Source organism: Casimicrobium huifangae (assembly GCF_009746125.1).
GTDB classification, from domain to species: Bacteria; Pseudomonadota; Gammaproteobacteria; order Burkholderiales; family Casimicrobiaceae; genus Casimicrobium; species Casimicrobium huifangae.
In genome coordinates this window covers 3,732,232-3,846,333 of sequence record NZ_CP041352.1, presented here as the reverse complement: position 1 = coordinate 3,846,333, position 114,102 = coordinate 3,732,232, and the positions used below count along the sequence as shown (strand labels likewise).

Annotated in this window: 110 protein-coding genes, 2 pseudogenes and 1 riboswitch (2 of these 113 cut by a window edge); of the genes and pseudogenes, 78 read left to right on the top strand and 34 right to left on the bottom strand. The window is 62.7% G+C overall.

From position 1 onward, the window contains the following. On the bottom strand, positions 1-71 hold the 5' end (the start) of the coding sequence (locus FKL89_RS17380) for an MFS transporter (RefSeq protein WP_156863994.1). 1,201 nt of this gene lie to the left of the window's left edge; the window shows 71 of its 1,272 coding nt (coding positions 1-71); its start codon is at positions 69-71; the stop codon falls past the left edge of the window. A 69-nt stretch (positions 72-140) separates the two neighbouring features. Here FKL89_RS17380 and FKL89_RS17375 point away from each other — a divergent pair, with 69 nt between their 5' ends. From FKL89_RS17375 to FKL89_RS17355, 5 genes are all read left to right on the top strand, one after another. After that, positions 141-902: an endonuclease/exonuclease/phosphatase family protein gene (locus FKL89_RS17375; protein ID WP_156863993.1), complete on the top strand. Its 762-nt coding sequence runs from the start codon at positions 141-143 to the stop codon at positions 900-902. Beyond that, positions 899-2,053, top strand: coding sequence for a cardiolipin synthase ClsB (gene clsB, locus FKL89_RS17370; RefSeq protein WP_156863992.1), 1,155 nt, complete (start codon positions 899-901; stop codon positions 2,051-2,053). The genes FKL89_RS17375 and clsB overlap by 4 nt, the downstream gene beginning before the upstream one ends. 107 nt (positions 2,054-2,160) lie before the next feature. Continuing rightward, complete coding sequence (locus FKL89_RS17365; RefSeq protein ID WP_156863991.1) at positions 2,161-3,123, top strand: response regulator transcription factor; 963 nt, start codon at positions 2,161-2,163, stop codon at positions 3,121-3,123. Continuing rightward, complete coding sequence (locus FKL89_RS17360; RefSeq protein WP_420361129.1) at positions 3,120-4,934, top strand: ABCB family ABC transporter ATP-binding protein/permease; 1,815 nt, start codon at positions 3,120-3,122, stop codon at positions 4,932-4,934. Before FKL89_RS17365 ends, FKL89_RS17360 begins: the two co-directional genes overlap by 4 nt. 189 nt (positions 4,935-5,123) lie before the next feature. Next, on the top strand, positions 5,124-7,784 hold the full coding sequence (locus tag FKL89_RS17355; protein WP_162527567.1) for a M16 family metallopeptidase: 2,661 nt from the start codon (positions 5,124-5,126) through the stop codon (positions 7,782-7,784). A gap of 280 nt (positions 7,785-8,064) precedes the next feature. On the opposite strand, the gene FKL89_RS17350 is transcribed toward FKL89_RS17355, so the two are convergent. From FKL89_RS17350 to FKL89_RS17330, 5 genes and pseudogenes are all read right to left on the bottom strand, one after another. Then, entirely contained in the window at positions 8,065-9,231 is a 1,167-nt protein-coding gene (locus FKL89_RS17350) for an ABC transporter permease (RefSeq protein WP_156863989.1), read from the bottom strand. Positions 9,232-9,474: 243 nt separating this feature from the next. Continuing rightward, positions 9,475-9,672 (bottom strand): annotated as a pseudogene (locus FKL89_RS17345) (ABC transporter permease); the annotation flags it as partial. A 9-nt stretch (positions 9,673-9,681) separates the two neighbouring features. Further along, positions 9,682-10,839: an ABC transporter permease gene (locus FKL89_RS17340; RefSeq protein WP_156863988.1), complete on the bottom strand. Its 1,158-nt coding sequence runs from the start codon at positions 10,837-10,839 to the stop codon at positions 9,682-9,684. Positions 10,840-10,851: 12 nt separating this feature from the next. Next, positions 10,852-11,589, bottom strand: coding sequence for an ABC transporter ATP-binding protein (locus FKL89_RS17335; protein ID WP_156863987.1), 738 nt, complete (start codon positions 11,587-11,589; stop codon positions 10,852-10,854). Continuing rightward, positions 11,586-12,812 carry an efflux RND transporter periplasmic adaptor subunit gene (locus tag FKL89_RS17330; RefSeq protein WP_156863986.1) on the bottom strand — a complete coding sequence of 409 codons (1,227 nt, stop codon included), beginning with the start codon at positions 12,810-12,812 and terminating at the stop codon, positions 11,586-11,588. Before FKL89_RS17330 ends, FKL89_RS17335 begins: the two co-directional genes overlap by 4 nt. Positions 12,813-13,166: 354 nt before the next feature. Here FKL89_RS17330 and FKL89_RS17325 point away from each other — a divergent pair, with 354 nt between their 5' ends. From FKL89_RS17325 to FKL89_RS17280, 10 genes are all read left to right on the top strand, one after another. Then, the gene (locus FKL89_RS17325; protein ID WP_156863985.1) at positions 13,167-14,396 is read left to right on the top strand and encodes an MFS transporter; all 1,230 of its coding nucleotides are present in this window, start codon (positions 13,167-13,169) and stop codon (positions 14,394-14,396) included. Next, positions 14,393-15,016, top strand: coding sequence for a heme ABC exporter ATP-binding protein CcmA (ccmA, locus tag FKL89_RS17320; protein ID WP_156863984.1), 624 nt, complete (start codon positions 14,393-14,395; stop codon positions 15,014-15,016). Before FKL89_RS17325 ends, ccmA begins: the two co-directional genes overlap by 4 nt. Next, entirely contained in the window at positions 15,013-15,687 is a 675-nt protein-coding gene (gene ccmB, locus FKL89_RS17315) for a heme exporter protein CcmB (protein WP_156863983.1), read from the top strand. The genes ccmA and ccmB overlap by 4 nt, the downstream gene beginning before the upstream one ends. A 2-nt stretch (positions 15,688-15,689) precedes the next feature. Continuing rightward, entirely contained in the window at positions 15,690-16,466 is a 777-nt protein-coding gene (gene ccmC, locus FKL89_RS17310) for a heme ABC transporter permease CcmC (protein WP_156863982.1), read from the top strand. Further along, positions 16,463-16,627, top strand: a complete 165-nt coding sequence (gene ccmD, locus FKL89_RS17305; RefSeq protein ID WP_156863981.1) for a heme exporter protein CcmD — start codon at positions 16,463-16,465, stop codon at positions 16,625-16,627. Before ccmC ends, ccmD begins: the two co-directional genes overlap by 4 nt. Then, positions 16,617-17,069 carry a cytochrome c maturation protein CcmE gene (gene ccmE, locus FKL89_RS17300; RefSeq protein WP_156863980.1) on the top strand — a complete coding sequence of 151 codons (453 nt, stop codon included), beginning with the start codon at positions 16,617-16,619 and terminating at the stop codon, positions 17,067-17,069. The genes ccmD and ccmE overlap by 11 nt, the downstream gene beginning before the upstream one ends. A gap of 136 nt (positions 17,070-17,205) precedes the next feature. Further along, positions 17,206-17,718, top strand: a complete 513-nt coding sequence (locus FKL89_RS17295; protein ID WP_156863979.1) for a DsbE family thiol:disulfide interchange protein — start codon at positions 17,206-17,208, stop codon at positions 17,716-17,718. A 201-nt stretch (positions 17,719-17,919) separates the two neighbouring features. Next, positions 17,920-19,185: a kynureninase gene (kynU, locus tag FKL89_RS17290; RefSeq protein ID WP_156863978.1), complete on the top strand. Its 1,266-nt coding sequence runs from the start codon at positions 17,920-17,922 to the stop codon at positions 19,183-19,185. Next, complete coding sequence (locus FKL89_RS17285; protein WP_156863977.1) at positions 19,182-20,024, top strand: tryptophan 2,3-dioxygenase; 843 nt, start codon at positions 19,182-19,184, stop codon at positions 20,022-20,024. Before kynU ends, FKL89_RS17285 begins: the two co-directional genes overlap by 4 nt. A 71-nt stretch (positions 20,025-20,095) precedes the next feature. Next, on the top strand, positions 20,096-20,677 hold the full coding sequence (locus FKL89_RS17280) for a DUF4337 domain-containing protein (RefSeq protein ID WP_156863976.1): 582 nt from the start codon (positions 20,096-20,098) through the stop codon (positions 20,675-20,677). 57 nt (positions 20,678-20,734) lie between these two features. On the opposite strand, the gene FKL89_RS17275 is transcribed toward FKL89_RS17280, so the two are convergent. The 5 genes from FKL89_RS17275 to FKL89_RS17255 form a co-directional block, all read right to left on the bottom strand. Then, positions 20,735-21,520, bottom strand: coding sequence for a WG repeat-containing protein (locus FKL89_RS17275; RefSeq protein ID WP_156863975.1), 786 nt, complete (start codon positions 21,518-21,520; stop codon positions 20,735-20,737). Then, positions 21,517-22,467, bottom strand: coding sequence for a glycoside hydrolase (locus tag FKL89_RS17270; RefSeq protein WP_156863974.1), 951 nt, complete (start codon positions 22,465-22,467; stop codon positions 21,517-21,519). Before FKL89_RS17270 ends, FKL89_RS17275 begins: the two co-directional genes overlap by 4 nt. Positions 22,468-22,805: 338 nt before the next feature. Further along, complete coding sequence (locus tag FKL89_RS17265; protein WP_156863973.1) at positions 22,806-23,444, bottom strand: dihydrofolate reductase family protein; 639 nt, start codon at positions 23,442-23,444, stop codon at positions 22,806-22,808. Between the two features lie 81 nt (positions 23,445-23,525). Then, positions 23,526-24,071: a HEPN domain-containing protein gene (locus FKL89_RS17260; protein ID WP_156863972.1), complete on the bottom strand. Its 546-nt coding sequence runs from the start codon at positions 24,069-24,071 to the stop codon at positions 23,526-23,528. A 100-nt stretch (positions 24,072-24,171) separates the two neighbouring features. Further along, positions 24,172-25,344 carry a vWA domain-containing protein gene (locus FKL89_RS17255; protein ID WP_156864768.1) on the bottom strand — a complete coding sequence of 391 codons (1,173 nt, stop codon included), beginning with the start codon at positions 25,342-25,344 and terminating at the stop codon, positions 24,172-24,174. A 203-nt stretch (positions 25,345-25,547) separates the two neighbouring features. On the opposite strand from FKL89_RS17255, the gene FKL89_RS17250 reads away from it, so the two are divergent. Continuing rightward, complete coding sequence (locus tag FKL89_RS17250; protein WP_156863971.1) at positions 25,548-25,889, top strand: hypothetical protein; 342 nt, start codon at positions 25,548-25,550, stop codon at positions 25,887-25,889. 161 nt (positions 25,890-26,050) lie between these two features. Here FKL89_RS17250 and FKL89_RS20405 read toward each other — a convergent pair whose 3' ends face one another. Beyond that, the gene (locus FKL89_RS20405) at positions 26,051-26,407 is read right to left on the bottom strand and encodes a GNAT family N-acetyltransferase (RefSeq protein ID WP_272953741.1); all 357 of its coding nucleotides are present in this window, start codon (positions 26,405-26,407) and stop codon (positions 26,051-26,053) included. A gap of 216 nt (positions 26,408-26,623) precedes the next feature. Beyond that, positions 26,624-27,223, bottom strand: a pseudogene (locus FKL89_RS20400) (GNAT family N-acetyltransferase); the annotation flags it as partial. A gap of 395 nt (positions 27,224-27,618) precedes the next feature. On the opposite strand from FKL89_RS20400, the gene FKL89_RS17240 reads away from it, so the two are divergent. Continuing rightward, the gene (locus FKL89_RS17240) at positions 27,619-30,714 is read left to right on the top strand and encodes an InlB B-repeat-containing protein (RefSeq protein WP_156863970.1); all 3,096 of its coding nucleotides are present in this window, start codon (positions 27,619-27,621) and stop codon (positions 30,712-30,714) included. A gap of 135 nt (positions 30,715-30,849) precedes the next feature. On the opposite strand, the gene FKL89_RS17235 is transcribed toward FKL89_RS17240, so the two are convergent. Next, on the bottom strand, positions 30,850-32,136 hold the full coding sequence (locus FKL89_RS17235) for a phenylacetate--CoA ligase family protein (RefSeq protein ID WP_156863969.1): 1,287 nt from the start codon (positions 32,134-32,136) through the stop codon (positions 30,850-30,852). Positions 32,137-32,258: 122 nt separating this feature from the next. Between FKL89_RS17235 and FKL89_RS17230 the strand changes: the two genes are divergently transcribed. Continuing rightward, on the top strand, positions 32,259-32,798 hold the full coding sequence (locus FKL89_RS17230; RefSeq protein WP_238363407.1) for an O-acetyl-ADP-ribose deacetylase: 540 nt from the start codon (positions 32,259-32,261) through the stop codon (positions 32,796-32,798). Here FKL89_RS17230 and FKL89_RS17225 read toward each other — a convergent pair. Beyond that, positions 32,795-34,141, bottom strand: coding sequence for a sensor domain-containing protein (locus FKL89_RS17225; protein ID WP_156863967.1), 1,347 nt, complete (start codon positions 34,139-34,141; stop codon positions 32,795-32,797). The genes FKL89_RS17230 and FKL89_RS17225 overlap by 4 nt on opposite strands. 311 nt (positions 34,142-34,452) lie before the next feature. Here FKL89_RS17225 and FKL89_RS17220 point away from each other — a divergent pair, with 311 nt between their 5' ends. The 4 genes from FKL89_RS17220 (at position 34,453) to FKL89_RS17205 (ending at position 39,240) form a co-directional block, all read left to right on the top strand. After that, positions 34,453-35,862, top strand: a complete 1,410-nt coding sequence (locus FKL89_RS17220) for an FAD-binding oxidoreductase (RefSeq protein ID WP_156863966.1) — start codon at positions 34,453-34,455, stop codon at positions 35,860-35,862. Further along, positions 35,859-36,866 (top strand): 2-dehydropantoate 2-reductase, encoded by a 1,008-nt coding sequence (locus FKL89_RS17215; RefSeq protein WP_156863965.1) that lies wholly within the window; start codon positions 35,859-35,861, stop codon positions 36,864-36,866. Before FKL89_RS17220 ends, FKL89_RS17215 begins: the two co-directional genes overlap by 4 nt. Positions 36,867-37,103: 237 nt before the next feature. After that, positions 37,104-37,922, top strand: a complete 819-nt coding sequence (locus FKL89_RS20265) for a hypothetical protein (protein WP_181955206.1) — start codon at positions 37,104-37,106, stop codon at positions 37,920-37,922. Between the two features lie 61 nt (positions 37,923-37,983). Beyond that, the gene (locus FKL89_RS17205) at positions 37,984-39,240 is read left to right on the top strand and encodes a TPM domain-containing protein (RefSeq protein WP_156863964.1); all 1,257 of its coding nucleotides are present in this window, start codon (positions 37,984-37,986) and stop codon (positions 39,238-39,240) included. Positions 39,241-39,361: 121 nt separating this feature from the next. Here the strand turns inward: FKL89_RS17205 and FKL89_RS17200 are convergent, their stop codons facing one another. From FKL89_RS17200 to FKL89_RS17170, 7 genes are all read right to left on the bottom strand, one after another. Then, on the bottom strand, positions 39,362-39,652 hold the full coding sequence (locus FKL89_RS17200) for a hypothetical protein (protein ID WP_156863963.1): 291 nt from the start codon (positions 39,650-39,652) through the stop codon (positions 39,362-39,364). Between the two features lie 592 nt (positions 39,653-40,244). Further along, entirely contained in the window at positions 40,245-41,048 is an 804-nt protein-coding gene (locus FKL89_RS17195; RefSeq protein ID WP_156863962.1) for an ABC transporter ATP-binding protein, read from the bottom strand. Between the two features lie 203 nt (positions 41,049-41,251). Further along, positions 41,252-42,571: an ABC transporter substrate-binding protein gene (locus FKL89_RS17190; RefSeq protein ID WP_156863961.1), complete on the bottom strand. Its 1,320-nt coding sequence runs from the start codon at positions 42,569-42,571 to the stop codon at positions 41,252-41,254. 67 nt (positions 42,572-42,638) lie between these two features. Beyond that, positions 42,639-43,697 (bottom strand): branched-chain amino acid ABC transporter permease, encoded by a 1,059-nt coding sequence (locus tag FKL89_RS17185; RefSeq protein ID WP_156863960.1) that lies wholly within the window; start codon positions 43,695-43,697, stop codon positions 42,639-42,641. A 57-nt stretch (positions 43,698-43,754) separates the two neighbouring features. Further along, positions 43,755-44,651: a branched-chain amino acid ABC transporter permease gene (locus FKL89_RS17180; RefSeq protein WP_156863959.1), complete on the bottom strand. Its 897-nt coding sequence runs from the start codon at positions 44,649-44,651 to the stop codon at positions 43,755-43,757. Continuing rightward, positions 44,651-45,436, bottom strand: coding sequence for an ABC transporter ATP-binding protein (locus FKL89_RS17175; protein WP_156863958.1), 786 nt, complete (start codon positions 45,434-45,436; stop codon positions 44,651-44,653). Before FKL89_RS17175 ends, FKL89_RS17180 begins: the two co-directional genes overlap by 1 nt. Continuing rightward, positions 45,433-47,403, bottom strand: coding sequence for an AMP-dependent synthetase/ligase (locus FKL89_RS17170; RefSeq protein WP_156863957.1), 1,971 nt, complete (start codon positions 47,401-47,403; stop codon positions 45,433-45,435). Before FKL89_RS17170 ends, FKL89_RS17175 begins: the two co-directional genes overlap by 4 nt. A 306-nt stretch (positions 47,404-47,709) precedes the next feature. On the opposite strand from FKL89_RS17170, the gene FKL89_RS17165 reads away from it, so the two are divergent. The 8 genes from FKL89_RS17165 to FKL89_RS17130 all read left to right on the top strand — a co-directional run bounded on the left by FKL89_RS17165 (position 47,710) and on the right by FKL89_RS17130 (position 55,337). Further along, the gene (locus FKL89_RS17165) at positions 47,710-48,501 is read left to right on the top strand and encodes a biotin--[acetyl-CoA-carboxylase] ligase (protein ID WP_156863956.1); all 792 of its coding nucleotides are present in this window, start codon (positions 47,710-47,712) and stop codon (positions 48,499-48,501) included. After that, on the top strand, positions 48,485-49,225 hold the full coding sequence (locus FKL89_RS17160) for a type III pantothenate kinase (protein ID WP_162527565.1): 741 nt from the start codon (positions 48,485-48,487) through the stop codon (positions 49,223-49,225). The genes FKL89_RS17165 and FKL89_RS17160 overlap by 17 nt, the downstream gene beginning before the upstream one ends. Before the next feature lie 19 nt (positions 49,226-49,244). Continuing rightward, positions 49,245-49,907, top strand: coding sequence for an SPOR domain-containing protein (locus FKL89_RS17155; RefSeq protein ID WP_156863954.1), 663 nt, complete (start codon positions 49,245-49,247; stop codon positions 49,905-49,907). After that, positions 49,904-50,389, top strand: coding sequence for a GNAT family N-acetyltransferase (locus FKL89_RS17150; protein WP_156863953.1), 486 nt, complete (start codon positions 49,904-49,906; stop codon positions 50,387-50,389). Before FKL89_RS17155 ends, FKL89_RS17150 begins: the two co-directional genes overlap by 4 nt. 20 nt (positions 50,390-50,409) lie before the next feature. Further along, positions 50,410-52,026 carry a GMC family oxidoreductase gene (locus tag FKL89_RS17145; RefSeq protein WP_156863952.1) on the top strand — a complete coding sequence of 539 codons (1,617 nt, stop codon included), beginning with the start codon at positions 50,410-50,412 and terminating at the stop codon, positions 52,024-52,026. 120 nt (positions 52,027-52,146) lie between these two features. After that, on the top strand, positions 52,147-52,473 hold the full coding sequence (locus FKL89_RS17140; protein ID WP_156863951.1) for an antibiotic biosynthesis monooxygenase family protein: 327 nt from the start codon (positions 52,147-52,149) through the stop codon (positions 52,471-52,473). 47 nt (positions 52,474-52,520) lie between these two features. Beyond that, entirely contained in the window at positions 52,521-53,855 is a 1,335-nt protein-coding gene (locus tag FKL89_RS17135; protein ID WP_156863950.1) for a hydroxyacid-oxoacid transhydrogenase, read from the top strand. Positions 53,856-53,894: 39 nt separating this feature from the next. Beyond that, positions 53,895-55,337: a hypothetical protein gene (locus tag FKL89_RS17130; protein WP_156863949.1), complete on the top strand. Its 1,443-nt coding sequence runs from the start codon at positions 53,895-53,897 to the stop codon at positions 55,335-55,337. Positions 55,338-55,420: 83 nt separating this feature from the next. On the opposite strand, the gene FKL89_RS17125 is transcribed toward FKL89_RS17130, so the two are convergent. The 5 genes from FKL89_RS17125 to FKL89_RS17105 form a co-directional block, all read right to left on the bottom strand. Beyond that, positions 55,421-56,176, bottom strand: a complete 756-nt coding sequence (locus tag FKL89_RS17125) for an amino acid ABC transporter ATP-binding protein (protein ID WP_156863948.1) — start codon at positions 56,174-56,176, stop codon at positions 55,421-55,423. A 15-nt stretch (positions 56,177-56,191) separates the two neighbouring features. Then, a complete protein-coding gene (locus FKL89_RS17120) occupies positions 56,192-57,298 on the bottom strand; it encodes an amino acid ABC transporter permease (RefSeq protein ID WP_156863947.1) in 1,107 nt (368 codons plus the stop codon). A gap of 9 nt (positions 57,299-57,307) precedes the next feature. Continuing rightward, entirely contained in the window at positions 57,308-58,489 is a 1,182-nt protein-coding gene (locus FKL89_RS17115; RefSeq protein WP_156863946.1) for an amino acid ABC transporter permease, read from the bottom strand. A 262-nt stretch (positions 58,490-58,751) separates the two neighbouring features. After that, positions 58,752-59,783 (bottom strand): amino acid ABC transporter substrate-binding protein, encoded by a 1,032-nt coding sequence (locus tag FKL89_RS17110; RefSeq protein WP_156863945.1) that lies wholly within the window; start codon positions 59,781-59,783, stop codon positions 58,752-58,754. 297 nt (positions 59,784-60,080) lie between these two features. Further along, the gene (locus tag FKL89_RS17105; protein ID WP_156863944.1) at positions 60,081-62,069 is read right to left on the bottom strand and encodes a cation:proton antiporter domain-containing protein; all 1,989 of its coding nucleotides are present in this window, start codon (positions 62,067-62,069) and stop codon (positions 60,081-60,083) included. 186 nt (positions 62,070-62,255) lie between these two features. Here FKL89_RS17105 and FKL89_RS17100 point away from each other — a divergent pair, with 186 nt between their 5' ends. Continuing rightward, positions 62,256-63,146, top strand: coding sequence for a bile acid:sodium symporter family protein (locus FKL89_RS17100; protein WP_156863943.1), 891 nt, complete (start codon positions 62,256-62,258; stop codon positions 63,144-63,146). Positions 63,147-63,315: 169 nt separating this feature from the next. On the opposite strand, the gene FKL89_RS17095 is transcribed toward FKL89_RS17100, so the two are convergent. Further along, positions 63,316-65,190 (bottom strand): potassium transporter Kup, encoded by a 1,875-nt coding sequence (locus FKL89_RS17095; RefSeq protein ID WP_156863942.1) that lies wholly within the window; start codon positions 65,188-65,190, stop codon positions 63,316-63,318. A 137-nt stretch (positions 65,191-65,327) separates the two neighbouring features. After that, entirely contained in the window at positions 65,328-66,338 is a 1,011-nt protein-coding gene (locus FKL89_RS17090; RefSeq protein WP_156863941.1) for a DUF6352 family protein, read from the bottom strand. A gap of 119 nt (positions 66,339-66,457) precedes the next feature. Between FKL89_RS17090 and FKL89_RS17085 the strand changes: the two genes are divergently transcribed. From FKL89_RS17085 to FKL89_RS17050, 8 genes are all read left to right on the top strand, one after another. After that, on the top strand, positions 66,458-67,417 hold the full coding sequence (locus FKL89_RS17085) for a Bug family tripartite tricarboxylate transporter substrate binding protein (protein ID WP_156863940.1): 960 nt from the start codon (positions 66,458-66,460) through the stop codon (positions 67,415-67,417). Positions 67,418-67,570: 153 nt separating this feature from the next. Further along, entirely contained in the window at positions 67,571-68,404 is an 834-nt protein-coding gene (locus FKL89_RS17080; RefSeq protein ID WP_156863939.1) for a type IV pili methyl-accepting chemotaxis transducer N-terminal domain-containing protein, read from the top strand. Between the two features lie 61 nt (positions 68,405-68,465). Further along, positions 68,466-68,556: riboswitch (S-adenosyl-L-homocysteine riboswitch) on the top strand. A gap of 91 nt (positions 68,557-68,647) precedes the next feature. Beyond that, positions 68,648-70,078 (top strand): adenosylhomocysteinase, encoded by a 1,431-nt coding sequence (gene ahcY, locus FKL89_RS17075; RefSeq protein WP_156863938.1) that lies wholly within the window; start codon positions 68,648-68,650, stop codon positions 70,076-70,078. A gap of 93 nt (positions 70,079-70,171) precedes the next feature. Beyond that, complete coding sequence (locus FKL89_RS17070) at positions 70,172-70,525, top strand: phage holin family protein (RefSeq protein WP_156863937.1); 354 nt, start codon at positions 70,172-70,174, stop codon at positions 70,523-70,525. A gap of 12 nt (positions 70,526-70,537) precedes the next feature. Further along, on the top strand, positions 70,538-71,302 hold the full coding sequence (locus tag FKL89_RS17065) for a TlyA family RNA methyltransferase (protein ID WP_156863936.1): 765 nt from the start codon (positions 70,538-70,540) through the stop codon (positions 71,300-71,302). Then, positions 71,299-71,760, top strand: a complete 462-nt coding sequence (locus FKL89_RS17060) for a TfoX/Sxy family protein (RefSeq protein WP_156863935.1) — start codon at positions 71,299-71,301, stop codon at positions 71,758-71,760. Before FKL89_RS17065 ends, FKL89_RS17060 begins: the two co-directional genes overlap by 4 nt. After that, complete coding sequence (gene metF, locus FKL89_RS17055; RefSeq protein ID WP_156863934.1) at positions 71,757-72,581, top strand: methylenetetrahydrofolate reductase [NAD(P)H]; 825 nt, start codon at positions 71,757-71,759, stop codon at positions 72,579-72,581. The genes FKL89_RS17060 and metF overlap by 4 nt, the downstream gene beginning before the upstream one ends. A gap of 21 nt (positions 72,582-72,602) precedes the next feature. Continuing rightward, the gene (locus FKL89_RS17050) at positions 72,603-73,004 is read left to right on the top strand and encodes a Rid family detoxifying hydrolase (RefSeq protein ID WP_156863933.1); all 402 of its coding nucleotides are present in this window, start codon (positions 72,603-72,605) and stop codon (positions 73,002-73,004) included. Between the two features lie 186 nt (positions 73,005-73,190). On the opposite strand, the gene FKL89_RS17045 is transcribed toward FKL89_RS17050, so the two are convergent. Next, entirely contained in the window at positions 73,191-74,276 is a 1,086-nt protein-coding gene (locus tag FKL89_RS17045; RefSeq protein WP_156863932.1) for an Ldh family oxidoreductase, read from the bottom strand. A gap of 27 nt (positions 74,277-74,303) precedes the next feature. Between FKL89_RS17045 and FKL89_RS17040 the strand changes: the two genes are divergently transcribed. The 4 genes from FKL89_RS17040 to FKL89_RS17025 all read left to right on the top strand — a co-directional run bounded on the left by FKL89_RS17040 (position 74,304) and on the right by FKL89_RS17025 (position 77,301). Continuing rightward, positions 74,304-75,173, top strand: a complete 870-nt coding sequence (locus FKL89_RS17040) for a glycosyltransferase family 2 protein (RefSeq protein ID WP_156863931.1) — start codon at positions 74,304-74,306, stop codon at positions 75,171-75,173. Positions 75,174-75,243: 70 nt separating this feature from the next. Beyond that, a complete protein-coding gene (gene rph, locus FKL89_RS17035; protein ID WP_156864767.1) occupies positions 75,244-75,963 on the top strand; it encodes a ribonuclease PH in 720 nt (239 codons plus the stop codon). A 98-nt stretch (positions 75,964-76,061) separates the two neighbouring features. Continuing rightward, on the top strand, positions 76,062-76,676 hold the full coding sequence (gene rdgB / locus FKL89_RS17030) for an RdgB/HAM1 family non-canonical purine NTP pyrophosphatase (protein ID WP_181955240.1): 615 nt from the start codon (positions 76,062-76,064) through the stop codon (positions 76,674-76,676). Next, positions 76,660-77,301, top strand: a complete 642-nt coding sequence (locus FKL89_RS17025; RefSeq protein WP_156863929.1) for a YceH family protein — start codon at positions 76,660-76,662, stop codon at positions 77,299-77,301. Before rdgB ends, FKL89_RS17025 begins: the two co-directional genes overlap by 17 nt. 34 nt (positions 77,302-77,335) lie before the next feature. Here FKL89_RS17025 and FKL89_RS17020 read toward each other — a convergent pair whose 3' ends face one another. Further along, entirely contained in the window at positions 77,336-78,193 is an 858-nt protein-coding gene (locus tag FKL89_RS17020) for a M10 family metallopeptidase domain-containing protein (RefSeq protein WP_156863928.1), read from the bottom strand. Between the two features lie 113 nt (positions 78,194-78,306). Between FKL89_RS17020 and panB the strand changes: the two genes are divergently transcribed. The 24 genes from panB (at position 78,307) to FKL89_RS16900 (ending at position 97,716) form a co-directional block, all read left to right on the top strand. After that, positions 78,307-79,146 (top strand): 3-methyl-2-oxobutanoate hydroxymethyltransferase, encoded by an 840-nt coding sequence (gene panB / locus FKL89_RS17015; RefSeq protein ID WP_156863927.1) that lies wholly within the window; start codon positions 78,307-78,309, stop codon positions 79,144-79,146. Positions 79,147-79,185: 39 nt separating this feature from the next. After that, on the top strand, positions 79,186-80,430 hold the full coding sequence (gene hemW, locus FKL89_RS17010) for a radical SAM family heme chaperone HemW (RefSeq protein ID WP_156863926.1): 1,245 nt from the start codon (positions 79,186-79,188) through the stop codon (positions 80,428-80,430). A 236-nt stretch (positions 80,431-80,666) separates the two neighbouring features. Then, complete coding sequence (locus FKL89_RS17005) at positions 80,667-81,650, top strand: KpsF/GutQ family sugar-phosphate isomerase (protein ID WP_156863925.1); 984 nt, start codon at positions 80,667-80,669, stop codon at positions 81,648-81,650. A gap of 23 nt (positions 81,651-81,673) precedes the next feature. After that, on the top strand, positions 81,674-82,216 hold the full coding sequence (locus FKL89_RS17000) for a KdsC family phosphatase (protein WP_238363406.1): 543 nt from the start codon (positions 81,674-81,676) through the stop codon (positions 82,214-82,216). Continuing rightward, positions 82,213-82,842, top strand: coding sequence for an LPS export ABC transporter periplasmic protein LptC (gene lptC, locus FKL89_RS16995; protein WP_156863923.1), 630 nt, complete (start codon positions 82,213-82,215; stop codon positions 82,840-82,842). The genes FKL89_RS17000 and lptC overlap by 4 nt, the downstream gene beginning before the upstream one ends. 13 nt (positions 82,843-82,855) lie before the next feature. Further along, positions 82,856-83,506: a lipopolysaccharide transport periplasmic protein LptA gene (gene lptA / locus FKL89_RS16990; protein WP_162527563.1), complete on the top strand. Its 651-nt coding sequence runs from the start codon at positions 82,856-82,858 to the stop codon at positions 83,504-83,506. After that, on the top strand, positions 83,478-84,200 hold the full coding sequence (gene lptB / locus FKL89_RS16985) for an LPS export ABC transporter ATP-binding protein (RefSeq protein WP_156863921.1): 723 nt from the start codon (positions 83,478-83,480) through the stop codon (positions 84,198-84,200). Before lptA ends, lptB begins: the two co-directional genes overlap by 29 nt. Positions 84,201-84,206: 6 nt before the next feature. After that, positions 84,207-85,874 carry an RNA polymerase factor sigma-54 gene (locus FKL89_RS16980; protein WP_156863920.1) on the top strand — a complete coding sequence of 556 codons (1,668 nt, stop codon included), beginning with the start codon at positions 84,207-84,209 and terminating at the stop codon, positions 85,872-85,874. A 65-nt stretch (positions 85,875-85,939) separates the two neighbouring features. Then, entirely contained in the window at positions 85,940-86,266 is a 327-nt protein-coding gene (gene hpf / locus FKL89_RS16975) for a ribosome hibernation-promoting factor, HPF/YfiA family (RefSeq protein WP_156863919.1), read from the top strand. A gap of 157 nt (positions 86,267-86,423) precedes the next feature. Then, positions 86,424-86,876: a PTS sugar transporter subunit IIA gene (locus tag FKL89_RS16970; RefSeq protein ID WP_156863918.1), complete on the top strand. Its 453-nt coding sequence runs from the start codon at positions 86,424-86,426 to the stop codon at positions 86,874-86,876. A 17-nt stretch (positions 86,877-86,893) separates the two neighbouring features. Next, positions 86,894-87,832: an HPr(Ser) kinase/phosphatase gene (hprK, locus tag FKL89_RS16965; RefSeq protein ID WP_156863917.1), complete on the top strand. Its 939-nt coding sequence runs from the start codon at positions 86,894-86,896 to the stop codon at positions 87,830-87,832. Positions 87,833-87,848: 16 nt separating this feature from the next. Beyond that, a complete protein-coding gene (gene rapZ / locus FKL89_RS16960; RefSeq protein ID WP_156863916.1) occupies positions 87,849-88,715 on the top strand; it encodes an RNase adapter RapZ in 867 nt (288 codons plus the stop codon). Between the two features lie 29 nt (positions 88,716-88,744). Next, positions 88,745-89,383, top strand: coding sequence for an LON peptidase substrate-binding domain-containing protein (locus tag FKL89_RS16955; RefSeq protein WP_156863915.1), 639 nt, complete (start codon positions 88,745-88,747; stop codon positions 89,381-89,383). Between the two features lie 54 nt (positions 89,384-89,437). Continuing rightward, the gene (locus tag FKL89_RS16950; RefSeq protein ID WP_156863914.1) at positions 89,438-90,163 is read left to right on the top strand and encodes a YebC/PmpR family DNA-binding transcriptional regulator; all 726 of its coding nucleotides are present in this window, start codon (positions 89,438-89,440) and stop codon (positions 90,161-90,163) included. Positions 90,164-90,172: 9 nt separating this feature from the next. Beyond that, entirely contained in the window at positions 90,173-90,523 is a 351-nt protein-coding gene (locus FKL89_RS16945) for a heavy metal-binding domain-containing protein (protein ID WP_156863913.1), read from the top strand. Positions 90,524-90,611: 88 nt separating this feature from the next. After that, positions 90,612-91,163, top strand: a complete 552-nt coding sequence (gene ruvC, locus FKL89_RS16940) for a crossover junction endodeoxyribonuclease RuvC (protein ID WP_156863912.1) — start codon at positions 90,612-90,614, stop codon at positions 91,161-91,163. Positions 91,164-91,305: 142 nt separating this feature from the next. After that, positions 91,306-91,890, top strand: a complete 585-nt coding sequence (gene ruvA, locus FKL89_RS16935; protein WP_156863911.1) for a Holliday junction branch migration protein RuvA — start codon at positions 91,306-91,308, stop codon at positions 91,888-91,890. Between the two features lie 554 nt (positions 91,891-92,444). Further along, the gene (locus tag FKL89_RS16930) at positions 92,445-93,284 is read left to right on the top strand and encodes a Pre-rRNA-processing protein TSR2-like (RefSeq protein WP_156863910.1); all 840 of its coding nucleotides are present in this window, start codon (positions 92,445-92,447) and stop codon (positions 93,282-93,284) included. A gap of 433 nt (positions 93,285-93,717) precedes the next feature. Then, the gene (gene ruvB, locus FKL89_RS16925) at positions 93,718-94,755 is read left to right on the top strand and encodes a Holliday junction branch migration DNA helicase RuvB (RefSeq protein WP_156864766.1); all 1,038 of its coding nucleotides are present in this window, start codon (positions 93,718-93,720) and stop codon (positions 94,753-94,755) included. Beyond that, a complete protein-coding gene (locus tag FKL89_RS16920) occupies positions 94,752-95,204 on the top strand; it encodes a YbgC/FadM family acyl-CoA thioesterase (RefSeq protein WP_156863909.1) in 453 nt (150 codons plus the stop codon). Before ruvB ends, FKL89_RS16920 begins: the two co-directional genes overlap by 4 nt. After that, the gene (gene tolQ, locus FKL89_RS16915; protein WP_156863908.1) at positions 95,201-95,875 is read left to right on the top strand and encodes a protein TolQ; all 675 of its coding nucleotides are present in this window, start codon (positions 95,201-95,203) and stop codon (positions 95,873-95,875) included. Before FKL89_RS16920 ends, tolQ begins: the two co-directional genes overlap by 4 nt. Before the next feature lie 133 nt (positions 95,876-96,008). Then, positions 96,009-96,413 carry an ExbD/TolR family protein gene (locus tag FKL89_RS16910; protein ID WP_238363405.1) on the top strand — a complete coding sequence of 135 codons (405 nt, stop codon included), beginning with the start codon at positions 96,009-96,011 and terminating at the stop codon, positions 96,411-96,413. A gap of 12 nt (positions 96,414-96,425) precedes the next feature. Then, the gene (gene tolA / locus FKL89_RS16905; RefSeq protein WP_156863906.1) at positions 96,426-97,292 is read left to right on the top strand and encodes a cell envelope integrity protein TolA; all 867 of its coding nucleotides are present in this window, start codon (positions 96,426-96,428) and stop codon (positions 97,290-97,292) included. An 88-nt stretch (positions 97,293-97,380) separates the two neighbouring features. After that, positions 97,381-97,716: an Mpo1-like protein gene (locus tag FKL89_RS16900; protein WP_156863905.1), complete on the top strand. Its 336-nt coding sequence runs from the start codon at positions 97,381-97,383 to the stop codon at positions 97,714-97,716. A 15-nt stretch (positions 97,717-97,731) separates the two neighbouring features. Here the strand turns inward: FKL89_RS16900 and FKL89_RS16895 are convergent, their stop codons facing one another. Next, on the bottom strand, positions 97,732-98,676 hold the full coding sequence (locus FKL89_RS16895; RefSeq protein WP_156863904.1) for a LysR substrate-binding domain-containing protein: 945 nt from the start codon (positions 98,674-98,676) through the stop codon (positions 97,732-97,734). A gap of 161 nt (positions 98,677-98,837) precedes the next feature. Between FKL89_RS16895 and FKL89_RS16890 the strand changes: the two genes are divergently transcribed. Next, entirely contained in the window at positions 98,838-99,908 is a 1,071-nt protein-coding gene (locus tag FKL89_RS16890; protein ID WP_156863903.1) for a tartrate dehydrogenase, read from the top strand. 105 nt (positions 99,909-100,013) lie between these two features. Then, positions 100,014-100,997, top strand: a complete 984-nt coding sequence (locus FKL89_RS16885; protein ID WP_156863902.1) for a Bug family tripartite tricarboxylate transporter substrate binding protein — start codon at positions 100,014-100,016, stop codon at positions 100,995-100,997. Positions 100,998-101,077: 80 nt separating this feature from the next. Here the strand turns inward: FKL89_RS16885 and FKL89_RS16880 are convergent, their stop codons facing one another. Next, positions 101,078-101,854: a ferritin-like domain-containing protein gene (locus FKL89_RS16880; protein WP_156863901.1), complete on the bottom strand. Its 777-nt coding sequence runs from the start codon at positions 101,852-101,854 to the stop codon at positions 101,078-101,080. A gap of 149 nt (positions 101,855-102,003) precedes the next feature. Here FKL89_RS16880 and mpl point away from each other — a divergent pair, with 149 nt between their 5' ends. The 9 genes from mpl to FKL89_RS16835 all read left to right on the top strand — a co-directional run bounded on the left by mpl (position 102,004) and on the right by FKL89_RS16835 (position 113,948). After that, the gene (gene mpl, locus FKL89_RS16875; RefSeq protein ID WP_156863900.1) at positions 102,004-103,365 is read left to right on the top strand and encodes a UDP-N-acetylmuramate:L-alanyl-gamma-D-glutamyl-meso-diaminopimelate ligase; all 1,362 of its coding nucleotides are present in this window, start codon (positions 102,004-102,006) and stop codon (positions 103,363-103,365) included. A gap of 11 nt (positions 103,366-103,376) precedes the next feature. Beyond that, on the top strand, positions 103,377-104,735 hold the full coding sequence (locus FKL89_RS16870) for a methyltransferase domain-containing protein (protein ID WP_156863899.1): 1,359 nt from the start codon (positions 103,377-103,379) through the stop codon (positions 104,733-104,735). Positions 104,736-104,745: 10 nt separating this feature from the next. Further along, complete coding sequence (locus FKL89_RS16865) at positions 104,746-105,654, top strand: 5'-nucleotidase (protein ID WP_156863898.1); 909 nt, start codon at positions 104,746-104,748, stop codon at positions 105,652-105,654. A gap of 6 nt (positions 105,655-105,660) precedes the next feature. After that, positions 105,661-107,535, top strand: a complete 1,875-nt coding sequence (locus FKL89_RS16860) for a ribonuclease catalytic domain-containing protein (protein WP_156863897.1) — start codon at positions 105,661-105,663, stop codon at positions 107,533-107,535. Between the two features lie 9 nt (positions 107,536-107,544). Beyond that, entirely contained in the window at positions 107,545-108,471 is a 927-nt protein-coding gene (locus FKL89_RS16855; RefSeq protein ID WP_238363403.1) for a TonB family protein, read from the top strand. Continuing rightward, a complete protein-coding gene (aroE, locus tag FKL89_RS16850) occupies positions 108,468-109,322 on the top strand; it encodes a shikimate dehydrogenase (RefSeq protein ID WP_156863896.1) in 855 nt (284 codons plus the stop codon). Before FKL89_RS16855 ends, aroE begins: the two co-directional genes overlap by 4 nt. Before the next feature lie 17 nt (positions 109,323-109,339). Then, positions 109,340-110,047, top strand: a complete 708-nt coding sequence (gene mtgA / locus FKL89_RS16845; RefSeq protein WP_156863895.1) for a monofunctional biosynthetic peptidoglycan transglycosylase — start codon at positions 109,340-109,342, stop codon at positions 110,045-110,047. Positions 110,048-110,123: 76 nt separating this feature from the next. Next, positions 110,124-111,593 (top strand): magnesium transporter, encoded by a 1,470-nt coding sequence (gene mgtE / locus FKL89_RS16840; RefSeq protein ID WP_156863894.1) that lies wholly within the window; start codon positions 110,124-110,126, stop codon positions 111,591-111,593. Between the two features lie 171 nt (positions 111,594-111,764). After that, positions 111,765-113,948, top strand: coding sequence for a tetratricopeptide repeat protein (locus tag FKL89_RS16835; RefSeq protein WP_156863893.1), 2,184 nt, complete (start codon positions 111,765-111,767; stop codon positions 113,946-113,948). Between the two features lie 20 nt (positions 113,949-113,968). Here the strand turns inward: FKL89_RS16835 and FKL89_RS16830 are convergent, their stop codons facing one another. Next, positions 113,969-114,102, bottom strand: partial view of a fumarylacetoacetate hydrolase family protein gene (locus tag FKL89_RS16830; protein WP_156863892.1) — the final stretch only. Its footprint extends 727 nt past the window's final position; 134 of the gene's 861 nt are visible here — the last part of the coding sequence; the start codon falls outside the window, past its right edge; its stop codon occupies positions 113,969-113,971.

The window sequence follows — 114,102 nt, the reverse complement described above, 5'->3', positions numbered from 1 at the left end:
GCCAGCCGGGTGGTCCAGAACTGCACGAAGGTGCGCTGGCGCAGCAGGTCAGAAAAACGGTAGTCGGGCATCTCCCGCAGAGCATAGCAAGGCTGTCCGCGTGCAGGACGCCGACGCGCAGTTGCGATAGGCTTCACTTCATGCCGCACGGAAAATCCGCGTCGCTGACGGTGGCGACTTACAACATTCACAAGGGCTTTTCGCACTTCAACCGCCGCATTGTGGTGCACGATATGCGGGAGCGCCTGCGCATGATGGGGGCCGACATCGTCTTCCTGCAGGAGGTTGTCGGCCACAACACGAAGCATGTCGAACGGCATGAGGCCTGGCCCGATGCACCCCAGCATGAGTTTCTGGCGGAGACACAATGGCCGGCCGCTGCCTACGCTGGCAACGCAGTCTACGAAGACGGTCACCACGGCAACGCAATCCTGTCGCGTTTCCCGATGATTCGCTGCGATCATGAGGACATTTCCACCAATCGTTTCGAGCAGCGCGGGCTGCTGCACGCTGAGATCGAGATTCCCGGTTGGCCAGCGAACCTGCACTGTGTCTGTGTGCATCTGGGTCTGTTCGGCCGCTCCCGGCGCAAACAGGTGGAAGCCGTCTGCGCACGCATCAATACGCTGGTACCCAAGGATGCGCCGTTGATCCTCGCTGGCGATTTCAACGACTGGCGGCATCGCGCTGGTGATCCCCTCGGGGAAATCGGTGCCCACGAAGTATTCGAGACGACCCGCGGGCGTCCGGCTCGCAGTTTTCCGGCGCGCCTGCCCATCCTGCGACTGGATCGCATTTATGTGCGTGGCTTTCACGTTCAGAGCGCCCAGGTCCATCGCGGTCGCGACTGGTCCCGGCTGTCCGATCATGCGCCGCTGGCGGCCAATCTGGTGCTGGCGTGAGGCCGTACCACCACGGCAACCATGTACGCCTGCTGCAGTGCGGTGGCGAGTACTTTCCGGCGCTGGAACGGGCGATTGATTCAGCGCAGCGCGAGGTGCGGCTTGAAACTTACATCTTTGCCGACGACGCCACGGGTCGCCGCATCGCCGAGGCGATGGCGCGTGCCGTGGCACGTGGCGTGGCGGTGCGCGTGGTGCACGACGGCTTTGGCTCGGCAAGTCACATCGGGCAGGTCGGTGACTGGATGCGCGGGCAGGGCATCGAGGTGGCGGTGTTTCGCCCGGAGACCTCGTGGAACAAGCTGCGTCGTTCGCGCCTGCGCCGCCTGCACCGCAAGCTGGCGATGGTCGACGGCCGTATCGCCTTCGTCGGCGGCATCAACATCATCGATGACCTCAACATGCCGGAGCCGAGGTCGCCGCGCTTCGACTACGCCGTGTGTGTGGAAGGCCCGCTGCTGGAACCCATTCACAAGGCGATGTGCGAGCTGTGGTCGCGGCTTCATCAGCACGGCATTGACCATTTGCGTGCGGCGATTGCTGCCTTTCCACCGGTTGCCAATGCCGTCGGAGACCATCACGCCTGGTTCGCTTTCCGTGACAACGTGCAGCACCGGCGTGACATCGAACGTGAGTACCTCACTGCCATCCTCGCGGCGAAAAGCGACATCCTGATCGCCAACGCCTACTTCTTTCCCGGGCGCCGTTTCCGCCGCGCCCTGCTACGCGCCCGTCGTCGGGGGGTGCGGGTGCGGCTGCTGCTTCAGGGGCGACAGGAGTACCTGCTGCAGCACTATGCCACGCGTGCGTTGTACGGAACGCTGCTCGACGCCGGCGTTGAACTCTACGAATACCGCCCGAGCTTCCTGCACGCCAAGGTGGCGGTGGTCGACGACGACTGGGCGACGGTAGGTTCCTCCAATATCGACCCTTTCAGCCTGCTGCTGGCGCGAGAGGCGAATGTGTTTGTGCGCAATGCCGAATTTGCCGGCCAGCTGCTGCACAGCCTGGAAACGGCGATTCGCAACGACTCCGTCGCCATTCACCGCGCGCGGTGGAGCAACCGGCCCATTCTCGACCGGATTTTGACCTGGGTGCTCTACGGTGTCGCCCGCGGCCTGATGAGTGTTCTTGGTTACGGGCGGCATTAAGCCGTCATCCGCAGTCCTGTTGTCGCTGATCGACAGAATATCCGGACAGCGGCGGCTCAAGCGCACGTGTGCATGGCGCTCTGGCGAGGGCTTCCTATAATCAAAAGATGTCAGAAATTGCGTCCACGGATACTGAACCGCCGCAACAGAGAACGATCCAGTCCGTTCGCCTTGCCGGTTTCAGTTCGCGGGATCGCGAACTGCTCCGACTGTTTTTGCGGCGACCACCCGGGGCCGGCGTTAGCCTCACCGTAGTTGACGACGACGGCGATCTGCTGATTGCCAACGCCTTGTTGCCGGATGGCGCGACTGCGTTGAGCGGATGGTCTGGTCCCTGCCCGGCGATTGGCATCGTTGAACGCTTCGAAAGCGATGCGCCGTTCTATCAGGTGGCGCAGGATGGTCAGATGCTGTTCTCCCTCGCCCAGGCGATCAACCGCATTCGCAGCGGCTGGATGCCGCCGGGGCCGACGTCCGCATCGGTCGGCGCCGTTGGCGCAGCAAACGAGGTCGAAAGTGATGTTGCCGGCGTAGCGACGGTGGACGACCCGGACGCGACAAGCGATGCACCGGCGCCCGCATCCGCCAATTCGACCCCTGAGCCCGCGCCACCTGCCAAACCGGCCAACGCTGACTCCGCTGCGTTGGCTGCCATCACTGCCAGCGCCGGCTTGCCCTGGCAGCGGGCGCTGAATGTTCTGGTGATCGACGACTCGCATTTCTCGCGGGAAGCCATCTCAGCTGCTCTGGTCAAGGTGGGCTTTGCCGTTGATACTGCCGATGGTGGTGAGACGGGGCTGCGCAAGGCGGCAGACAAGGTTTACGACGTCGCGCTGGTGGACTTCGAGATGCCGGGTATGCGTGGCCCCGAGGTCCTGCGCAAATTGCGGGCGCTCGGCGCACAGTGCCCCTCGGTGCTGATCATGCTCACCTCGCGCACCGGTGCTGTCGATCGCCTGCGCGCCAAATTCGCCGGCTGTGACGCTTATCTCACCAAGCCGACGCGCATGCAGGAATTCCTCAACACCTTGCGCGAATTCGCGATCGCCGGAAAACTGTCGCGCCCGTGAGCAGGCGCCACCCCACAGTGCCACCCGGCGACCCGCTGCCGCCCGGCGCGCCGCGCCCCAACCCCATCCGCTTGCTGGTGCCCTACCTGGCCCAGTACAAGGCCCGCATCGCGGTGGCGATGACCTGCCTGCTGCTGGCCAAGGTCGCACACGTGACAGTGCCGATGGTGCTGAAGTGGATCGTCGATGACCTGAGTGCTGCAAGCATTGGCAAGGCGGTTGTCGTGGTGCCGTTCTTGTTGTTGCTGGCTTACGGTCTGGCGCGGTTTTCGGTCACGCTGCTGACCGAACTGCGCGAGTTCTTTTTCGCCAAGGTGACGCAGCGGGCCGTCCGCCGCATCGCGCTGGAGACATTTGAACATTTGCACCGGCTGTCGCTGCGTTTTCATCTGGCGCGGCAGACTGGTGGCCTGACCCGCGACATCGAGCGTGGCACACGCGGCATCACCTCGCTGATGAGCTTTGTGCTGTTCTCCATTCTGCCAACGCTGGTGGAGTTTGCGCTGGTTTGCGGCGTGCTGGCGTGGAACTATGACTGGACGTTTGTCACCATCACCCTGATCACGCTGGTGGGCTACATCGCCTACACCATCTTTGTCACCGAATGGCGCACCACCTTTCGCAAGGAGATGAATGAGCTCGACTCGAAAGCCAATTCAAAGGCGATCGACAGTCTGCTCAACTACGAAACGGTCAAATACTTCGGCAACGAACGCTTCGAGGCAGACCGCTATGACGAGAGCCTGCAACGCTGGGAGCGGGCGGCCGTTCGCTCACAAACTTCGCTGTCGCTGCTCAACCTCGGGCAAAGCCTGTTCATCGCTGCTGGCGCCACGCTGGTGATGTGGCGGGCGATTGAGGGCGTTATCGCCGGTCGCATGACGGTGGGTGATCTGGTGCTGGTCAATGCCTTCCTGATCCAGCTCTACGTCCCGCTCAACTTTCTGGGTGTCATCTATCGCGAAATTCGGCAATCGATGACCGACATGGGGCGCATGTTCAGCCTGATGGCCGAGCATCAGGAAGTTGCCGATCGCCCCGGTGCGGTAGCGCTCGGTGCCGATGCGCCACCGGCAGGCGATGTGGTGTTCGACAACGTGCACTTTTCCTATGAGAGTGATCGCAGCATCCTGCACGGCGTCAACTTTCACGTGCCAGCCGGGCAAACGTTTGCCGTGGTTGGCCCCAGCGGGGGTGGCAAGAGCACGCTGGCGCGGCTGCTGTTCCGCTTCTATGACGTCACTGTCGGCAGCATTCGCGTTGACGGGCGCGACATTCGCGACTACACCCAAGCCAGTCTGCGAGCCGCCATCGGCATTGTCCCGCAGGACACCGTGCTGTTCAACGATACGCTCGGCTACAACCTGAGTTACGGCATGCCGTCAGCGAGCGAGGCCCAGTTGCAGGCGGCGATTCGCGCGGCGCGACTCGACGACTTCATTGCCCGGCTGCCCAAGGGGCTGGAAACGACAGTGGGCGAACGCGGCCTGAAACTCTCTGGTGGCGAAAAGCAGCGGGTAGCAATTGCCCGAGCGCTACTCAAGAACCCCGCCATCCTGATCTTCGACGAGGCGACATCGGCGCTCGATTCCGAAAGCGAAAAGGCGATTCAGGCCGAGATCCGCGCGGTCAGCCGTGAGCGCACCACATTGATCATTGCTCACCGGCTGTCCACCATTGTCGACGCCGACTGCATATTGGTCATGGATACAGGTGGCATCGCCGAGCGTGGTACGCACGCCGAACTGCTTGCCGCACAAGGGCTCTACGCACGCCTTTGGGCGCTGCAGGCCGAGCACGCCGGCGTCTGAACAAACCCCGGAATTCGACGTTCGTCGCATTCCGCGCGGTGGCAGCGAGGCAGCACGCATAATCGGCGAAATCAGCCTCAGCGCTTCACTCTGCATACCATCATGGTGTTGTCACTCTCTTCGCCTTTCCGTCCGTTTGCTGCTGCTTGCCTGTTGCTGGCTGCTTCGCTCGCTGCACAACCTGTGCCGATGGCGGCCCCTCCCGCTGCCGCGTTTGACGTCGGCCCGGTGGTGGAAGGCATCAGCGAATACACGCTGAAGTCCAACGGGCTTCGGGTACTGCTGTTTCCCGACGCCTCCAATCCGAAGGTCACTGTCAACATCACCTATCTCGTCGGTTCCCGGCACGAGGGCTATGGCGAGACTGGTATGGCGCATCTGCTCGAGCACATGCTGTTCAAGTCAACGCCGAAATACCCGAAACTCTGGCAGGACATGGCCAATCGTGGTTTCATCAACAACGGCACCACCTGGCTTGATCGCACCAACTACTACGAGAGCTTTGCCGCCAGTGACGACAACCTGAAGTGGGCGCTGGAGATGGAGGCCGATCGCATGGTCCACTCCAACATCCTGCGCGAAGAGCTCGACACCGAAATGACGGTGGTCCGCAACGAGTTCGAGATGGGTGAAAACCGGCCACAGTGGGCGCTGTACCAGAAGGTTTTTGCCACGGCGTTCATGTGGCACAACTACGGCAATTCCACCATCGGCAACCGCAGCGATATCGAAAACGTCGGTATCGATAATCTGCGCGCCTTCTACCGCACTTACTATCAGCCGGACAACGCCGTGCTGCTGGTGGCGGGCAAGATTGACAGCGCCAAGACGCTGGCCTGGATTGCTGACTACTTCGGCAAGGTGGCCCGCCCGACTCGGAAATTGCCCAAACTGTGGACAGTCGAGCCCACCCAGGACGGCGAGCGCGAAGTGACCGTGCGCCGGGTTGGCGACAGCCAGATCCTGTTCCCGGCCTACCGTGTCCCCGCCGCTGCCCACCCCGATGCGGCGGCGATCCAGGTGCTGATGGCACTGATGACGTCCGAGCCGGCAGGGCGGCTCTACCAAGCGTTGGTCAAATCGAAACTGGCGGTATCGGTTGATAACGAAAGCGACCTCATGTTCGACCCGACGCTGGTCGGCTTCTGGGTCACGTTGAACAAATCGCAATCAGTTGATAAAGCGCGCGAGGCAATGCTCGCCACCATTGAATCGGCAACGCGCAAACCGTTTACCCAGGCCGAGCTCGACCGCGTGAAGTTGCAATACGCCAAGAGTTACGACCAGACGATCGCCGACAGCGGGCGTTTCGCCGTTGCCTTGTCGGAGGCGGTAGCGATTGGCGACTGGCGTTTCTACTTCTACCAGCGTGACCGTATTGGCAAGGTCACACTGGCCGATGTCGAGCGGGTCGCCAAGGCCTATTTCAAGCCACAGAACCGCACGCTGGGCCGCTTCCTCGCCACTGACAAACCTGATCGCGCCGAAATGCCGCCGGCGCCGGAACTTGGCACCCTGCTCGCCGGCTATCGCGGCGATGACAGCATGGCCGACGGCGAAGCCTTTGAACCGAGTGCGGCAAACATCGACAAGCGCAGCGAGCGCTTCACGCTGGCCAACGGCATGAAGGTGGTGTTGCTGCCGAAGAAAACGCGCGGCGGTACCGTGCAGCTCGCGATCCGCATCGGCTACGGCGACGAAAAGTCACGCGCCGGCAAGTCGGCTGTTGACGAGCTGGCCAGCGCGCTCTTGATGCGTGGCGCGCAAGGGCTGGACCGCCAGCAGATCCGCGACCGTCTCGACGCGCTCCGCGCCAGCGGCGGCCTCGGTCTTGGCGGCGGCTCGTTCCAGACCAAGAAAGCACACGTCAACGATCTCATCGCTTTCATCGCACAGACCTACCGCACGGCGACCTTCCCCGCTGACGAGCTGGAGCTGGTTCGCAAGGAAGCCATCACTGCCCTGGAAGAATCCGCCAAGGATCCGGAGAGCGTTGCCTTTACTGCGATGGAGCGTCACTTTTCGCATTACCCGCGTGGCGATGTTCGCTATGTGCCAACGGTGGCTGAACACATTGCCGAGCTCAAGGCGGTCACCCGCGAACAAGTGCTGCGTTACGCCGCCGCGATGCGCGGGTTGTCGGCCGCCGAGATCGCAATCGTTGGCGATTTCGACACCGCAAGCGTCAAGACCGCACTGGCTGCTGCGTTCGGCGGCAGCAAACTACCAGCACCGTTCACCCGGGTCAATCGCGAGCATCGCTCCGTGGTTGCCAAGGTCGAGAAGATCGCCACTCCGGACAAGGAAAACGCCACGTTTGTGGCGCGTGTCGCCTTCCCGTTGCAGGACAAGGCCGCAGACTACCCGGCGCTGGTGCTGGCGGATTTCATTGTTGGCGGGTCCGCAGGTGCGCGGTTGTTTCAGCGCGTGCGTGAAAAGGAGGGTCTGAGCTACGACGTCTTCAGTACGCTCGCGGTACCGACCTTCTCGAATGCAGCGAGCTGGACGTTCGGCTACATCGCCAATCCGCAAAACGCAGCCAGGGCCGAAGCCGCGCTGAAGGACGAGCTGCAGAAGCTGCTGGCCGGCAACGCGCTCACCGACGAGGAGTTCAACGCCCAGCGTCAGTCACTGCTCGACCAGCGGCTGGTACGCCGCTCGCAGGACGCCACGCTGGCGGCGCAGCTGGTGACGCTGGCTGACGCTGATCGCACGTTCACTTTCGTCGCCGACCTCGAGGGTCGTATCGCCAGGCTCACCCGTGCCGATTTCGATGCCACGCTGCGCAAGTATCTGCGCATGCCCGAGCTGTCGTCGTTTGTTGCTGGGGATTTCTCGAAGGTTAAGTAACCTGAACAGTTGCCAGGGCCTGTTCACACTATTTTCGCGAGTGCGGCGGTCGTATTTTCGATGCACGGTTAGGCGCGAAGGCCGCCGTGGTGCGGGCACCACAAGGGCTTCGCAACAACACCGGGCGCGAAAATACGACACGCCCCGAAGGGTTGCCACGAGACGGCGCGTCTGCTGCGTCGCCCTGCTTGGCCGTGGAGCCACCACGACCGGCGCAGTGCTCCTTGCATCCATCGCCGTCTCGTGACAACGCATCTCGCGAAAATAGTGTGAACAGGCCCTAGCCCGCGCGCAGGGCATCCACGATTTCCATGCGCGCGGCACGAACGCTGGGCAGAAAGCCGCCGATGACGCCCATCACCAACGAAAACACCGTGGATTGCACCACGATCGCCGGCGTCAGGTGAAAACCGAACGAAAGCTGCGAGAACGACGCGAAATTCAGTGTCGACACCGTGAAAAGCTGCAGGAAGGACGCAAAGGCCAGACCCACGGCGCCGCCGAGTAGCGCCAGCAGCATCGATTCGAGAAGAAAGGCCGAGAGGATTGACGTGCGCCGAAATCCCAGCGCGCGCAGCGTGCCGATTTCGCCGATACGGTTCGACACGGCGGCGTACATGGTGATCGCGGCGCCGATGATGGCGCCGATCGAGAAGATCAGCGACAGCGCGAGACCCAGAATGGAGAGAAAGGTCGATAGCGCCTTGCTCTGCTCCTCGTAGAAAAGAGGCTCGATCTTGACGTCCAGCTTCAACCGGACATCAGTCTCGATATCTGCCTTCAGACGTTCGTACTGGCCGCGGTCCGTCATTCGCGCAATCACGCTGGAGTAGCCAAAGCGACGGAACGCCTGACCGAGCTGTTCGACGTCCCCCCACGCCTCCGAGTCAAAGCCTGAGGCACCGCCATCGAAGACGCCCACGATTCGCCAGTCGCGCCCGGCGAAGCGGGTGCTCTGGCCGAGTTCCATGCCTTCGAAGCCGGTGTTGACGCTGCGGCCGACCACGATTTCGCTCGCCCCCGGCTGGTACCAGCGGCCTTCAATCAACTTCACCTGCGGCCGCAGGCTGATACCGGCCACCGTGAGGCCGCGCACGATCACGTTCTGCGGCTTGGTGTCACCTTTTTTCGGTGCTCCGATCAGCACCACGATTTCCTTCGACACCATTGGCTCGCCGCGCTGGTCGCGCGCCACTGCGGGATTGGTCTCCACCAGTGCCGCCTGCTCGCGGCTGACGCCGCTCTGGATTTCGGTCTGCACGCCCTGGCGCAGCAGGATCACATTGTCGGCGCTGCCGGTGGCGACCAGGGTCTTGCGCAAACCCGCGTCGAGCATCAGAACGGCAGCGAACACGAACACCACCAGCGCCATGCCGCCAGCGGTCAGGGCGGTGGTCAGGCGCCGTGTCCACAGGTTGCGCAGGATGTAGCTGAAGGGGATTTTCATGGGTTGCAGCTACGCGACGTGGCGCAGGCCATCCACGATGCGGATGCGGGCCGAGCGGATCGCCGGGAGGATGGCTGCCAGCACGCCCACGAAGATCACCGCACCAAGCTGCCACCAGAGCGTCTCCTGCGACAGCCGGAACACCGGGAAGATGGTGCCGATCAGGCTCTTGAAGGTGGCGATCACCGGAAAGCTCAGCGCGATGCCGAGCAGGCCACCAAGCAGCGTGAGGCAGAGCGATTTTTCGGTCTGCACGCCCTGACGCAGCAGGATCACGTTGTCGGCGCTGCCAGTGGCGACCAGGGTCTTGCGCAAACCCGCGTCGAGCATCAGTACGGCAGCGAACACGAACACCACCAGCGCCATGCCGCCCGCGGTCAGGGCGGTGGTCAGGCGCCGTGTCCACAGGTTGCGCAGGATGTAGCTGAAGGGGATCTTCATGGGTTGCAGCTACGCGACGTGGCGCAGGCCATCCACGATGCGGATGCGGGCCGAGCGGATCGCCGGAAGGATGGCTGCCAGCACGCCCACGAAGATCACCGCACCAAGCTGCCACCAGAGCGTCTCCTGCGACAGCCTGAATACCGGGAAGATGGTGCCGATCAGGCTCTTGAAGGTGGCGATCACCGGAAAGCTCAGCGCGATGCCGAGTAAGCCGCCGAGCAAGGTGAGGCAGAGCGATTCGCCAAAAATCAGGGACACCACGAAGCTAGGCCCGAAGCCGAGCGCCTTCAGCGTGGCGTACTCGCTGATGCGTTCGCGAACGGTCATCGCCATGGTGTTCGCCACTACGGCCAGGATGATGATGATCACCACGAAGCTGACGATCCGGATGGCGCCGACGATGGCCTCGGACTGCGCGACAAAGCCGAGCTGGAATGCCTTTTCCGTCTCGGTCAATGTCTCGGCGATCGAGTTTTTGAACTCATTGTCGATGGCTGCGCTCAGCTCTGCGGCGCGCTGGCCGTCCTTGATGCCGACGACGAACACACCGGCGCGGTCCGCAGCCCGGGGGAAGCTCTGCTTGACTCGCTCGTTCAGATAGTCCCAGTGGAAGTACATCTGCCGTGTCACCGTAGTGTCGTCGCGCGCGTCGAAAATGCCGCGCACGGTGAATTCCCAGGTGCCCGGGTAGATCGTGCCTTGCAGCGGGATCTTGTCACCGATCTTCCAGCCGTAGCTTTCGGCCAGCGCGCGACCGATGATGCAGCCGGTACGGTCGCGCAGCATCGCCTGCATCTGCTCTGGCGGCAACAGAAACTCGGGGTACAGATCGAAGAACACCGGGACGGTGACGGCGAACTGCGGAAAGAAATTCTTCGGTTCCAGATAGATGCCAGCGAACCAGTTGCTGGCCGAGATTTGTGTCACACCGTCGACCGCACGGATGCGTTCGGTGTAGTAGGTGGGCAGCGTAAAGGTGAGCGATATCGAGTTGCGCGTGACCAGGCGATTCGCGGAGGCCATATCCGAGCCCGCGTACCAGGCATCCACTACAGTGCGCAGCAGACCGAAGGCAATCACCGCGATGACCAGCCCGACAATGGTCAGCAGGCTGCGCAGCCGCGCGCGGAAGATGTTCTTCAGGATCAGTTTGAACAGCATGATCGGATCAATGCGTCAATCGCCAGCCGCAACCAGCTCGGTGCCCAGCAGCTCGCCCTTTTCAAGGTGCGTGACGTGGGTGGCCGCCTTCACCGCGCCGGGATCGTGGGTGACCATGATGATGGTCTTGCCCATCTCGCGGTTGAGCTGCTGCAACAGCGCCAGCACGTCGGCGGCGCTGCGCTTGTCGAGGTCACCAGTGGGTTCGTCAGCCACGATCAGCGTCGGGTCGGTGATCAGCGCCCGGGCAATGGCGACACGCTGCTGCTGGCCGCCCGAGAGCTCATTGGGGTAGTGATCGACACGGTCGCTGAGGCCGACCAGCGACAGCGCCAGCAACGCACGTTCCTGTCGCTCGCGGCGCGACAGATCGGTCAGCATCAGCGGTAGTTCAACGTTCTCCAGCGCCGTGAGTACTGGCATCAGGTTGTAGAACTGGAATACAAAGCCAACGTTCGCCGCCCGCCAGTCCGCCAGCTCGGCCTCAGTCAGTTCGGCGATGTCGAGCCCGCCGACAGTCAACTCGCCGCCGCTCGGCTTGTCGATGCCGGCGATCAGGTTCAGCAGCGTTGACTTGCCAGAGCCGGAAGGGCCCATCAGCGCGAGAAAGTCGCCGGCAGGAATGTCGAGCGAGATGTCGGTCAGCACTGGCACGTCCTGATCGCCGCGCGTGTAGTGCTTGCTCAGGTTGCGGATGCGCACCAGCGGTGGCGCCGCCGCCGCCTCTGCCGGGCTGACTGCGCCGTCGCTCACTTCTTTGCCGCCTGCACTGCGGCGGCGCCATCGCGCAGCTTGTCGGCGGGTTTCAGCACCACGCGGTCACCGCTCTTGACGCCGTTCACTTCAATGCTGTCGCCCAGGTCGCGGCCCTTGCTGACGGCGGTCAGCTTCACGGTCTTGCCGTCGAACACGAATACCGCCGCCTTGCCGTCGCGCTCGACCAGCGCTTCCTTGCGCACCGCAGCCACTGCTTTGCGGTCGGCTTCCAGTGGCTTCTGCTTGAGGAACGCGGCTTTGGCGCTCATGTCTGGCAGGGTGCGCGGATCGCGTTCGACAAACGCCACCTTCACCAGCACGGTCGCCTTGGCCCGGTCCACCGTCGGCACGATGCGCGAGACCTCTCCCAGCAGCCGCACCTCGGGCAGCGCATCCAGCGTGATCTCGCAGGGGCCGCCCACCACCACCTTGCCGATGCTGGCTTCGGTGACGTCCACCTCCACTTCGAGCGTGCTCATGTCGGCCATCGTCACCACCGCGCCCTTGGAATCGGCAGCGGACGAGAACGGCGTGATGATGTCGCCGACGTTGGCGTTCTTGGTCAGCACCACACCGTCGAACGGCGCGCGGATCAGCGTCTGTTCGACTGACACCGTGGCGGCCCGCGTCTGCGCATCAGCGACGCCGATGGCGGCGTCGAGACTGACCATGCTCGCCTTGGCGCGATCCAGCCGCGCCCTCGCGGTGTCGAGCTGGGCGGCAGAGACGAAGTTTTTCCTGAACAGATCGTCGGTTCGGCGGTAGTTGGCTTCCGCGTCCACCAACTCGGCCTTGCCCTGCTCGAGATTGGCCTTGGCTGCGGCGACGCCGGCGCGCGCCTGGTCACGGTTGGCGGAGACGTCGAGCGCTTCCAGCCGCGCCAGCACCTGCCCGGCCTTCACTACGCTGCCTTCCTGCACGCCCAGAAATTCCAGCCGGCCGGTCGCCTTGGTCGAAACGGCCGCCTTGCGCGCGGCCACCACGCGGCCAGTGGCGTTGAGCAGCGTGTAGGCTTGGGTCGGGAAGGCCGTCGTGACGGTTCCCAGCTCCACCTCCGCCGGTGCGTTGGCGCTGCGCAACGCCAGCAGGGCGACGACCAGCGCAACCACCCCGGCACCAAATCCCCATTTGATCCACTTGCGCCGCCGCCGCGCCGCCAGCGTCGCCGCAGGTGTTGCGCCCTTGTTGAGACTCAGTTTTGCCAGATCAGCTTGTGCCACGGGGCGCGCCCTTCAGTGCGAATTCACATTGGTTCGGCATTGTTGCAGGGAAGGTCGGTGCGCTGGCGCAAGGGCAGGCTGACGCCGGTCAATCCGGCATCGATTCAGCCGAAGACTACTCAGACTCAGTTGCGAGTTGGCAGATCAACTTTTATCGGAAAGCGATATTCAATAAGGGCTCATGGCGTGAAATTGCAAAAGTCGACTTGGCAAGGATTACCATCCGACGCCCAATTAGAATAACGCCTTAGTCAAAAAGCCATTCTTCCCGGTGCCTGTATTTTTCCCTGCCCGCGACGGCAGTTCCCTTTTGTCGCGGGCACTTCGCTGCGGCCAACGCAGTCGTCCTGCCGCATGACCAGCAGCGCGCACAGCCTGACGCCGTCGCCCGCGCGCGAGCGGCAAATCCTGCTGGTGATCACGCTGATGAGCTTCACCAATGTGGTGGACTTCATGGTCATGATGCCGCTGTCGCCGCATCTGATGCGCGAATTCGGCATCGACACCACGCAGTTTGGCCTGCTGGTATCGGCCTACGCGTTCGCGGCGTCGGCAGCGTCACTGCTGATGGCGTCAATCGCTGACCGCTTTGACCGCAAGCACGCGCTGCTGGTGGTCTACGCCGGCCTGATTGTCGGCACGCTGGGCTGCGCGCTGGCGCCCAACTACGCGGCTCTGCTGGCGGCGCGCACTGTGGCCGGGCTGTTTGGCGGCGTGCAGGGTTCGATCGCGTTTTCCATCGTCGGCGATCTGGTGCCCGACGAGCGTCGTGGCCGGGCGATGGGGCTGGTGATGCTGTCGATGTCGCTCTCCGCCGTGCTCGGCGTGCCGCTGTCGATCTACGTGGCCGCGCATGGCGGCTGGCATGTGCCGTTCTTCGCGCTGGCGGCGACCTGCGCGCTGCTGTTCGTCGTCGCGCTCCGTCTGATCCCGAACATGCGCGGCCACATGCGTGCGGCCAGCCATGCCGGTCTCTGGACCGGCTTGTGGCGCGGCTATGCCGAACTGCTTCGAGTACGGAACCACTGGTGGGCGTTTGCCACGTCGGCCCTGTTAACGCTGTCGGGCATGATCGTGATCCCTTACATCGCGCCGTCGCGCATCACCAACGAGGGCATGAGCGAGGTGCAGCTTGCGTATTTCTATCTGGTCGGCGGCGCCGTGACGTTGTTCAGCCGGCCGCTGTTCGGCCGCATGTCTGACCGCTATCCGCGCGCCATCGTCTACTACTGGCTGGTGCTGCTGTCGATCGCGCCGATGCTGCTGATTACCCACACGCTCGGCGTCAACCTGTTCTGGCAACTGGTCGTTGCCGCTTTGTTCTTCATCTTCGTCAGCGGCCGTTTCATCCCGTCGATGGCGCTGGTGACGGCTGCGTCCACGCCGCAGTTGCGCGGCCGCGTGATGTCGTTCAATTCTGCCGTGCAAAACCTGTTCACCGGGCTCGCTGCGGTGATTGGCGGCGCGATGTTGAGCCATACCGCCGGTGGCAGTCTCGCCGGATTCGAAGCGGTTGGACTGCTGTCCTGCCTGTTCGCGCTGGCGTCGCTGTGGACAGCATTCAAGATCCGCACCGTGTCATGAAGCTGACCGTCACGTCGCTTGCCGCCGAGCGCGGTGGCCGCGCTGTATTCGACGGCGTGTCGTTTGCGGCGGAAGCAGGCTCGCTGCTGCGCGTGACCGGTGCTAACGGTGCTGGCAAGACCACGCTGCTGCGTATCCTCGCCGGGCTCGCCGCGCCAGCCGCTGGCGAGGTGCAGTGGCTGGCGGGGGACGCCACGCTGGCGCCTGCGCAGGCGGCGAGCTACGTTGGCCACGCCAATGCCTTCAACGACGCACTGACCGTGCGTGAAAACCTCGCCTACGCCGCCGCGCTGGCCGGGCTTGACGATAGCCGGCAGGGCATCGAATCGGCACTCACCGCTCTGGGCGTGCGCAGCCTGCTCAATCGCCGCTTCGGGACCCTGTCGCAGGGGCAGCGCAAGCGTGCCTCGCTGGCCCGCCTGCTCGCGGGCAGCGCGGGCGGCAGCGCATCGCCCCGCGCGTGGCTGCTTGACGAGCCCTTCGTTGCGCTTGATGTTGACACCCAGGCGCAGCTCGCTGCCGTCATCGCTGCGCGGCTTGCCGCAGGCGGGCTGGTCATCTATACCTCGCATCAGGCGGTCGACATCGCCGCTGCGCGCACCCAGGAGCTGGCGCTATGAGCCTGCGCGTTGCTGTCGGCGCCGTGTTCCGCCGCGAGATGCAGCTCTTCGCGCGGCGCAAGAGTGACTGGGCGAATCCGCTGATGTTCTTCCTGATCGTCTGCTCGCTGTTTCCGTTCGCGGTCGGCAGCGAATCGGAGCGGCTGAAGCTGATCGGCATCGGCGTCATCTTTGTCGGCGCGCTGCTGGCGGCGATGCTCTCGCTGCCAAGGCTGTTTGATGAGGACGCCCGCGACGGCTCGCTGGAACTGCTGCTGACCTCGCCGGAACCGCTCGCGGTGCTGATCCTTGCTCGTGTCACCGCGCTGTCGCTGGCGCTCGGCGTTGCGCTTGCCGCTGTGTCGCCGGTGTTCGCGCTGTTCTACGCCCTGCCCGGTGACGTCGCCGCCATGCTGGCGCTGACCGTAGCGATGGCCGTTCCAACCTTATTGCTGGTGGGGGCGATTGCAGCGGCGCTGCTGGTCTCGGCCCGTGGCGGCGCCATCCTGACCGCCGTGCTGGTGCTGCCGCTGACCATCCCGACGCTGATCTTCGGCGCCGGCGCGGCGCTGCGCGTGCTCTACGGGGAGTCACCGTCGGCGGAGCTGGCGCTTCAGGCCGCCTTCATGCTGCTTGCTCTAGCATTGTGCCCGCTGGCAGCCGCGGCTGCATTGAAGATAAGTACCGATTAGCCGTGGCACGTACCGAGCAACAATCCAACGAAAAATACGGCGGGCGCTGGTTTTGGCGCTACGCCTCGCCCGCTGCGTTCTTTCCGCTCGCCGGCCGCATCGAAGCGCTGTGCTGGGTGCTGGCAATTGTGCTTTCCGCCATCGGCCTCTACCTCGGCTTCTTTGTGGCACCGACCGATGCCCAGCAGGGCGAGGTCTACCGCGTCATCTTCATCCATGTGCCGGCGGCCTGGATGGCCATGGTGATTTATCTGGCGATGGCATTCTGGTCGCTGCTCGGGCTGGTGCTTGGCACCCGGCTGTCGTTCATGATGAGTCACGCGCTGGCGCCCACCGGCGCCATCATGGCCGTGATTTCGCTTTGGACCGGTGCCCTCTGGGGCCGACCCACCTGGGGCACCTACTGGGTGTGGGACGCGCGGCTCACCTCAACGCTGATCCTGTTCTTCCTCTACGTCGGCTACATGGCGCTGGCGGCGTCGTTCGACGACAAAAAGAAAGGCGACCGCGCCTCGGCGCTGATCGCGCTGGTCGGTGCCATCAATGTGCCGATCATCTACTTCAGCGTAAAGTGGTGGAACACGCTGCACCAAGGCTCCAGTGTGCGGCCGGGCAGTTCGTCGATGGCCACCACCATGCTGGCCGCGATGCTGATCATGACCTTCGCCTTCTGGGCCTACAGCATTGCCGCAGCGATGCACCGGCTGCGCACCGGCATCATTGAGCGCGAGGGCAATGCTGCCTGGCTGCGCGACGCGGTGAAAGGATGGCTGCGATGAACTGGGAATCGTGGAGCGCGTTCTGGGACATGGGCGGCCGTGGCTTCTTTGTCTGGGGCAGTTATGGCGCCTTGTTGATAGCGGTCATTGCGGAACTTGTGAGCCTGCGGCAAGCTCGAAAGTCGGCGCTACAGGCATTGCAGGAAGACCATGACAGTTAAGCAGAAACGACTCGCACTGATTCTCGGCGGCCTCGGCGTCATCGCCGTGGCCGTGGCGCTGGTGTTGACCGCGTTCAACCAGAATCTCGTGTTCTTTTTCACGCCTTCGCAGATCGTTGCCAAAGAGGCACCGGTCGGCCGCACCTTCCGCCTTGGTGGCATGGTGGAGGCCGGCAGCGTCAAGCGCGATGGCGTCAACGTCCAGTTCAAGGTGACCGACACCGCGCAGGTGGTGCCAGTGGCCTATAGCGGCATCCTGCCGGACCTGTTCCGCGAGGGCAAAGGTGTGGTTGCGCAGGGCTCGCTGGGTGACGACGGGGTATTCCGCGCCAAGGAAGTGCTGGCCAAGCACGACGAAAACTACATGCCGCCCGAGGCCGCTACCGCCATCGAAAAGGCCCACAAGGCGCGCGACATGGCGGCGAAGACACTCAAGCAATGATCGCGATGAGTTTCTCCCTCTCCCTTGAGGGGAGAGGGGCCAGCGGAGAGGGTGAAGCCTGCCCCAGTCCTGATCGCTGTGCGACGGCCGCCCCCTCTCCCCGGCCCTCCCCCACGAGGGGGGAGGGAGTTTGCGTATGAACAAGAAACTTCTCCTTCCCATCGCCTTTTTTGCGCTCGCCGCAGTGCTTTACTTTGGGCTGTTCCGCGATCCGCGCGAGGTGCCGTCGCCGCTGATCGGCAAGCCGGCGCCCGCGTTCACGCTGGAAACGCTGGACAATCCCGCGGCGAAGTTCTCGCCGGCCGACATGAAGGGCAAGGTCTGGCTGCTCAACGTGTGGGCGAGCTGGTGCCCGAACTGCAAGGACGAGCACCCGGACCTGATGGACCTGAAGCGGCGCAGCGTGGTGCCCATCATCGGTCTTAACTACAAAGACAAGCGGGAGCTCGGTCTCGACGTGCTGCGCAAAACCGGCGACCCGTACACGGTGAACGCCTTCGACCCGGGCGGCAAGGCCGCACTCGACTGGGGCGTCTACGGCGCCCCGGAAACCTTCCTGATCGACCGCGACGGCATCATCCGCGCCAAACATGTTGGCCCGATCTCGCCGGAAATCTTCGCGACCAAATTCGCCTCGTTTCTGAAGTAACGGCTTTTTGCGAAAAGTCGCATTGCGCTAGGGCTCAAAACCCGATTCCGGCTAAAGTCGACCCAAGCCGAAAAGGCGGCCTGCGCCCAAATTGGGCGCGGCTTTCAGACAAAAGTTGATCTCGCAATAGCCGCTTCGCGCCAGCAACAAAGCTGGCCCGAACAGGTAACATTTGCAGAATTACTTTAGACCTAAAGCATTATGACTGCCGGAAACAATGCATTGGCCAGTCTCGCTGGCTTCCGCGATCAGTTCGTGATCCCCGATGGCGTGATCTACCTCGACGGCAATTCGCTCGGCGTGCTGCCGAAAGCGGCGATCACGGCGGTGCGGCGCACGGTGGAGGAGGAGTGGGGGCAGGGCCTGATCCGCTCGTGGAACACGGCGGACTGGGTCAACGCGCCGCGCCGCTGTGGCGACAAGATCGCGCGGCTAATCGGCGCCGACGCGGGTGAAGTGATCGCCTGTGATTCCACCTCGCTCAATCTGTTCAAGGCACTGGTCACGGCGCTGCAACTGCAATCGTTGCGACCGGATGCGGCCGGTCGCAACGTGATCGTCTCCGACATCGATAACTTCCCGACCGATCTCTACATCGCGCAGGGCTTGCAGGCGCTGCTCGCCGAACGCAAGCTTGAACTGCGTTTTGTCAAACGCCACGAGCTTGAGGCCACGCTGCGTGAGGTCGGCTCGCGTACTGCCGTCGTCATGCTGACGCAGGTGGACTATCGCAGTGGCGGACGCTATGTGATGCAGGGTGTCACCGAGGTCGTGCAGTCACACGGCGCGCTGATGCTCTGGGATCTCGCCCATTCCACCTGTGCCTTCCCGGTGTCACTCAATGCCTGCAAGGCCGATCTCGCGGTGGGCTGCACCTACAAATACGTCAACGCCGGGCCGGGCGCGCCAGCCTTTGTGTTCGCGGCCAAGCGGCACCTTGATGCGCTTGATGCGGCCGCGGTGCCGGCGCCCATTTCGGGCTGGTTCGCGCATGAAGCGCCGTTTGCCTTCGACCCGAAATTCCGGGTTGCGCGTGGCGTTGAACGCTTCACCGTCGGCACGCCGCCAATCCTGCAGTTCGCTGCGCTCGAAGCGGCGCTCGATGTCTGGCTCAGCGCAGACATGAACCTCGTGCGCGAAGCGTCGGTCGCGCTGACCACGCGCTTCATCGCGGAAGTGGAGCAGCACTGCGGCGGCATGGGGCTGACGCTCGCTACCCCGCGCGATTCCAGCATTCGCGGCTCGCAGGTATCGTTCCGTCACGCCGAGGGCTACGCCATCATGCAGGCGCTGATCGCACGTGGCGTGATCGGCGACTTCCGCGCGCCAGATATCCTGCGCTTCGGCTTTACGCCGCTGTATGTGACTGAGGCCGATGTCGTCGCGGCCGCCAGTCATTTGCGTGATGTGATGAAGCTGCGCGAATATGAGCGCGCCGAATTCCGCGCCAGGAGCAAGGTGACATGAGCACACCACCAGCAATCACCATCGCGGGCGCCGAAAACGCCCATCAGTCGTTCAAGGATAGCTTCAGCTATTCAAGCTATCTGCGCCTTGAACAGTTGCTCGCCGCCCAGCAGCCGCTGACCGACGCGCACGACGAAGTGCTGTTCATCACCATCCACCATGTGCAGGAAGTGTGGATGAGCCTGATCATCAAGGAGCTCACCGGCGCGATGGCCAAGCTCACTGCCGGTGACTTTGAACCGGCGATGAAAATGCTCGCCCGCGTGTCGCGCGCGCAGGAGCAGATGGGTGCGGCGTGGGAAGTCTTGAAGACCATGACGCCCGCCGACTACCTCGAATTCCGCAGTGCCTTCGGCAAGGCCAGCGGCTTCCAGAGCTGGCAATACCGCACGGTGGAGTTCCTGCTCGGCAACCGCCAGCGCTACATGCTCAAGCCTTTCGCCGAGCAGCCTGACCATCTGGCCAAACTCACCGCGATCATCGAAAGTCCCTCGCTCTACGACATCGCCTTACAGGCGCTGGCCAAGCGCGGCCTGCTGTCGGCGTCCGCACTGCGCAGCACGTTTGACGCCGTCACCGAAAGCAACCCCGAAGTGCTCGCCGCCTGGCTCACCGTCTACCGCAACACGGCGGCGCATTGGGACCTGTATTACCTCGCCGAAAAACTGGTGGATGTGGAAGACAACTTCCGCCGCTGGCGCTTCAATCACGTCACCACGGTGGAGCGCCTGATTGGGCACAAGACCGGCTCCGGCGGCACCACCGGTGTGGGCTACCTGCGTCGCGCGCTGGAGGTGGTGCTGTTCCCCGAGCTCTGGCAGGTGCGCACCGAACTTTGACAGACGTTCAAGCTGTCACGCATTCCCGCTAACATTCAGCCGCCATTCAATTTGACGTAGCGAGGACACCCATGTCAGGCGGCGGATTTCACGTACACGGCCCCCACGATCACGAGCTGGAGCACGCTGCGCAGCACGGCTCGCACGGTGATTCCCACGCTGGCGGCATTGCCGTGGTCACGGCAATCATTGCAACGGTGGGCGCCATGTTCGCCTACATGGGCGGCGCCACCCAGGCCAACGCAGGTCTCTACAAGAACAACGCGGCCATCAAGAAGACCGAGGCCTCCAACCAGTGGAACTACTACCAGGCCAAGAGCAGCAAGCAGAACCTGAGTGAGCTGGCCATTGAGCTGGCGCCCGAGAGCAAAAGAGCGTTCTACACCGAAGAGATCAACCGCTACAAAAAAGAGAAGGCGGACATCAAGAAGGACGCCGAAAAGCTCGAAGCAGAATCGAAGGAATGGGACAAGAAGAGCGATGACGAGATGCACCAGCATCATCGCTGGGCGCAGGCCACCACGGCGCTGCAAATTGCCATTGCCCTCGCGGCGATCGCTTTGCTTACCAAGCGCCGCTGGCTGGAGTACGGCGTTTACGGCGTTGCTGGCCTGGGCTGCGTGATTGGCGCACTGGCGGTGATGCACATCTGATCGGAAACAGATCGAAACCCGGATGCGAGCATCCGGGCTACGTACTACGGACGAGGTTCAGCGTTTGGCTGCGCCGTCCGGCCTGGTGATCACCACTTCGCGCTCATCCAGCATCACTTTCGCCCGGCCATCGCTGAAAGACTCGCCGTTCGCGTATTTCGGGGCAATCACCCAGCGCCCGCGGCGGTCGATGTAACCCAGTTTGCCGGGTGGATCGAGATTGGTTCGCGGCCACAGGTCATTCAGCCCGACCGCAGCGAGCCCTTCGGCGAACACCGGCGGTGACCGGAAGCGGGTACCGAACTTGGCAGTGATCACCACACGGCCGTGCGTGTCGATGAAGCCCACCGGCCCGTTCTCGCGCAGGCGAAACGCGGCCAACCCCTCATGAAACTCAAACGCATCGGCAAAGCGCGGGCGGATGACCCAGCGCCCTTCGGCATCGACAAAACCCACCTTGCCGGAGGCTTGCACCCGCAGCGCCAGCAGGCCCTCGCTGAGCTTGGCCTCGGTCATGGTGGGCAGCGACACCCAGATCGCGCTTTCGACGCCCTGCAGGCGGACGTTGCCCTGACTGTCGATCAGCGCCGACTCGCCACTGCGGTCTTCAACAATCGCGAGCCCGTGGTCGAAGTCCGATCCCGACCGGAAGCGCGGACTGATCACCCACGCACCGCTGGCGTCCTGATACCCGGTCAGCCCCGAGGCCTTGTCGGTGACCGCTTTCAACGCGCCCGCCGCTGGCGCCAACGCGAACGCCGGCGTGGCGGCCGCGCCGAGCAGGGCGAACGACAGCAGCGTCAGGTGAATCAACGCACGGAGCTTCGTGCCGATGGTTGTCACAGTTTTGCCTCGAGAAGCATCTCTTCAAACAGTTTGGCGATGTCAGCAATCGGCTGATACGACGCCGCATCGCCACCATTCACCATCTTGCGCGCATTGAAGTAGTCGGTCTTGCTGCCAATGATGTAGTCCGCCAGTTTGTGTTTGTTGGCGAAGCCGTCACCGGTCAGCATGCCGTGCGCCATGATGTCATAGGCCACCTGCGGCTGCTTCACCAGCAGCGGGTCGAACAGCAGATCGAGGCCGCGCCCGAGCGATACGCCGGCCGCCACGTAGTTGTTCCACCACGTGAGTTGCACGTAGCCGCGCCCAAAGTAGACGTGCTCGTCGCCATGAAAGTGGGTGTAGGTGGCCGATGCGCCACCTGCGAATGCCGCGCCGACAGCGGCTTTCTTGCTGTGCCAGACTTCGGTGCCCGTCGCACCGATCACGAACTGATCACCGTCCTTTTCAACGATCCAGGCACCGCCCAGCACACTGGCGCTCTGAAAGATTTTGCTCAGCTTCGCCAGCAGCACAACATCGTCGCTCTCGATCTTCTTGATCTTCACCGGCGCCTTGTACCGCCGCTTGTTGGCCACCGCAATCTCGTCGATCGGCACCATCACCTCCCACACCTTGATGTGCTTGTCGACCATCAGCGGCTGCTTGTCCGGCCCCAGCACAGGCTTTTTGCCCTTGCCAAGTTTGGGTACCTGCACGGTCTCGGTGATGGTGTGGGATGCCTCCCAGAAGGCGGTTGCCAGCATATAGGCCATCCAGCGCACGTCGGTCACGCGTGAATCCGCCTGCATCATCTGGATCAGCTGCCAGGCGTTGGTCGCGGCCGCGTTGGTGTAGCGCACCTTGAAGTAAAGATGCATCTTGCGGCGAGCCTCGAAGGCAGCGCGGAACTTGGCTTCATCAAAGCCACCGGTGTGGCTGTAGTCGGTTTGCGGTGTGGTCATCGGGGAGGAGTGGCGGGTGAGGCCCGTACAAGGCAGGGCCGTCGTCGTGATGGTTTGGTTTACCGATTTTGGTAACGAGAAATGACATTATCATGAAACGTGCGCAACGAAACCGGGTGCTGGACTATTCAGACAAAGGGAGGCGCGCGAATGTGGGAGGCGATAACGGCGCCCCGACCGCAGTGGTCGAGTGTTCTGGCGTGGTTAAACGGAGAGGACGGACAGTGAGTTGGTGTTCCACCGACGTGGCGAAATCACCAGCGCAGCCACATCTTGCGCACCGGTCGCAAGATCAGGATGCGATCTCAGTCGAGAAGGACGCATCCGCGCCCGGGCGCTTACGCCCGCACGTAGCGCAGGTGCGTGGCGTCCGGCGTATTGAGCACGCTGTCGATGCGGAACTGCGGCAGCGCTTCACCCGGATTCTCGAATAGCCGCCGCCCACTGCCGAACAGGATGGGGGCGAGCGCGATCTCCAGCTCGTCCACCACGCCCATGCTCAGGTATTGCTGGATCACGTTCGCCCCGCCCGAGATGCGGATGTCGCGGTCGCCAGCCACTGCCCGGGCCTGCTCAAGCGCCTTTGCTGGCCCGTCGTTGCAAAAGAAAAAAGTCGTCCCGCCCAGCCGCACCCACGGCTCGCGCTTCGTCTGCGTCAGCACGTATACAGGCGTGTGAAACGGCGCCTCCGCAGGCCAGCTGACCTCGCCCTGCTCAAACATCCGCTTGCCCATGATGCTCACACCGCTGCGCTCCATCGTATGGCGCAGCATGTCGTTCACCGGACCGGTCTCCCCGCCCGTACCAAAGCCAAGGTTCTCGCGGAAATACTGCTGCTTGAGAATCCAGCCCATCAACCCGCCCCACTTCGCGCCCCAGTTCTTGTAGGTTGGATCGCTCCAGTGTGCGAGGCTCATGCCATCTGGGGCCAGGTAGCCGTCGAGGGTTAGGCCGATGTTTACGAAGACTTTGGTCATGGTTGCTCGATTGAAAGGCGGGACGCGGCTTGGCGCATAAGCTAAGTCGTAACTTGGTGGCGACTTGCTTCACAAGAGTCGTCAGATTTTCCCAGCCATGTACTTATCCGTTGCGTTGGCAATCTCGGTAATGAAATGAATGTGCTTACGAAGATCGTCGCGCGTCACTGCATGCTGCTTTGGTTGAGCTTCGCCGGAAGTGGGACGTAGAGAGCGGTGCGCTATGTCTCCTCGCTTCTTAACAAGCCGACTTAACTCGGCTCTTGCCATTGTCGGATCGCAGTTGTTCCAGCTCCACGCTTCAGAGATATCAATAGAAAGGTATTTCTGGAAGATCTGCCGAACTCTCTCTGTATTTGGGCTGTGGAACGTTTTGAGATCGACTTCAAGTGAGTTGCGATAGAAGTCTGAAACGGCGCTCTTAGGTCCGGAGATGGAGTTAACTGCCTCTGTTAGTCGATCCTCAAAATACGTTTCCAACGCGGCAAGCGCCATAACCAAGCTTGCGCGCTTGAGAACCTCAATATCTGGGGGCGGCGGCTTTGTGTTCAGCGAATCGAAATGCTTGAGGAGGTCAGTGGAATCCTGAATCGCGTGTTTGAATGCTTGAATAGCCTGTGAAGTCATTTGAACAATCTAAACGCAATCCATTGACTTATCGCGTATCTCTACCGAGTTACGCAATTTTTACCGGTGCATACTTTGCGCGGGCAAAAAAGCAAAGTGGCTACTTCGCCAGCGCCTTCATAGCATCCGTCAACCCCTGCACCGTCGTCGGGTACATCCTTCCGCCCATCACGTTTTTGATGATGTCGGTGGAGTAGGTGTACTCCCAGCTGCGCTCGGGCATCGGGTTCAGCCAGGCGACGCGCTTGAAGTGGTTGGTCATTCGCTGCAGCCAGACCTTGCCGGTTTCGCTGTTGCTGTATTCAACGCTGCCACCTTCCATCTCGATCTCGTACGGGCTCATCGCGGCGTCGCCGACGAAGATCAGGCGGTAGTCGGGGCCGTACTTGTGCAGCAGGTCCATCGTCAGCGTGCGCTCGGTGGTGCGGCGGCGATTGGTCTTCCACACAAAGTCGTACAGGCAGTTGTGGAAGTAGAAATGCTCTAGCCGCTTGAACTCCATCTTGGCCGCGCTGAACAGCGCCTCGACCTGTTCAACGTGGTCGTCCATTGAGCCGCCGATGTCGAGCAGCAACAGCACCTTTACTGCGTTGCGGCGCTCCGGTCGCATCTGGATCGAGAGCATGCCGGCGTTCTTGCCGGTCTCTTCGAGCGTGTGCGGCAGGTCAAGCTCGTCTACCGCCCCTTCACGCGCGAAGCGGCGCAGGCGGCGCAGCGCGACCTTGATGTTGCGCGTGTTGAAGTCGACGTTGTCGTCGTAATCGCGGAACTGCCGCTCGTCCCACACCTTCACGGCGCTGCGATTGCGGCTCTTGTCCTGCCCAATGCGGATGCCAGCCGGGTTTTCGCCGTAGGCGCCGAAGGGTGAGGTGCCGCCGGTGCCGATCCATTTGTTGCCGCCCTGATGCCGGCCCTGCTGCTCTTCGAGCCGCTTCTTGAGCGTCTCCATCAGCTCATTCCAGTCGAGCGCCTTGAGCTTCTCGCGCTCTTCGGGCGTCAGCATTTTCTCGACGACCTTGCGCAGCCATTCGTCCGGGATCGCGGTCTTCAGATCGACCAGCTCGGACACGCCCTTGAAGTATTCCGCAAACGCGAAATCGAAGCGGTCAAACTTCGTCTCGTCCTTCACCAGCGTCGCTTTCGACAGATAGTAGAAATCGTCGATCGACGGCGAAATCACGTCCTCTTTCAACGCCTCCAGCAGCGTCAGGAACTCGCGCGTCGAAGGCTTAACGCCGCGGTGACGCAGGTGGTAGAAAAAGTCGAGCAGCACGTCGCGATTCTCGCAGAACGCGCGGACAGGGTTCACCCGGCGCTGCTCTCACCGGTTCGCAAGCTGAGGCATCCAATTGAAAACCAGTCGCGCGAGGGCGCTCCGTATGTTCTTATCTTTGCTAGACTGAAGTACCGGGAACTGCTGAATATGACCGTCGGAGTTCCCGGCAAACAACAATAGTTTCACGGAGGTAACTGAAAATGTTGAAGAAAAAGTCTCTGATGCTGTGTATCGCCGCGCTGGTGGCAGGCATGAGCGCGAATGTCCACGCTGAATGCAAATTTTCAGATGGGGGCGTGATTCAAAACAACCATCTCACCCGGTTCAACACCAACCTGACAGGCGAAGAGCCGAACTACTCAAAGGTGTTCACCGACACAAAAATGGCGGGCAAGGAACGTCAGGTAAAGGCGATTGGCAAGTGCGACGTCATTGTGTACCCACACGCCCGCACCGGGAAAGGGCATCTGCGATTCAAGGCGGGGGAAGATGTGAAGGTCGAAGCTGACGCTCGCGGCGTTGGCTGTCAGTGCGCGAAATAGCTTTGCCGCAAATCGACGCGCGCTGAGCGGTCGTTGCAAGCGCCGGGGTATCTGCTCCGGCGCCTGTCTTGTCCTCTCCCGCCAGGCGCGGCCGCGCCGATAGCATCCCTGCAGCAGCTGATGTTCGTCACGCACGCGAACGTTCGTGCCTATGCCGGTATCTATGGCATGTTCCGTAGCAACGTCGCCAACGGCTGCGCCATGACGATCTCGATGCCGTCCTTCTCACCGGTCTCGGTGAACCCCATCGCCTTGTAGAACGGCGACGGATTGCCTTCACGCGGCACGTACGACAGCCGCACCTGTGTGATGCCGGGCCGTGTTGCCGCATAGCGTGCAGCGCCGATGATCGCGGCGGCACCATAGCCACGCCCCTGCTGCTGAAAGTCCACCATCAGGCGCCAGATGTCGATGCTGTCGGCGTGCGCTTCATCCTTGGCGGCCAACGCGGGATCGAGCGTGGGGTCGTAAAGCATGATGAAGCCGACCGGTTTTGCCGCGTCTCCGGCCCCGGCCATGATCGCGCGGGGCACGGCGTTGGCGCTCACACTCGCTTGCGCGATCGACACCGCATTGGTCGCCACCATGCGCTCGCCGACGGCGCCGGGGGTCAGCCGTAGAACGGCGAGCAGGTTGTCGCTGGTGATGGGCTCAAGGCGCACATCGGCTCCTCCCTTCCCTCTCGTGGGGGAGGGTTGGGGAGAGGGGGATGCGTCACTGTGCAGCCGCTCTTCCAGCTTTGCCTTCGCCGCCGGCCACTCGTCGGCCAGCATTGAATACATCACCGTGTCGCGCACCTTGCCGTCGCGGATGCCCAAGTGGTGGCGGATCACGCCATCGCGTTTTGCGCCCAGTCGCTCGATGGCGCGCTGCGAGGCGAAATTCATGTGGCTGGCGCGCCAGCCAACGACCGCGCAACCGAGTGTCTCGAACGCGTGCTGCATCAGCATCAGTTTGCACAGGGTGTTGACCTTGCTGCGCTGGTAACTTTTCGCGTACCAGGTCCAGCCGATTTCGACGCGACGGATGTTGGCTACGATGTCGTGATAACTGGTGCTGCCGATCACCTTGCCTTTGCCGTCGTTGGCAGCGACGTCAATCACTGCGAAGGCGAGGCGCGAGCCCTCGGCGCGCTGCTTGAGCGCCGTCTCGATGTAGCCGCGCGTCTCCTGCGGCTCGGGTACGGAAGTGACGCGGATGTTCCACAGCTCGCCGTCTGCTGCGGCCGCCGCGATGCCGGCCTCATGCGCCAGCGTGAGTGGTTCGAGCCGGATGCCGTCGCGTTCGAGGGTGACTTCGGGGGGCCAGACGGCGGGCGTAGTGGGTGTCGTCATGTCAGTTTCCGGATATGGCTCTCTTGCGAAAGCGTTACTGGATAAGGGCTGGATAGCGTAAAAGCCAGAAAGTCGACTTCAATTGAAATCGACCTGCATGCCCTATTGGATAATGCTTTCATGAAAAAGATGTCGCTGCTTTTGCATTGCCTTTGATCGCCCAGGTCGTCAGTCGCCTGCGCGCGACGGACCGCCGATGCGACGCTTCGCTAACAATGTCACGACCGCATTATTTCCCGGAAGACGCTCTGCCAGCCATGCAGTTTTGACATGCCTGGCTCACTGCTGGGCGATGGCCGCACTATAGTTGCGAGCCACACCAGACTAAGGCTGCTGCGGCGATGCTGCCCGCGCCGACGGTGCCGGGTGGTTTGCAATCGATGACGGGGATGAGCATGTCATACAGCTGGGCTAAAGATTGGCTGAACCGTTTGCATGCACAGGCGCGCAGCGCGCTTGCGTTGCTTGCTGCGTGCCTTGCATTGACCGCATCCGGCGCGTCAGCGGCGCCGATCATCACTGTGGCTGGCACCTGCGACACGCTGGCAAATTCGTCCTTCACCATCACCAATATCGGCACCGCGATGACGGTGAACTACACATGGGAGCTTTACCAGAACAGTGTTTTCCTCACCAGCGGCCCCTTCCTGCTGACTGCGAGCGGAACGCCTGGCGATCACCAGGTGCTCACTATCAACGGGCTGTTCGGTGTTATCGAGGTTCGTGTCAAGGACCAGAACGGCGCGCAGGTGGCCAACGCGTCGGCCACCTGCGTTGAACGGCCGCGGGTCACGATCAACAAGGCGGCGGGTCAAGCTGATCCGGCGAATGCGCTGCCGATCATGTTCACCGCCGTCTTCTCGCGGGCGGTGACCGGCTTCACTGCCAGCGACCTGGTGATCACTGGCATGGCCAATACGCCCATCGTGACATTGACGGATTCTGGCGACCAGCGCACGTTTTCCATCGCGATCAATGGTGTTCGTGATCTCGAAACTGTCCGCGTGACCATTCCGCAAGACGCGGCGCAGGCGGTCAACGATGGACTTGGCAACTTCGCGTCCACGTCCAACGACAACACGGTGGTCTATCAGGCGCCGCCGGTGATTACGGTGGCTGGCACCTGCGACGCCTCGGCCAACTCGCAGTTCGCCATCACCAATATCGGCGGCGCAATGTCGGTGAACTACACGTGGGAGCTTTACCAGAACAGCGTTTTCCTCACCAGCGGCCCGTTTTTGCTGACAGCCGCCGGCACACCCGGAGCCACCCAGGTGCTGACCATCAACGGGCTCTACGGCGCCCTCGCGGTGCGCATCAAGAGCAATACCGGGGTTGAGGTAGCCAACGCGACTGCCACCTGCCAGCCACTCAGCGTCACCATCAATCAGGCCGCCGCGCAGACCGATCCCGCCTCGACCAGTCCGATCAATTTTGATGTCGTCTTCAGTGCCCCGGTGAACGGCTTCATCAATACCGATGTGGTCATTTCCGGCATGGCGGCGGCGCCCGGCGTGACCGTCACCGACAGCGGCGACCACCGGCACTTTACGGTCGCCGTGACCGGTGCCGCCAGCGGCGAGACCATCCGCGCCAGCATTCCAGCCAGTGTGGCGACTGACCGCAGCACCAGCAGCTTCAACACCGCGTCCACCTCCACCGATAACAGTGTGACCTTTGACACCAGCCGCGCAGTGACGGCGATTGTGGTCGACGCAGTGAATCCGCAAATAGTGACCGCGGCGCTGTATGGCTCCGGCATCTGGCGCAGCACCAATGGCGGCAACGCATGGGTCGCAGCCACCACCCAGCCCGGCAATCTCTGGCTGACGGCGCTGCTGGTCGATCCTGCCAACGGTACGCGCTACTACACGGCGTCGCGTGGCGGTGGTGTGTACAAGAGTGCCAACGCCGGCACTACCTGGGCCGCATGCGGCAGTACCGGTCTGGGCAGCTTGCGCATCAATTCGATGGCGATGAACGCGACTGGCACGCTGGTCGTCGGCACCGAGGCGGGCGTGTTCAAGTCAAACGATTGTGGCAACTGGAGTATCGCCAATAGCGGGCTGCCTGTTGCCACTACGATGCCGGTGACTGCGCTGCTGCCCGATCCGCTGGCGGCCAACACGCTCTACGCCGGTGTCGACGGCGCGGGCATTTACAGAACGGTGACTGGCGGTACGGCATGGACGGCGGTAGCCGCGCAACCCGCCAACCTGCGCGTCACGGCGCTGGCGATCAAGCCGGCTGCGGTTGCCACGCTCTATGCGGCGACGATGGGCGGCGGCGTGTTCGTCAGCGCCGACAGCGGCACAAGCTGGTCTGCCTGCGCCGCACTGCCGGGCAGTGCCAATACGCTGTCGCTCAGCATCGATGCCTTGGGCACGCTGGTCGCGGGGACCGAATCCGGCGTTGCGCTGAGCGGCGATGGCTGTGCCAGCTGGTCCAGCATCACGGCAGGCTGGACTGGCAGCGGGCCGCAGGCCACCGGGCAGGGGCCACTCAAATTCACCGCAGTAGCGCAGGCACAGGAAGCGGCGCGCACGCTTCACGCCGGCAATCGCAGCGGCACGGTGCAGCACACCGATTTGCCGCCCGTGTTGGCTGCTGCTGCCGTGTCAGGCACCACCCAAACCACCACGACTTTGACCGCGACCAGTCGCGAAACCGGCAAGGGCGAGTGGATCGTCGTCGCGCGCAACGCGCAGGCGCCAACCTTCGCCCAGGTGAAAGCGGCGGTTTCCTATGCCGGTGTCACAATCGTCGCGTCCGGCAGTGGCGCCATGACGCAGGGCGTCGCGACCAATTTCCCGGTGACTGGCCTGACCGCCGACACCGCCTACGACCTCTATGTCGTCGTCGAGGATGTGCTGACGACCCTCGGCTTCGCACCGCTGAAAGTGCAATTCGCCACGCCGCCCAATACCTACAACATCACGGTGACGGTGAGCCCGCTCGCTGGCGGGACGGCGAGCTGCACGCCGAACCCGGTGAACCAGGGCAGCAGCGCCACCTGCACGGCCGTTGCCAACCCGGCGTACCTGTTTGCCGGCTGGAGCGGCAGTTGCATCGGCTCCACCTGCATGCTGAGCAATGTCACCGCGGCGCAGAGTGTCAATGCCCGTTTTGTGCCGACCCTCAATGTCGATGGCAGTTCGGCTGCGACGCTTTATCACGGCCCCACTGACGGCCAGATCATCGTGCGCTACATGCAGGGGCTGCGTAACGGCGCGCTGACTACGAATCTGGCGGTCAGCGGTGCGGCAGTTACCGACCCGGTGGCGATCGCGACCTATCTCGCCTCGCTGGACACGCTGCTCGACATCGACGGCAACGGCTCGATTGACGCTGCAACCGACGGCCTGCTGATCCTGCGCTACATGCTCGGGCTGCGCGGCAATGCGCTGGTCACTGATGCGTTGGGCCCGGCGCCACGAGCGCGGTCCACTGCCATGGAGATTGAGGCGTGGCTGGCCGGGTTGATGCCGTAGCTGGCAGACCAGCTACGGGCCGAAATCAAGCAGCCATCGGGCCTGAAGCCCCATTTTCATGAAAGTCGACCTGGCAATGAATCGGGCGCCATGCCCTGAGTGATGGCGCTTCTGCGAAAAAAGCTGCTAAGCGCTCTATTCGTATTTGCGGGCGTCGTCAATCACCTTGCCATCGTTGGCTAGTGATCCAATGCCCGCAAACACAACGTCGCCGCCAAGCTTGGTGACATCGCGCAGCGCCTCAACGATCTTTGCCTTCAGCGCATCCGAGGGCGCTGCACATTCGGCATGCAGCGCCATCGCGTCCTTTTGATCCGGATTGGTGATCACCAGCCGCACGCGCCCGAGCTCGGGGAAGCGCTTGGCGACCTGATCCACCTGCGATGGATGCACGAACATGCCCTTGATCTTGGCGGTCTGGTCGGCGCGGCCCATCCAGCCCTTGATGCGGGTGTTGGTGCGGCCGCTTGGGCAGGGGCCGGCGAGCACCGCAGAGAGGTCGCCAGTGCCGAAACGGATCAGCGGGTAGTCGGCGTTGAAGGTGGTCACCACGATCTCGCCGACCTCGCCATCGGCGACCGGTTCGCCAGTGCCGGGGCGGACGATCTCGACGATGATGTCCTCGTCGATCACCATGCCCTGCACGTTACCGTTGGCATCCGGCGCTTCGTAGGCAATGAGGCCGAGATCAGCCGTCCCGTATGTCTGGGTGCCGACGATGCCGCGCGATTTCAGCATCTCGCGCAATTGCGGCGGGAAGTATTCACCCGAGACGGACGCCTTTTTGAGCGAAGTAATGGGCGTGCCCAGCTCGTCCGCTTTTTCCAGCAGGATGCGCAGGAACGATGGCGTGCCGGTGTAGGCAACGGGCTTCAGGTCATGCATCGCGGCAATCTGCTGCTCGGTGTTGCCGACGCCCGCCGGGAACACCGCGCAACCCAGCGCCACGGCGCCCGCGTCCATGATCCAGCCGCCCGGTGTCATGTGATAGCTGAAGGTGTTGTGCACCAGGTCGCCCGCGCGAAAGCCCGCCGCGTATAGCGCGCGCGCGGTGCGCCGGTACGCATGCGCTTCGGCGCTCTCGGGCTCATAGATCGGACCGGGCGAGGCATACACATGCGCAGCCCGCCGCGCGGGCGAGCCCCAGCCGGCAAAACCAATCGCCGCGAAACCACCAAACGGGTCACCGCCGGCAGCGCGCGAAACCTGCTGCGCCTCCAGTAATTCACTCTTGCGGATCACCGGCAGTCTCGCCAGGGCCGCCCGTGAAGTCACGCTAGCCGGATCAACGCCCGCCAGCGATTTGGCGAATGCCGCAGTCGTCGCTTTGGCATGTGTAATCTGTTGGCCAAGACGGGAAAACAGCTCGGCTTCGCGCTCGCTGGCAGCGCGTGTTTCGCGGGGATCGGGGAAGGTCTGCATGGTCTCGGATGTTCGATACGTTGTCGGGTGAACGGGCAGCGGCTACGCTTGCCGTCCATTAATTGCATTATCGCTGCACGATGCCACCGATTTCGCCTGAACCTACCGCTCAACTGGGCGGAGTGACCGGTACCAAGTTGTCAGCCATTCGTGCCGACATCACCACCCTTGCGGTCGATGCCATTGTCAACGCAGCCAACTCGTCGTTGCTCGGCGGTGGTGGCGTCGATAGTGCGATCCATCGCGCTGCAGGGCCGGAGTTACTGCACGAGTGCCGGTTGCTGGGCGGATGCAAGACGGGTGATGCCAAACTCACTAACGGATATCGACTGCCCGCGCGATTCATTATCCACACGGTCGGGCCGGTTTGGCGGGGCGGCGGTTATGGTGAGGCAGACCTGCTGCCGTCGTGCTATCGCCGCTGCCTGGAAGTGGCGCTTTCGAATGGCTTGCGCACCGTCGCGTTTCCGGCGATCAGTACGGGCATCTATGGCTTCCCGAAGCAGCCGGCGGCAAGCATCGCGGTGGCGTCCGTGCGTGCGGTGTGCCGCCAGTCAGACGGGCTGGAAACTGTGGTCTTCTGCTGTTTCTCCAACGATGACTTGCTGCTCTACAACGCGGCTATCAACGAGGGTGATACCGCGATCAGCGAAAGCGTCTAAGCCGCTGCCATCTTCGCCTGACACACCCGCCCCTTGCCGGAGCGTTTGGCTTCGTACATTGCGTCGTCTGCCCACTGGATCAGCTCGCGGGCGTGGCCGATGCTTTCCGGGCACAGCGCGACACCAATGGAGGCGCCGACTTTGGCGCGACCACTGCCGAAATTGCAGGGATGTTCAAGTGCGCGCAGGATGCGCTGGGCGAGTGCATTCATCGACTGCAAGGTCACATCGGTCTCGGTGAGTACCACGAATTCGTCGCCACCGAAGCGTGACACGACGTCGGCCTCGCGGGTAATGGCCAGCAGCCGTCGCGCGACTTCGCAGAGCACTTCGTCACCGGCACCGTGACCGTGCTGGTCGTTGACAAGTTTGAACTCGTCGAGATCGAGGAACAACAGTGCGATCAGCGAGCCGTTGCGCTTGCGTCGTGCGACTGCCTGTTCAAGCCGGTCGGTGAGGGCGCGGCGGTTGTAGAGGCCGGTCAGCGGGTCATGGGTTGCAAACTTGCGCAGTTGCAATTCGGCGATGGTTCGCGTGGTCACGTCCTGCACCAGCGACATCATCGAGCTGACCCGGCCGCTGGCGTCGGTCAGCGCCGAGTTGAACCACTCGCTGTAGACCGGTGCGCCGTTGCGATGGGTCAGCGTGACCTCGACGCGGTTGCTCCTTTCGAAGCCTTGCTGCAGACGCGCAAAGGCATCCGCCAGCGGTCGCATCTGGCGGTCGTCACCAAGGACGGGCAGCAGCGAGCGGCCAAGCAGCGGCTCTGGTGCCATGCCCAGCAGCGATTCGACTTGCGCCGAGCAGCGCGTGATGTGCAGTGCGCCATCAAACTCAAGCACCGTCAGCGGGCTGTTGTCGAAGTGCGAAGACAGTCGCTCGTTGGCCACGCGCAGCGCTTCCACCTTCACCTTGAGCTCATGTACCCGCATCGACGACGTCGCCGCGCCGATGATGCGGCCGGTGTCATCACGCCACGGGGTGACAGCAATCGTGTGCCAGATGCCGGCACTGCCGACCACCGGCCCCAGCCGTTCGTAGTACACCTCTTCGCCAGCGAAGGCACGCCGGATGAAGGGCATGAAAGCGTCGGTATGTTCCTTGGTGTAGAGATCGAACAGTGACTTGCCGATCATCTCGGCCGGCGTCATGTTGAACGATTTCGCAAAACGCGCATTGACGTAATGCAGACGTGCGTCGAGGTCGAGCAGCGAGACGATGGCGCCCAGATTGTGGTCGAGAATGCGTCCCAGCGAGGCGAACGACAGACCAGCGTTCAGCGCCGTGCGCGGCAGGTGGGCCGGCAGCGCGTTGTCGTTGATCAGTTCACTGGTGTCAGCCATGCGTGTTCCCTGGCGCCTCGTACCTTTTCGGTGTTGCGGGTTCGACAGTTCGATGGTCTGGCAAGCGGATGGCCACAGTCCCGATACTGCGGACCCCGGTCTGATTTTTCGTCGATGCCATGACGTGCAGCGGCTGCGCGTCTGCCCTGCGCCCGGTCATCGGCCGCAAACCCTTGCCTGGCAAGGCGATACGCGCTTCGGCCATTATCACATCAAGCCCATAGAATCAGCTCATCTTCACGCAAATATTGCGCCGCAGTCCGCAGCGCAGTTCATTGCTACGTAATTCGGCACTCCCAGTTTCAGTTTCCATGCCAATCCACTCCCTTCAAGGCAGCTTTTCTGGCCGCCTGCTGACCGACCCCGCCGATATGGCGCCATTCCTGATCGACTGGCGCAAGCGCTGGACGGGCAAGGCAATTGCCGTGGCGCTGCCCGATACCTCCGAGGACGTCGCCACCGTCGTGCGCTGGTGTGCCGCCAATCAGGTGCCGATCGTGCCGCAGGGTGGCAACACCGGCATGTCCGGCGCCTGTGTGCCGGACGGTTCCGGTCGGGCACTGCTGCTGTCGCTGACGCGGCTGAACCGCGTGCGCGAAGTTGACGCGCTGAACAACACAATGACCGTGGAGGCGGGCTGTATTCTGCAAAACCTGCAGGACGTGGCGCGCGATGCCAACCGGCTGTTTCCGCTGTCGCTGGGCGCGGAAGGCTCGTGCACGATTGGCGGCAATCTGTCGACCAATGCCGGTGGCGTGGCGGTGCTGCGCTACGGCAATGCGCGCGAGCTCTGTCTCGGGCTCGAAGTGGTGACCGCCGATGGCGAGATCTGGAACGGCCTGCGCGGCCTGCGCAAGGACAACACTGGCTACGATTTGCGTGATCTTTTCGTTGGCGCTGAAGGTACGCTGGGCGTCATCACCGCGGCGACGGTGAAGCTGTTCCCGCTGCCGGCGGCGAAGGTGACCGCGTGGGCCGCCGTGCCCTCGCTGCATCATGCGATGCAGCTGCTCGAACGCGCGCAGAACACACTCGGCGCACGACTCACCGCGTTCGAGGCGCTGACGCCGCCGTGCATCGACATCCTCGGCGAACAGCTGCCGCATTTGCGCTGGCCGATGGATGAGCGCGCCACCGATGCCGTGCTGATCGAGCTTTCCGATCCCGATAGTGAAGCGGCCGGCCGCGTGGCGCTGGAGGGCTTGCTGGAACACGCGATGGAAGCGGGCTGGGTGAGTGACGCCGCGATTGCCGCCAACCTGACGCAGTCGCGCGAGTTCTGGAGCCTGCGTGAGCACATGACCGAGGCGCAGCAGCGCGCCGGCAAAAACATCAAGCACGACATTGCGGTGCCGGTCTCGCGCATCGCCGATTTCGTCGCGCAGACCAACGCGGCAATTGCCAAAGCGTTTCCTGGTGTTCGCATGATCGTGTTCGGCCATCTCGGTGACGGCAATTTGCACTACAACGTGTCGCCGCCAAAGGGCACACGCGGCGAGGACTTCGAAGTGATCGAAGGCGCAGTCAACCGCATCACCCATGACGCCGTGCACGCCTTCAACGGCTCGGTGTCGGCGGAACACGGCCTTGGTGTGCTGCGTCGGGGCGAGGCGGCGCGCTACAAATCAGCCGTTGAACTGAAACTGATGCACGCGATCAAGCAGGCGCTTGATCCGCAGGGCATCATGAATCCGGGCAAGGCGTTGGGAGATTTCGCATGAGAGTTTGTGTGCTGGGCGCCGGCGCCATCGGCGGCTGGATGGGCGTCAAGCTCGCGCAGGCGGGGCATGCGGTGAGCGTGCTGGCGCGCGGCGCGACGCTGGCGGCGATTCGCGCCGAAGGGCTGCGCTTGATCGAAGCGGGTGAGACGGCAGCGGTAAAAGTCGCGGCCAGTGACAAGCCGGGCGATCTCACGGCGGACGCATTTCCCGACCTGCTGATCGTCGCCGTGAAATCGCAGGGGTTGCGTGACGCGGCGCTGGCCGCGAACCCGCTGATCGGACCGAACACGATAGTGCTAACGGCGATGAACGGCGTGCCGTGGTGGTTTTTCCAGCGCAGCGACCGCCCGCTCGCCGGTACCGCGCTGGCGAGCATCGACCCTACCGGTGAGATTGCCGCCAGCATTCCGTCGGCCAACGTGATTGGCTGCGTGGTGCACGCTGCGTGTTCGGTGGATGCGCCGGGGCTGATCCGGCACAAGATGGGTACGCGGCTCATCATTGGCGAACCGGACGGAGCGGCGCAAAGTGTTGCGCAGGGCGGCATCAGCGCGCGTCTGTCGGCGTTGCATACAGCGCTCACGACAGCGGGCTTTGAGTCCGAAGCGAGCGCGGATATCCAGCGCGATGTCTGGTTCAAGCTGTGGGGCAACATGACGATGAACCCGGTGTCAGCGATCACCGGCGCCACCACCGATCTGATTCTCGACGACCCGTTGACCCGCGAATTCTGCTCTGCGGTGATGCGCGAGGCGAAGGCGATCGGCGAGCAGATTGGCATCCCGATCGCGCAATCGCCCGACGAGCGTCATGCCGTCACCCGCAAGCTTGGCGCCATGAAAACCTCAATGCTGCAGGACGTGGAGGCCGGCCGCAGCATCGAGCTTGATGCGCTGGTGGCAGCGGTGGTCGAAATCGGCGCCAAAGTTGGTGTGCCGACGCCTTACACCAGCGCGCTGTTCGGCCTGGTACGGCTCACCGGGCGAGTGCGCGGACTTTATTGAGCTTGACAGCTTTTTGCTGAAACCCTTATTCGACAAGGGCTTACTGGCCAAATCACCGAAAAGTCGATAACGTGGTAAATCACGTGCCAAGCCCAATGTCGTTGCGCTTTTGACGAAAAAGATGCTACCCTGACGTCGCAGTGCAGGGATCGTTTGCGTCTGCACGGGCACGGACGTTCACAGGGCGACCGGACGCGGCTGCGACGCAACGGCGCAGCCCGGAACACGGGGGAAGCGATGGCACGTATCGCGTGGTCAGACGAAGCAGCGACGGTTCGGGGCGGGCGCTGTGTTGCTGTGGTTTGTGCCATGGGTCTGGCCATGCTGGCGTCGCTGGCAGGTGCGGCCGACACCGTTGCGCCGACCACCCCCGGTACGCTGGCGGCCGGTTCCGCTGGCGGTTATCTGCTGATGGGAATCTTCATCCACCTGGTGATCGTGTTGCCGTTGATGCTGATGCTCGCCCGGCCGGACGCGTCCATCTTTACCCGCGTCTTGCTTTGCGTGGCTGCCTGCGCGGCAATGACGGCGCTGTACTGGTTCGCCGGGGTTGGCGCGCCCCGCGCGTGGCTGGCCGCGGGCTGGCCGGCGATTTTGCTGCTGCTGCTATTGACCTGGGCAACGTGGCGACCTCAGCCGGCGCGCAAGCTGGCACTGCATCCACCGCCACCGCCGAAATCAAAGCGGCACAAGAAGCTACGCAGCCGGGCGCAGCATGCATTCAGTGCACGCTACAGCGGCGTCCGCCCGAGCTGGGCGCATCGTGGCGGACTGGGCATGGTCGCCGGCTTCCTGGCGATCGTGTTTGTTGGCACCTCGGAGGTCGATATTGTGTTGCTGGTGATCGCGGCGCTGCTGTGGGCGGTGTTTGCGCTGATGCTTTGCAACAGCATGGTGTACGCCCTGATGCCGCGGCCTCGCGTGCCGGGATCAAGTGGATCGTTCGACAGCTACTACTCGGGCGACAGCGGCTGGAGCAGCGACTCCGGCGGCGATTCCGGCAGCAGCGATTCCGGGGGCGGTGGTGATTCCGGCGGCGGTGGTTCGTCGGAGTGACGGCGTTCTCGACCGCCGAATGTCGGGCAATCGCTGGTGATGGCGAACGAGGGGAAAAACCATGAACTGTTTTGCACGCATTCGGGTAGCCAGCGTCGCCACATCCGCGCGACGGGCGGACGGCATCGATGGGCAGCGCAGACGCCAGGCATGGTGGCTGCCTGCTGGTCTGCTGGTTGCCGGGGCGCTGCTGCTATGTGCCAGCACGCGGGCGGATGACGAGACGCCCGTTCCTGCCGCAGCGGGTTATGTCGTGGACACCACCGGCAGCGTCAGCACCGCTGACCGTGAGCGGCTGGTTGGGCTGGCGCGGCAGATCAATCAGTCGACCGGTGCCCAGCTCTTCACCGTGATCGTCGATCACACCGACCCGGAGCCGATCGAGAACTTTGCGCAACGCGTGTTCACCACCTGGAAGCCCGGCCGCAAGGGCGCCGACGACGGGCTGGTGCTGGTGCTGGCGCCGAACAACAAGCAGCGCAAGACGCGTCTGCAAGTGGGTTACGGGCTCGAAGGCGCGATTCCCGACGCCACCGCACGGCGCATTCTCGGTGAGCAGGTGAGACCGGCGCTGGACCAGGGCGGCGCCACGGCCGCGGCCACGGCGGCAGCACAGGCGATCCAGAAGACGTTGACTGCGGCCGGCGTGACGCCCGACCACAGCGGGCGCAAGGAAGCAGAAGTACCACCGGCGGAGATCAAACTGTTTGCGCTCGCCTTCATCTACTTCATCCTGATGTTCATCGCGATTGGCGTGTTCAGCAAACGACCCCGGCGTGCCACGGCGGCGGCGGTGTGCGTTGTGCTGGCAGCGCTCGCGGCAGCGGCGTACGTGTGGGCGGCCGGGCCGCATCCGGTGCGCATGGCGGCGGGCGTGTGGCTGGTGGTATTGCTGGCGCTGGCGGTATCGTTCTTCCGGTATCCGCCGCCGGTGGAGGTGCCACCGCGAGCTGGCACCAGCCGCAAGCAGGAGGTGAAGACTGACTGGAAGCCACGGGTGCCCTATGTGTGGGTGGTGTGGCTGGCGATGGCGGCGGTGATCGCGCTTTACTGGTTTCGGGCCGAGCACATCGCGCTCGGCCTTGCCGGCGGCTTTTTCGCCACCATCGGTGCATTGGGGCTGGCTGGCCAGATGAGCATTCCGTTTCTGCCAGCGTCGGCCGTACGGGCGTTCAGCGGCAGCAGCGGCGGCAGCGACTCGTCAAGCAGCAGTGACTCGTCATGGAGCAGCTCCAGCAGCTCCTCTGGAGGTGATTCCGGTGGCGGCAGCGACTCCGGCGGTGGCGGCGACTCGGGTGGTGGTGGGTCGTCGGAGTAGGGCGTCGGACAATTGACTTTTATGCCCACTGAACATGGGCTGACCGCTCAAAATGCCAGAAGTCGACTTTCCTCAAATCCAGAAAGCTTACAAGCGTCCTTTCTATCGTCATGAAGGCGCCTCAATTCGGCACGCTCTCCGGGCACGGCTGGTGCATCGGCACGCGGATCACGGTAGATGACGCTGCGTAGCGACACGTCACCATGAAAATGCCCTGTGTCATATACGTGTCCGGCTCCCTGGTCAGCAGCATTTTGGTCAGCGGTGGTGGCGGTACATACGGCACGGCGGCCGGAACAGGGCTTGGCGCGGGAATCTGGTAGGTTGGAGCTGGTGCGCCGGCCTTGGCGCCATAGTAGCCAGCCGCTCCAACCGCGGCAGCACCAATGACGGTACCAATGATGTCGCCCATTAGCCTGCCAGCAGCGGCGCCGTCTTCCTTTGCTTTGGCTATAGCGCGAGCGTCTATTAGCGCCTGTCTTTGAATGGATTGACAACGATCCTGCGTAAGCCTACCGGCGCGCACCCGCTTTTCATATTCGGCAACCAGAATTACGCCATCCGCCTCTGTCCACGGGCCATTTGCGGCAACTGAGCACAGCTGTGTATCGCTCAATCCGCCAGCGAAGTATTCCGTAACAGGTACCTTAGCGCTGCGCGGTACGGAGCCGCACCCGCTAACGATCAGCCCGAGACTCAAGACAACTGCACTAGCGGGCTTCATTGACGTGCTCCTTTCGTTTACTTCTTGCCCGATCTAGGAGGCTTCGGTGCATTTGGGAATGGGGCTCTGGCGCTAGGTTTAGTGCCCTATTGAGCGGTTGGCAAGTCTCGTGCCGTAGCCAAAAGCCGCTCTTGCCGCTCCGGGTTTAGATCGTTACATATTTCGATTATTTAAAAATCGTCCGATACCGGAAACCCGCGGCCAGATTGAAGCCATATCAAAAATTCGCGCTGCTAGCCCAAGTTGAATGCGGCTTGCGGCAACAAGCTGATCAGCCAGACTACGCCAGCCAGCGCTTGCGGCGGCGGTAGCTCTTGACGTCGCGGAAGCTCTTGCGTTCGCCCGATGAGATGCCGAGGTAGAACTCTTTCACGTCTTCATTGCTGGCGAGATCGGACGCAGCGCCGTCCATCACCACGCGGCCACTTTCGAGGATGTAGCCGTAGTCGGCGTATTTCAGCGCGACGTTGGTGTTCTGCTCGGCGAGCAGGAAGCTCACGCCTTCCTTGCTGTTCAAGTCCTTCACGATCTCGAAGATCTCGGCCACGATTTGCGGCGCCAGACCCATCGACGGCTCATCCAGCAGGATCATCGATGGTTTCGCCATCAGGGCGCGCCCGACCGCGACCATCTGCTGTTCACCGCCAGACGTATAGCCCGCCTGTGACGCCCGCCGCGTTTTCAGGCGCGGAAAGTAGTGATAAACCTTCTCCAGCGAGTCTTTCAGCTCGGCACGCGAGAGCTTGCGCGTGTAGGCGCCGGTGAGCAGGTTCTCCTCAACCGTCAGGTGGCCAAAGCAGTGGCGGCCTTCCATCACCTGCACCACGCCCATGCGGACGAGGTCGTTGGTGGTCAGCTTGTCGGTGCGCTGGCCATCGAACTCAATGGAGCCCTTGGTCACCTCGCCGCGCTCGGTGCGCAGCAGGTTCGAGATCGCCTTCAGCGTGGTGCTCTTGCCAGCGCCGTTGGCCCCGAGCAGCGCCACGATCTTGCCCTTCGGCACGTCCAGCGACACACCCTTCAACACCAGGATGACGTGGTCGTAGATGACTTCGATGTTGTTGACGCTGAGATAGGCGGACATGGTTGCGATGCGGACTCGAGATAAGTTTCAACGGATCACTATGTTGCGGGAAACAACCCTGGCGGTTGTTTTCCGCAACACACTGACACGAACAATCGTGCAGTGCGTCGCGAGCGCGCGTCAGGCGAGGCGCCCGCCGGCGACGCGTACTTGTGTACACGAACTGGCGGGCAACGACGCATCACGCGCGCGCAGCAGCACCCCTATCCAGCAGCGCAGGCGGCGGTGATCTTCTTTTCGGCAGCGTACTTGGCTGACGATTCGGCGACCAGCTTCTGCACCATTGCGCGGTCACCCACCACCCAGTTCGGGGTGATTGCCTTCCAGGCCTTGCCGTCCCACACCTGCACCTTGGTGGCGCCGGAACCTTCGTGGTCGTCGCAGCTGGTCTTCACGGTCGGGAACATGCCGAACGCGCCGAGCGCCTTCTGGCGGCCTTCGTCAACGTTCAGGTTCTCCAGGCCCCAGCGGATCTGCTCGCCGGTCATCACTTTGCCCTTGCCGTACTTCGTCTGGGCATTGCGGATGCCTTCAACCCACAGCATTGCGGCCGTGATGCCACGCATGTGATAGACGGAGCCAATGCGGTCCTTGTCGGCCAGGTTGCCCTTGCCGCCACCGTAGACCTTCTTGCGGATCTCGTCGATCACCGGATAGTTGCCCGGCGTATTGAACGTCATCGTGGTGTAGCCCTTGGCAGCATCGCCGGCCGGGATGGTGTCTTCCTCCGAGCCCGCCCACCAGACGCCAAGCATCTTCTCACGCGGATAGCCGACGCGGGCGGCGGTCTTGATCGCCACCGCGTTCATCACGCCCCATCCCCACAGGATCACGTAGTCCGGATTGGCCTGACGGATCTGCAGCCACTGCGAGTTCTGCTCGTTGCCGGGGTGCGGCACGGCGATCTTGACCAGCTGGAAACCGAGCTGCTTCTCATAGGCTTCAAGCACCGGGAACGGCTCCTTGCCGAAGGCAGAGTCGTGATAGAGATGCACGATCTTCTTGCCCTTGAGCTTGTCCATGCCGCCGGCCTTGTCGCCGAGGTACTTGATCATGCCGGCTGCCTGTGACCAGTAGCTGGTGATCAGCGGGTAGACATACGGGAACACCTTGCCGTTGGCAGCGTCGGAGCGGCCGTAGCCCAGCGTGGTCATCGGCACCTTGTCGACCGCGACGCGGTCAAGAATGCCGTAGGCGATACCGGTGCCGAGTGGCTCGACAAGGCTGGCGCCGCCCTTGTTCTTCTTCAGGCGCTCGTAGCACTCCACGCCGCGGGAGGCGTTGTACTCGGTTTCGCACTCTTCCCACGACAGCTTGACGCCATTGATACCGCCATTGGCATTGACCAGGTTGAAGTAGTCGATCACGCCACCGAAGAAGCCCGAGCCGCCCGAGGCGTAGGCGCCGACGCGGTAGGACAGGATCGGGACGTACTGGTCTTGCGCCGAGGCAAGCGCGCCGGTGAGCGCGGTGGTGGCTGCAACCGCCGACATGGCGAGCAACCGGGTGAGCTTGAATTTCATGAATCCTCCTTGGAGAAACAGCAAGCGTGTCGTTGAACGATTCTGGATGACGATTAGGACCGAGTGACTAGTGCGGGAACGGCCACAGGCGAAGCTTCTCTTTCCCGATCTGCCAGAGCCGCGCCAGGCCGTGTGGTTCGACAATCAGGAAAAAGATGATCAGCGCGCCGAACACCATCAGTTCAAGGTTGGACGTGACCGAGTTCGGCAGGCCGGTGTAGTGCACGATGACCGACAAAACAATGGGTAGCAACACGATAAAGGCTGCGCCCAGAAAAGACCCGAGGATTGACCCTACCCCGCCGATGATCACCATGAACAGGATGCGGAATGAGACATCGAGGTTGTAGGCCTCCGGCTCCACGGTGCCGAGATAACAGTAGGCATAGAGCGCACCGGCGACACCGCAATAGAACGAGCTGACGGCGAAGGCCGTGAGCTTGGTGCGCATGATGCGGAAGCCAATGACCTCGGCGGCGACGTCCATGTCGCGCACCGCCATCCACGAGCGGCCGACCGTGGAGCGCACCATGTTCTTGGCCATCAGGGCCATGGCCGCCACGATGCCCAGCACCAGCAGATATTTCTCCTGCGGTGAATCGAACTTGAAACCGAGAATCTCGATCTGCTGCGCGGTGATCACGCCCGACGAGCTGTTGTTGGTAAACCATGGCACCTTGGTCAGGCACCACACCACAAAAAACTGTGTCGCAAGCGTCGATGCGGCCAGGTAGAAGCCGCGGATGCGCAGGCTCGGCAGCCCGAACACGATGCCAACCATCGCTGCACAGACACCACCGAGGATGAAGGCGACCAGGATTGGCATGCCTTCAATGCGCAGCATGAAGTTGTAGCTGGCAAAAGCGCCAACTGCCATGAATGCCGCTGTACCCAGTGAGAGCTGGCCGGCGTAACCGGTGAGTATGTTCAGCCCGAGCGTCGCCAGCGCAAAGATCAGGAACGGGATCAGGATGGCCGAAAACGCATACGGCGTGGCGACCATCGGCACCACCACGAACGCCACCAGCAGCATTGCCAGCACCGCATAGCGGTCCTGCGCGATCGGGAAAATCTGCGAGTCCCTGATGTAAGACGTCTTGAACTGACCTGCTTCGCGGTAAATCATTGTGCGCTCCGCGCAAGACGAGTGACGAAGGACGAATGACGAAGTTGAGGACGCACGTCAGATTCTCCGGATGATCTTTTCGCCGAAGAGGCCTTCGGGGCGGACGAGCAGGAACAACAGTGCGAGCACATAGGGGAACCAGCCTTCGATGCCGCCGCCCACCATTGGCCCGAGGTAGACCTCCGCCAGTTTTTCGCTGGCGCCAATGATCAGGCCGCCGACAATGGCACCTGGCACCGAAGTGAAGCCACCGAGGATGAGCACCGGCAGCGCCTTCAGGGCGACGAAGGTCAACGCGAACTGCACGCCGTTGCGCGCGCCCCACAGCAGACCGGCGACCAGTGCGACAAAGCCCGCGACCGCCCAGACCACGCCCCACACGTGCTGCAGCGGAATGCCCACGGTCAGTGCCGCCTGATGATCGTCAGCGACCGCACGCAGGGCGCGACCGATCTTGGTCTTGTTGAACAGGAACGCCAGTGCGGCGACCAGCGCACCGCAGATCACCGCTGCGGTGACGTCGAACTTCGACACCACCATGCCGGTGCTGTTCATGATCGCTTCGATCGGCTCATCGGCGATGCCAAGTTCGAGCTTGCGAACCTCGGAGCCCCAGACCAGCTGCGCCAATCCTTCGATGAAAAAGGTCAGACCGATGGTCGCCATGAACAACGTGATGTCGTGCTGGTTCACCAGTGGTCGCAGCACGATGCGCTCGGTGACGAAGCCGAGCGCCACCATCACCACCATCGTCACCGGGATCGCCACCCAGATCGAAAAGCCAAATTTCTCCTGCAGGCCAACGGTCGTCAGCGCTGCGAAGAACACCATGGCACCCTGGGCGAAATTGAACACGCCGGACGCCTTGTAGATCAGCACGAAGCCCAGCGCCACCAGGGCATACATTACGCCGGATAGCAGGCCGGCGATGAGAACTTCAAAGAAAAATTGCATCAGTGCGCCCCCAGGTAGGCCTTGATGACCTCGGGATTGTTGCGAACCTCGTCCGGCGTGCCGTCGCCGATCTTCTTGCCGTAATCGAGCACCACCACGCGGTCCGAAATGTCCATCACCACGCCCATGTCGTGCTCGATCAGAACGATGGTGGTGCCGAACTGCTCGTTGGTGTCGAGTACGAAGCGGCACATGTCCTGCTTCTCCTCGACGTTCATGCCGGCCATCGGCTCGTCGAGCAGCAGCATCGACGGCTCTGCCGCCAGCGCGCGCGCCAGCTCAACGCGCTTCTTGATACCGTAGGGCAGTCGTGCCACTGGCGTCTTGCGCACCGATTGCAGTTGCAGGAAGTCGATGATCTCTTCGACCACGCGGCGATTTTCCATTTCCTCGCGGCGGGCCCGACCGATCCACAGCGCCTGCTCAACAAAGCTGGCCTTGATCTTCAGATTGCGGCCGGTCATGATGTTGTCGAGCACCGTCATGCCGGTGAACAGCGCGATGTTCTGGAAGGTCCGGGCAATGCCGTGCTCAGCTGCCTCGTGGGTGTCCATGTCACGGCGCTGCTGGCCGTGGAAGGTGATGGTCCCTTCCTGCGGTGTGTAGACGCCGTTGATGACATTGAGCATGGAGCTCTTGCCGGCACCGTTCGGGCCGATGATGGCGCGAATCTCATGTTCGCGCACGTCAAACGAAATGTCGGTCAGCGCCTTCACGCCGCCAAAGCGCAGCGAGATGTTGTCGACCTTGAGGATCACGTCCCCGATCTTGCGTGCTTCACTCATGCAGCCGCCTTGTCGGACATGGGCAGACGGCGGGCGTCGCCGATCTTGACATCGGCAGCGATGCTGCCGGTGCGGCCGTCTTCAAATTTCACCTGGGTTTCGATGTGCTGCACGGTTTTGTCGGAGTAAAGCGCGTCGAGCAGCGGGGCGTACTTCTCGGCGATGAAGCCGCGACGTACCTTGCGGGTGCGGGTCAGCTCGTCGTCATCGGGGTCGAGCTCCTTGTGCAGCACGAGGAAGCGCTGGATCTGCGAATGCGACAGCTCGCCCTCGGTGGCCAGTTCGGCGTTGACCTTCTCGACACAATCCTTGATGAGGGCGTACACCTCGTCCTTGCCGGCAAGATCAATGTAGCCGGAATACACCAGGTTGCGCCGCTCGGCCCAGTTGCCGACCGCCGTGAGGTCGATGTTGATGAAGGCGACGACGTGGTCACGCTGATGACCAAAGCAGACCGCCTCCTTGATATGCGAGAAAAATTTGAGCTTGTTCTCGATGTAATTCGGCGCAAACATTTCGCCCGTCGAGAGATGGCCCACGTCCTTGGCGCGGTCAATGATTTTCAGGTGGCCATCGGCGTCAAACACACCGGCATCGCCGGTATGGAAGTAGCCCGCGCTGTCGATCGACTCGGCCGTGGCGTCGGGCCGCTTGTAGTACTCCTTGAGCACCATCGCGCCGCGCACCAGCACTTCGCCATTGTCGGCAATCTTCACCTCGACCCCTGGCGCCGCCTTGCCGACGCTGTCGAACTTGATTTCGCCGTCCGGCTGCAGGCAGACATAGGCGCAGGTCTCGGTGGAGCCGTAGAGTTGCTTGAGATTGATGCCGATCGAGCGGTAGAAGCGGAACAGGTCCGGCCCGATGGCAGCGCCCGCCGTATACGCGATGCGGATGCGGCTCATGCCGAGCGTGTTTTTCAGCGGCCCGTAGACAAGCACATTGCCCAGCGCGTAGAGCAGGCGCCCGGTGAGAGGCACCGGGCGGCCATCGAGGATGTCGGCGCCGAATTTTCGGGCCACGCGCATGAAGTAGTCATACATGCGCTGTTTCAGGCGGCTCGCGTCTTCCATGCGGATGCTGAGGCTGGTCAGCACGCTCTCGAAAATGCGCGGCGGCGCGAAGTAGTAGGTCGGTCCGATCTCACGCAAGTCAGTCATCACGGTGTCGGCTGATTCCGGGCAGTTCACCGTGAACCCGGCGACCAGTGCCTGTGCATAGCTGAACAGGTGATCGCCCACCCAGGCCATTGGCAGATACGAGAGCACGTTGTCGTCGGCGCTGAGCCGGTCGAACTCGACACCGCCCTGCGCTGCCGTGATGAAGGCGCGATGGCTCTGACAAACGCCTTTGGGTTTACCGGTGGTGCCCGAGGTATAGAGCATGACCGATACATCGTCGGCCTTTCCCTGTGCGACTTCCTGATCGAAGCGGCCAGCGTTGGCAGCATCGGACTTGCGTCCGAGCTCACGCAGTTGCTCTAGGCTGATCAGCCCCGGCGCGTCGTAATTGCGCAGGCCACGTGGGTCTTCGTAGATGATGTGGCCGATCTGCGGCAGCGTCTCGCGTGCCTCCAGCAGTTTGTCGACCTGCTCCTGATCCTCGACGATAGCGAACTGGATCGTGGCGTTTTCAAGCACAAAGGTCATTTCGGCAGCGACGGCATCCTGATACATCGGTACCGCGACGCCGCCGAGTGACTGCGCGGCGGCGAAGGCCATGTAGAGCCGCGGCCGGTTGTCGCCGATGATGGCGAGATTGTCGCCACGCCGAAACCCGAGCGAAGCCAGACCCATCGCCATTTCGCGAACTTCCGTCGCGGTTTGCCGCCACGTCCAGCTTTGCCAGATTCCGAGATACTTTTCGCGCAGCGCGGGCGCATCCGGGCGAACCGCAGCATGCTGCAGCAGCAGGCGCGGAAAGGTATCGGGCGTAGCTGTGCCAGGAGCACCAGAAACTACAGACATGACAGGGCGATCCTCCTCGACACCGCTGACCAGTTCTTTCGGACTACGCTTGATGCACAGCATCATCGCGTTGTCCGCCATTCTTTTTGTGCGCTGACAATTTAGCAGTCGTGCAGCGCACAACGACAAAATGACCGCGCAAACAAAACCGACCGCAGGGTCGGGAATAAAATAAGTTTAAGTCTTATATAAGACTTGAGCGTTAGGGTTATCACTAATGAATGCCGGCGGAGGCGCATTTCCGTGTCTCCGGTTGTACGACGAGGGGCGCCGATCCGTCGCCATGGACGGTACAGAATTGACGACATGCCCGGTTTTCAGATTGAACATCTAGCGACGGTTGACTCAACCAATTCGCGGCTGCAGCAGATGGCGCTGGCCGGCGCTTGCCACCGCCGATGCCTCGTCGCCGACGTACAAACTGCTGGACGCGGTCAACGCGGGCGGCAATGGCTGGCGGCACCGGGCGCCGCGCTCCTGTTCAGTCTTGCCTGGCAGTTTCATCGCGGCTGCGCGCTGGACGGGCTCAGTCTGGCGGTGGGCGTGATGACGCTTGACGCCTTGCAGTCGCTCGGCATCGCCGATTTGCGCCTGAAATGGCCGAACGACATCCTGGCGCCAGCGCCCGTACTCGCACAAGAATCCGACGATGCGCCGCCAACCTTGGGCAAGCTTGGCGGCATATTGATCGAAACCGTTGCCAGTGGTGACGGAACTCGCACAGCCGTCATTGGTGTCGGGCTGAACCTGCGCTCGGTGCCGGCAGCAACGCTTTCACCCGGCGCGCTGCAACCGGTCTGCCTTGACGACCTGATCAGCGCCAAATTTGAGCGAGATGCGCTGCTGGAAACCCTGCTGGTGCATTACGACATCGGTCTTGCCCGTTTCGCGCAGGATGGCTTCGCGGCATTCCGCAATGCATGGTGGCGGGCGCGCGCCTACGGTGATGCGCCGTTGACGGCAAAGTTGCCGGATGGCAGCGAGTTGCAGGGGCACGTGACCGACGTTACGTCGCGCGGTGCGCTAGTGCTGGCCAGCGACTGGGGATTGCATACACTCGTCTCCGGGGAGGTATCCGTACGTGCTGCTCGTTCTTGATATCGGCAATACGCGACTGAAGTGGGCTGAATTCCACAATGGACAGATCGGCGCCCGTGGCGCGATCTTTCTGGCCGAAGTGGAGCACTTCGTCGAGCGTGCGGGTTTCGCGGCACGCGTGCCCGAGCGTGTGGTCGGCAGCCATGTGGCCAATCTGGTGTCGAAAGAGCGGGTTGAGCGGCAATTCGCCGCCCTCGGCCGCACGGTGCAATGGGTGGCGTCCAGCGCCTCGGCGTGCGGCGTACGCAATGGTTACGATGACCCGGCGCGGCTCGGCACCGACCGCTGGGCCGCGATGGTGGCAGCATGGCAGCGTGGCCACGCGCCCTGTATCGTGGCGTGCGCTGGCACGGCACTCACCGTCGATCAGCTTGACGATAACGGCCAGTTCCTCGGCGGCGCCATCGTTGCTGGCTATCACGCCATGCTCGGTGGCTTGGCCGGCAATACAGCGGCGCTGTCGGTGGATGCGGGCGACTGGGCCGCACAACCGACCAACACCCGCGATGCGCTTGCCACCGGTGCCATTGACGCGATGGTCGGCGCCATTGAGCGCGGGCACATGCGGTTGACGCAACGGCTGCGTGAGCGCGGCTCGCGGCTGACACCGCGCATCATCCTGACCGGTGGCAGTGCCTATCGTCTGCTGGCACACCTCCCCGAAGGAAACTCGGTGATCGACTCGCTGGTACTGGAAGGGGTGCGACTGCTGGCAGAATCGTGAGCAGTTCACCGTCCTTGCAATGAAAAAGCTGTTTATCTTCCTGCTGCTGGCCAACGCAGCGCTCTTCGCTTACGCCTATGTCGACCGCATGAACAGTGCGGCGCAAGCCAGCGCCGATCGCTACAAGCCGGTCAACCCCGAGCTGGTGAAGGTGTTGAGTGCCCAGCAGGTCGCCAAACTAGGGCCGGCCAAGGTCGCGCAATTGACACTCGCTTGTGCCGAATGGGGGCCATTTGCGGAGTCGGATCGCGGTCGCGCGGTCAAACTGCTGGAGCCGCTGGCGCTTGGCCGGACACTGTCAACCCGCCGCGTCGACGTTACCGCCGAACACTGGATCTATATCCCGCCGAAGCCCAACAAGCCATCGGCCGAGCGGGCGCTCGCCGAACTGAAAAAGAACAACGTCAACGACGGCGTCATCGTTCAGGAAAGCGGGCAGTGGAATTTCGCCATCTCGCTGGGTGCCTTTCGCAGCAAGGAAGCGGCCGATGCACGCCTGGCTGACGTGAAAGCGCATGGCATCAAGACCGCCACTTACCGGCAGCGCGAACAGACCGTCTCGCAGACGATGATCGTGCTGCGAGAACCCACCCAGGCCACAGTCAGCAAACTGGAAGAACTGAAGTCGCAGATTGCCGGCAGCACGGTCAACACGGGCGCCTGCCCGGAGGCCAAGGGATGACCTGGCGCGTCGCGCCGGCGCAGACGGGAGCTGATCTTGAAGACGCCCGCGCTCTGATGCGACGCTATGCGGAATGGACCGGTGTCAACCTCTGCTTTCAGAATTTCGACGCCGAGCTTGCCGCATTGCCCGGCAAATATGTGCCTCCGGCGGGCCAGCTGTGGCTAGCCCGCGATGGCGAAGGCGCTGCCAAAGGCGTGATCGCCGTGCGTCCGATTGACGCGAGCGATTGCGAAATGAAGCGTCTGTGGGTGGAACCCGGCACTCAGGGCAGCGGCCTTGGGCGCACGCTGGCGACCACGGCGATCGCTTTCGCGCGTGACGCAGGTTATGTTCGAATGAAACTCGACACCCTGCGTGGCCGCATGCCTGCGGCAATATCGCTCTATCGAACACTTGGGTTCGTCGAATGCGAGCCCTACATCCACAACCCTGAACCTGATGTGCTGTACATGGCGCTCGATCTTGTGCCCGCCGCGTAACCGCACGTCACTTCCTTTCCATGAATCCTGACTACATCATCGTCGGCGCCGGCACCGCCGGCTGCGTGCTTGCCAACCGCCTGTCCGAGGACGGCCGCAATTCGATTTGTCTGCTTGAGGCTGGCCCGCGCGACAACTATCTGTGGATTCACATTCCGATTGGCTATGCCAAGACGATGTTCCACCCGGTCTACAACTACGGCTACTACACCGAGCCGGACGCGAACATGAATGGTCGCAAGATCTACTGGCCGCGCGGTCGCGGGCTGGGCGGATCGTCGTCGATCAATGGGCTTATCTACATTCGTGGCCAGTCGGCTGACTACGACCGCTGGAGCGAGGCCGGCAACAACGGCTGGTCGTGGCGCGAAGTGTTGCCATACTTCATCAAGAGCGAGCACAACAGCGACGCCAGGCTGGTTGCCAATGGCACGCACGGGCAGGGTGGCCCGTTGTGGGGCACCACCATTCCCGAGCCACATCCGCTGATGGATGCGATCGCCGCCGCTGGCGAGGAGCTTGGCGTGCCGCGCACCATCGACTTCAACAGCGGTGATCAGGAGGGCGTGGGCTACTACCAGCTGTTCACCAAAAACGGCTGGCGCTGCTCCACGGCGGTGGCCTATCTGCGCCCGGCGCAGAAGCGCAAAAACCTGCGCACCGAGGTCAATGCGCAGGTGACGCGCGTGCTGTTCGAGGGCGCCCGCGCCGTGGGTGTGGAGTATGTGCAGCACGGCAAGACCATTACCCTGCGCGCCAACCGCGAGGTGCTGCTGACGGCGGGGGCGCTGCAAAGCCCGCAGTTGCTGATGCTCTCCGGCATCGGGCCGGAGGCGCATCTGCGCGAGCAGGGCATCGCCATTCGACAGGCACTGCCAGGTGTCGGCCAAAACATGCAGGACCATCTGCAGTTGCGCCTGATGTTCAAGGTTAAAAAGCCGATCACCACCAACGATGACCTGCAGAGCAGCTGGCGCAAGTTCGAGATGGGCTGGAAGTGGATCACGCGTCGCGCTGGACCGCTGGCGATCGGCATCAATCACGGCGGCATGTTCACACGTGTCTTGCCGGAGTCAGCGACGCCGGACATCCAGTTTCACTTCGCTACGCTGTCGGCAGAGATGGCCGGCGCGCCCACGCACCCGTGGAGCGGCTGCACATTCTCGGTGTGCCAGTTGCGCCCCGAGTCGCGCGGCGAGATCAGGCTCAAATCCACCGATCCGCTGTTGCCGCCGGCGATGCACTCGAACTATCTGTCGCGCGAGACAGACATCCGCTGCGCCATTGCGTCCGTCCGCTTCGCCCGCAAACTCGCCCGAACGCAGGCGCTGCAATCGCTGATTGGCGAGGAATACCGCCCCGGCGACAGCGCCGAGAGCGACGACGAAGTGCTCGCCTTCGCGCGGCAGTACGGCGCCACCATCTTTCACCCCAGCGGCACCTGCAAGATGGCCCCGGCGGATGACCCGATGGGCGTGGTCGACACCCGCCTGCGCGTGCGCGGCGTTGCCGGACTGCGAGTGATCGACTGTTCGATCATGCCCATGCTGGTGTCGGGCAACACCAACGCTCCGGTGGTGATGATCGCGGAGAAAGCGGCCGACATGATCAAGGCCGATAACCTGCACGCACTGTAGGAGCGGCTACGCCGCGATCGGCCGGCACACCCAGTCAATTTCAGGGTTGGAGCGAACGACCACCGCAGCGATCACGGCGAAGTTTGATCCCACGGCGCAAAGTCACAGAGAACTGCAGCAATGACACCCTTCGCCAAACTCCCCGCCCCGCCTTACTACGCCGTCATCTTCTCATCAAAGCGCACGCCGGGTGAGGATGGCTACGGCGACATGGCCGACCGCATGGTCGAGCTGGCCTCACAGCAGCCCGGCTATCTCGGCGTTGAATCCACCCGCGACGCTGACGGCTTCGGCATCACCGTCTCCTACTGGCAGGACGAAGCGTCCATCGCGAACTGGAAGAAGAACGCCGAACACCAGCTGGCACAGCTGTATGGGCACGAGCGCTGGTACGAGCATTTTGAGCTGCGTGTGGCGAAGGTGGAGCGGGCGTACGGAAAGCGGTGACAATTACGTGACAGGTCGCGAGCAAAGTCGCGCCACAAGGAGAGATCATGTACACCTGCTGCCGTTATTACGGGCTTGAGGGGCTGACCGGTCACGAGGGCGATGCCTCATTCACGGTTGAGGTCAATCACTTCACGTTTGGCCCTGGTTGCCTGCGCGAGGCGGGCTCGCATGCGCGGGCGCTGGGCATGCGGCGCGTGGCGCTCTACACCGACAAGCAGGTCAACGCCCTGCCGTACGTGGCGACGGTGAAGCGTTCGCTGGAGGCGGCGGGCTGCGAGGTGGCGATTTACTGGGAATGCGAGGTCGAGCCGACGGATCGCTCGTTCCGTGCGGCGGCAAAGTTCGCGCAGGAGGGCAACTTCGACGGCTTCGTCTCGGTGGGCGGCGGCTCGGTGATGGACACCACCAAGGCCGCGAATCTCTATGCGACCTATCCGGATGACTTCCTCGCCTACGTGAACGCGCCCATCGGGCAGGGCAAGGCGGTGCCGGGGCCGCTCAAGCCGCACATCGCCTGCCCGACGACCTGCGGCACGGGAAGTGAAGTCACCGGCATCGCCATCTTCGACTTGCTCGAACAGCAATGCAAGACAGGCATCCTCTCGCGTCACCTGCTGCCGTCGCGCGCGCTGGTGGACCCGGAGGTTACGCACACGCTGTCGCCCGCGATCATCGCCGCCAACGGCTTTGACGCGCTGTCACACGCGCTGGAGAGCTACACCGCGCGACCGCACTCCGCGAAGGCCAAGAACTACGAAGGCTTCGACGGCGCCAGACGCCCGATGAACCAGGGTGCCAACCTGTGGAGCGACATGGGTGCGCGCGAAGCACTGCGCCTGATCGGGCAGAACCTGGTGCGTGCGGTTAACGACCCGAGCGACGAGCAGGCGCGCGGCGCCGTCATGTATGCCGCGCTGGTGGCCGGCATGACCTTCAGCAACGCAGGCTGCCATCTGCCACACGGCATGAGCTACGCGGTAAGTGGGCTTGTACGTGACTACAAACCGCCTGCCGGTTACCCGCAGGACGCGCCGATGGTGCCGCACGGCATGAGCGTGGTGCTCAATGCGCCCAGCGTCTACCGCTTCACCGGCGAGGCGGCACCGGAGCGTCACCTGGAAGGCGCGCAGTTCCTCGGGGCAGACACGCGTGGCGCCACGACAGCCGACGCAGGCGAGGTGGTCGCGAAGAAGCTGATCGAGATGATGCGCGCCGTGCACTTCCCGAACGGGCTCAACGCCGTGGGCTACACCGAAGCCGACGCCGACACACTCGCCGACCGTGCCTACCCGCAACAGCGCGTCATCAAAAACGCCCCGCGCGACGTGACCAAAGCCTCGCTGGCGGAACTGTTCAAGGGGGCGATGCGGTATTGGTAGGGCCACAGCGGCTCGCACAGTCATCTCAACCGCTCCTCCATGCGCATGACTCAACGATGGTTCACAACACAAGTTGTGCGAGCGCGACGTTATCTGATCGCTACCGCCGCAGCTTGCTTCGCCGTTTTTGCGAATTCTGCAGACATTGAGTACACGCTGCGGCAAGCAACATGCGATTCGAAACCCTGTTTGCGCATTGAGTTGACATTTGCGAATGATCGGCTGACCACCACCGCACTTCGCCTCCCGTCGGACTATGCAGGTAGCACGGGGGCCGTGTCCGCAGTGCGAGAACTTCGAGCAAGCGGGAAGCAACCTATTGAATTGAAACCCGCCGACAGCGGCCTAGTGCGGCTTGACACCGAAGTGAACGAACGCGTGACGGTGAACTACTTGCTGCTTTCCGGCGCAGACCAGCTTTCAGGGTTGAAGCTATCGACGACATATTTGCCCGTGATCGAACCGAAACGCGCAAGATTGCTCGGCTACACGGCGTTGGTTATTCCACTGCTACCCCAGCTTACAGGTCGTACGGCGTCGTTGCGCTTTCTTGACGCGCGTGGTGAGCCCATGTTCGTGCGAACCAATCTTGGCCCGCCTGGCGAGCGAATTGAGTTTCATTGGAGTGCTGCAGCAATTGGTGCCAGTGTCATGTTCGCAGGTGACTATGTGGCTCATATGACCGACCACATCGGTACCGGCGCTGGCGCTGCCGGCGTGACTCTGCTCGTCAGCGGTAACGAACCAGCATGCCGCGATTTCGACGCAATGGCGCGGAGCATCGCAGTCGTGAAGCAGGCGATTGACGGCTACTGGGGCTCCACCAGTGATACCCAGCTTATCTACTTTGGCGAAATCACAGACAGCAGAAGTTCGATGAAAGGCTCGGCGTTCGGCAACGTCTTTCTCACGTTTGCCACAGCGAGCCGCGCGGGAAGCGAACTGATCGACCTCTGGATGCATGAGCTAAATCACGCCTGGCTGCCGCAGCGCATGCTAAGTCCGGGTGGTCGCCGCGAGAAGGAGTTCTTTTGGTTTACCGAAGGCTTCACGGAGTACGTCACACACTGGTTGCTGCAAGAAAGCGGCATCAGGGGTAAAGGCTCCCTGTCGGAAGCTCTGCTTCAAGCGCGGCAGCGACTGAGTGAGATCGCGTTCCCCGAGCCTTACGCCGCGCTTGACGAGCGGTTTCACAAGGACTTGTCCGCTTTCAGGCAGGTATACGACCGCGGCCTTTTGCTTGCAGCGCTATGGGACATCGAGATACAGCAGAAGTCGGACGGCACACGGAGCCTCCGGGACGTGTTACGTGGGCTAATCACAGACGGCGGCGAGCGCGTTTCCCTTGATGTCAAAGTCATCGAACAAGTCATGGGCGCAGGAGGTGTTGCTGATGCTGCTGGTGACATTGATCGATTCGTCAACCAAGGACGTGTTCCTCCTGCCACGGCGCTGGGGCGGTATCGCACAGTAACGCGATAGCGCGATAACAGCCTTCGTAATCGCAGAAACAATGAAAGACGGCCGCAATTGCGGCCGTCTTTGAGGACTGTACGGAGTTTCGTCTAGTGCCCGAGAATCTTCGACAGGAAGTCCTTTGACCGATCCGTCTGCGGATTATTGAAAAAGTCGTGCGGATTGTTCTGCTCGACGATCTGACCCTGGTCCATGAAGATCACGCGATCGGCGACGGCCTTGGCGAAACCCATTTCGTGGGTGACGCAGAGCATGGTGATGCCCTGATTGGCCATTTCCACCATGACGTCGAGCACTTCCTTGATCATTTCCGGGTCGAGCGCCGAGGTGGGCTCATCGAACAGCATGATCTTCGGTGTCAGGCACAGCGCGCGCGCGATCGCCACCCGCTGTTGCTGACCGCCGGAAAGTTGCAGCGGGTATTTGCCAGCCTGCTCGGCGATGCGCACACGCTTGAGTTGCGCCATCGCCTTTTCTTCCGCTTCCTTCTTCGGCACCTTGCCGACGTACATCGGTGACAGCGTGAGGTTCTCCAGCACCGTGAGGTGGGGGAAGAGGTTGAACTGCTGGAACACCATGCCCACGTCCTTGCGGATGCGGTCAATGGCCTTGACGTCGTCGGTCAGCTCGGTGCCATCGACGATCAGGTGACCTTCCTGATGCTCCTCAAGCCGGTTGATGCAGCGGATCATCGTTGACTTGCCGGAGCCGGACGGCCCACAGATCACGATGCGCTCACCGCGCTTCACCTGCAGGTTGATGTCACGCAACACGTGGAAGTTGTTGCCATACCACTTGTTGACCTTGTCGAAGACGATGATGTTGTCTTGTGCCTGGGTTGTCATGTTGGTCGTCCCCGGTTAGCGCAGTTTGGATTTATTGACCTGCTTCTCGATCCACAGGCTGTAGCGGCTCATGGCGAAGCAGAAGGCGAAATAGATCGCCACGATGAACAGATAGCCCTCAAGTTTGTAAGGCCGCCAGTCGGCGTCGGAATTGAGCGCAAGGCCCAGCGACCCGGTCAACTCATACATCGACACGATGGAGACGAGCGAGGTGTCCTTGAACAGCGAAATGAAGTTGTTCATGATGCCGGGCACCACCATCGCGAGCGCCTGCGGCAGGATGATCTTGAACTGCGTCTGCCAGTACGACAGGCCCAGCGACGCTGCGGCTTCGGTTTGGCCCTTTGGCATCGCCTGCAGGCCACCGCGAATGACTTCGGCCATGTAAGCTGCGGCAAACAACGTGATGCCGGCCAGCGCACGGATCAGCACGTCAATGGTGAGCCCTTGCGGCATGAACAGAGGGAACATGAACGACGCCATGAACAGCACCGAGATCAACGGCACGCCACGCACCAACTCCACATAAATGGTGCAAAAGGTGCGGATCGCCGGCAGTTGCGAGCGGCGGCCCAAGGCCACCAGCAGAGCGAGCGGGAACGCAAGCACGAGCGAGATCGTCGTGAGCATGATGGTCAATGGCAGGCCACCCCAGCGGTCAGTGGTGACTGTGGTGAGGCCGAAATAGCCGCCAGACATCAGGACAAAGTAAATGGCGATCACGACGATCCACAACACCGCGAGCCACTTGTTCCAGAACACGCGTGTACAGCTTGCGACCACCAGCGCCACCATCAGCAGCGTGGCTATCAGCGGCCGCCATTGCTCGTCGAACGGGTATCGGCCGAACAGGATCAGGCGGTACTTCTCCTTGATCACACCCCAGCAGGCACCGACGCCATCGGCGCGACAGGCGTCGGCGTTGGCAACCGTCGTCGCCGTGAACACCGCCCAGTTGAGGAACTTGGGCAGAAAGTAAAGCAACAGTCCGCCAACGATCAGGGTGGTCAGCGTACTCTGCCAGCTACCGAAGAGGTTGGTGCGAATCCACGGCACCAGACCTTCGGTCTTGACCGGGGCGGGGCGGGGCGGCAGCGATTGAAAGATGATGGTTTCAGCCATGATGTTTTCCTACCGCTCCTTGATGGCTGACTTTGCGTTGTACCAATTCATGAAGAACGAGGTGGACAACGACGTGGTGAGATAGACCAGCATGATGATTGCGATGCATTCCACCGCGCGGCCGGTCTGATTGAGCGCCGTATTGGAGATCGACACCACGTCCGGGTAACCGATCGCCACCGCCAGCGACGAATTCTTGGTGAGATTCAGATACTGGTTGGTCATCGGCGGGATGATCACGCGCAGCGCCTGCGGCAGCAGCACCTTCTGCATTTCCTGGCCTTTGCTGAGGCCCAGCGCTTGCGCGGCTTCGCTTTGCCCACGGGCAACCGACTGGATGCCCGACCGTACAACCTCGGCCACGAAGGCGGCGGTATAAAGGACCAGCCCCATCAGCACCGCCATGAATTCCGGTGTCAGCGAGCCGCCGCCTTCGACTGCGAATTCACCCTTCTTCGGCACTACCCACGTGGTCGGCATGCCGCCTGCAACCCAACCGGCCAGTGCACCCGCGATTACGATGATGAGTGGCACCAGAAACATGCTGCCCAGCTGGCCGGTTTCTTCAAATCGTTTCACCGTGCGACGACGAAACAGCCAGGCTGCCACCAGCCCGATTGCAGCGCCAGCCATCGTGGACAAGTGCGAGGCCGACCACTCCGGGATCGGGAAAGACATGCCACCCTTGCTCAGGAAGAAGGGACCGATGTTCTTTGCTTCCGAGATTTCGGGCAGCAGCTCGGTGAACAGCAGGTACCACATGAGCAACTGAATCAGCACCGGCACGTTGCGGAACAGTTCAACGTACGCCTGGCAAAGCCCACGCACGAGTCCGTTGCGCGAAAAGCGCCCGACACCGATCATGGTGCCAAGGAGGGTGGTCAGCACAATGCCAACGATGGCAACGCGCAACGTGTTGCTGACACCAATCAGGAATGCCTTCCAGTAAGGGTCGTTGGAGTCGAAATGGAAGAGTGATTCGCCGATGTCGAAACCGGCCGGCGATTTCAGGAAGTCGAAACCGCCCTGAATGCCACGGATCCGCATGTTCTCGGCGGTGTTGTGGGCCAGGAACCAGGCGACACCGCCGATCAGGATGACCGCGATGATCTGGTAGAGAAGTCCGCGGAAGGCTTGGCTGCGCCAGGACCAGTCACGCTTTTTGGGTGGAGTTCGTGGTGCAACTGCCATGCATTTCCCCGCTATGGTTTTGTTATCCGGCAATCAGGATTTCTTGCTGATCCTGTTAGAGGGAATGAGCTGATGGCAACGCCACCAACGCCTTCTCGCTAACCCTCTCCCGGACGGGGAGAGGATTGGTTCGACATTAACTGCCGAATCGAACCAAGGTTCAGACGCAGCGAGGGGGATGCAGTGCCAGGCGCTTGTCGGCGACGCGTACTGGTGTACGCGAGCCGGCAAGCAACGACGCAATGCGCCCGCGCAGCAAGTCTTAGCGAACAGGGTAGGCGTACATCAGCCCGCCCTTGTTCCAGAGGTTGTTCGCACCACGCGGCAGCTTGAGCGCCGACTTCGGACCGACGTTGCGCTCGAAGATCTCACCGTAGTTACCGGTCGCCTTCAGCGCACGGGCCATCCATTCCTTGTCGAGACCGAGCAGCTTGCCCGTATCTTCCGTGGTACCGAGGATGCGTTGCACCACCGGGTCCTGGCTCGACTTCTGCTGATCGACGTTGGCTTGCGTGATGCCGTACTCTTCCGCCTCGAGCAGGCCGTGGATGACCCACTTGGTGATCGCGAACCACTCGTCATCACCACGGCGGACCATCGGGCCGAGCGGTTCTTTCGAGATCAGTTGCGGCAGGATCACGTGCTCGTCAGGGTTCTTCGCTTCCTTGTTGCGTACCGAGGCGAGACCGGATGCGTCGGTGGTGTAAGCCACGCAGCGACCCGAGAAGTAGGCGCCGGTGGCGGCTTCCACTTTTTCGAACACGACAGGCTTGATGCCGAGGCCGTTGGCTTTGGAGAAGTCAGTCAGGTTCTTCTCGGTCGTGGTGCCGGACTGCACGCAGACGGTCTGCCCCTTGAGCTGCTTGGCGTCCTTGATCTTCGACTTGGTGGTGACCATGAAGCCCTGGCCGTCATAGTAGGTGACGCCAGTGACATGCAGACCGAGCGAAGCATCACGCGTCAGCGAGAAGGTCGTGTTACGCGACAGGATGTCCACTTCGCCGGATTGCAGCGCGGTGAAGCGTTGCTGCGCGTTGAGCGGAACCCATTTCACCTTGTTGGCATCGCCCAGCACGGCCGCGGCGATTGCCTTGCACACGTCAACGTCAAGGCCCGTCCAGTTGCCGGATGCATCCGCCTGCGAGAACCCGGCGAGACCGGTGTTGACGCCGCAAACCACCTGGCCATTTTTCTTGATCTTGTCGAGCGTTGCACCAGCATGGGCCGGAACTGACGCCAGTGCACCGATCGCGAGCAGCGCACCAAGCGCCACCTTGGTCTTGGAAATCATCATTGTTTGGGTTCTCCTTCAATTTGAGCGAAATGAAACACGAGCGCAGCCATGCAATACATCACGGCGTCCTTCCTGTGACACCATCGTGTCCAGCCTGTGACACCGCTGCGCCTGTTCGGCGGGCATTACACCAGAGATTGCTATCAGCTGCATACGCAAACGGCATGCCATGATACGGATTTCAAAAAACGCGGGTGTACGAGCGCGGGACTGCGGGAAATCCCTAATTTGCGGCGCAAGAAGATTGCGCCGGAACGGCCTGCAGTATCGGAAATTACCGATACGGCCGGATCGGCCCTAGCCGATCAGATGCAGCTCAAGTGACGACACACCCCGCTGGGTGCCGAGCAATACGATGGCATCGCCGCTTTCGAACACGAACTCATCCGCCGGGCGCGGCAGCCGGGTACCGCCGCGACGAATCTGGGTGACCTCGACATCGCCGCCACGGAAGGCGGCGGCGACCTCGCCCCAGGTGCGGCCCACGGCGTTGGCGCCGCTGCCAAGATGCACGGTGTGAAGCAGACGGGCGTCATCCTCGTTTTCGTTGCCGTCACTGGCGCCGCGATAAAAGCCCTGAAACAGGCTGTAGCGTTCTTCCCGGACTGCGCGGATGCGGCGCAGCACTTTTGATAGCGGTGTGCCGAGCAGCAGCAGCGAATGCGAGGCCAGCATCAGGCTGCCTTCGAGCACTTCCGGCACTACCTCGGTGGCACCGGCGGCCAGCAGCCGCTCAATCGGTTCCTCGTCAGTGGTGCGCACCACGATTGGCAGATCGGTGCGTATCGCGCGCGTGGTGCCGACGATTTTCAGCGCGGCTTCGAGATCGGCAAACGACACCACCAGCGCGCGTGCCCGCTCGACACCGGCGGCGATCAGAGCCTCGCGCCGGCGGGCGTCGCCGAACACCACGTCATGAGTCCGGCCGGCGGTATCGCCAACACTGCCGATGGCTTCGCGCACGCGCTCCGGGTCATGATCAAGCGCGACGAAGCTGACGCCCTCGGTGTCGAGCAGCCGCGCCAGATATTGCCCGCTGCGGCCAAAACCGCAGATGACGACGTGGTCCTGCCGGCCCATGCTTTCCGAGGCGATCTTGAAGATGTCGGCGGAGCGGGCGAGGAAGTCGTTGGCCGTGATCCGCTTGTTGATGCGTTCGGCGATGCGCGGCAGGAAGGGCGCCAGCAGCATCGAAATCAGCATCGCTGCGATGGCCACCTGTGCCGCCTGAGAGGGCAGCGCGCCGGTCGTCAGCCCCAGCGTCAGCAACACAAAGCCAAACTCGCCACCGGGCGCGATCAGCGCGGCGGCGATGTTGGCGTCCGCCGTTTTCAGGCCAAAGTAGCGCGCCAGCGGTTGCAGCACCGCTGCCTTGCCGGCGATCAGCAATACCACTGCCAGCGCAACCCAGACGAACTGCTGCAGCACCATGCCGCCGTCGAGCTGCATGCCCACCGAGATGAAGAACATGCCCAGCAGCACATCGCGGAATGGACGGATGTCATCTTCCACCTGCAGCTTGTATTCGGTCTCGGCGATCAGCATGCCGGCGACAAAGGCGCCCAGCGCGTGCGGCAGCCCTGCGATGTGGCACAGCCAGGCCAGCAGCAGCGTCACCAGCAGCACGTTCAGCATGAACAGCTCGCCGGTCTTGCGCTGCGCCACGATACGGAACCACGCCCGGAGCACCGGCTGCCCAAAGCCAAGCAGCAGGCCGAGCAGCACCACGACTTTGGTGATCAGCCAGCCGGTTTCGGCCATGCTCGTCTGCGCGCCCACGCCGAGCGCGGGCAGCACGATCAAGAGCGGCACCACGGCGAGGTCCTGGAACAGCAGCACGCCGATCACCGGTTTCGCCACTGGCGCGGATAGCTCGTTGCGCTCGGCCAGCAGCTTGATGCCGATCGCCGTTGACGACATCGCCAGCGCAGCGCCGAGCACCACGGCGGAGGCGAAGCTCTGCGCCAGCGCCAGCGCAATCAGCGCAAACAGCAGCAGGGAGAGCAGGTACTGTGCCGAGCCGAGCCCCAGCACCAGCCGCCGCATCGAGCGGAACTGTGGCAACGAAAATTCGAGCCCGATCGAGAACATCAGGAAGACGATGCCGTATTCCGCAATCGCGCGCGCCTGCGCCGAATCGGGGATCAGCTTGAACGCCTGCGGCCCCAGCAGCATGCCGACGGTCAGATAGCCCAGCAATGACGGCAGCCCCAGCCGGCGACAGACGCCGACCGACAGCACGCTGGCGGCAAGCACGACGACGACAAGGGCAAGCGGCGAATTCATGACTCGAATCTAGCAGAGGTTTGCACGTCTGAGCTCGCGAAGCAATTTCGAAACGCTCGACCGGTCCGCCGCTGCCAGCTCGACAACATTGGCGTGGCGGCCCGCAGTTTTGAGGCGATGGCCGTTCGCGGTTATCGTTGAGCGCCGGGCACCGATGATCCGGGGTGGTCCGCAACAGGGGGATTGATGACGACGCAACAAATTGTGCTCAGCACGGTGCTGGCACTGATGGTATTTTCGGTGGCGCTCGAACTCCGCGTGGACGACTTCCGCCGCGTGCTGCAGACGCCGAAAGCCGTGCTCTGCGGGCTGATCCCGCAGTTCATCCTGCTGCCGATCGGCACCTGGCTGGCGACGCTGGCGCTCGATTTGCCCGCCAACGTGGAGGCCGCGATGATCCTCGTTGCTGCCTGCCCTGGTGGCAGCCTCAGCAACGTGGTGACGCACTTCGGCCGCGGCAACACCGCGCTCTCGGTCAGCGTGTCAGCGGTGGCCTCGGTGATTGCGCTGTTTGCCACGCCGTTCAACTTTGGCTGGATGATCGCTACCAACCCGGCGACGGCGGGCTGGCTGCGCGAGCTGAATCTCGACGCGTCCGGCATCTGGGTCAGCCTGCTGGTGATGCTGGCGATCCCGATGGCGCTCGGCTTGCTGTTCTCGCACCGCTTTCCGTCATTGACGGGCCGGATTCAGAAGCCGCTGGCGAACTTTTCGCTGGCAGCGCTGCTCGCTTTCATCGTGCTTGGACTGGTGAAGGAGCGGCAACTGCTCACGCTGGGCCTGTTGCCGATGCTGGCCATCGTGATCCTGCACAACGCCAGCGGTTTGCTGTTCGGCTGGCTGACCAGCGTTGCGATGGGCGTCAGCGTGCGCGACCGCCGGGCCGTGATGATTGAGGGCGGCATGCAGAACTCCGGCCTCGCGCTGGGCATCATCGCGGTGCAGTTCAACTCCGACCTTGGCATGGTCATCATCGCCAGCCTCTGGGGAATCTGGCACATTGTCAGCGGCATGACCTGCGCGCTCTACTGGCGACGAATTGACGCCCGATCGGCGGCGCTTCCGGCGAGCGGCTAGCCGCAAACGCAGCGCCGCAGCCGGGCATTCACGGTTAATGGCTTTCGATGGAGATCCCCATTCGAATTGGGCTCATGGCGGTAAAACGCCTGAAATCGACTTGCCGGCGTTTATACCCATGAGCCCTTATCCAACCGGGCTTTGACTAAAAAGCTGATAGCCAGCAGTTCTAAAACTTCACCTGCGCACCCAGCTCCAGCACCCGATTGGTCGGGATCTGGAAGTACGCCGTAGCCGATTGCGCGTTGCGTGACATCACGCTGAACAGGCGCTGCCGCCAGATCGAAATCCGCGTGCAGGGGTTGGGCACCAGCACTTCGCGCGAGACGAAGAACGAGGTATCCATCATCTCGAAATCGATGCCGTGCTGTTTGGCGTGCGCCAGTGCCTTCGGGATGTCCGGCGCGTTCATGAAGCCATAGCGCACGATCATGCGGTAGAAGCCGTGACCGAGGTCGGTCACCTCCAGCCGCTTCGCCCGCGTCACCAGTGGCACGTCCTCGAACTGCACATGCAGCACGATGTTGCGCTCATGCAGCACCTTGTTGTGCTTCAGGTTATGCAGCATCGCGGCCGGCATCTCGTCGGGGGCCGAGGTCATGAACACGGCTGTGCCCTGCACCCGCGACGCGTCACGCGACAGCGCCTCAATCATCGGCGCCAGCGGCAGCGCGGTCTGCTGCCGCTGCTCGGCCATCAGGTTGCGGCCGCGCTTCCAGGTGGTCATGAACACCAGCACCACGGCAGCGATCAGCAGCGGAAACCAGCCACCGTCGGGGATTTTGATCACGGTGGACGCCAGCAGCGACACGTCGACAATGGCAAACACGGCAACAGCGATTGCAGCGGCCAACTTGTGCCACTTCCACAAACCGTAGGCGACCACCGCAAAGAGCACGGTGTCGATGCACATCGCCCCCGTCACTGCCAGGCCGTAGGCAGCCGCGAGGTTGTCGGTACTGCGGAAGGCGAGCACCACGATCAGCACCAGCACGAACAGCGTCCAGTTTACTGCGGGCAGGTAGATCTGCCCTTCGGAGCGGTGTGAGGTGTGGATCACCTGCATGCGTGGCAGGAAGCCGAGCTGAATGCCTTGTCGCGCGATCGAAAACGCGCCCGAGATGACCGCCTGCGAGGCGATGATCGACGCCAGCCCGGCGAGGATCACCATCGGGATCAGGAATGAATGCGGCACCTGGTCATAAAACGGGTGCATGGTGCATTTCGCCTGCTCACCGCAGGTCTTCAGGATCAGCGCGCCCTGCCCGAAGTAATTGAGCACCAGCATCGGCATCACGAAGACAAACCACGCCACGCGGATCGGCTTGCGGCCAAAGTGGCCCATGTCGGCATAAAGTGCCTCGGCGCCGGTGACGGCGAGCACCGCCGAGCCCAGCACTACGATGAAGAGGCCGGGGTTGTGCGCCAGAAAGGCCAGCGCGTACCACGGGTTCAGCGCAAAAAACACGCGCGGGTTGGATGCGATGTGGAAGATGCCGAGTCCGCCGAGCACCACAAACCAGAGCACCATCATCGGGCCAAACCAGGCGCTGACCTTGCCAGTACCGGTGCGCTGCACATAGAAGAGGCCAATCAGGATCACCACAGTAACCGGCACCACCGCGACCAGCCAGTCCTCGTTGATTTCCTTCAGCCCTTCCATCGCGCCGAGCACGGACACGGCCGGCGTCACAATCGAATCGCCAAAAAACAGCGACACGCCAAAGATGCCAAGCAGCGTGAGCCAGCGCCGTCGTTTGGCGTTGCTGGCGGTGCGCAGGGCCATCGCCAGCAGCACCATGGTGCCGCCTTCGCCCTGGTTGTCGGCGCGCAGGATGACCAGGGCGTACTTGATCGCCACCACGATGGTCAGCACCCAGAAGATCAGCGACAGCAAGCCGAGCACGTTGGCCTCGGTATAGGCAATCGCGTGCGCCTTGTTGAAGAACACCTCTTTCATTGTGTAGAGGGGCGAGGTGCCGATGTCGCCGTAGACCACGCCGACCGCACCGAGCGCCAGAGCGGCGAGGTGTTTGCCACTCATGTGCTTTGCGTCTTGCGACGCATGAGAACTCATGGTTCTTGTTCTTCTCGGAGGAAAGAGCGCGAATTGTATGCCTGATTTTTCGCTTTTGTGCGGCGCAGCAAAATTGCCAATGTCATCGCAGGAAAGTGTTTTATTCAGGCCCGGTTGAGCGGCAGGTTGAGCAGCAGGTTCTGCGGTTTCAGTTTCAGATGATTCTCGCTGTCGATTGCCATCGCCAGATAAACCGGACGTCCGGCAATCGCCGGGCGCATGTCGGCCGGATCGTCAAAACGCAGCTCGAACAGGCAGAGCAGCTGCTCCATGCGACCGTCTTCCACTGTTTCGCGGTTGTAGAGATCGTTGAGTACGCTGCTGGCGACGGCGTCGAGCCCGACATGCCATACCCACTGCTTGTCGTCGATCTCGCGGCGGTGCTGGATGCTGACACCGACGCCGAGAAAGTGTTTCACCCAGCGCTCCAGCACGCGCATTAGCGCATCCAGCGCCGGCTGGCCGCGATTGAGGCTGACCGCGAGATCGAAGCGCTCGTCGCGTTGCCAGTAGATTTCGGCGTTGTCTGCCGACAGCACATCAAGATCGATGGATCGCGTCGGGGTGTTCTGCTTGCGCAGCAGTTCGCCGAGCGAGCCAAAGCCGCCGGTCTCGGCGAGACGCTCGACAGTTTCATCGTCTGCCGCCATCACGGCACCATCGTCGAGCACCGAGATCTTCTGCACGCGGAACAGGCACTCCGCCATACGCGCCTGTAGCGGATCGGCGTCCTGACCAAGGATGTGTTGAAGGAAGATCTGGGTGAGCAGGAAGACAAAGATGGGCGGCACGTCGACCCCGTCACCGCGGAACAGGTTGACGTAGGCGGCCTCCAGCGTTGGCGCCGCCAGCAAGCGGTCGCGAAAGCGCAGCAGCACACGATAGTTGGCCTGGGCGTCGGGGTCGGCGATAGACAGCAATTCGCCGCCGGCGACCGCGCGGCGAGGGGTCGCCATCAGCGCATCGTGCAGCCGCAGCTCGGCATCGCAGGATTCTGCGACCGGCGCCACTTCTGGCCGCAGGAACAGGCTGCGCAGAAAGTCATCGCTTACGGTGAGCGCGTCGCCCTGCTTGTGCAGGAGCTTATAACCCGTAGAAGCCCAGAAATCAGGCATGAAACCACCGCATCGCCATAAGATTGATCGTCAGTCGCAAGCGTAATGGAAGCGCTTGGTGCGTCTGTTGGCAAGGGCTTTGCTTGCCACACCAAATCGACAAACCTCGGGGAACATTCATGAGTCTGATCACCCGCCTGCAGACCGCAGCGCTCGTTGCCACCCTCTGCGCCAGCGCCCATGCGGCCTGGCCAGACAAGCCGATCAAGCTGATCGTCACCTTTGCGCCGGGCGGCGCCAGCGATATCGTGGCACGCACCATTGCCGAGCCGCTGGGGCAAAAGCTTGGCCAGCCCGTGGTGGTGGACAACCGGCCCGGCGCTGGCGGCAGCGTCGGCGGCCTCGCCACTGTGCAGGCGCCGGCTGACGGCTACACGCTGATGATGGCTAATTCCACACCGCTGTCGATCGGTCCGTTTGTGCTCGACAGGCAGCCGTACGACCCGGTCAAGCAGTTCACCCACGTTTTCTATGCTGGTTCGGCGCCGGTGCTGTTCATGGCCAGCCCCAAAGCCGGCATCAATTCGCTGGCGGATCTGGCCAAACAGGCTACCAGCAAGGACGGCATTTCATTCGGCAGCGGCGGGCCCGCCAGCATCGGCCACATCAGCGGCGAATTCTTCAAGGCGCTTGCGAAGGGCAACATGCAGCACGTTGCCTACAAGGGCGGCGCGCCGATGACGACGGATCTGCTCGGCGGTCAGATTCCGGTGGGTATCGACGTCATCACCGCTTTTGTGCCGCTGGTCAAGGGCGGGCAAGTGAAGGGGTTGGCTGTGACTTCGGCGGGACGTTCGCCACTGCTGCCCGAGGTGCCAACGACGGCCGAGGCAGGCTACCCGAAGCTGCGCGTGGACAACTACTTCGGCGTCTCCGGTCCGGCCGGGTTGCCGAAGGAGGTGACCGACAGGCTCTACGCCGCGCTCGCCGAGGTGCTGACCCAGCCCGCCGTGCTGAAAAAGCTGGAGGACCTGGGCATCGTCTATCACAAGATGACGCAGGCGGAATACGCCGCGCTCGTGGCTAGCCAGATCAGCGAATGGGCGCCAATCATCAAGGCGAGCGGCGCGAAGCTGTAGCCAGCACTCTGCCGTTCACCGGCCCACGCCATTTGACGCAAGTCGAGTTGCTGCGACGATTTTTGGAATTCTTTAACTGAATCAATTGTTTTCTTCGTTAATGACAATGGAATAGGAAACGTCTTATTCATCAATGTCAATTTCGGAGTCAACATGGATCGTCGCAATGTGCTGATCGCAATGGTCAGCCTTCCCCTCATTTCACCCATTGCCGGGGCGCTCGCCCAGTCGGCGGGCGCCCCGCGCGGGGCTGTCAATGCCGCGAAGCCCACGCTCACCACGATAGGCGCCGCCATCAACAAGGCTGGCAGGCAGCGCATGCTGTCGCAGCGCATGGCCAAGGCCTACGCCCAGATGGGCCTCGGCCTGCTGCCGGATCGCGCGTTCAAGATCATGAACGACTCGATCGCGCTATTCGACGCGCACCAGAACGAACTGGCGAGCTTCGCGCCGACGGCCGAAATCGCCAGAACCTATAGCGAGCTGTCTGGCGCGTGGAAGACCTTCCGCGACCTGCTGGCGACGGCACCGAACCCCGACAGCGGCGCGCAGGTGCAGGAACAGAACGAGATCGTGCTGCGCATTGCCAATCGCGGCGCCGGTGAACTTGAGCGCCACGCCGGAACCACCATTGGCCGGCTGGTCAACGTGTCAGGGCGCCAGCGCATGCTTTCACAGCGCATCGCCAAGTTCTTCATGTTCCGCGAATGGGGGCTGCCGAAAGCGGTCGATGGCGAACTCAACGCCGCGCGCGCCGAGTTCCGCACGGCGCTCCACACGCTGCGCATCGATCCCGAGACCAGCGAGGACATCCGCACCCAGCTCGGGCTGGCGGAAACGCAGTGGCTGTTCTTCGACAACGCGGTGGAGGCTTCGCTGAAATCAAAAGCCGACCTGATCCGGCGGCAGAATGTCGCCAACAGCAGTGAACGCATCCTGGAAGTGTTCGAGACGGTTACCGGGATGTACGAGAAGCTGGCCGCCTGACCGGCCTGGTCCCGTTTGCTACCGGGTCGCGCGGCGGCGCAGAAGCCGATAGAATCGCGGCACGTTCGAGGAGCGCTGCAACCGGCGCGAGGTCCTCACACCCCGCCGGCTAGGCTCGAACGATTTCTCAGTGGCAACGGCGCTCGCAGTTTTGGTGACGGCAGTCACAATGCTTGCGAGCGGTGCACGGTTGCAACCGTCTCCCCCGGCATTGGCTCTCGTCACCTCCGATTGGAGTGAACAATGAATGCCGTTGCTGACAAGATTTTTACTGACTGTGTGATCGCCGACCTGTCTCTGGCCGACTGGGGACGCAAGGAAATCCGCATTGCGGAGACCGAGATGCCGGGCCTGATGGCCATCCGCGAAGAATTCGCGAAGAGCCAGCCGCTCAAGGGCGCGCGCATCACCGGCTCGCTACACATGACGATCCAGACCGCCGTGCTGATCGAGACGCTGCAGGCACTCGGTGCCGACGTGCGCTGGGCCTCGTGCAACATCTTCTCGACGCAGGACCACGCCGCCGCCGCCATCGCCGCCAAGGGCACGCCGGTGTTTGCGGTCAAGGGCGAGACGCTGGCTGACTACTGGGACTACACGCATCGCATCTTCGACTTTGGCCCGAAAGGCAGCGAAGGCGAAGGCCCCAACATGATTCTCGACGACGGCGGTGACGCCACGCTGCTGATGCATCTTGGACAGAAGGCCGCCAAGGATGCTTCGCTGATCGCCAACCCGACCAGCGAAGAAGAGCGCTGCCTGTTCGCCGCGATCAAGGCCAAGCTGGCCGAAGACCCGACCTGGTACGAGCGCAAGGCGAAGCACATCATCGGCGTGACCGAAGAGACCACGACCGGCGTGCATCGCCTGAACGAGATGAGTGCGAAAGGTACGCTGCTGTTCCGCGCCATCAACGTCAATGATTCGGTCACCAAGAGCAAGTTCGACAACCTTTACGGCTGCCGTGAATCGCTGGTGGACGGCATCAAGCGCGCCACCGACGTGATGGTCGCCGGCAAGGTGGCCGTCGTTGCCGGCTACGGCGACGTGGGCAAGGGTTCGGCACAGGCACTGCGCGCGCTATCGGCGCAGGTGTGGGTCACCGAGATTGACCCGATCAACGCGCTGCAGGCCTGCATGGAAGGCTATCGCGTGGTCACCATGGACTACGCCGCCGACAAGGCCGACATCTTCGTCACCGCCACCGGCAACAAGGACGTCATCACCGGCGCTCACATGGCTGCGATGAAGGATCAGGCAATCGTCTGCAACATCGGCCATTTCGACAACGAGATCGACGTCGCCTCGCTCGAAAAGCTGCAATGGGAAGAGATCAAGCCGCAGGTTGATCACGTGATTTTCCCCGACGGCAAACGCATCATCCTGCTCGCCAAGGGTCGCCTCGTGAACCTCGGCTGTGGCACGGGTCATCCGAGCTACGTGATGTCGTCGAGCTTCGCCAACCAGACCATCGCGCAGATCGAGCTGTTCACCAAGCCTGACGCGTATGAGGCCGGCAAGGTCTACGTGCTGCCGAAGCACCTCGACGAGAAGGTCGCGCGTCTGCAACTGTCAAAGCTTGGCGCACAATTGACCGAGCTGACGACCGAACAGGCGGCGTACATTGGCGTGGCGAAGACCGGGCCGTACAAGCCGGATTCGTATCGCTACTAACCGCATGACGAAAGACGAATGACGAGTGACGGCGCGTTCGTCATTCGTCACTGGTCATCCGTCATTTACTGTTCATTGCCCAGGGAGAACACCATGACTCGATTGCTGATCGTCTGGATCCTCAACGCCGTTGCGCTGATGGCGGTGGCCTATTTGATGCCGTCGATCAAGGTGACGAGTTTCGTCTCGGCCTTGCTCGCCGCATTTGCGCTGGGGCTGGTCAACACCCTGATCCGCCCGGTGCTGACCTTTCTCACGCTGCCGATTTCGGTGCTGACGCTGGGTTTCTTCTACCTGGTGCTGAATGGCCTGTTGTTCTGGATGGTCGGCAAGGTGCTCGAAGGTTTCACGGTCGACGGCTTCTGGGCGGCAGTGTTTGGCGGCCTGCTCTACGGTCTGATCTCGTGGCTGCTGGCGCTGATCATTCCATTCGGCAAGAAGAAGTAGCCGCGGCTTCAGATGCGCGCTGACATCCTGCTCGTCGAGCGCGGACTCGCGCCGTCGCGTACTGCCGCGCAGCGCCTGATCGCGGGTGGGCATGTGTTCACCCGCGTGGGTCGTAAAGGCACGCGCGTCGCGCTGACCAAACCGGGCGTCACGCTCGATGACGACATCGCTATCGAAGTCGAAGCCAGCGAACTCAATCGCTTCGTCTCGCGCGGCGGCCTCAAGCTCGACGGCGCGCTCGACCGTGTCGGTCTCGACGTGACGGGCATGCGCTGCCTCGATGTGGGGCAATCAACCGGCGGCTTCACCGATTGCCTGCTGCAACGTGGCGCCAGTCAGGTGGTGGGTGTCGATGTTGGGCATGATCAATTGCATCCATCGCTGCGCAGCGAGCCGCGCGTGACGTACTTCGAAGGCGTGAATGCGCGCGAACTGACCAGCGCGACAACCGGTATTGCCGGCGGTTTCAACCTGGTCGTCGCCGATGTCTCGTTCATCTCGCTGACCAAGGTGCTACCGCAATGGCCGGCGCTGCTGGCGCTGGGCGGACACGTCCTGTCGCTGGTGAAGCCGCAGTTTGAAGTGGGCGCGGAAAACATTGGCCGTGGTGGCATCGTGCGCGACGCGTCGCTGTACGCGATGGTCGAGACATCAATCCGTGAGGCTTGCGCTGTGGCCGGGCTCAAGGTGCTCGACTACTTCGAAAGCCCGATCACCGGTAGCGACGGCAATCACGAGTTCTTTCTTTACGCGCAGCGTAACGCCGAACACCCATGAGCAAACCATCCCGCGCCGCCGCCGATGAGTTCCGCGACTATTGCCTGGAGCTGCTCTCCCAGCTCGCTCCGCGCGGTGGCGTGGCCGGTATCGTGGCGCGCCGCATGTTCGGCGGCACCGGCTTCTCGATGGACGGCAAGACCTTCGCGATCATCGCCTTCGACCAGCTCTGGCTGAAGGCTGACGAGGAATCGTGCAGCGCGTTCGAGGAGGCCGGCTGTGGCATCTTCACTTACGAAGCGGACGGCAAGACGCGCACGATGGGTTACTACACCGTGCCGCCCGACGCCATGGAATCCTCCGCCCTGATGCGGCCCTGGGCGGAGCTGGCCTGGGGCGCGGCACTGCGCGCGGCGGCGGGCAAGAACAAACCGAAGGCGTCGGTGAAGAAGCCTGCCGCCAAGCAACCCGCTGGAATCAAGACAACAACAGCGAACAAAAAGAAACCGTCCGCATGAACAACATCTCCTTCGAATTTTTCCCGCCTAACACTCCGGAGGGCACCGTCAAGCTGCGCACCGTGACGCAGGAGCTCGGTGCGCTGGCACCGGAGTTCTTCAGTGTCACCTATGGTGCCGGTGGCTCGACGCGTGAGAAGACGCTGTCTACCGTTCTTGAGATCATCGACGCGGGTCACGCCGCTGCGCCACATCTGTCGTGCATCGGTGCGACGAAACAGAGCATCGCCGAGACGCTCGATCTGTACAAAGCAAAGGGCATCACGCGGATCGTCGCGCTACGTGGTGATCTGCCGAGCGGCATGGGCTCAATTGGCGAGTTCACTTACGCCACTGATCTGGTGCGCTTCATCCGCGAGCGTCACGGCGATGACTTCACCATCGAAGTCGCCGCCTACCCCGAGTACCACCCGCAGTGCCGCTACGCCGAGGCTGATCTGAACAACTTCGTCGCCAAGGCGCAGGCCGGCGCTCACTCGGCGATCACGCAGTTCTTCTTTAATGCCGATGCCTACTTCCATTTTGTCGACGAAGTGCGCAAGCGCGGCGTGACGATTCCGATCGTGCCCGGCATCATGCCGTTTCACAACTTTTCGAAAATTGCACGCTTCGCGGCGAAAGATTCCATCGACATCCCGCGCTGGATTGCGCTAAAGATGGAAGGCTTCATGGATGATGCGGCGTCGATCCGCGCTTTCGGAGCGGACGTCATCACCAGCCTCTGTCGCCGCCTGCTCGATGGTGGCGCGCCCGGCATTCACTTCTACACCATGAATCAGTCGGCGCTGACGGCAGACATCGTCAAGCGCCTTCGCAGCTAACCATCGACAGGAGCATTCCCCATGAGCAACAGCGCCCTTCACCCTATCCACACTGATCAGGCGCCAGCCGCGATCGGCCCGTATTCACAAGCGGTCAGCGCCAATTTCGCATTCAAGGGCACCGTCGTGTTCTGTTCTGGCCAGATCGGGCTGGACCCGGCGACCGGCAATCTGCGCGATGGCTTCGAGGCGCAGGTTGATCAGGCGCTGGCCAACATGCAGGCGGTGATCAAGGCCGCTGGCGGTGATCTGTCCGGCATCGTCAAGCTGACGCTGTTCCTCACCGATCTCGGCAACTTTGGTGTGGTCAACGGCAAGCTGGAAGCGCTGCTGCCCAAGCCCTATCCGGCACGCTCGACGGTTGGCGTGGCGTCGCTGCCGAAAGGCGCGCAGTTTGAGATCGAAGCGATTGTGGTGGTCTGACCGGAGATCCTGCCCGCGCCGCGTCTGGCGACAGGCAGCGCGTGCCAGCAAATTGCGCTATGACTTTCTGCGAAGACGCCCACTAGCATTGGGCTCAGCTCCGTAAATTGGAGAAAGTCGATTGAGCCGCTTTCACGGCGCTTTGCCCTTTTCCAATGAGGCTTCCAGCGAAAAGCTGAAACAGGGCTATGGCGATTCCACCGGCAGCGGGACATGCCGTTCCACGGCCAGCGGCCGCAGCGCCGGCATGATCGCTGGATGCAGTGCCAAGCCGTCGCGCAGGTGCCGCGCCTTGCGCGCCAGCCCGCCCTCACCGGGCAGGCGCACGCGTTCCACGCCCGGTCGCGGGCGGCTCGCGTGCGAGGCATCGCGCAACTGATCGACCTGCCGCGCGAAGGCCTTGAGCCCGCCAAAGGCCTCGGGGTCAATCACCTGCACAAACACCGTCGCACCCCAGCCTTCGGGCGGGTCAGCGCGGCCAAAGCCGGCGAGGCCGCCGGTCATCGCCTCGATCATCAACCCGAGCCCGAAGCCCTTGTGGCCGGCGTCCAGCCCGCCGAGCGGCAGCAGCGCGCCTTTCGGTTCGGTGAAGGCGACCGCCGGGTCGGTGCTGCCGTGACCGTCGCTATCGACGTACCAGATGCCCGGCGCGCGGCGCCCTTCCTTCATCATCCGCTGCGATGGCCCGTTGGCGGTGATCGAGCTGGAGATGTCGATCATGATCGGGTCGCTACCCGTCGGGATGCCGACCGCAATCGGGTTGGGCGTCATGATCGGCGTGATGCCGCCATGCGGCGCCACGCTCGCGCCCGAGGGATCGGAGCTTTGCACTGTCACCAGCAAGCCGGCACGAGCGGGCGCTTCGAGGTAAGCGGCCAGACAGGCGATGTGGTGGGCGTGCTTGATGACGACGGTGCCCGTGCCGTGCTCGCGCGCCATGTCGCTGGCGCGCGCAATCGCGCGCTCGGTCAGCCACAGACCGGACAGCCGCTGCCCGTGCCACAGCTCGCTCACGGTGCGCCGGTTTTCCACCACCGGATCGCCTGCCGCGCGCAGGCTGCTGTCGGCGAGCGCCTTCAGGTAGCCCGGCAGCAGCGCCAAGCCGTGCGTGCTGTGCCCGAGCAGGTCTCCCTCGAGCAGTAGACGCGCGCTGACTGCAGCGATGTCCTCGCGCATCCCGTACGCACGGTAGAGCGCCGCGCAAAAGTCCACCAGGCTCGCTGCCGGATAACGGCCGCTGCCATGATTGCCATCGATCGCTGCCTGGCTCATTGCTGTCCTTCCCCTACACTCGCGCGGATGTTGTCCGCCAATGCTACGCCGTCGCCACCGCCTGTCGCGAACCCCGTTTCTGCCGCGCCCGCATTGGCCGAATCGCTGACCGTAAGCATCGTGGTGCATCGGCTGCATCGCGATGAGCTGCTGCGCAATCTGCAAACGCTGGGCGTCGCCGCGCAACGGCAGCCCGCCACACAGGTCCGTCTGGTGCTGATCGACAACAGCGACGCCAGCGAACTCGGCGAAGCATTGCGGGCACTGGCGCAGCAATCGGGCTGGCCGGGTGCGCGCGTGCTTTCCGGTCATGGCAACGTGGGCTACGGCGCCGGGCACAACCTTGCCATCCTCGCGTCGGCCGACGCAGCGCATCTGGTGCTGAACCCTGACGTGGAACTAGATCCCGATGCGCTGAGCGGTGGCCTTGCCACGCTCGCTTCACCAGAGGTGGTGCTGGTCGGCGCGGTGGGGCGTGACGCCGATGGCCGGCCCGGCTATCTGTCCAAACGCATGCCCAGCATGTGGACGTTCTTCCTGCGCGGCTTCGCGCCCGCGTGGCTGAAGCGCCGCTTCGATGCACGGCTCGCGCACTACGAGTATCGCGACCTGCCTTCGGATCGTGTGAGTGATGTCACGCTCGTTTCGGGAGCTTTCATGCTGGCGCGAACGTCGGCCCTGCAGGCGGTCGGCGGCTTCGATGAGCGTTACTTCCTGCATTTCGAGGATCTTGATCTCTCGCTGCGCATGCACGCCCAGGGGCGCGTGGTCAGCGACCCCGGCGTTACCTTGATCCATCACGGCGGGCATGCAGCCAGGAAGGGCCTCGCGCATCTGCGCCTGTTCCTGCGTAGTGGCCTGCGTTTTTTCAACACGCACGGCTGGCGCTGGCTTTAGCAGGCTGCCGGATGCCTTGCTGTCGCCACCTACAATGGCTGCCGACAAGACCGACTACCAGAACCAGCACATGCGTCCCTCCCAGCGAAAACCCGACCAACTGCGCACCGTCGCCATCACGCCGCACTTCACGCGCCACGCTGAAGGCTCGGTGCTGATCGAATGCGGGCATACCCGCGTGCTTTGCACCGCGAGTGTGGAAAACGGCGTGCCGGGCCACAAGAAGGGCTCGGGCGAGGGCTGGGTGACGGCGGAGTACGGCATGCTGCCGCGCTCCACGCACACGCGGTCACGGCGTGAGGCGGCCAGCGGCAAGCAGAGCGGCCGCACGCAGGAAATCCAGCGTCTGATTGGGCGGTCGCTACGCGCGGTGGTCGATCTGAAAAAGCTCGGCGAACGCCAGATCACGCTCGATTGCGACGTGTTGCAGGCAGACGGCGGAACCCGTTGCGCGTCGATCACCGGCGCCTACGTGGCGCTGGCGATTGCCTGCAACAAGCTGGTCGCTGCGGGCGCACTGCCGGTTTCGCCGCTCACCGATTCGGTCGCTGCGGTGTCAGTCGGCGTTTTCGAGAGCACGCCTGTGCTCGACCTCGATTACGACGAAGATTCCAACTGCGAGACCGACATGAACGTGGTGATGACCGGCAATGGCGGCTTCGTCGAAGTGCAGGGCACCGCTGAAGGCAAGCCATTCAGTCGCACCGAAATGGATGCGCTGCTGGCGCTGGCGGCCGATGGGCTGAAGCAGTTGACGGCGGCGCAGAACGCGGCGATTGCATCGGCTTGACCAGTTGAGGCATGCGATTGATCGCAAGTGATTTGTAGGGCGGGCAATGCCCGCCGTCGCGCACCAGTCGGCCAATGCCCGACCTACAAGATATGAATCTGCAAAAACTCGTCATCGCCACCGGCAATCAGAAAAAGCTCAAGGAATTCGAACGCCTGCTGGCGCCGCTGGGCATCGAAGTGCTGCCGCAGAGCGCATTCAACGTGCCGGAAGCGCCGGAGCCGCATTGCACCTTCCTCGAAAACGCGCTTGTCAAGGCGCGTAACGCGGCGCGGCACACGGGTTTGCCGGCGCTGGCGGACGATTCCGGCATCTGCGTGCACGCGCTCGGTGGCAATCCCGGCGTGAACTCCGCGTACTACGCTGGATCGCAGAAAAGCGATGCCGATAACAACGCGAAACTGATGGCTGATTTACGCGATGTGGCGGATCGCGGCGCCCATTACACGGCAGTCCTCGCACTCGTCATGCGCGAGGACGACCCGGAACCGATCATCGCCGAGGGGCGCTGGTACGGCGAGGTGATCGACACACCGCGCGGCAATGGCGGCTTCGGTTATGACCCGTACTTCCTCGACCCGGAAATTGGCTTGACCGGCGCCGAGATGCCGATTGACCAGAAGGGCACGCGCTCGCACCGCGGCCGCGCTTTTGCCAAACTGGTGATCGAATTGACTGAACGACTGGGAGTGCACGATGCAGGCCGTGCTTGATGCCATCGAGGCACGCGTGATCGGCACCATGATCGAAAAGCGCATCACGGTGCCGGACAGCTATCCGCTCACCATCAACACGCTGGTCAACGGCTGCAACCAGTCCAATAACCGCGCGCCCGTTACTGCGCTGAGTGAGAGCGAAGTCACCAGCGCGGTGGAGCGCCTGCGTGAGCGCGGCTTTACCAGCCTCTACACCGGCGCTGCGACACGGGTGCCCAAGTACGCCGAGACCTTTTGCGAAAAGCTCGGTCTGTCGCCGCGCGAGTCTGCCCTACTGTGCGAGCTGATGCTGCGCGGCGCGCAGATGCCCGGTGAACTGCGTTCCCGCGCCGAACGCATGCACGCCTTCGCCGATCTGGCCGAGGTGGAGATCACGCTCAAGGCAATGGGCGAGCTGACGCCGCCACTGGTGGTGCAATTGCCACGTGAGGCCGGCGCCCGCGCCGCGAAGTGGCAGCACATGCTGTTCGGTGGTGAACTGCCAGCAGCCGACGCGCCTGCGCTGCCGCCGTCGAAAGCCGATCGTGAAACCGCGCTCGTCGAACGCGTTGCTGCGCTGGAGGCGAAGGTCGCCGAGCTTGAGGACGCGCTGACCGCGTTGCGCGTGCAACTGGGCGCCTGAGCGGCTAACGGTTGACGGCTCGCGCGACGTGCCGCTACGGATGGCCCGCGCGGCCGGTCGCCGGCGTCGCCGGATGCCAGTCGTTATCCCAGTAGGTGATGAGTTGTGGCTCTGTTACCCGCGCCGTGAAGCGGAGCGCGGCATCGGTACGGTTGTGCCCGGGAATCAGGTGGTGGCGCAACTGTGACCGCCAGGGTTGCGCGTGACGCGCCGTGAGGTGGTCACCCATCCCCATCAGGTCCTCACGCTGCTGCAGCGACACGCCGTAGTTGGCATCGCTGTTTCCTGACCCGTTGACGTGACCCAAGCCGAGTGTGTGCCCGAACTCGTGCAGCACCGTACTTTGCAGATAGCTGACCCGATGGCGCTCGCTGCCGACGCGCGTGCGGCGGTCATTCCAGCCGTAGGCCAGATCGCGATGGGTGAACAGGCCAAGTCGACGGTCGGCGGCAGCGAACGACCGGAAGGTGGTTTCGCGCGGCTTGATGATGTAGTAGCGGTGATGCGCCTCCGCAGCCGTCGTCACCAGCGCCAGCGAGAGATGGCAATCAATGGTCGCCGGGGTTGTGACGTTCGGGCGCGGCGAATACCAGGGCTGGTTCGGCGTGAGCTCGAACTTGTCATCCCAGTAACGGGTGATGATGTTGGCGAAGTTGCGGCTGAAGTCGCTCCACTCGCGGTCAGTCCAGGCTTCGAGGTGAAACTGGCCGTAGGAACCGTCATGCAGGATGCCGTTGCCAGTGCAGTAGGTGCCCGCAGCGTTGAAGTGCGTGGTCGGCTCGCAGCGAATCAGCTGGATCTTGAACTGCAGCATCAGATTCAACTGACGGTCGTCCATGGGCATCAGCATCGAATCGCGGCTGTGGGCGGTGTGGAAAAGGCGAAGTTGCATGGCGGTCTCCAGCAGATGGGCTGACGTGATTCAGTAGACGCAGGCAGCCGCGCCTTCACGACATCCGCGAGTTCCGCATAATGGCGACCCGTTTGCCACCCATGCCTACGCCGATGTCGTCCCACCCGCCGGAAGCCACCACCAACCCCGCCGCACGCAAACCGATCACCCTGCTCCGCCTGCGTGAGCTGCACGCCGCTGGTGAAAAACTCACCATGCTCACCTGCTACGACGCGAGCTTTGCGCGCGTGGCGGACGACGCCGGTGTTGAGCTGCTGCTGGTGGGTGACTCGCTGGGTATGGTGCTGCAGGGCCGCAGCAGTACGCTGCCGGTGACGCTGGAGGACATGGCTTACCACGTGCGTTGTGTCGCCGCTGGCAACCGCACGGCGTTTGTCATCGGTGACCTGCCGTTCGGCAGTTATCAGCAGTCGCGCGAGCAGGCGATGGCGAGTGCCACCACGCTGATGCAGGCGGGCGCGCAGATGGTCAAGCTCGAAGGTGGTGGCTGGACCCCGGAGACCGTGCGCTTTCTCACCGAGCGCGGCGTACCGGTGTGCGCTCATCTCGGGCTAACCCCGCAGTCCGTGCACGCGCTTGGCGGCTACCGCATTCAGGGCAAGACCGAGGAGGCCGCCGCGACGCTGAAGACGCATGCGCGGGAGCTCGCCGACGCAGGGGCCACGCTGCTGGTGCTGGAGCTGATTCCGTCGGCGCTCGCAGCAGAAGTCACCGCGTCGCTGCCAATCCCGACCATCGGCATCGGTGCGGGTGTGGATTGCTCCGGGCAGGTGCTGGTGCTGCACGACATGCTCGGCATCACGCGCGGCAAGCTGCCGCGCTTTGTAAAGAATTTCATGGCGGGCAATGACAGCATCGAGCATGCGATCCGCAGTTACGTTGCTGAAGTGAAGGCGAAGACTTTTCCCGACAATGCGATTCATGGCTACTGATCGCCGTCAGCAAACGTCATTGGTCATTCGTCACTCGTCATGGCGCTGCAAGCGCCGCTAACGATGCTCGGCCCCCACTTCACCGCTCTGCCGCCGCTCTCGCTCTACATCCACATCCCGTGGTGCGTGCGCAAGTGCCCTTACTGCGACTTCAATTCGCATGAGCGGCCTGACGGTTCCACTGGCGTACCGGAACGCGAATACATCGACGCGCTGATGAGCGATCTCGAAGTGCAACTGCCCGAGTTCTGGGGCCGCACGATCCACACGGTCTTCATCGGTGGCGGCACGCCCAGTCTGTTTTCGGCGCAGGCGATAGCCGATCTGCTCGCCGGGGTGCGGGCACGGACGCGGCTGTCGCCGGAGGCGGAGATCACGCTGGAGGCGAATCCCGGAACATTTGAAATGGAGAAGTTTGCAGGCTTTCGCGAGGCGGGCGTCACGCGGCTTTCCATCGGCATCCAGAGTTTCAACGATGCGCATTTGCATGCGCTGGGCCGCATTCACAACGGCACCGAGGCGCGGCGCGCGATCGAGATCGGCCTCGCCACCATCGGCAACGTGAATCTTGACCTGATGTTCGCGCTGCCCGCCAGCCGCACCGGGGGCGAGGCGCAAACTATGGTGGAGTGCGAGATCGATGTGCGGGCGGCGCTCGCCTTCGGCACGCCGCACCTGTCGTTCTACCAACTGACGCTGGAGCCGAACACGGTGTTCGCCAAGAAGCCGCCACCGCTGCCGGACCACGATCTGGCGGCGGACATGCAGTTGCGCGTTGAGCAGCTGCTCAGCGAGGCAGGGTATGAGCACTACGAAACCTCGGCCCACGCCCGGCCGGGGCGACGCTGCCAGCACAACCTCAACTACTGGGGCTTTGGCGACTATGTGGCGATTGGCGCGGGTGCCCACGGCAAACTGACCACGCCGGGCGGACCGCCGGGCTCCGGACAGCAGGCGAAGATCGTGCGCACGGAACGGGTGAAGCAGCCGCGTGACTACATGCAGAAGGCGCTCAGCGCGGACCCGGCCAGCTGCGTCTTCGAGCGGCGCGAGGTCACTCGTGGCGAGGTTGGTTTCGAGTTCATGCTGAACGCGTTGCGGCTGACGGAAGGTTTCCCGGTGGCGTGGTTCTCCGAACGTGCTGGCTACCCCGTGTCGCTGGTCAGTCGGGCGCTGGACGAGGCTGAGCGCGAGGGACTGCTGGTGCGCACGCATGAGGTCGTGCGTCCGACGGAAAGGGGCCAGCGCTTCTTGAACCGGATGCTGGAAAAATTCCTCACCTGACGGACGCGACAAGGCGAAAATCAGCGATTGGCCCGTCGTGATTTCTCCACAGCTTTTGGCGCAAACAGCCGTGTGAATAGGGCTTCAATGCTGATTTGACCAAATCTCGACTTGGTGCTCTTTATCGTTACGGGCCCTTTTCGAATGGGCCTTGAGCTAAAAAGCTGACAGCTAGGGAACACCGGTCTCGCGACTCCCGACAGCAATCCTCAAGCCAGCCCGCTATACTGCCTAGCATGGATATTGCAGTAGATTCTGTCGCTGTCTTGCGACGCGCTCGCTCGGTGCTGGCCACCGAGGCGGCCGCGATTGCGGCGGTGGAATCCCGCGTCGGCGCGCCGCTGGTGGCGGCGGTGCAGACGATTCTGAACGCCAGTGGTCGTGTAGTGGTGACCGGCATCGGCAAGTCCGGCCACGTCGGCCGCAAGATCGCAGCGACGCTAGCCTCCACCGGTACGCCGGCGTTCTTTGTACATCCGGCCGAGGCCAGCCACGGCGACATGGGCATGATCACGGCCGACGACGTGGTGATCGCACTGTCCAATTCCGGCGAGGTGGCCGAGGTCAACGCCTTGCTGACGCCAATCAAGCGCGTCGGCGCCCGCATCATTGCCATCACCGGCAACGAAAATTCCACGCTTGGCACCGAGGCCGACATCACGCTTGACGCGGGTGTCAGCACCGAAGCCTGCCCACTCGGGCTGGCGCCAACGGCCAGCACCGCCGCCGCGATGGCGCTGGGCGACGCACTGGCGATGGCCCTGCTGGAGGCGCGCGGCTTTACCGCAGAGGACTTCGCGCGCTCGCATCCGGGTGGCTCGCTCGGGCGGCGCCTGCTCACCCACGTGCGCGACGTCATGCGCATTGGCACCGCCATCCCGACTGTGGCACTCGACGCTACCGTGGCGCAGGCGCTGTTCGAGATTACCGGCAAAGGCATGGGCATGACGGCAGTCGTCACCCCGGACGGCGCCGTGGCCGGCATCTTCACCGATGGCGATCTGCGCCGCTGTCTGCCGAAAGTTTCCGACTTCAGCGCTGCGAAAGTGGCTGACTTCATGACGGTGAAGCCGGTCAGCATTGGCCCCGACGAGCTGGCGGTCGAAGCGGTCTCAGTGCTCGAACAGGGCCGCAAGACGCAGCTTCTCGTGGTGGACGCTGCCGGCAAGCTGGTCGGCGCCCTGCACATGCATGATCTGCTGCGCGCGAAAGTGGTTTAAGAGAACCGGTAATGGCACGACTGATGACCCCCCGCCCCCCCACCGTTGCCGAGCGCATGCTCGCCGTGCGCGGGCTCGTTTGTGACGTGGACGGCGTGCTGACCGACGGCAAGCTCAATTACTTCGGCAGCGACGAGATGAAGTCGTTCTCGGTGCTTGATGGCTTTGGCATCACGCTTGCCAAACAGGCCGGCTGGAAGGTGGCGATGCTCACCGCGCGTGGCGGCCCCGCTGTCGAGCGCCGTGCCCGTGAGCTGGATGTTGAGCTGGTCAGCGGCGAGCGCAACAAGGGCGTCGCTTTCGCTGCGATCTGTGAACGATGGGCCTTGCCCGCTGCCAATGTCGCCTACATCGGCGACGACTGGCTCGACCTGCCAGCGCTAGTGCAGGCCGGGCTGGCCGCGACGGTGCCGAATGCCGCCGCCGCTGTTCGCCAGCGCGCGCACTGGCTGGCAACGCTCAATGGCGGCGATGGCGCGGTGCGCGAGATGATCGAGGCGGTGCTGCGCGTGCAGGGCCGGCTGGATGAGCTGGTGCAACGCTACCTGACAGGCAGCGGCACATGAGCACGACGCTGGTCTGGCGCAAACGGCAGGACCGGCTGGCCGCGCTGTTTCCGCTGTTTGCGGTGGCCATCTTTGCGGTGCTGACGTTCTGGCTCGATGCACGGGTGACGGATAGCGTAAGGGCACAGAAGGCTTCAGCGTTACCCGCCCCCGATCACTTCATTCAGGGCTTTCGGATCGAACGAACTGCAGCAGATGGCCGCATTGAGAGCACCATGATCGGTGGTCTGGCGGTGCATGTGCCGGCGACGCAGAGCACCGTGGTTTACGAACCGCGCTACGAGAATGAACCTGCGGGCAAACCAAGAATGGATGTCCGCGCGGCACGCGCAGTGCTTAGCAGCGCGACTGCCGGCGGCGGACTGGAACAGGTGGATTTCTCCGGCAAGGTGGTTGCGCGGCAGGCGGCCAGCCCCGGTCGCGACGCCGTGACGTACGAGAGCGAAACGCTTACCGTGTTCCCGAAGACCCAGCAGGCGCGCACCGAATCGACCACCCGCACCGTCAGCGGTGACCGTGTGATGGTGACTCAGGGCTTGCAGGTTGACGCCGAGAAAAAGCAGGGACAAACCAGTCGCGGTATCGAAATCGAGCTGCGCCCGAAAGACGCAGCCAGCAAGGATTGATCAAGGAATGGCCATGACAAATTTGCCGTACCCAAACCACCGATACCGGACAGCAAGTGCAATTGCCTTGTTGCTCGCGGTGCTGGCACCCGTGCTCGCGCACGCCGAAAAGGCCGACCGCAAGGAAAAGGTCACCATCAACGCCATCGATGGTGACGCCGACCACGCCAAGGGGTTCTATCGGCTCGAAAAGTCGGTGGTGATCACCCAGGGCACGCTGCGCATCGCGGCCGACAAAGGCACCGCGCAGACCTCGGCGGATGAAAACTACAACGCCACATTGACCGGCAAACCGGTCTGCTTCCGGCAGCGCACCGACAACGGTGACTGGGCGCAGGGCGTCGCCGATCGCGTGGACTACGACAGCGGCAAGGGCATCGTCGAACTGTTCGGCAACGCCATCCTGTTTGTTGGCGACGACGAAACGCGCGCCAACTACATTACCTACAACACCCAGACCAGCAAGTACGAGGCGCGTGAGTCCAAACAGCGCGCCAGTGAGGGCAAGGGCGTGACCTTCGTGCTGCAGCCGCGTGACAAGGAAGAAGCGCCCAAAAAAGACGGCGCTGCTGCGGACGCCAGCAAACCTGCAGCCAAACCCGCGGCCGCGAAGGCCGCCACACCGCCAAAGCGCAATGAGCCAGCTTTCAGCCGTTGCGCTTAAGAAGCGCTACAAGTCACGCACCGTCGTTCACGACGTATCACTCACCGTAGACAGCGGTGAGGTGGTGGGCTTGCTGGGGCCGAACGGTGCCGGCAAGACCACCTGCTTCTACATGATCGTGGGCCTGGTCGCCGCTGACGGCGGCATCATCAAGCTTGATCAGACCGAGCTGACCCACCTGCCGATTCATGAGCGCGCGCGCAAGGGGCTCTCCTATCTGCCGCAGGAAGCCTCCATCTTCCGCAAGTTGACAGCGGGCGAGAACATCCGCGCCATTCTTGAATTGCGGGAGAAGGATGACTCCGTCATCGCCCGCGAACTGCAGGCGCTGCTTGATGACCTGGCCATCGCTCACCTGCGCGATACGCCGTCAGTGGCACTGTCGGGCGGCGAACGCCGCCGTCTCGAAATTGCCCGTGCGTTGGCCTCGCGGCCGCGCTTTATTTTGCTTGACGAGCCTTTCGCCGGCGTTGATCCGATTGCGGTGATTGAGATCCAGCGCATCGTGCGCTTCCTGCGCGAGCGTGGCATCGGCGTGCTGATCACCGATCACAACGTGCGCGAAACGCTCGGTATCTGCGACCGCGCCTACATCATCAGCGAAGGCCGGGTGCTGGCCGACGGACATCCCGACGAGATCATCGGTAATGAGTCGGTTCGCAAGGTTTATCTGGGCGAGCATTTCCGTTTGTAGGCGACATTGAAGGCAGGACTTCAACTCAAACTGGCGCAGCACCTGACGCTGACGCCGCAACTGCAACAGTCGATCCGGCTGTTGCAGCTGTCCACCCTCGAACTGCAACAGGAGATCACCGCCGCACTCGCTGAAAACCCGCTGCTGGAGCTGGCTGATGCCGACGGCGGCGATGAGGGTGACGGTGGTCTGGTGGTGTCGCTTGATGCGCTGGCCGCTGCGCCCGAGCGTGACAGCGTGCTGGACGGCAGCGATGTGCTGGCGGCGGCGTCAGCAGAGCGCATTGACACAGCTGGCTTCGAGGTGCTCAACGGCGCGGACGCGATCAATGCGACGGATGGCAACGACGGTGGCGCGGATACCGGGGACGCCTTTGAAGCGGGTGTTTTCGAATCCGATCTGGGCGGCGATAACGTACCAGGCAGTGACTTTGAGGCCGCTACGGCGACCGCGCCGGGCGCGGGCGATGGCGCCGACAGTGACCAGCCGAGCCTTGATTTCTCGGAGTGGGGCAGTTCCGGGGCAGGCAGCTTCGACGACGACGACGAATCGTTCGAGTCGCAACGATCAGCCCCGGAGAGCCTGACCGAACACCTGCGCTCGCAGCTGCCGTTTGTTGACGCCTCTCCCGAGGTGGAGCAACTGTTGCGCGCCATGATCGAGTGTCTCGACGAGGATGGCTTTCTCGGCGTGACCCGCGAAGACATTGAGGCCCTGCTGCCGCGCGATGTCGATGCAATGAGTGGTGAAGCGATCATCGCCGAGGCGGACTGGGCCGCTGCGCTGCGGCTGTTGCAGGGCTTTGATCCGCCCGGTGTCGGTGCCCGCGACTTGCGTGAATGCCTGCTGCTGCAGCTGGCGTCGCATCGCAACAATGCCGATGTCCGTCTCGCCCGCCGCATCGTGGCTGAGGCGCTGGATGCGCTCGGGCGCCGCGACTACGTGCAGATCCGCAAGCTGTTCGACATTGATGATGAGGATCTGAAGGCCGCTCATGCGGTGATCCGGACGCTGACGCCGCGACCCGGCGCACCGTTTGCCGATGTCTCATCGGTGCAGATGATTCCTGACGTTATCGTGCGCCGCAGCAAGCGGCGCTGGGTGGCCGAACTCAATCCGGTGGCGGTGCCGCGGCTGAGCGTCAACACGGTTTATGCCGACATGCTGCAACGCCAGAAGGAAGGTCGTTCCACTCCGCTGTCAACCCAGTTGCAAGAAGCTCGCTGGTTGGTTAAGAATGTAGCTCAACGGTTCGACACGATTCTTCGGGTAGCCAGCGAGATTGTGGAAAGACAACAGGCGTTCTTTGATCACGGCGAGGTCGCCATGCGCCCGCTGGTGCTCAGGGAAGTGGCCGACGCACTTGGCCTGCACGAATCGACCGTTTCCCGCGTCACCACACAGAAATTCCTTGCTTCGACGCGCGGTTCCTTCGAACTCAAGTATTTCTTCGGCAGCCACGTGGCTACCGATGCCGGCGGCGCTGCGTCTTCGACGGCGATCCGCGCCATGATCAAGTCACTTATTGCAGAGGAGGATGCCAACGAGCCGCTGACCGACAGCCGCATCGCTGAAATGCTTGGAGAACAGGGCATCATCGTTGCGCGCCGGACTGTGGCCAAGTACCGGGAACTGCAAAACATCGCCCCGGTCAACCTGAGAAGGCGCAACTGATACCACGCTGTCGGGGAACGGATCGCTGCGCCGGACAATCAATCCAGTTATCGAGAGGTACGTTCATGAATCTGCACATTACCGGCCATCACGTTGCGGTTACCGATGCGCTGCGCGCCTACATGGTGTCCAAGCTTGATCGGGTCAATCGTCACTTTGATCACGTGATCGACGTCAACGTCGTCATGTCGGTTGAAAAACTGAGGCAAAAGGTTGAGGCGAATGTGCATGTCAGCGGCCGCGAAATCCACGCCGCGTCCGAGGGCGAAAACCTCTACGCCGCCATTGATGAGCTGGCCGACCGGCTGGATCGTCAGGTGCTGCGCCACAAGGAAAGGCTGCAGGTCAGCCGCGACGAGGGTTTCGAGCGCAAGCGCGTTGACCTCAACTGAGCGTTCCATCCTGCGACGGGCGCACGCGGCGGTGTTTGATGCACTGCACTAGAATCGCAGGATTTCGTCGCTGGCCAGCGGCAAGCCCCGCTGGTCTGCTTTAGTCACGTTCATCCCGCCGCATGTGGCGGGATGGGCTTTCCGGATATCGCTACCTGTGAGCCGCCTCGCTGATCTCCTGACGCCAGAAAATGTGTTGCTCGACCTTGATGTCGCCAACAAACGCCGGCTGTTCGAGATCATCGCGCTCGAATCCGAGCTGCGCTACGACTTGACCCCCACCGTGACCGTTGACAGCCTGCTGGCGCGTGAGCGGCTGGGTTCTACCGGGCTCGGCCAGGGCATCGCCATTCCGCATGGCCGCATTCGTGGTCTTGACCGCGCCATCGGTTTCTTCGCGCGGCCGAAGGCACCGATTCCGTTTGAGGCCCCCGACAACCAGCCGGTGCGCGACATCTTTGTGTTGCTGGTGCCGGAGGCGGCTACCGACGAGCATCTGCAAATCCTGTCCGAGCTGGCACAGCGGTTCTCCAATCGCAGCTTCCGCGACGCGCTCACGGCGGCGACCGATCCCAAGGCTATTCACGCCTTGTTCAGCGCGCCGCAATAACGCCCGACTGACCGGCCATGCGAACCGTCGAGCTCTCCCGGCTGTTTGCCGACAATCAGGAACGTCTGGATCTGGTCTGGCTCGCTGGCCGTGATGGCGGCGGGCGTACGCTGTCACGCGACACCACGGCCCAGGCTGACGTTGGCCTGGTTGGCCACATGAATTTCATTCACCCGTTCCGCGTGCAGCTGATCGGGCCGGCCGAAATTGCCTATCTGGGCACCCTTCCACCCGCCGAACAGCAAGCCACCTTTGCGCGCCTGCTGGTCGATGAACTGGGCGCGGTCTTTATCTGCGGCATCGGCGCGCCTCCCGACTACATGGTCGAGCAGTGCGATCGCGCCCACGTGCCGCTGATGCAATGCCCGCACCCGAGCCCGCATGTGGTCGATGTGCTGCGGCTGTATCTGTCGCGTATGCTGGCCGCCAATGCCACACTGCATGGCGTCTTCCTCGACGTGCTCGAGATGGGTGTGCTGATCACCGGGGCGTCCGCGATCGGCAAGAGCGAGCTGGCGCTGGAACTCATCAGCCGTGGCCATGGCCTCATTGCGGACGACATTGTCGAGGTCTACAAAGTGTCGCCGGAGCTGATCGAGGGGCGCTGTCCCGACGTGCTCAAGGACTTTCTTGAAGTGCGCGGCATCGGCATCCTGAACATCCGCACCACCTTCGGCGAGACGGCCGTGCGGCCGCGCAAGTCGCTGAAACTGATAGTGCATCTTGAAGACCACACAGACGAGCAGTTCAAGCGGCTTGACCGCATGAGCGTCAACGCCACTTTTCAGGAAATTCTGGGCGTGAAGATCCGCAAGGTGGTCATCCCGGTTGCCGCCGGCCGCAACCTCGCGGTGCTGGTCGAGACCGCCGTACGCAACTTCGTGCTGAACCTGCGTGGCATCGATTCCACGCGCGAATTCATCGAGCGCCAGGCCAAGCTGATGGAGGAGGGCTGAAGCAGCCCTTCCTGCCTTGTCAGTTCAAATCATCCTCGTGCTCGGTGTCTCCGGCGCCGGCAAAAATGTCGCGCTCGGCGCGCTGGAGGATGTGGGCTTTGCCATCGTCAGCAATCTGCCGGTCGCGCTGCTGGTCGATACGGTTGATGCCATGCTGGCGACCCATACGCAGTCGCTCGGGGTTAGCGTCAACGCGCATTCCCCCACTTTTGTGGCGGACTTCGATCACGGGGTTGCCCGCATCCGCGCACTTCATCCCGCGCTGCCGCTGCGCGTTGTTCGCATTGATGCCAGCGACCAGACCCTGCAGCGGCGTTTCGCCGAAACCCGGCGCAAACACCCGTTTGCCAGCGACGACACCACCCTGCAGGACGCCATTGCCGAAGAACGCTCGCGTCTGCGCGCCGTTGCGGCCAGCGCGTTCGACATCGACACCAGCGCCACCAGCACCCACCTGCTGCGCCAGCGCGTGCGCCAGTTTGCCGCCGCAGTTACTGAGCATGCGGAGAGGCCATTGCTGGAAATTTCGTCCTTCGCCTATCGCGAGGGCATCCCGCCTGACGCCGATCTGGTGTTCGACGCCCGCATCCTGCCCAATCCGTTCTACGAGCCAGGTCTGGCCGCGCTGACCGGCCGCGACGCGCCGGTGATCGACTACCTGCGCGCGCAGCCGGAGACGGCCGCTCTGGTCGATGCCATCGCCACCTATGTTCGCGCATCACTGCCCGGCTTTAGTGCGGACAACCGCGCCCGGATACACATTGCCATCGGCTGCACCGGCGGCAAGCATCGCTCCGTTTACGTTGCCAATGCGCTGAAAACAGCGCTCGAACCCGTTGCCCGCGTGTTGCGCCACGACCGCGAGCACCCCCAACCAGAATAGGCGCCAGCACACAGAGCGCCGCCAACATCATGCTGTCGTTCCTCACCCGCAAGCCGGAGAAAAAACTTCCGGAAATCCTCTCGCTGTTCCCGCTCAGCGCCACGCTGTTTCCTGGCGGTCGCGTCGGCTTGAAGGTATTCGAGCAGCGCTACCTTGAACTGGCCAAGGCACGCATCGCCGACGGTGAGCTGTTCGGTGTGGTGACACTCACCAGCGGCGCCGAAGTGGGCGCGCAGCAGACGTTCGCCAACGTCGGCACCGCCGTCCGTGTGCTGTCCTACGATGTACCGCAGGCGGGTATCTTCCAGCTGGACGTGGTGGGCGAGGACCGCTTCGAGATTGTCCGCTCGTCGCTGGGCCGCACCGGGCTCAATCACGCTGCCGTGCGCTGGATTCGCCCGGAGCCCAAGCTGAAGCTGCCGGACGAATATGCCGAACTGGGCCAGTTGCTTGGCCGCGTGATCGAGCGGAACGGCGCCAGCCGCTTCGCGGAGCCGATCGAGCTGGACGACGCGTCGTGGGTCAGCTCACGGTTGGTGGAAATGCTGCAACTGCCGGCCGGCATCAAGCAGAGCTTGCTGGAAATCAACGACGCAGTACTGCGCCTGAAAACCGTCAAACAGCTGCTGGCACGGGGTAGCGGCGCGCCGGCAGCCGCCGCTTCGTAAAATCACTGGTTTCGACACTTCATATTGGCGCACCATGACGTGCGTCCGCACACTATGGCCGGTCACAGTAAATGGGCGAACATCCAGCACCGCAAGGGGCGTCAGGATGCAAAGAAGGGCAAGATCGCAACCCGCCTGATCAAGGAAATCACCGTTGCTGCCAAGATGGGCGGCAGCAGTCTTGATGGCAATCCGCGGCTCAGGCTGGCGGTCGACAAGGCCTACGACAACAACCTCGCCAAGGACACCATCGAGCGCGCCATCAAGCGCGGCGCTGGCGAGATGGATGGTGTCAATTACGAAGAAATCCGCTACGAGGGCTACGGGATCAACGGCGCGGCGATTATCGTCGATTGCCTGACCGATAACCGCCAGCGCACCGTGAGTGAAGTGCGCCATGCCTTCAGCAAGTACGGCGGCAATCTCGGCACCGACGGCTCGGTGGCGTTCCTGTTCAAGCATTGCGGCACGCTGCTGTTTGCGCCGGGCACCGACGAGAACAAACTGATGGAAGCCGCGCTGGAAGCCGGTGCCGAGGACGTGTTGACCAATGACGATGGCTCAATCGAAGTGGTCACCGGTCCCTACGATTTCGTGACGGTCAAGGAAACGCTTGCCAAGGCGGGCTTCAAATCCGAAATCGGCGAAGTCACCATGAAGGCGCAGAACGAAGTAGTGTTTACCGGCGACGATGCCGTGAAAATGCAGAAGCTGCTCGACGCCTTCGACACGATTGACGACGTGCAGGACGTTTACACCTCGGCAGTGATTGAGGAATAGGAGCGCGCGATGGGCTGGTTCTCGAAGAAGGATGATGGCTTTTTTGTGGCAACCACCACGCCACCGGGCATCGACACCAGCCAGTATGTTGGCGTGGTCAACGGCGAGGCGATCATCGGCGCCAATATCTTCCGCGACATGTTCTCCTCGGTGCGCGACATCGTCGGCGGTCGTGCGGGGGGCTACGAGCGTGCGCTCGCGGGCGCTCGCAATGCGGCGCTGGAGGACATGATCGCCGCCGCAAAGGAACTGGGCGCCACCGGCGTCATCGGCATTGATTTCGACTACGAAGTGCTGGGCGAGACCAACGGCATGATGATGGTGGCCGTCAGCGGCACGGCCGTGAAGATGGTCGTTTGATGCCGTGGGAGCGGCTCCGCCGCGACATTTGGGCGAACCTCGTCGCCCGTCGCGGCGGAGCCGCTCCTACAACAACAGCCAGAAAACGATGGCAGCCACCGCCCGCTACATCCTCGGCATCGACCCCGGCCTGCGCAGCACCGGTTTTGGCCTGATCGAGCAGAGCGGCAGCAAGCTTGCCTACGTCGCCAGCGGCTGTATCAAGACCGACGATAGCGGCACCCTGCCGGAGCGCCTGCTGACCATTGCCGAGGACGTGCAAAGCATCATCACGCAGCACAAGCCGGACGACGTGGTGGTGGAGAAGGTTTTCGTCAACGTCAACCCGCAATCAACGCTGCTGCTCGGGCAGGCGCGCGGTGCCGCGATCACGGCTGCGGTGCTGGCGGGTGTGACGGTGCACGAGTACACCGCGCTGCAGGTCAAGCAGGCCGTCGTGGGCCACGGCAAGGCAGCGAAGGAGCAGGTGCAGGAGATGGTCAAACGCCTGCTCAAGCTCGACGCCACACCACAGGCCGACGCCGCCGACGCGCTCGCCACCGCCATCACCCACGCGCACTCGCGCCAGGGCTTGGGCGCGCTGGCGCCAGAACTGCTCGCCAAGCGCAAAATCCGGCAGCGCGGCGGGCGGATGGTGTGAGCAGCTTTCCGCTGAAAACCGCATTTGAACTGGGCTTTTCGTTACAAATTGCCAATAGTCGATTTTTGGCGTTTTAGCGCGTTGAGCCTTTTGCAGAAGCCATTTGACGCTCAAGCTGATAACTTTTTGACAGAGAAAAATCATGATCGGACGCCTCACCGGCCAGCTCGTCGCCAAGCAACCGCCGCAAATCATCGTTGACGTCGGCGGCGTCGGCTACGAGGTTGACGTGCCGATGAGCACCTTCTACGCGCTGCCCGCCACGGGCGAGCGCGTGCAACTGATGACGCACTATGTCGTGCGTGAGGACGCGCACCTGCTGTTCGGCTTTGCCACCCAGGACGAACGCGCGGCATTTCGCCAGCTCATCAAGGTCACCGGTATCGGCCCCAAAGTCGCACTCGCGGTGCTCTCCGGCCTCTCGGTCGCCGAGCTCAATCAGGCCATCGCGCTGCAGGACGTCAAGCGCCTCACTCGCGTGCCAGGCATCGGCAACAAGACGGCAGAGCGGCTGCTGCTCGAACTCAAGGGCAAGGTTGTCGCCAGCGCTGCTGGCGCAGGCGCCGCGCCCGCCGTCGCCAGCCCGGCGGACGATGTGGTCAACGCCCTGTTGGCGCTGGGCTACAGCGAAAAAGAAGCCGCCGCCGCGTGCCGCGATTTGCCGGCAGATCAACCGCTCAACGATTCGATCCGGCAGGCGTTGAAACTGTTGTCGAAGGCAAAGTAAGCGTCCTGTCCTCCCCCGTTCGTGGTGAGCTTGTCGAACCATGAACCCGTGACGCCGTAGCGCGGGTATTGACCCGCCACAAATTGCTACCAGCCAAGTGTGGATTGGCGAGCGACTTCACTACCCCGTTCGCCCTGAGCCTGTCGAAAGGGCTCCCCTCCCCGTTCGTGGTGAGCCTGTCGAACCATGAACGCAAATAGAAGAGCAAACGTCGATTGAATTGCCACCAGCGCGCTCTGTGGCCGCGCAGGGCCAGTTACTTTTTGGCATTGCCCAAAAAGTAACCAAAAAGGCTAGCCCCTGCACCCCGCTTCGCCCTCCGATGCTCGCAACGGGCGGGACGAATCACGACCATAGGAGCGATTCGGTCATTTGTGAGCCAGCCAACGCGGCAACCCAATGCCGATTGCGCCGGGGACCTGCAAGATTACTCGGGTCCACGACTGCCCGTTGCTCCGCTCCTCGGCGCGGGCTGAAGGGGCACGTACTGGATAACACCGCGTCGGCGGTGTTATCCAGCAGAATATGGCTGAAATTGCCTTGAATTTCTCACGATGACTCTTATCCGTAAATCTTGGTTTCGCATCGGCATTGTGTGCGTCGTGCTTGCGCTACTAAACATTTATGTCCCATACGCGGAGCTGACGCTATTACGTGAAGGCGCATCAAAAGCGCTTCAGGCTACAGCTCTAATTTTCGCTGTTTGCACAGCCTTAGCACTCGCCGTGCTCAACAATTACGTCAGAGGGCTCAAGGAGTCTTCTCTCAAGAGAATTGCAGATATTCGCAGCCTCGTTGAAAAAATCTATGACGCGCACAAGGATTCCGACGATCCTGACATACGCGAAATTCGAGACGTTTATCTGCTGCCTCTTCTGACGCTCACGACAGGACATTGGCTGCAGTTCGATCCAATGAAGCCGATTCTGGAAAAAATCGTTGAGCCAGGCACTCGGTTGACCAAAAAAGACGGTTCGATTTTGCCGCGATATTTTCTTCGTCTCGAAGACGAAATTAACGAACTCGGTATCCTTTATTTGCGGCGCATCGTCGCAGGCTTACACCTGCAAACGATTCAGGGCGTGTTTGTTCTCATTTGCATCGGGATGATCACCATTGCGGCGGCGTTTAGCCTTCCTAATACGCCGTTGTGCAATGTAATTTCGATCAACGCCTCTTTTGCAACGATAGTGTTTTCAACACTCGAGCTTCTGCTGCTTATGAGCTACATCTCACAGGAAGCAAGCGAGGAGTTCCCAGAATCAGACGCGTTGCCTGACGATGAAGCCGAAGACGAATTTGCCGCTGCGAAGACAACTCAAGACTCTTTGCCCACTGCTGTAGAGTCGATTCCGGAGGCCATCAAATCAACTACCACTCCGGGTCCCCATTGATTCGCCCTGAGGAGCGCAGCAACAGGCGGTCCAAGCGTCGCACCATGAGCCCACCAGCGCGCGGCTAGCGCGCCATCGGGCGATTTGTGCGGCGCCCGCCTGTTGTGAGCACCGCAGGGTTCCCGGCGAATCTCTGGGGTCGCCTTTTCTTTGGTGACTTTCTTTTGGCGAAGCAAAAGAAAGTTACTTGCTGTCGGGCAACCCCCGACTTGGTAAACCCCGCCAACTTGGTTGGCAACGCCGCCCCCTCACCCTAGCCCTCTCCCACAAGGGGAGAGGGGACTAATTTGAGGTGCGTTAAGAACGTACCCTACGGGGTTTACGGCTTCATGGTTCGACAGGCTCACCACGAACGGGAGCTCAATACAATACCTGTATGGTCATTCATGATGATTCCCTCGCAAGCGCCGCCTCCGCGCGCGTGCCTGCAGGCATGGACGCGGGCGAGCGGCTGATCGCGCCGAAGAGCGAGGGCACGCAGGAGGACGCGCTGGAGCGCGCGCTGCGGCCGAAGCAGCTTGATGAATACGTTGGCCAGGAAAAGATTCGCGGCCAGATTTCGATCTTCATTGAGGCGGCGAAGTCGCGTCGCGAAGCGCTCGATCACGTGCTGCTGTTCGGCCCGCCGGGGCTGGGCAAGACGACGCTGTCGCACATCATCTCGCGCGAGATGGGTGTGACGATGCATCAGACCTCCGGCCCGGTGCTGGAGAAGAAGGGCGACCTCGCGGCGCTGCTGACCAATCTTGAGCCGAATGATGTGCTGTTCATCGACGAGATTCACCGCATCAGCGCGGTGCTCGAAGAGACGCTCTACAGCGCGATGGAGGATTACGCCATCGACATCATGATCGGCGAAGGGCCGGGCGCGCGCTCGGTGAAGCTCGACCTGCCGCCGTTCACGCTGATTGGCGCCACCACGCGCGCGGGCATGCTGACCAATCCGCTGCGGGACCGCTTCGGCATTGTGGCGCGGTTGGAGTTCTACAGCGACGAGGAACTGTCGCGCATCGTCGCCCGCTCGTCGAACCTGCTCAATGTGAACATGGAAGATGCCGGTGCGCTGGAGATTGCGCGCCGCTCGCGCGGCACGCCGCGCATCGCCAACCGCCTGCTGCGCCGCGTGCGCGACTTCGCTGAAGTGAAGGCGAAGGGGCACGTCACGCGCGAGGTGGCCGATGCGGCGCTGTCGATGCTGGACGTGGACGCCAGTGGGCTCGATGTGATGGACCGCAAACTGCTCGCCACCATCGTCGAAAAATTCTCCGGTGGTCCGGTCGGCGTGGACAACCTCGCCGCTGCGATCAGCGAAGAGCGTGAAACGATTGAGGATGTGATCGAACCCTTCCTGATCCAGCAAGGCTACGTACAGCGAACCAGCCGCGGCCGTATGGCCACCGCACGGGCGTACCGTCACTTTGGTCTGGTGCCGCCGGCGGCGATGGGTACTGGCGAATTGTTCACCGAATGAGCGCTCGCAGCGTGTTCAGCATCCCCGTCCGCGTCTACTACGAAGACACCGACGTCGGTGCCGTCGTCTACTACGCCAACTACCTGCGCTACATCGAACGCGCTCGCAGCGACTGGCTGCGCGCGGCGGGCTTTGAGCTGGACGTGATCCAGCGCGAGCAGAACGCGGTGTTTGTGGTGCGTCGGGTCGAGGCGGATTACTTTCTGCCGGCAACGCTGGGCAATCTGCTCACTGTCACCGCCGAGCCCACCGAGGTGGGTGCCAGCCGCATGGTCATCCGCCAACGCGTCACGCGGCAGGGTGCGAGTGGCGAAGAACTGTTATTCGCGGCGACGGTCACAGTAGCGTTCATCGCCGCCGATCTCTCCGGCCCGCTGCGCATGCCGAAGTCGATGCGCGATACGCTGAAAGCCATGATGCCCAATACTTCCGCGCAGGCACCCGAATGAAACCCACCGCCGATCTTTCGTTCATTCACCTGATCACCGGCGCCAGCGTGCCGGTGCAGGCGGTGATGCTGCTGCTGGTGCTGCTCTCGCTGTGGTCGTGGTGGCTGATCTTCTACAAAGGCGGCGTGCTCAAGCGAGCGGCGAAGCGTAACGCCGGCTTCGACGACTCGTTCTGGCAGGGTTCGGACCTCAACCAGCTCTACGCCCGCATTGCCGAGGGGCGCGAAAAGTTCGGGCCGCAAGCGGATGTCTTCGCTGCCGGGTTTCGTGAATTCATCAAGCAAAAGCGGCAGGCAACGGCGTCGAAAGAAGCTGTGGTCGATGGTACCCGTCGCGCGCTGAAGGCCGCGACGCAGCGCGAAATGGACGGCCTGGAACACCAGTTGCCCGGTCTTGCCACTGTGGCGAGTGTGAGCCCCTACATCGGCCTGCTCGGCACCGTCTGGGGCATCATGAATTCGTTCCGTGGTCTCGCCAGCGTCGGCCAGGCCACGCTCGCGCAGGTGGCGCCCGGCATCGCCGAGGCGCTGATCGCCACCGCCATCGGCCTGTTCGCTGCGATTCCGGCGGTGGTGGCGTACAACCGCTTCCAGGCCCAGCTCGATCGCATCAACACGCAGCTTGAGACCTTTGCGGAAGAGTTTCTGAACATTCTTCAGCGGCAAGCCTAGCGCATGATTCCGGATCAGAATCGATCATGACTTTGTCACTTTCGCCTTGCCGTGCATTCGCACTGTCTGCGGCTCACGGACTTGCCAACACCGGCGTCCTACCCGATCCTGACCCGCAATCGGGAGCCTGACCGTGCGCCGCCGCAAACTCGTCAGCCAGATCAACGTGGTGCCGTTCATCGACGTCATGCTGGTGCTGCTGATAGTGTTCATGATCGCCACGCCATCACTGCGTACTGGCGAGATTGAGCTGCCCAGCGTCGGGCAGCCACTGACGCCGTCGCAGGCCGATCCGATCGAAGTGACGGTGAAGGCCGATGGTTCGCTGTCGATGCGCGATGGTGGCAGCGCGACACAGGGCAAGCTGACACGCGCCACGCTGGTGAACCGGGTGCTGGAGCTGCAGAAGGTCAAGGACCGCCCGGTGGTCATCGCGGCCGACCGCAACGTCAAATACGACGAAGTGGTGGGTCTGCTCGGCGCTTTGCACGCACAGGGTGTGAAGCGCGTGGGTCTGGTCGCCAAAGAAGGCGGCTAGCGCGCCCTGCTGATGAGCAACAACAACGAAGGCTCGAAGACCGCAGCGTGGATCGGCGCCATCGTTGTCCACGTACTGCTGATCGGCGGGCTGGTGTTCAGCGTACGCTGGAAGCAGGTGACGCACGAGCCGGTGGCGGTGGAGCTGGTGTCGCGCGTTGCGCCGACGCCGGTGCCGGACCCGGTTGAACCGCCACCACCACCCGCGCCGCCTCCGCCTCCGCCGCCACCCCAACCTGCAGCACCGCCACCACCGAAAGTGGCGCCGCCGCCCCCGCCCCCACAACCGAGCGCAGCCGACATCGCTCGCCAGAAAGCAGCCGAGAAGGAAGCAAAGCGCAAGGCCGACGAGCTGAAAGCCGCCGAGGCCGCGAAGGAAAAAGCGAAGCAGGACGCCGCCAAAAAGCAGGCTGACGCTGATGCGGCGAAGAAGCAGAACGAAATCCGCGCCCGCGAGCTGAAAGCGGCGCAGGACAAGGCGCTCAAGGAACAGCAGGCAACGCAGGCCGCTGCCGAAAAGGCAGCGAAGGAGGCCGCAGCCAAGGCCGAGGCCGAACGTGCTGCCAAGGCCGCTGCTGACGCTGCCGCAGCGCGCGCCCGGGCCAGGGCCGAGGCGGACTACGTGGCGAAGATTCGCGGCAAGGTGCGCGGCAACATCATCCTCGCCAGCGAAGTGCCGGGCAACCCGGAGGCGCAGTTCACGGTGACGCAGTTGCCAACCGGTGAAGTGATCTCGGTGACGCTGACCAAATCCAGCGGTAACCGGGCTTACGATGAGGCGGTCGAAAGGGCGATCCTGAAATCGTCACCCCTGCCGAAGCCCGATCAGGCCGAGGTGTTCCAGCGGCAGTTGTCGCTCAAGTTCCGGCCACTGGAGTAGACAACGTCTGACGCGCGGGAGGCCGTCCGCGCTGGCAGTTGTCCACTCGCGATGTCTGCGCTATCGTTCGTAACGAGGAGGATTCATCATGGCAGACGCAATCGCTCAGGTACCGGCTCAGAAGTTCACGAGTTTCGCGTCCTTCTATCCGTTCTATCTCGGCGAGCATCGCAACCCGGTTTGCCGCGTGCTGCACTTTATCGGCACTTCCGTTGGCCTTTCGCTGCTGATCACGGCCTTCATCACCAAACTCTGGTGGCTGATTCCGGTGGGCATCGTGCAGGGCTACGCGTGGGCCTGGGTGGGGCACTTTGGTTTCGAGAAAAACAAGCCGGCGAGCTTCAAGCAGCCGCTGTACTCATTCATGGGCGACTGGGTGATGTGGTTCCAGTTGCTGACCGCCAAGATCAAGTTCTCAGGGTAAGCGCGGCTGCTCGCACTATGGTGCCGACTTCATCGCGGCAAATGCTTCAGCGATGAAGTCGACGAAGGTGCGTACCCGCGTCGACAACTGCAACTGCTCGCGATACACGGCGTAGATGTCGGCGTCTGGTGTTTCCCATTGCGGCAACACCTGTCTTAACCGCCCGCTCTTCAAATAACGCACGATGTCCCACTCGGCACGCATCACTATGCCGTGGCCGTCCAGCGCCCAGTTGACGGCGATCTCACCGTCGTTGGTGGTCAGGTGTCCGCGTGTCTTCACTGTCTCTGTGCGCCGCCGGGCACCTTTGCCTGATGAGATACGCCACACGCCGTAGGCTTCGTCGCCCTGACGGATGCCGATGCAGTGATGGCGCGCCAGTTCCGCAGGCGTCAGCGGCTCGCCTTGCGCGCGCAGGTAGGCAGGCGCGGCGCACAACAGACGGCGATTCGGTGCCAGCCGACGCGCGATGACACGGGCATCGGGCGGTGCACCGAAGCGCAGGCACACGTCGAAGCTGTCATCGGTCAGCGGCGGAGGGTTCACCGAAAGCTGCAACTGCACTTCGACCTCAGGATAGCGGCGCACGAAGCGTGAGATCACTGGCGCCACGTGGCTGCGACCGAAACCGAGTGTCGCGTTCACGCGCAGCAACCCCTTCGGCGATTGTCGGGTGCCAAGCAGCAGGCGGTCGAGCTCTTCCATGTCAGCAAGGATGCCGCGCGCACGCTCGATCACCGCTTCACCTTCCGGGGTGAGACTCATGCGCCGCGTGGTGCGGTTGACCAGCACTACCCTCGTTCGCGCTTCGATCTGCGCCAGGCGCTTGCTGACCGCAGCTTTCGAGATGCTGAGCTCACGAGCCGCCGCGCTCATGCTGCCAGCGCCAGCCAGTGCGACGAGAAAGCCAAGATCTACGGGTTGAATACCGGCAGAGGATGCAGGTAGCGTCGATTCCATTGAATGATTGAACTTTCCTGTTTGATTCGAACGACTTGCAATCGTTGCGTGACTATATCGTCAACTATGGGTTGACAATGCTTTCACCTGTGACGTGATTTGGCTAGCCTGGTCGCTTCTAGCATTTGTGCAAACCGGATCATCTGACACAGGAGCAAGCAATGAAGACCTATCGCATCGCCACCATTCCCGGTGACGGCATCGGCAAGGAAGTGGTGCCCGCCGGGCAAACCGTGCTGGCGGCACTGGCGGCTGCTGATGGCAGTTTCGCGTTTGATTTCGAGAATTTCGGCTGGGGTGGCGACTGGTACCGTGCGCACGGTGAAATGATGCCGGCCGACGGCCTCAACGCGTTGAAAGGGAAAGACGCGATCCTGTTCGGTTCCGCTGGCGACCCGCACATCGCCGATCACATCACCCTGTGGGGTCTGCGCTTGAAGATCTGTCAGGGTTTCGACCAGTACGCCAACGTGCGTCCGACACGCATCCTGCCCGGCATCGATGGCCCACTCAAGCGCTGCAAGCCGGAAGATCTCAACTGGGTGATCGTGCGCGAAAACTCGGAGGGCGAATACTCGGGCGTTGGCGGCCGCGTGCATCAGGGCCATCCCATCGAAGCGGCGACCGACGTGTCCATCATGACCCGCGCGGGCGTTGAGCGCATCCTGCGCTTTGCTTTCCGTCTCGCGCAATCACGGCCGCGCAAGCTGCTCACCGTGGTCACCAAGAGCAACGCGCAGCGCCACGCGATGGTCATGTGGGACGAAATCGCAGCCCAGGTCGCTGGCGAATTTCCCGATGTGAAGTGGGACAAGGAACTGGTCGACGCCGCCACCGCCCGCATGGTGAACCGCCCCGCGAGCCTCGACACCCTGGTCGCCACCAATCTGCACGCCGACATCCTGAGCGATCTCGCCGCCGCGCTCGCCGGCAGTCTGGGCATCGCACCCACCGGCAATATCGACCCGGAACGTCGCTACCCGTCGATGTTCGAGCCGATCCACGGCTCTGCCTTCGACATCATGGGCAAAGGCCTCGCCAATCCGGTGGGTACCTTCTGGAGCTGCGTGATGCTGCTCGAACATCTCGGCGAAAACGCCGCCGCGCAACGCCTGATGCGAGCCATCGAAAAGATCACGGCGACCCCTGCACTGCACACCCGTGATCTCGGCGGCACTGCTACGACGGCGCAGGTGACCGACGCCGTGTGCCGCGAACTGCGGGGCGCCTAGCGCGCGTACCGCAGGAGCGGCCCCGGCTGCGACAGCGATGACCACACGCGGTAGTCGCGACCACGCTGCTCCTGAACTACGACGATAAACAAGGAGGAACCCAACATGAACTTCACCTCACGACCACTCCGTTTTGCCGTTGCAGTCGGCATTGCGCTCGCCGCCAGCCTGCCGACGGGCGTTCACGCGCAATCCTGGCCGAACAAACCCATCACGCTGATCGTGCCGTTCCCGGCAGGTGGCACCACGGACGTGCTGGCGCGCTCGCTCGCCGAGCCGCTCGCCAGAGCGCTTGGGCAACCGGTGATTGTCGAGAGCAAACCGGGGGCCGGCGCCACCATCGGCGCCGACTTCGTGGCGAAAGCGAAGCCGGACGGTCATACGCTGCTCGTTGGCGCGGTGCATCACGCTATCGCTACCAGCGTCTACAAAAAGTTGCCGTACGACTTCCAGAAGAGCTTCGTGCCGATCACCACCATCGCCCTGGTGCCGAATGTATTGACCGTCAGCGCTGCGAACCCGGCAAAGTCAGTCGCCGAACTCATTGCCCAGGGCAAGGCCGCCAAGGACAAATTGACTTACGGCTCCAACGGCAATGGCACCGCGCAACATCTGATCGGCACCCAGTTCGAAAACCTCTCCGGCGTGGGCCTGGTGCATGTGCCTTACAAGGGCAGCGGCCCGCTGACGACCGATCTGCTCGGCGGTCAGGTCGCGATGTCGTTTGACACCGTCACGCCGGTGCTGGCACACATCAAGGCTGGCAAACTGCGTGCGCTGGCGGTCACTACTGCCAAACGGTCAAGTGCGCTGCCAGATGTACCAACACTGGCCGAATCGGGCCTGAAGGGTTTCGACATCGGCACCTGGTTCGGCCTGCTCGCGCCTGCCGGCACGCCCAGGGAGATCGTCGCCCGGCTGTCGAGCGAATCGATGAAGATCATTCAGTCTCCCGACTTCGGCAAACGCATGGCAGACATCGGCGCCGAGCCCGTCGGCAACACACCGGAACAGATGGCGAAGCAGATCCGTGACGACACCGAGAAGTTCGCGCACCTTGTCCGTGAGGCAAAGGTGACGATTGAGTGATTCATCGGGGGACCAGTCGCTGCTGGGCGCGCCTGCCCGTTGTGACCGTGGTGCAAATGCCCCTGGGCACGAGTGTGCGCCTATAGCGCGTCCAGTTCCGCCTGCTCGAAACCCGCTGCACGCCGTGCTTCCAGATTGAATGGGCCACGCAGTCGGGGCGCGCGATGATGCTCTGCCAGTTGTGCGTAGGTGATCACCGGGTCAACGCCGCGCTGGTCGCAGACGTATCGGTACCAGTGATTACCGATGGCAACATGGCCGATTTCGTCGCGCAGGATGATGTCAAGAATGGCAGCGCTGTCCATGTCGCCTGCCCCCGCCAGTTTGGCGCGGATCGGCGGTGACGCGTCGAGCCCGCGTGCCTCGAGCGTGCGCGGCACCAGCGCCAGTCGGGCGAGCACATCGCCTTTGGTCTTTTCCGCCATCTCCCACAGACCGTTGTGCGCCGGAAAGTCGCCGTAGGCATAGCCAAGGGTCGACAGCCGCTCGCGCAGCAGGCGGAAGTGATAGGCCTCCTCAATCGCTACCTTGAGCCAGTCGCGGTAAAACTGCTCGGGCATGCCATCAAAGCGCCAGACAGCATCAAGTGCCAGATTGATCGCATTGAACTCGATGTGGGCCAACGCGTGCAGCAGTGCCGCGCGGCCCTCGACATTGCCCAGGGAGCGCTGCGGTACGTCCTTGGGGGCGACCATATGCGGACGGGGCGGGCGACCGGGCAGGCTGGCTGGCTCGGCCAGTCTTTCCGCCGGTTCCGGCATGGTGTTGGCACTCGCTAACGAGGAAACCATTGCCAGCTTGTCATCCGGATCGGATGCAACGAGAGCGGCAAGGCATAGCTGGCGCAACGATGTCATGTTGGACGGGGCATACTGCGGCGATGGGCATCAATTGTCTCCCGCCAGCGACCGCCGGTTACTGCGGTCGGTCAAGGCTGGGATAATTACCGGTTACCCAGAGTTCTACGGCAAGGCGTGTTGAGCCAGGTCGTTCCCTATCGCGTTTCATGCACATCCACATTCTCGGCATTTGCGGCACCTTCATGGGTGGCCTTGCGGCGCTTGCGCGCGAGGCAGGCCACAAGGTCACCGGCTGCGATGCCAACGTTTATCCACCGATGTCGGACCAGCTCAAGTCGCTCGGCATCGAGCTGATTGAGGGCTATTCGCCGGACCAGCTGAAGCTCCAGCCCGACTGTTTCGTCATTGGCAATGTCATCACCCGCGGCAACCCCCTGATTGAGGCAATTCTCGACGCCAATCTGGACTATGTGTCCGGACCGCAATGGCTGGCCGACCACGTCCTTCGGCATCGCCACGTGCTGGCAGTCGCCGGCACGCACGGCAAGACGACCACCACGTCGATGCTGGCATGGATATTGACCCACGCGGGGCGCGATCCGGGCTTTCTGATCGGTGGTGTGGCGCAGGACTTCGGCGTTTCGGCGCGGCTCGGCAAAGTCGCCGACGATCATCCCTTCGTGATCGAGGCCGACGAATACGACACCGCCTTCTTCGACAAGCGCAGCAAGTTTGTGCACTACAAGCCGCGCACCCTGGTACTCAACAATCTCGAATACGATCATGCCGACATCTTTCCGGACGTCGCTGCAATCCGTCGCCAGTTCCACCACGTGGTTCGCATCGTCCCCGCCATCGGGCGCGTCATCTTCAACGGCACTGACCCGGAGATCGCCGAAGCGCTGGCGATGGGCTGCTGGAGCGGGCGCGAGGCCTTTGGCGTGGAGCAGGGCTGGCATCTGACGACCGACGGTCGGGTGGACTTCGGTGGCGAACGCTTTGGCGTGCTGGAGCTTGCAATGCCGGGGCAGCACAATCGTCTCAACGCACTGGCCGCTATCGCGGCGGCGCGCCATGTCGGCATTTCACCCGCACAATCGGTGGCGGCGTTGACCAGCTTCAAAGGCGTCAAGCGGCGCATGGAGCTGCGCGGCGAAGTCGGCGGTGTCAAGGTCTACGACGACTTTGCTCACCATCCGACGGCAATCGCTGCCACGATCACAGCGCTCAAGCGGGCAGCCAGACCGGACGAGCGCATCCTCGCCGTGTTCGAACCCCGCTCCAACACGATGAAACTGGGAGCGATGCGGGCCCGTCTGTCATCCTGTTTCGACGACGCTGCGCGCGCTTACTCCTTCTCCGGCGGCGTCAACTGGGACGTTGCAGAAGCAATGCGACCGTTGGGTGCGCGCGCTGCCGACTACCGGAATCTCGATGAGCTGGTACGTGCCGTGGCTTGTGACGCACGCCCTGGTGACCATATTCTCGTGATGAGCAATGGAGGCTTTGGTGGCATCCATGACAAGTTGCTCAAACAACTTCAACTTTCCCTGCACGCTCTCGCTTAGCCAATCCTCATATGTCCAGTTCTCCGTATTCCCTGCCAGCGCTCAAGACCAAGGCCGATGTCGAGCGTGAAAAGGATCAGGCCAAGGTAAAGCGCTTTCAGGCGATTGATCGTGACATCCAGGATGGCCGGTTGACCGAGGCAGCTGCAGCGCTCAATGAGCTGCAGAAGGAAGATGCCAGCGACGCCCGCATCTACGTGGCAGGTTGGCTGTTGGCGCTGCGCGCGGGTAACGCCAAGAGCGCGCTGGCGTCAGCGCGACGCGCCGTTGATCTGGCGCCGATGCTGGCGATGCCGCATTATTGTCTGGCCGAGTCGCTCAGGGCAGAAGGTGACGTCGCTGGTGCCCGCTTGAGCGCGGAAAAGGCATTGGTACTGGCGCCAGACAACATGAAGTTTCGCGAGCTGGCAGTCAATCTCGCCAATGCACTTGGTGACTACGCGGCCGCCGAGGCGCATCTACGCATCGCCTACGAACGCGACCCCAAGGTGCCCGGTATCAAGACCATGATCGCCAGCGCCATGCGCTTTCAGCAGAAACTGGCGGAGGCCCGGCAGTGGTTCGGTGATGCCATTGCCGACAACGCCGACGATGTCTACGCGCACTACGGTCTGGCCATGGTGGCTCATGAACAGGGCGACCGCGATACTGCACAACGCCAGATAGCCGAGGCCTTGCGCCTGCAGCCCGATGACCCCGAGTTTCTCTATCTGCGCGCCGCGTTCAGTGGCGAGACGCCAGAGCGGCAACCCGAAGCGATGACGCGCGGCGTGTTTGACCAGTACGCTCCCCGGTTCGACAAGCATCTGGTCGGTGCGCTCAAGTATCGGGTGCCGCAGCGCATTGCCAAGCTCATCACGGACCGCTATCCCGACCGCAAGCTGAGCATCCTCGACCTGGGCTGCGGCACCGGCCTGGTGGGTGCCTCAGTCGGGCGTATCGACGGACACTTTGTCGGGGTCGATTTGTCGCTGCCGATGATCGAGGAAGCGAAGAAGCACGGGGCTTACACACGCTTCCACCATGTCAACCTGCTGGATGCGCTGGACGCGACCGACGCCAACGAGTTTGACGTGGTTGTCGCCGGCGATGTGTTCATCTACGTCGGCGCCGTCGAAACACCTTTGCGCGACGCGTTCAAGGTGCTCAAGCGTGGTGGCTGGATTTTCTTCTCGTGCGAACGTGCTGCGGAAGACGGACCGGATCTGGTGCTGGAGAAGAGCCTTCGTTACTCGCACAAGGCCAGCCACGTGCGCACGCTGCTTGACCAGCTTGGGTTTGTGGCGTGTGAATTCGAGGACGTTGATCTGCGCACCGAAAACGGCGTTGCCATCCCCGGATTTATCGTTTCCGCACAAAAGCCGCTGTAGCGCGACAACCATGCCGGCCGCCATTGATCACCGCCTGATTGTCGCGATTTCATCGCGGGCGCTGTTTGATCTGTCGGAGAGCCACGCTGTGTATGAGCGCGACGGCGTTGAAGCCTACCAGCGCCATCAGGTGGCGCATGAGAACGACTTGCTGCAACCCGGTGTGGCTTTTGAGCTGACACGCAAGCTGTTACGCCTCAACGAGGGTGGCGGAGAGCATGTAGAGGTGGTGCTGCTGTCGCGCAATAGCGCTGATACCGGCCTGCGCGTATTCAACGCCATCACACACTACCGGCTCGGCATCACACGTGCGGTGTTTACCGGCGGTACTGACACGTCGCGCTATGTGCCTGCGCTCGGTTCCCACCTGTTTCTGTCGGCTGATCCGGAGGACGTCCGGCATGCGCTCGAATCGGGGCACGCAGCGGCAACCATCGTGCCGCAGGTGGGCGAACGCACCGCCGACAGTTCCGCCCATGATGAACTGCGCATCGCCTTTGACGGTGACGCGGTATTGTTCTCTGACGAGGCTGAACGCGTCTATCAGTCAGCCGGACTTGACGCGTTCAGCCAATCCGAACAACAGGCCGCCGGGACGCCGCTGGGCGGTGGGCCGTTCAAGAACTTCCTGGCGGCGCTCCATCGCATCCAGACCGGATTCCCGCGCGATCGCCAGCCGATCCGCACGGCGCTGGTAACAGCGCGTTCGGCGCCAGCACACGAGCGCGTGATCCGCACGCTGCGTGACTGGGGCATTCGTATCGACGAAGCGCTCTTTCTGGGCGGGCTCGACAAGGCCGAATTCCTGCGCGCCTTCGGCGCCGACATCTTTTTCGACGACCAGCGGCGCCATGTGGAATCGGCCAGCCGGGTGGTCACCGCCGGGCACGTTCCGCACGGCATCACGAACAGGCAGTAGACCCTGATGAATCTTGTATTTGAAGACGACGGCCAGATCAAGGCCGGCGCCATCCTGTCCGAATCCGACGCTGCCGCGCAGATCGAATTGCCCGGTGGGCGTCGCATCAAGGTGAAATCGTCCAATGCGCTGCTGCGCTTTGCAGCCCCGAGTGCTGCGCAGTTGCTGGGCGATGCCCAGAGCCAGCTGACGGACATTGACATGATGCTGCTATGGCAGAGTGCAGAAAGCGCCGACGAATTTGCATTTGGCGAACTGGCCAAAGAGTACTTCGGTGCCGGAGCTACCGAGACCCAGCAGACGGCCACACTGCTGGCCTTGCAGCAGGCGCCGATGTATTTCTACAAGCGCGGCAAGGGGCGCTACAAGCGCGCACCGGAGGATGCACTGAAAGCGGCGCTGGCCAGCATTGAGCGCAAGGCCCGCGAGGCCGAACAAATGGAGGCGTGGGTCATCGCGTTGGCAGCTGGTAACGCGCCGCCGGAGATTGCCGGTCAATGGTCACAGTTGCTGCATGCGCCCGACAAGCAGTCGCTGGCCTACAAGGCACTGGTGGCGGCGGCGGATCGTGCCCGCATGTCGCCGGTGCATTTGCTGGCGCGTGCAAAGGCGATCCCATCCACGCACGCGTTGCATTACGACCGCTTCCTGCGGGCGACATTTCCCAAGGGCAGTGCCTTTCCGGCAGATCTGGCCGCCCCGGCACAGCCGGATCTGCCGGTTGCCGACGTGGCAGCGTTCAGCATTGATGACGACAGCACCACCGAGATCGACGATGCGTTCTCGCTGAGTGCGTTGGGTGATGGCAGCTACCGTCTCGGTATCCACATTGCGGCGCCCGCTGCTGCTCTTGCCATAGGCAGTGCACTGGACCGCGTTGCCCGCGACCGGTTGTCCACCGTATATATGCCGGGCAACAAGATCACCATGCTGCCCGATGACGTGGTGGCTGCGTTTTCTCTTGACCAGGGCAAGACACCTGCCGCGCTGTCGTTATACGCAACGCTGGATGCCGGCCTCAACGTTACGGCTACCGAAACCCGCCTTGAGCGCGTACGCATTGCAGACAATTTGCGTATTGCCGCGCTTGACACACTGCAGTGGCTGGACGCGGCTAACGATCATGACTTGGCATCGAAACATGCAGCTGAGCTGCGAGTGCTGCATCAGCTTGCACAAAAACTGGCTACCGCCCGGGGCGAACAGACGGTCAATCGCGTCGACTACAACTTCGCCGTACAGAGCGATCCCGACGCTGCGGATTGCCGGATCGAGATTTCGGTGCGGCAACGCGGTTCGCCGGTCGATACGCTGGTGTCGGAGCTGATGATTTTTGCCAACGTGACCTGGGCGGGCATGCTGGCGGACAAGCACTGGGCGGGCATGTTCCGTGTTCAGGCGGCTGGCAAGACCAAGATGTCTACTGCAGCCGGTGCCCACGAGGGGCTCAACGTGCCGCACTACCTGTGGGCGACGTCGCCGCTGCGGCGCTATTCGGACCTCATCAACCAGCGGCAGCTGCTGGCGTTGATTGCCGGTGAATCTGCGCCCTACCAGCGCGGCAGCGCAGAGTTGCTGGCTGCGGTGGCGGACTTTGATGCCACCTATGCCGGGTACGCAGAGTTTCAGCAGCAGATGGAGTTTTACTGGTGCCTGCGCTTCATCCAGCAGGAGGGCATTGAAAAGCTCACGGCCCGCGTCATCCGCGAAAATCTGGTGCGTTTTGATCGCCTGCCGATTGTCCAGCGCATCCACGACATGCCCAGTCAGGTGGCTGGCACGCAGGTGGTGCTTGCGGTTGCCGAGGTGGACCTGTTCGAACCCGCGCTGCACGTTCGCTACGTTGAATCGGTCGCCAGCGCTACGGACACTACCGCCTAAAATGGTTTTGTGAAGCGCGCTGCCAAGGTCATCAACGCGCCGGTGCCGGTTTCGGTGGCGCCGGGAATGAGTCCGTTGCTGCGCTGGACGCTGGCGGCATCGCTCGGCGTGCATCTGATTGTGCTGTCGATGCATTTTGAATTGCCGAAGCTGTTCAAGGCGCCGGCGATATCTCCGCCGCTGGAGGTGTCGCTGGTCAACGCCAAAACCACCTCGAAGCCGTCGCAATCCGATTTTCTGGCGCAAGCCAATCTTGACGGCGGTGGCAATACCGATGCCAGGCGCAGACTGAGTTCACCCCTGCCACGGGCTGCAATGGATGCGCAGCAGACCCAGCTCGCTGCCGCGCGCGAACAGGTGGAGGCGCTTGAACGGCAGACGCGCGAGCTGTTGCAGCAGCTCAAATCCAGAAGCCAGACCAATACCGATCGCGAAGCCAAGGAATCGAACAAGGTCGATGCCGCCAATGCTTACCGTGAGTTGTCTGCCAAGGCGCTCGAATTGCAGCGTCTGGAAGCCCAGATCGCCCGTGAATTCGACAGCTACCAGCAGCGACCCAAGAAAAAGCACATCGGTGCCCGCGCAACCGAGTACCGCTTTGCCCGCTACGTCGAAGACTGGCGGCAGAAGGTGGAGCGCGTCGGCAACGCCAACTACCCCGAGGTGGCACGCACGCAGAAGCTCTACGGTTCGCTGGTATTGACCGTTGGCATCAAGGCGGACGGCCGCATCGAAACCATCGAGATTGATCGTGGCTCAGGAAAGAAGATTCTTGACGCTGCAGCGCTGAAAATCGTCGAACTGGCTGCGCCTTACGCACCGTTCCCGCCAGACATCCGCAGCGACACCGACATTCTCTACATCACCCGAACCTGGAGCTTTACTCGCGCTGGCGAACTGGAAAGCTCGGCAGGCTCGCTCCCGAAGGCCCCATGACCACTACGTTGCCCGCCAGCGGCCGTTATGCGGTGTTTGGCAATCCGATTGCCCACAGCAAGAGTCCACGCATCCACGCCATGTTTGCGGCCAGTGTCGGGCAACAAATCGATTACGTGGCGCGGCTGTGTCCACTGGGAGAATTTGCTGCCGACCTGGAACGCTTTCGCAATGAAGGTGGCGTTGGCGCCAATGTCACGGTGCCGTTCAAGCTTGATGCCTTCGCGGTGGCGCGCGAGGCATCGTTGCGCGCGCAGCAGGCAGGTGCCGCCAACTTCCTGATGTGGCGCGGCGATCACTGGTATTGCGACAACACTGATGGCGCAGGCTTGGTGCGCGACATCGAGACCAATCAGGGGGTGGCGTTGCGGGGCAAGCGCGTGTTGCTGCTCGGCGCCGGCGGCGCCGTACGTGGCGTGATCGGGCCGCTGTTGCTGCGCGAGCCCGAGGCGCTGGTGGTGGTGAACCGCACCCACGCTACCGCAGTGGAGCTGGTGGGGCACTATGCAGCGCAGTACCCCGTGACAGCATTGACCGCCGAACAGCTGGTTGCGACTGGACAGCGCTTCGATGTGGTGATTAACGCCACCTCGGCAAGCCTTAGCGGTGCGTTGCCCTTGCCGCAAGACGCTGCCATCTTTGCATCCGATGCGCTGGCCTATGACATGATGTACGGCAAGGCGCCGACCGTGTTTTTGCGGTGGGCCGGGCAGCGCGGCGCGGCGCGTACCTGCGACGGGCTGGGCATGCTGGTTGAACAGGCCGCAGAAAGCTACGTCCAGTGGCGCGGCGTGTTACCGCCTGCGGCGCCCGTCATGGCGCAATTGCGCGCCGAGCTTTTGCCCTCGTAGCCGGCGCTGTCGGGATCATGGCGGCATTGCGAACCCTGATCCGCATGATCGCAGCGGCCTGCATCGGCATGGCGCTGCTGTTCATCGCCGTGCAAGGCTGGTTCGCACTGCTGGTCTGGTGGTATGCCGATCACGCGCCGCGCGAGACGGCGTTCATGGCCTATCGCATGGGCGAACTGCATGACAAAAAGCCCGACGCGACGTTGCGTTACCAGTGGGTCCCGTACGAAAAGATTTCCCGCAATCTGAAGCGCGCGCTGATCGCCGCCGAAGACTCGAAGTTTGTGGAGCATGAGGGCTTCGATTGGGACGGCATCCAGCTTGCGCTGGAGAAGAACCGCAGCAAGGGCCGTACCGTTGCCGGCGGCTCCACCATTACCCAGCAGCTAGCCAAAAATCTGTTCCTGTCGCCGGAGAAAAGTTATCTGCGCAAGGGGCAGGAAGCGATCATCACGCTGATGCTGGAAAACATGCTCGACAAGGAGCGCATCCTGGAGCTTTACCTCAACGTGATCGAATGGGGCAATGGTGTCTTCGGCGCCGAGGCCGCCGCGCGGCGCTATTACGGCGTCTCCGCCGCGCAGCTGTCGGCCGAGCAGGCTGCCAGGCTCGCTGCGATGGCCCCGAATCCGCGCTTCTACGAGCGCAACCTTGGCGCGCCGGGCCTGCGCAAAAAGACCGGCATCATCCTCGCACGGATGCCGCAAGTCGAGTTGCCGGACTGACGGATATCCGTCATGTTTGCCCCTACAATCCTGTCCATCGCATCGCGCCACTCATCCCCTTGGACGTTCCCCCTCCATGCCTGAAGCTCTCGAAAAAGAGTCGCCTGTTGCAAGCAGCGCGAGCGTGGATGATGCGCTCTCTGAAGCCCTAGCCGACGTTGTCCTGCTGGTCCGGCAGTATCGGCTGCTGTCCGGTTTTGCCGAGAGCCTGGCCGATACCCTCGACAACCCGTCGCAGAACCCGATCGTGCAGGGCGTGCTCGCCAATTTGCGGTCGACGCTGGACGGCCTGCATCCCGCCGACGTCGCCCACATCCTTGAGGCACTGCCGCTTGATGAGCGCCTGTTCGTCTGGGATCTGGTCAAGGCGGAGCGTGAAGGCGACATCCTGGTCGAAACCTCGGACGCCGTGCGCGAGAGCCTCATCGCCAGCATGGACGCGCCCGAGCTGGTCGCTGCAGCGGCCACACTCGACACCGACGAGCTGGCCGAGCTGGCGCCCGATCTGCCGCGTGAGGTGGTGGAAGCAGTCAAGAAGTCGCTCGACCCGGAGGAGCGCGAGCAACTAAGGCAGGCGATGTCCTACGAGGAGGACATGGTCGGCGCGCTGATGGATTTCGAGATGGTCGACGTGCGGCCGGACGTCACCCTGGAAGTGGTGATGCGCTACCTGCGCCGCTTTGACGAACTGCCCGCCAACACCGATCAGGTGTTCGTTGTCGATCGCGAGGACAAGCTGCTCGGCGTGCTGCCCACCAACGTGATTCTCGTTACCGACGAAGACCGGCTGGTCAGCGAGGTGATGACCGAGCCGAAAATCCGCTTCGAGCCGACCGATCATGCCGATTCCGCCGCAGCAGCGTTCGAGCGCTATGACCTTGTCTCGGCGCCAGTGGTGGACGCACACGGCGTGCTGGTGGGCCGCGTCACCGTCGCCGAAGTGCTCGACTTCGTGCGCGAAAGCGCCGAGGAAGACTTGCGTGCCCAGGCCGGCTTGCGTGAGGAAGAGGACATTTTCGCCAGCGTCTGGAAAAGCGTGCAGAACCGCTGGCAGTGGCTGGCGCTGAATCTGCTGACGGCGTTTGTCGCTTCGCGGGCGACCGATCTGTTCCAGGGCTCGATCGCCAAGCTGGCGGTGCTGGCGGTGCTGCAGACCATCGTCGCCGGCATCGGTGGCAATTCCGGCAACCAGACGCTGACCATGATCGCGCGTGCCATCGCGCTCGGACAGGTGGGTACCGAACACTTCCGCCGCCTGGTCAACAAGGAAATGGCCGTGGCTGGCATCAATGGCTTGATCTTTGGCGGCGCGATTGGTCTCGTCATCGGCCTGATGGAGCAGAACCTGCTGCTCGGCTTCGTGCTGACGCTGGCGATGACGCTCAACCTGCTGCTGGCGGCGGTGATGGGCGTGGTGATTCCGATGTGGCGTTACCGTCGCGGCCAGGATCCGGCGGCGGGCTCCAGCGTGCTGCTGACGGCAGTGACTGACACCGGCGGCTTCTTCATTTTTCTCGGGCTGGCCACGCTGATTTTGTTGCGTTGATGCGATTGCCCAGGCTAACGGCTTTTGGATGAAATTACCAGTTGATAAGGGCTTGCGGCGATTTTTTGCAAAAGTCGACTTCCGCAAGAATAACGCCTCATCCCGCATGTGGTCGTCATTTCAGCAGAAAGATACTGTGCCGAACAGTCCCGTTGGCACAGCAGCCATACGATGAACGATACCCTTCGTCAGGCAGTGCAGTTGCATCAGGCAGGCTGCCCTGCCGATGCCTTGCCGCTCTACGCGCAGGTGCTGGCGGATGAGCCGGATCATCCGGCGGCGCTGTATTACGGCGGAGTCGCCGCGTGGACGGCGGGGCAGCTCGAGCTTGCACATGAGCGCCTCGACCGCGTGATCGCCATCTCGCCGCAGCCGGTTGCCGACGCCCACTACCATCGCGCGCTGGTGCTTGCCGCGCTTGGCCGCGACGCTGATGCCGTTGCTGACTACCAGGCAGCGCTGCGCCTTAAACCCGGATTCGCCGCCGCGCAGAACAACCTCGGCGTGTTGCTGCGGCGAGCCGGCGAGCTGGCAGCGGCCGACGCGTCGTTCGCCGCCGCCTTGCAGATCGATCCCGCGCATGTGGATGCCCGCTACAACCGCGCGCTGACGGCGTTCCAGCGCGGTGACCTGGCGCTCGCGCAGACGCTGCTGCGCGAGTGCATCAAGCGCGCGCCAGACCACGATGGTGCGCGTGCAACCTTGGTTGATGTACTCACCGATCTGGGCGAGCGCGCCGAGGCGCTGACGTTGGCGCGCGCAAGTGTCAAACGGTTGCCGACCTCGCCGCCGCTATGCAATGCCCTGGGGCAAGCGGAAGAAGCAGCAGGCAATGCCGATGCGGCGCGCGCCGCGTATCGCAATGGCCTGCAGGCCGACCCTGGTAACGCAACGCTGACCATGAATCTCGCGCTGCTCGAAAACGAGAGCGCCAACCCGGTTGCGGCGCAGGGTGTCTACGCGGCTGCGCTAGCCGTGCGCGACCACGGTGGCCTGCGTTTCCGCCGTGCCACGCAGTTGCCGGTGATTCCCGAGTCGGAAGCGCAGATCGACGAAGCGCGGGCGAGCTTCGTGGCCAATTTGCAGCGATTGCGCGAGAGCGGCGTCCGACTCGACGATCCACTCAACGACTTCGGCGACACGCCGTTCTACCTCTCGTATCATGGTCGCGATGATGACCGCGCACTGCTGGGCGAGCTGGCGCAGACGTTACGGGCGGCGGCACCGTCGCTCGCCTTCGTCGCACCGCATCTCGATCAGGCAAGGCGGAGTGGCAGGCCGCGCGTTGGCGTCTGTTCGCAGTTTCTCTACAACCACAGCGTTGGCCGCGCCCTGCACGCCGTGATCGCGGCGCTCGCGAAAGCCGATATTGATCTGCACCTTTTCCAGATCCCGCCGCTGATCAATGACTCACTGGCGCAAAAAATCTCGCAAGGCGCCACGTTGCACCGCCTGCCGTTCGATCTCGCCGTCGCCCGTGAGCACATCGCCGCCACCGGGCTGGACTTGCTGATCTATCCCGAGATCGGGATGGAGGCGCTCACTTACTACCTCGCGCACGCCCGGCTCGCACGCGTGCAGTGGAACACGCTCGGGCACCCCTGCACCAGTGGCCTGCCGGCGATTGACACCTACGTCAGTTACGCCGCGCTTGAGCCCGTGGGCAACGAACGCTTCTATTCGGAATCTCTGCTTCGTCTGCCCGGCCTGCCGTTCCCCGACTATCCGGCGGAGCCTTTGCCCGCACGGCTGCGTGACCGCACGGCCCTCGGATTTGGTGGTGGCGGGCCGTTGCTGATCTGTCCGCAATCGCTGTTCAAGCTGATGCCGCAGTTTGATGCGACGCTGCGCCAGGTGCTCGACGAATGCCCGGAAGCCACACTGTTGCTGCCCGAAGCCGCCAACGCGGGCCAGACAGCTGCCATCCAGCGTCGTTTTGCGCAGTCGCTCGGCGCGGCGAGCGGTCGGGTGAAGTTTTTTGGTCGCCGCTCACGCGCCGAATTCACCGAGTTGATCGCCGCCTGCGACGTGCTGCTGGATCCGTTCCCGGTGGGTGGCGGTATCTCTACCTGGGACGCACTGGCAGCGGGTACACCGATCGTGACGCTGCCGGGGACGGCAATGCGGAGCCGTTTCGCCTCAGCCGCACTTGCACGCGCGGGGCTCACCGCAACCGTGGCGGCGGACGCGGCCCACTATTCTGCGCTCGCGGTACAAATGGCCCAGGATCGCGAAGCGCGTGACAGCTGGCGCATGCAGATGGTCACCGCAGCGGGTGAAATTCACCGCGATTCGACAGCCGTTGCCGAATGGGTCGCGGCAGTGCTCGCCGCAACGAACACTGCCAGCGCCTGACCGGTTGTACGCCGCCCGCGCTAAGCCTTGGGTGGCGAGAACTTGACGACGGTCTGCTTCGCCTCGCCAAGCTTGTCGATGCCAAGCGTGATGACGTCGCCGGGCTTCAGGAACACCGGGTTCGGCTTTTTGCCCATGCCGACGCCCGGTGGCG

Coding starts and splice junctions, on each gene's coding strand:
- FKL89_RS17265 (WP_156863973.1), bottom strand. CDS start 23,444: ATGACCAAAGTCTTCGTAAACATCGGCCTAACCCTCGACGGCTACCTG.
- FKL89_RS17235 (WP_156863969.1), bottom strand. CDS start 32,136: ATGCAGACCTTCCCCGATCCCCGCGAAACACGCGCTGCCAGCGAGCGC.
- FKL89_RS17115 (WP_156863946.1), bottom strand. CDS start 58,489: ATGGCAGTTGCACCACGAACTCCACCCAAAAAGCGTGACTGGTCCTGG.
- FKL89_RS17325 (WP_156863985.1), top strand. CDS start 13,167: ATGACCAGCAGCGCGCACAGCCTGACGCCGTCGCCCGCGCGCGAGCGG.
- tolQ (WP_156863908.1), top strand. CDS start 95,201: ATGAAACCCACCGCCGATCTTTCGTTCATTCACCTGATCACCGGCGCC.
- FKL89_RS17195 (WP_156863962.1), bottom strand. CDS start 41,048: ATGTCCGCCTATCTCAGCGTCAACAACATCGAAGTCATCTACGACCAC.
- FKL89_RS16870 (WP_156863899.1), top strand. CDS start 103,377: ATGTCCAGTTCTCCGTATTCCCTGCCAGCGCTCAAGACCAAGGCCGAT.
- FKL89_RS17205 (WP_156863964.1), top strand. CDS start 37,984: ATGAACTGTTTTGCACGCATTCGGGTAGCCAGCGTCGCCACATCCGCG.
- FKL89_RS16865 (WP_156863898.1), top strand. CDS start 104,746: ATGCCGGCCGCCATTGATCACCGCCTGATTGTCGCGATTTCATCGCGG.
- FKL89_RS17050 (WP_156863933.1), top strand. CDS start 72,603: ATGAGCAACAGCGCCCTTCACCCTATCCACACTGATCAGGCGCCAGCC.
- FKL89_RS16950 (WP_156863914.1), top strand. CDS start 89,438: ATGGCCGGTCACAGTAAATGGGCGAACATCCAGCACCGCAAGGGGCGT.
- FKL89_RS20405 (WP_272953741.1), bottom strand. CDS start 26,407: ATGGCCGGGGCCGGAGACGCGGCAAAACCGGTCGGCTTCATCATGCTT.
- aroE (WP_156863896.1), top strand. CDS start 108,468: ATGACCACTACGTTGCCCGCCAGCGGCCGTTATGCGGTGTTTGGCAAT.
- ccmE (WP_156863980.1), top strand. CDS start 16,617: ATGACAGTTAAGCAGAAACGACTCGCACTGATTCTCGGCGGCCTCGGC.
- FKL89_RS17105 (WP_156863944.1), bottom strand. CDS start 62,069: ATGAATTCGCCGCTTGCCCTTGTCGTCGTCGTGCTTGCCGCCAGCGTG.
- FKL89_RS16885 (WP_156863902.1), top strand. CDS start 100,014: ATGAACTTCACCTCACGACCACTCCGTTTTGCCGTTGCAGTCGGCATT.
- ccmA (WP_156863984.1), top strand. CDS start 14,393: ATGAAGCTGACCGTCACGTCGCTTGCCGCCGAGCGCGGTGGCCGCGCT.
- FKL89_RS17260 (WP_156863972.1), bottom strand. CDS start 24,071: ATGACTTCACAGGCTATTCAAGCATTCAAACACGCGATTCAGGATTCC.
- ccmD (WP_156863981.1), top strand. CDS start 16,463: ATGAACTGGGAATCGTGGAGCGCGTTCTGGGACATGGGCGGCCGTGGC.
- FKL89_RS17270 (WP_156863974.1), bottom strand. CDS start 22,467: ATGACCACACCGCAAACCGACTACAGCCACACCGGTGGCTTTGATGAA.
- mpl (WP_156863900.1), top strand. CDS start 102,004: ATGCACATCCACATTCTCGGCATTTGCGGCACCTTCATGGGTGGCCTT.
- FKL89_RS17365 (WP_156863991.1), top strand. CDS start 2,161: ATGTCAGAAATTGCGTCCACGGATACTGAACCGCCGCAACAGAGAACG.
- FKL89_RS16880 (WP_156863901.1), bottom strand. CDS start 101,854: ATGACATCGTTGCGCCAGCTATGCCTTGCCGCTCTCGTTGCATCCGAT.
- FKL89_RS16920 (WP_156863909.1), top strand. CDS start 94,752: ATGAGCGCTCGCAGCGTGTTCAGCATCCCCGTCCGCGTCTACTACGAA.
- tolA (WP_156863906.1), top strand. CDS start 96,426: ATGAGCAACAACAACGAAGGCTCGAAGACCGCAGCGTGGATCGGCGCC.
- FKL89_RS17095 (WP_156863942.1), bottom strand. CDS start 65,190: ATGAGTGGCAAACACCTCGCCGCTCTGGCGCTCGGTGCGGTCGGCGTG.
- FKL89_RS17350 (WP_156863989.1), bottom strand. CDS start 9,231: ATGAAAATCCCCTTCAGCTACATCCTGCGCAACCTGTGGACACGGCGC.
- FKL89_RS17005 (WP_156863925.1), top strand. CDS start 80,667: ATGGATATTGCAGTAGATTCTGTCGCTGTCTTGCGACGCGCTCGCTCG.
- FKL89_RS17100 (WP_156863943.1), top strand. CDS start 62,256: ATGACGACGCAACAAATTGTGCTCAGCACGGTGCTGGCACTGATGGTA.
- rph (WP_156864767.1), top strand. CDS start 75,244: ATGCGTCCCTCCCAGCGAAAACCCGACCAACTGCGCACCGTCGCCATC.
- FKL89_RS17220 (WP_156863966.1), top strand. CDS start 34,453: ATGCCAATCCACTCCCTTCAAGGCAGCTTTTCTGGCCGCCTGCTGACC.
- FKL89_RS16895 (WP_156863904.1), bottom strand. CDS start 98,676: ATGGAATCGACGCTACCTGCATCCTCTGCCGGTATTCAACCCGTAGAT.
- FKL89_RS17080 (WP_156863939.1), top strand. CDS start 67,571: ATGGATCGTCGCAATGTGCTGATCGCAATGGTCAGCCTTCCCCTCATT.
- FKL89_RS17140 (WP_156863951.1), top strand. CDS start 52,147: ATGACACCCTTCGCCAAACTCCCCGCCCCGCCTTACTACGCCGTCATC.
- FKL89_RS17155 (WP_156863954.1), top strand. CDS start 49,245: ATGAAAAAGCTGTTTATCTTCCTGCTGCTGGCCAACGCAGCGCTCTTC.
- FKL89_RS17175 (WP_156863958.1), bottom strand. CDS start 45,436: ATGAGTGAAGCACGCAAGATCGGGGACGTGATCCTCAAGGTCGACAAC.
- FKL89_RS17285 (WP_156863977.1), top strand. CDS start 19,182: ATGAGCACACCACCAGCAATCACCATCGCGGGCGCCGAAAACGCCCAT.
- FKL89_RS17025 (WP_156863929.1), top strand. CDS start 76,660: ATGCAGGCCGTGCTTGATGCCATCGAGGCACGCGTGATCGGCACCATG.
- FKL89_RS17225 (WP_156863967.1), bottom strand. CDS start 34,141: ATGGCTGACACCAGTGAACTGATCAACGACAACGCGCTGCCGGCCCAC.
- FKL89_RS17130 (WP_156863949.1), top strand. CDS start 53,895: ATGCGCATGACTCAACGATGGTTCACAACACAAGTTGTGCGAGCGCGA.
- FKL89_RS17085 (WP_156863940.1), top strand. CDS start 66,458: ATGAGTCTGATCACCCGCCTGCAGACCGCAGCGCTCGTTGCCACCCTC.
- hpf (WP_156863919.1), top strand. CDS start 85,940: ATGAATCTGCACATTACCGGCCATCACGTTGCGGTTACCGATGCGCTG.
- FKL89_RS17375 (WP_156863993.1), top strand. CDS start 141: ATGCCGCACGGAAAATCCGCGTCGCTGACGGTGGCGACTTACAACATT.
- FKL89_RS17280 (WP_156863976.1), top strand. CDS start 20,096: ATGTCAGGCGGCGGATTTCACGTACACGGCCCCCACGATCACGAGCTG.
- metF (WP_156863934.1), top strand. CDS start 71,757: ATGAACAACATCTCCTTCGAATTTTTCCCGCCTAACACTCCGGAGGGC.
- FKL89_RS17120 (WP_156863947.1), bottom strand. CDS start 57,298: ATGGCTGAAACCATCATCTTTCAATCGCTGCCGCCCCGCCCCGCCCCG.
- FKL89_RS17240 (WP_156863970.1), top strand. CDS start 27,619: ATGTCATACAGCTGGGCTAAAGATTGGCTGAACCGTTTGCATGCACAG.
- hemW (WP_156863926.1), top strand. CDS start 79,186: ATGGCGCTGCAAGCGCCGCTAACGATGCTCGGCCCCCACTTCACCGCT.
- lptC (WP_156863923.1), top strand. CDS start 82,213: ATGAGCACGACGCTGGTCTGGCGCAAACGGCAGGACCGGCTGGCCGCG.
- ruvB (WP_156864766.1), top strand. CDS start 93,718: ATGGACGCGGGCGAGCGGCTGATCGCGCCGAAGAGCGAGGGCACGCAG.
- FKL89_RS16930 (WP_156863910.1), top strand. CDS start 92,445: ATGACTCTTATCCGTAAATCTTGGTTTCGCATCGGCATTGTGTGCGTC.
- ahcY (WP_156863938.1), top strand. CDS start 68,648: ATGAATGCCGTTGCTGACAAGATTTTTACTGACTGTGTGATCGCCGAC.
- FKL89_RS17125 (WP_156863948.1), bottom strand. CDS start 56,176: ATGACAACCCAGGCACAAGACAACATCATCGTCTTCGACAAGGTCAAC.
- ccmB (WP_156863983.1), top strand. CDS start 15,013: ATGAGCCTGCGCGTTGCTGTCGGCGCCGTGTTCCGCCGCGAGATGCAG.
- FKL89_RS17190 (WP_156863961.1), bottom strand. CDS start 42,571: ATGAAATTCAAGCTCACCCGGTTGCTCGCCATGTCGGCGGTTGCAGCC.
- FKL89_RS16890 (WP_156863903.1), top strand. CDS start 98,838: ATGAAGACCTATCGCATCGCCACCATTCCCGGTGACGGCATCGGCAAG.
- FKL89_RS17070 (WP_156863937.1), top strand. CDS start 70,172: ATGACTCGATTGCTGATCGTCTGGATCCTCAACGCCGTTGCGCTGATG.
- mtgA (WP_156863895.1), top strand. CDS start 109,340: ATGGCGGCATTGCGAACCCTGATCCGCATGATCGCAGCGGCCTGCATC.
- FKL89_RS17215 (WP_156863965.1), top strand. CDS start 35,859: ATGAGAGTTTGTGTGCTGGGCGCCGGCGCCATCGGCGGCTGGATGGGC.
- FKL89_RS16835 (WP_156863893.1), top strand. CDS start 111,765: ATGAACGATACCCTTCGTCAGGCAGTGCAGTTGCATCAGGCAGGCTGC.
- lptB (WP_156863921.1), top strand. CDS start 83,478: ATGAGCCAGCTTTCAGCCGTTGCGCTTAAGAAGCGCTACAAGTCACGC.
- FKL89_RS17000 (WP_238363406.1), top strand. CDS start 81,674: ATGACCCCCCGCCCCCCCACCGTTGCCGAGCGCATGCTCGCCGTGCGC.
- FKL89_RS17165 (WP_156863956.1), top strand. CDS start 47,710: ATGCCCGGTTTTCAGATTGAACATCTAGCGACGGTTGACTCAACCAAT.
- FKL89_RS17045 (WP_156863932.1), bottom strand. CDS start 74,276: ATGAGCCAGGCAGCGATCGATGGCAATCATGGCAGCGGCCGTTATCCG.
- ruvC (WP_156863912.1), top strand. CDS start 90,612: ATGGCAGCCACCGCCCGCTACATCCTCGGCATCGACCCCGGCCTGCGC.
- FKL89_RS17135 (WP_156863950.1), top strand. CDS start 52,521: ATGTACACCTGCTGCCGTTATTACGGGCTTGAGGGGCTGACCGGTCAC.
- FKL89_RS20265 (WP_181955206.1), top strand. CDS start 37,104: ATGGCACGTATCGCGTGGTCAGACGAAGCAGCGACGGTTCGGGGCGGG.
- mgtE (WP_156863894.1), top strand. CDS start 110,124: ATGCCTGAAGCTCTCGAAAAAGAGTCGCCTGTTGCAAGCAGCGCGAGC.
- FKL89_RS17200 (WP_156863963.1), bottom strand. CDS start 39,652: ATGGGCGACATCATTGGTACCGTCATTGGTGCTGCCGCGGTTGGAGCG.
- hprK (WP_156863917.1), top strand. CDS start 86,894: ATGCGAACCGTCGAGCTCTCCCGGCTGTTTGCCGACAATCAGGAACGT.
- FKL89_RS17170 (WP_156863957.1), bottom strand. CDS start 47,403: ATGTCTGTAGTTTCTGGTGCTCCTGGCACAGCTACGCCCGATACCTTT.
- FKL89_RS17020 (WP_156863928.1), bottom strand. CDS start 78,193: ATGCAACTTCGCCTTTTCCACACCGCCCACAGCCGCGATTCGATGCTG.
- FKL89_RS16955 (WP_156863915.1), top strand. CDS start 88,745: ATGCTGTCGTTCCTCACCCGCAAGCCGGAGAAAAAACTTCCGGAAATC.
- FKL89_RS17250 (WP_156863971.1), top strand. CDS start 25,548: ATGTTGAAGAAAAAGTCTCTGATGCTGTGTATCGCCGCGCTGGTGGCA.
- kynU (WP_156863978.1), top strand. CDS start 17,920: ATGACTGCCGGAAACAATGCATTGGCCAGTCTCGCTGGCTTCCGCGAT.
- lptA (WP_162527563.1), top strand. CDS start 82,856: ATGACAAATTTGCCGTACCCAAACCACCGATACCGGACAGCAAGTGCA.
- FKL89_RS17060 (WP_156863935.1), top strand. CDS start 71,299: ATGAGCAAACCATCCCGCGCCGCCGCCGATGAGTTCCGCGACTATTGC.
- FKL89_RS17185 (WP_156863960.1), bottom strand. CDS start 43,697: ATGATTTACCGCGAAGCAGGTCAGTTCAAGACGTCTTACATCAGGGAC.
- FKL89_RS17145 (WP_156863952.1), top strand. CDS start 50,410: ATGAATCCTGACTACATCATCGTCGGCGCCGGCACCGCCGGCTGCGTG.
- FKL89_RS16900 (WP_156863905.1), top strand. CDS start 97,381: ATGGCAGACGCAATCGCTCAGGTACCGGCTCAGAAGTTCACGAGTTTC.
- FKL89_RS17150 (WP_156863953.1), top strand. CDS start 49,904: ATGACCTGGCGCGTCGCGCCGGCGCAGACGGGAGCTGATCTTGAAGAC.
- FKL89_RS16860 (WP_156863897.1), top strand. CDS start 105,661: ATGAATCTTGTATTTGAAGACGACGGCCAGATCAAGGCCGGCGCCATC.
- FKL89_RS17355 (WP_162527567.1), top strand. CDS start 5,124: ATGGCGGCCCCTCCCGCTGCCGCGTTTGACGTCGGCCCGGTGGTGGAA.
- FKL89_RS17090 (WP_156863941.1), bottom strand. CDS start 66,338: ATGCCTGATTTCTGGGCTTCTACGGGTTATAAGCTCCTGCACAAGCAG.
- FKL89_RS16945 (WP_156863913.1), top strand. CDS start 90,173: ATGGGCTGGTTCTCGAAGAAGGATGATGGCTTTTTTGTGGCAACCACC.
- FKL89_RS17065 (WP_156863936.1), top strand. CDS start 70,538: ATGCGCGCTGACATCCTGCTCGTCGAGCGCGGACTCGCGCCGTCGCGT.
- FKL89_RS17295 (WP_156863979.1), top strand. CDS start 17,206: ATGAACAAGAAACTTCTCCTTCCCATCGCCTTTTTTGCGCTCGCCGCA.
- FKL89_RS17110 (WP_156863945.1), bottom strand. CDS start 59,783: ATGATGATTTCCAAGACCAAGGTGGCGCTTGGTGCGCTGCTCGCGATC.
- FKL89_RS17040 (WP_156863931.1), top strand. CDS start 74,304: ATGTTGTCCGCCAATGCTACGCCGTCGCCACCGCCTGTCGCGAACCCC.
- FKL89_RS17180 (WP_156863959.1), bottom strand. CDS start 44,651: ATGCAATTTTTCTTTGAAGTTCTCATCGCCGGCCTGCTATCCGGCGTA.
- ruvA (WP_156863911.1), top strand. CDS start 91,306: ATGATCGGACGCCTCACCGGCCAGCTCGTCGCCAAGCAACCGCCGCAA.
- panB (WP_156863927.1), top strand. CDS start 78,307: ATGTCGTCCCACCCGCCGGAAGCCACCACCAACCCCGCCGCACGCAAA.